This window comes from Actinoplanes sichuanensis, from assembly GCF_033097365.1.
Classification (GTDB): domain Bacteria; phylum Actinomycetota; class Actinomycetes; order Mycobacteriales; family Micromonosporaceae; genus Actinoplanes; species Actinoplanes sichuanensis.
In genome coordinates this window covers 8,429,365-8,542,947 of the sequence record NZ_AP028461.1, presented here as the reverse complement: position 1 = coordinate 8,542,947, position 113,583 = coordinate 8,429,365, and the positions used below count along the sequence as shown (strand labels likewise).

Below are 113,583 nucleotides of genomic sequence, written 5' to 3'. Positions count from 1 at the left end.
GGTGAGCAGGACGTTTCTGGCGATCAAGGGGGCGATGAGCAACGCGGCCGGAACGCCCACGGAGATCAGGTTGTAGAAGGCTCGGCGCGTACGCGAGGTGGCCAGTTCCATCAGCAGGGCCAGGATGATCCCGGCGAACACGAACAGGCCGGCGTACCGCACCCAGGTGGCGACCCCGACGGCTGTTCCGCTCAACGTCGCGATGGCGCACGCGGTCCGATTGTCGCCGACCGCCCGCGAAGCCAGGAAGGCCAGGATCACAACCGTCACGAGCAGGGTGAACAGGGACTCCGAGAGAATGCTGATCGAGTACGTGAGAGTGCTCGCGTTGGCGCCGAAGGCGAACAGGACGTAACGCGAGATGAGCGGGTCCATCCGCAGGCGCCGGCAGATCAGGCCGAGCGTCGCCACGGTCAGCGCGCCGGATGTGATCGACATGGCTACCGCAGCCGATTGGGGACCCAGGCCGAGCGTCTGCAGGACGGCGATGGTGATCGGGTAGCCAGGCGGGAACGTCGTCACGGACGAGGGCACCACCCCGTGCCGCAGTTCGCTCTCGAAGAACGGGATGTCGGTGGTCATCCCGTCCCCGGTCAGGATGTTCGAGGCCACGCTGAGGTACTGGTAGCTGTCGTTGTCCAGCAGTGGCGACCCCACCACGTACAGCATCGCCGCGTAGTAGACGACGGCAGCCAGCAGCCAGACGAAGATTTCCCGCTTCCTCAGTCGAGATCCACTCAAATGTGACGACCGGCTCGGCTGGACAGCGGGCGCGGCCTCCATTCGTGCATGCACGACGCGACGGACCTCATCTCGGCATCGAAGGCTTGGCGCCTTGCGGGGTGGTGGCTCTGGCCGGTGGGTGAGGTCGCGGATCAACCCACGCTCGCGCGTCCACGGACGCCGGCGCTCGTTCCTCGGCTCACTGCCGGGTTCCGGCCGCGAGGAAGGCGGCCGCCGAAGCCGACGTCGCCTCCAGGGTCCGTGTCTCGGCGAGCTCTCGCCCTCGCTCCACCAGCGCCGACAGGCGGGCGCTGTCCGCGACGAGACCGTCGATCGATTCGGCCAGCGCCGTCGCGTCGCCGGACGGCACCAGAATGCCGGCGCGGCCGTTGTCGAGGACCACGCCGACCCCTCCGACGTCGGTCGCCACGATCGGGACGGCGTTCGCCTGGGCCTCGACGAGAGCCTGGGGTAGCCCCTCGGTGACCGAGGTGAGGACGAAAAGGTCCGCGCGACGGTAGTACTCCATCAGCTCCTCGCCGATCGGGACGAATCCCGGCAGCGAGACGACATCCCCGATACCGAGTTCAGCCGCCCTGGCCCGCACCGCCGACCGCAGTTCGCCGTCACCGACCCAGGTGAGGCGGAAGCGGTCCGGGTGACGCGAGTGCAGCATCGCGAGGGCGTCGAGCAGCATCATCGGATTCTTCTCCGGTGCCAGCCGGCCGACCGCCAGCAGCTCGATCGGGCCGGTCAGCTCACGCCGCGGGCCGGCCGGTCGGAGATCGCGCTGCCGGATCAGCGAGACACTCATCGGGTACAACCCGGTCCGGGGTCCGCCGTAGGCCTTCTCGATGCCGGCGCCGACGACAGTCGTCGGCAGTCTGCGCGACAGCAGGCGCCAGGACGCGTCGAGCAGCCGCACGGCCAGCATGACTCCGGTACGCCGGGCTCCCGGCTGGATGCGGCTGGCGAAGTAGTGAACGGTGTCCTGCCGGACGCCGAGCGTCACCCGCCGCCGCCGGGCCGTCGCGAGAACCGTGAGCAGAAGACCGTAGGGATGCGGCCCGAAGACCCAGACATGGTCGACCTCGTCGAGATGCCGCCACATCGCCCGTACCGTCGTGAGGGCGTTGGCCGCCAGGGCACGGGGCGACAGCGACGGGTAGTAGGGCAGACCGGCGAGGCCCGGACGGCCGGGCAGTTCGAAGTCGGCGCCCGCGTCGCCCGACTGCCTGGCGAAGATCGTCAGGCCGGGGAATCGTGATCCGACCTCACAGACGAAGGTCAGGAAGGCCAGGCTCGCCGCGTTCGTCCGTACGGTGTGGATCTCGTCCCGATGGCTGATGTCGACCACCGTGTCGACGTAGACGCCGAGCCTTCCGCGGCCTGCGGTCTGATGTCTGGACGAGCGCAACAAAAGGATCCCTCCGGCCCGGCCGGGGTACGGCGGGCATCGCTTACGGACGGTCGACGTCACCGTCATTTAACGAGACATTCGCCCGGCGGGTAGCGGAGGAATCCGGAGTGAATGCGGCTGCGCCGGGTCCGGCCCGGAATTCACCGGTGCGAGTTAGTCCGATCATTCGATTTCCGGGCACGTAGTGTCGGACCTCCGCGGGCTCTCCGGGTGAATAATCACCGGGCGGGTTCCTCCCGCTCTATTGCAATGGAATATTGAGATAATCCCGCAGCCCCCGAATCTGTTCTGCGGAAGTGTCGTATCCGGCCTCGTCGGCCAGATCCTCGTCCTGCAATACCGTTCGCATTCGCCGTGGTTGTTGAGTAGGCAAGAAAGGATGACACGCCTCGATGAGGATCCTGGTGGTGGCCTGTCGGTTCCCGGAAGCGGGAGGCAAGGGTGACGCGCTGCGTGCCTTCGCCTTCGTCCGGGAGCTCGCGCTTCGCCACGACGTCACGGTCGTCACGACCTCCCCGCCGCCCTCCGGCAAGGCCGAGGCCGCGCTCCGGGAGTACGCCGCCGTGGAGGTCCGGCCCGTCCGGGTGGTGGAGCGCGTACTAGGGGCGGCCGAGGCGGCACTGCGCGGCCGGCCCGGACAGGTCGGGTGGATGATGCCCAGAACCTCGTGGGCGGGCGTCCTGGAGCTCGCGTCCGGGCACGACGTGGCGCTGATCGTCACGGTGCGGTCGATCGCCGGCCCGCTCGGGATCCCCACCGTGCTGGACCACATCGACGCCCTGAGCCTGAACATGCGGCGCCGCGCGGACGGGCCAGAGTCGCTGCCCCGCCGCCTCGCCGCCAGGTGCGAGGCGCTGACGCTGGCCCGCTACGAGCGCCGCGCTGCCGGGTGGGCCGACGCGCAGGTGGTGACCGCCCGGGAGGACGCCGGCCGACTTCCCGCCCGTCCGGCCGTCACGGTCATCCCGGCCGCCTGGGACGGCACGATCGCCGGTGTCGACGGGACAGACCGCGACATCGACGTCATCTTCACAGGTGACATGGCATATCCGCCCAACCGGGTGGCCGCCGAGTGGCTCGCCTACGAGATCGTTCCGGCCCTGCGGCGACGACGCCCGGAGGCGCGAGTGGTGGTGGTCGGCCGGGGCGCCGCTCGTCTGCGGCTGTCCGGGGTGGAGGTCGCCTCCGACGTGCCGAGCCTCGCCGACTACCTCGCGCGGGCCCGGGTGGCCGTGGTACCGCTGCGCGGACTCGGCACGGGCTCCCCGAACAAGCTGCTCGAAGCCGCGTCCAGCGGTGCGGCGGTCGTCGCGACCTCGTGGGCCGGTGCCCGGTTCGAGGTTCCCTGCCTGGTCGCGGACGACGCGGAGGAGTTCGCGGCCGGGATCGACCGCCTGCTCGGTGACGATGCCGGGCGCGACGATCTGGCCCGCCGGGCCCGCCGGGCACTGGAGGACTACAGCGCCGCACGTACCGTTATGCGGCTGGAAGCGGTTCTGGCCGGTGCGGCCGGAGTGAAGTCCGACGAGCGATCGGTGGGGCGGCCGACTGGCTGACCGGGTTAGCTCTCTCCGGTGAATTCCAGGACGGCCGGGCGGCCGTTCGAATCGTCCGCCACCGGCCTGTCCGGCCCTCGTTGTATAACGTTGACATCGATCATTCGTGTGTGATCCCTATCCGTCCTCGATTAATTGGGCGACTTACAAAGATGAGAATTCTGGTAACCGGCGGAGCCGGTTTCATCGGTGCGAACCTGTGCCGCGAACTCCTCGCGAGGCCCGGCGTTGAAAGCGTCACGGTTCTCGACGATTTCAGTACTGGGAGCATAAACAACATCGATTCGCTTCCGGTCCGGGTGATCAGAGACACCATCCTGCATCGCGAAACGGTCTGGGATCTGGTCGATCAGAACGACTCGATCGTTCACCTGGCGGCGCAGCCCTCCGTACCCCTCTCGATCATGGATCCTCTGTGGAGCCACGAGATCAATGTGAACGGCACCGTCGGGATCCTGGAGGCCTGCCGGAAGTTCCAGAAGGCACTCGTCTTCGCCTCGTCGTCGGCTGTCTACGGTCAGTCGCAGAAGCTGCCGATCAGCGAGGACGACGCCGCCGCGCCGGTGAGCCCCTATGCCGCCAACAAGCTCGCGGCCGAGGCCTATGCGCTGGCGTACGCCTCGACGTACCGCTTCCCCGCGGTCGCGTTCAGATTCTTCAACGTGTACGGCCCGCTCCAGTCCCCTGATCATCCGTACGCCGCGGTCATCCCGTCCTTCATCGACGCGGCGCTGCACGGCAGGCCTCTCGTCATTCACGGCGACGGGAGCCAGTCCAGGGACTTCACCTATGTCGGCGCCCTGGTGTCGGTCCTCGCCGACGCCGCTCTGAAGACGGTGGCGAGCCCGGCGCCGGTGAACCTGGCCTTCGGTACCCGCACGACGATCGCCGACCTGGCCCGGAAGATCGAACGCTTCATCGGCCGGTCGATCGACATTCAGTTCGCCCGGTCCCGGATCGGCGACGTGCGGGACTCGCAGGCCGATCACCGCCGGTTGCGGGCGCTGATGCCCGAGGCGGGCGATTCCCCGCTGGATCTCGGTCTCCGGGCGACGATCGACTGGTTCAAGGCCTCGGGACAGCGGACCGCGATCGCCCACCAACGGACGCAGCCGACAGCCAGCGCCGGGGCGGTCGTGTAACCGTCGGCGCCGCGGCCGGCCCGGCTGTGCAGAGTCGAGCACCCATGAACGACCGGAATCATCTCCGCTGAACCCCCAGGTGGTTCATCTATGCTGCGGGCGATGTGACGCATCGACATGGGTCGTGTTCTCTGTCAACGCCATGGGGGCTTGTCGTGATCAGATCTCTTCTCCTCCGGCTCGGTGGTGTGCTCGCCGCCGGGTTGCTGCTGGCCGGAGGGCTGACCTCGCCCGCGGCCGCCGCCGGCGCCGGTGTGGTCGACGGTGTCTTCACCGACCACGCCGGCGCTCCGCTGGTGGACGCCTGGGTGGTGGTCTGGGGTGCCGAGGACGGGTCGTACCTGGGTGGCACGGCCACCGACGCCGACGGGCGCTACCGGCTGACCGGGATCGGCGAGGGGCCGGTGAAGGTCTCCTTCCAGACCGAGACCCTGATCCAGTGGGCGCCGCAGGAGCTCAGCCAGGAGGCGGGGCAGGTCTTCCAGGTGTCCGACGGCGGGGTGCTGACCGTCGACGCGCGGCGGCTGCCGACGGGTGTCGTCGAGGGGACGGTCACCGGGGCCGACGGTTCGCCGGCGGCCTGGCTGCAGGTGGACGTCCACGAGCTCGCGGGTGACTCGCGGGCGCAGACCTACACCGACGACGCGGGACGGTACCGGGTCACCGTGTGGGCCGGTGACCAGCACGTCGGGTTCGGGCCGGACTCGGCCCGGCAGTGGGCGCCGCGGTCGGCCACCGAGGAGAACGCGGGCACGTTCGCCGTCGCGGCGGGCGCCACGGTCCGGGTCGACGAGACACTTCTTCCGACCGGTACGTTCCAAGGGCGGATCACCGGCGTCGACGGGAGCCCGCTGCCGTGGATCGAGGTGCTGCTGTTCGCCGGGGAGCGGCGGATCTACGGCGGCTTCACCGGCGACGACGGCGGCTTTTCGTTCCCGGCGCTACCCGGTGACTACGTCGTCGCGTTCCAGGCCGACCCCAACGGGGCCGTGCAGTACATCCCGGGTGCCGTCGACCGGGCCAAGGCCCGGGTCTACACGCTCGCCGCGGGGCAGACGATCCTCGCCGACGACTCGGTGCTGAAGCCCGCTGCCATGTCCGGTCGCCTGGTCGCGGCGGACGGCGGCGCGAAGGCGGAGTTCCAGGTCTACCTCACGTCGACCGACGACGAGCACACCTACGGCACGTCGACCGGGTCGGACGGCTCGTGGCGGATCGACGACGTCCGTCCCGGTGACTACCAGGTCTCGTTCACGAACCCGTCGGGCTCGCGGAACCAGTGGGCGTACGGGAAGACCACCCGCGAGGCCGCCGACGTGATCACCGTCGACGGCGGGGCCGACGTCACCGTGGACGACACCTGGCTGACCGGTGCGACGGTGGCCGTGAAGGCGGTCGACGAGGTCACCGGGGCGCCGGTCACCGACTTCTGCGTGCAGGTCGAATCGGGTGGGTTCGAGCAGGGCTGCGCGGTCGGCGGGGTCGCCACGGTGGGCGATCTGACCCCCGGCGAGGCAGCCGTCGACGTGCTGCCGGCCGAGGACACCTACTTCCTGCGGGACCGTGACAACCCGGTCACGCTGGTCAGCGGGCAGACCGCCACGATCACCATCCCGCTGGCCAAGGGCGGCAAGGTGTCGTTCAGTGCCACCGACCACACCACCGGCAGGCCGGTGCCGGAGACCTGTTTCGTGCTGACCATGATCGGTGGCGGCGGCCTGCCGGACGGGTACGGCGACTGCACCGAGAGCCAGGGCACCTCGACCAGCGCGGCTCTCGCCCCGGGTACCTACGAGGCCTTCGCCGTCACCCCCGGCACCTACGGCCACCAGTGGATCGGGTCGTCCGGCGGCACCGGCGACCAGAAGGCGGCGGCCCGGATCGTGGTCGAGACCGACCGGACGGTGGCGGCGCCGCCCGCGCGCCTGGACCGGGCCGGATCGATCACCGGTGTGGTGACCGGGAGCGGCGGCGCGCCGATCGAGGGCGCCAACGTCTCGTTCACCGCCTGGAGCTTCGGCGCCGGGCCGATCCACGACGTCGACACCGACAGCCGGGGCCGGTACACGATCGGCAAGCTCGGGCCGTACGCGTGGCCGCTGGCGTTCAGCGCGTCAGGTCACCCGCGGCAGTGGTCGGGCAACGTCGGCAACCGCTTCCAGGCGATGCACATCCCGGTCGCGTCGAGTGCGGCGGCGACCTACGACATCAAGCTGACCGGCGGATCCGTGCTGACCGGAAAGGTGGTGATCCCGCCCGGGCCACCGGCCGACGGCTGGCGGCTCACCGCGATCAACGCGGTGACCGGCGACCAGATGGCCGAGTTCGACAGCTACGGCCAGGGGCCGGGCGGGACGTACCGGATGCCGGTGATCGGCAGACAGCAGGTCAAGATCCGTTGGGTGGCGACGGGCGAGGGCGACATCGTCAAGACCGGGTGGTACGACCACGCGACCACCCAGGAGTCGGCGACGAGGGTGGGCGTGCCCGCCTCCGGAACGAGACGAGTCGACGTGACGCTCGGCTGACCACCGGTACGAAGACGCCCCGGGCTCCGACGAGCCCGGGGCGTTCGTGTGTCGGGAGCGGGTCAGTAGGAGCCGGCGCTCTGGAAGTGGTTCCAGGCCCCGCAGGGCGAGTCGTACCGGCCCTTGATGTAGCCGAGCCCCCAGGTGATCTGGGTGGCCGGGTTGATCCGCCAGTCGTCGGCCACCTGCCCCATCTTGGAACCGGGGTAGGCCTGCGGGATGCCGTACGCCCCGGAGCTGCGGTTGGTGGCCTTGTAGTTCCAGCCGCTCTCGTGATCCCACAGCTTGTTCAGGCAGGAGAACTCGTCGAACCCGAAACCGGCCTTGATCATCAGGGCGCAGCCGATCTCGCGGCTGCCGCTGAAGCTCTGGCAGGAGGCCGGGATCGTGCCGGTGTAGGGGACCGGGCCGGTCTGGGCGGCCCGCTCGGCGGCGGCCTTCTTCTCGGCGGTGTCCCGCTTCTGCGCGGCCTCGAGCTTGCGGGCGTCCGCCGAGGCGGTCTTCGCCATGGTCGACGCCTTCTGCGCGGCGGTGCGCTCGGACTCGGCCCGGGCCGCCCGGTCGGCGGCGTGTTTCGCCTCGCGCTGCACCGTGGCCTGCTCGGCGGCGAGCACCGCCTGGTGGGCCTGGGCGGCCGACTCCTCGCGGGCGTCGCTCTGCCGCACCAGCGCGACACCACCGGCCACGCCGGCCAGCAGGAGCGTCACCGACGCGACGCGTGCGCCGACGGCCTGGAAACGTTGCGGTCGAGTCACCGGGGGTCCCTTCGACAGCCGTGGAACGTCTTCGGGGGTTACGACGATTCAGCGGCAGATCGCTGTGCAGCGAGGTGGCACGGATCATACGCGTGGGGCCGGTGCGGCTGATGTCCCCTCGGTGGGACGGGCTGGCGTGACCCACGACACCAATACATACTTGTCGATGCTTCTGGATCGGGGGCGATGTGGGGAGCCGGGCCGCCTCCGTGCCGGAACGACCCGTCCCCACGATCCCCGCAAGGAATCCCCGATGAGATCGAAAGTGAAGGCCCTGCTGGCCGCCGTCGCCATGCTGGCGGCGACCGCGGTGGCCGCCGTCGCCCTCCCACAACCCGCCTCCGCGGCCGCGCTGACCGAGGTCACCGGCTTCGGTACCAACCCGAGCAACCTGCGGATGTACCTCTACGTCCCGGACAACCTGGCGCCCCGGCCGGGTCTGCTCGTGGCCGTCCACTACTGCACCGGCACCGGGCCCGCCTTCTACAGCGGATCCCAGTTCGCCGCGCTCGCCGACCGCTACGGCTACATCGTCGTCTACCCGTCGGTGACCCGGAGCAGCCAATGCTTCGACGTCGCCTCCCCGCAGGCGCTGACCCGGGACGGCGGCAGCGACCCGGTCGGCATCAAGTCGATGATCGACTACGTGCGGGCCCGGTACCCGGTCGACGCGGACCGGATCGTGGCCACCGGCGTCTCCAGCGGCGCGATGATGACAAACGTGCTGCTGGGGCTCTACCCCGACGTGTTCAGCGCCGGGTCGGCCTTCGCCGGCGTGCCGTTCGGCTGCTTCGCCACCACCAACGGCTCCGAGTGGAACAGTGACTGCGCCAACGGCCTGGTCACCAAGACCCCGCAGCAGTGGGGCGACCTGGTCCGCAACGCCTACCCGGGATACAGCGGCCGCCGCCCGCGCATGCAGACCTGGCACGGCACGAACGACGAGATCCTGCGCTACCCCAACTTCGGTGAGCAGATCGACCAGTGGACCAACGTGCACGGCCTCAGCCAGACACCGTCGAACACCGACACCCCACAGAGCGGATACACCCGGACCCGGTACGGCGGAACCGGTGACACCGCCCCGGTCGAGGCGATCAGCATGAACGGGGTCAGCCACAACCTCCCGGTCGACGCGGCGGCGGCCGTGCACTTCCTGGGACTGGACACCACCACGCCGTCGCCGTCCTCACCGGCCCCGTCGTCACCCGGCCCGTCCTCGCCCGCCCCGTCGTCGCCGGCCCCGACCGGTGGCTGCCGGGTCGGTTACACGGTCAACTCCTGGAACACCGGCTTCACCGCGTCGGTCACCGTGACCAACACCGGAACGGCCACGGTCAACGGCTGGACTCTGCGATTCACCCTGCCCGCCGGGCAGACCGTGACCAACGCCTGGAACGCCGCGGTCAGCCCGTCCAGCGGCGCGGTCGCGGCCACCAACGTCTCCTACAACGGCACGATCGGGGCCGGTGGCTCGCAGACCTTCGGCTTCCAGGCCACCCACACCGGCAGCGCGGCCGAGCCCACCGCGTTCACGCTCAACGGCGCGAACTGCGCCGTCGTCTGACGAGCCGCGGAGCTGAGACCGGGTTCCCCACCTCGGCCTCAGCTCCGCATCGGTGCGGGTAGCCGTACGACTAAGGGAGTTTGATGCCCGCCAGGGCGTCCTTGCAGGGGCAGGAACGCTCGGCCGGGAGCTTGACCACCGCATCGAGAAGGACGTCGCGGAGGCGGGCGGTGTTCTCGGCGAAGACCGAGAAGACCTCGTCCTGGGTGACGCCATGCTCGCCCTCGACACCCGCGTCCAGATCGGTGACCAGGGCGATCGCCGTGTAGCAGAGCGCCAGCTCACGCGCCAGGACCGCTTCCGGGTGACCTGTCATGTTCACGATCGTGCCGCCGATCGAGGCGAACCAGCGGGACTCGGCCCGGGTCGAGAAGCGCGGGCCCTCGACCACGACCATGGTGCCGCCGTCGACGGCACTCACCCGCTCGGCGGAATCCAGCACCGCGGCCCGGCCCACCGGACAGTACGGGTCGGCGAACGACACGTGCACCGCCCCCGAGTCGTAGAACGTCTGCTCACGGCCGCTCGTGCGGTCGATCAGCTGGTCCGGAACCACGAACGTGCCCGGACCCAGCTCAGGGCGCAGGCCGCCGACCGCGCACGGGGCGATGATCTGCTGGACGCCGAGGGAGCGCAGCGCCCACAGATTGGCCCGATAGGGAATCTTGTGCGGGGGAAACCGGTGGTCACGGCCGTGCCGGGGCAGGAACGCCACCCGGCGCCCACCGACCTCGGCCACCGTGATCCGGTCCGATGGCGAACCGTACGGGGTCTCGACCTCGTGTTCGGTGGCGTTGTCGAGGAGCGCATACAGCCCCGATCCGCCGATGACGCCGATCTCTGCTGCCGTAGGTGGCGGGTTCATGTCCAGACCTTATCCATGGCCGGAAACCCAAGCTAATGTGCTGAGCATGGCTACGTCGAGCGGACGGCGGTAAACAGGTGTTCGGTGAGCAGCAGCGGATCGGAGGCCGGTCGGTGGAGTCGATGACCGGTCAGCTGCTCGTCGCCACGCCCACCCTCAAGGACCCCAACTTCGACCGTACGGTCGTGTTGCTGGTGGCCCATGAGACGGGCGGCGCGCTCGGGGTCGTGCTGAACCGTGCGACCGAGGTCCCGGTCGCCGAGGTCCTCGGCACCTGGGGGGAGCTCGCCGGTGACCCCGCGGTCCTGTTCGAGGGCGGCCCGGTGCAGCCCGAGTCGGCGATCTGCCTGGCCCGGACCAAACCCGAGGTGAAGAAGCGGCTGTCCGGTTTCCACCCGGTCAGCGGCGCGCTCGGCACCCTCGACCTCTCCGCCGACCCGGAGCGGATGCGGGAGAGCGTCGCCGGCATCCGGGTCTTCGCCGGCTACTCGGGCTGGTCGGCCGGCCAGTTGGAGGACGAGATCGCGTCCGGCTCCTGGTTCGTCTTCGACGCGCTGCCCGGCGACCCGTTCGTCGAGCGCCCGGATGATCTCTGGGCGATGGTGCTGCGACGCCAGGGCGACATCCTGGCCGCGGTGGCCCACTTCCCCCCGGATGTCTCGCTGAACTGAGGGGGGTGCCGCAAAGGGGGGTGCGGGGGTGTGTAGTATTTCCAGCGTGCCCAGGGAACACCGGGGACAAAGCAGTACAAGCAGTTAGTAAGGGGCTGTGGCGCAGCTGGTAGCGCACCACACTGGCAGTGTGGGGGTCAGGGGTTCGAGTCCCCTCAGCTCCACCCTTACGAAAACGCCCGGACTTCGGTCCGGGCGTTTTTTTGCGTCCTTGATGGATGTCACAGCGCTCAAGGTGCCGGGCACCGAGCTCAGGGAGAGTTTGGGGCCCGCGCCGCTACGGGGGGAGCGACACGGGCCGGAGGTAACGATAACCGTCGTTTCGGGCAGATGCGAGGGTTTGGCGGCGATCCATAGGAATCACACAGCAAACTGGTCGTGTCAGGACGGTCTGTCCGGCGTCAGCCGCCCAAGTGCCGCTTGTTGATCAGGGTCTGCATCTGAGCGACCAGGTCACGCGGGGAGAGCGGCTTCGACAGGTAACCGTCGGCGCCCGCGCCCAGGCCGGCGTCGACGTCGTAGGTGTGACTGTTGCCGGAGACCATCAGGATCGCCATGTCGCGGATCGCCGGGTTGCTGCGGGCCAGCTGGCACAGCTCCATGCCGTTCATGGCCGGCATCCGCACGTCGGTGATCATGCCGACCGGCTTGGCGACGGTCAGGATGCGGGCCGCGGTGTTGCCGTCCTTGGCGCCGAGCGCACGGTAGCCCGCCGCCTCCAGGGTCACCGAGAGAAGGTCGCGCACGTCGCTGTCGTCGTCGGCGATCAGGATCAGGTTCTGGTTCATCGAGGGCTTCCTTCCTTGTGTACTCGACCGATCGGCGGGAGCCGGAGGGTCGACGAGTGCGGTTCGGGTGCGGGCCGGGAGCGACGGAAGGCCCCTGTCCACAAGGAACAGGGGCCTTCCGTACGAGATCGGATCAGGATTTGACGGTGGCCGTGTCGGTCGCGGTGATGAAGGCGTTGAGAGTGAGTGACAGCTGAGACTGCACCGGCGTCTCGCTGTCGATGACCAGCTTGGCGTTCTCGATCAGCAGGGCCCGGGGCTGCTCGGTCTGCAGGTGCTTGACCAGCTTCATGATGTTGTCGACCGTGCCCTCGATGTTGAGGGTGATCGGCAGCTCGGTCACCGCCGGCGTGGTGGTCGACGGCTCCTCGCCGGAAGCGGCGTAACCACTGACCTCGACGTCGTACTTGAGGCCGAGCGACTGCAGCTGCTTCAGGAACTCCGGGATCTTGTTGGTGGTGTCGTGCGGCGGCAGCGCCTGCTGAGCGGTGGTCAGATCGGCCTTGTACTGGTCGATCTTCTTCAGCTCGGTCTTGAGTACGGTGAGCCGCTTCTGCTCGGTGATCAGCTGGGTCTGCGTCTCGGCGGTGTCGGCCTGCACACTGTCCCGCTGGTTGTACAGCGGCTTGACCATCATGAACCAGCCGCCCACCACGAACAGGACGACGAGGGTCAGGCCACCGAAGAGCCAGATCTGGTCGACGCGTCGTGTGGTCATCACTTGCCTCCGTTCGGGCAGTCCTCGGTGAAGCGGCCGCAGCGTGCCTTGTCGGTGATGGTCACCGTGAGCCCGAACGTGTAGCTGCCGTCGTCCTGCTTGGAGACGGTCGTGACGAACGGGTTCGTCACGAGTTCGAGGGAGCCCAGCCGGTTCACGAAGTCGGCGACGACCTTCTTGTTCTCGGCCACACCGGTGATGGTCAGGGTGCCGATCTCCGACGAGTTGGTCGGCGTGCTGCTGTTCGAGTCCGCCGCGAGACCGGCGGTGAGCTCGATGAGCGTGACGTCCTCGTCCTCGGCCTCGTCCCGGATCAGGTTGAACAGGTTGGTCCAGGAGAGGTCATCGGCGAGGACCGCGGCCAGCTCGGCGTTCAGCAGCTTGCCGCCGTCCTGATACTCGACGAGAGTCTTCAGCTCGGAGGTCTTCTGGTCCGCCCGGGTCTTGGTGAGCGTCTGGAACATCTGCTCGTACTCCTGGTCGGCGGTCTGCTTGTCGAGCGTGGCCTGCCAGTACCAGACGCCGAGGCCGGCCACGACGAGCAGCACCACGAACGCGATCAGCGAGCGGACCCGCCGGGAGCGCCGGCTGTCCCGGATCTCCTGGGGCAGCAGGTCGGCGCGGATGGAGAGGACCCGGGCCGCCTGCTGCGGCGAGACCGTGGGGTCCACGGGCATCAGTGCGGTCGTGGTCATCAGGAGGCTCCGAGGGTGAGGCCGATCGACACCGCTGCCGACGGCACGAAACTGTCGAACCCACGCTCCCGGGCCTTGCGTGTGTCCCGCAGGCGGGAGGCGTTGTCGGCGTACATCACCGCGACGCCGAGCTGCTCCTGGAGGTGCTCGGCGAGGCCGGGCATCAGGGCACTGCCGCCGCAGAGCGAGATCCGGGTGACCTGCTTCTGGCGCTCGCCCGAGGCCAGGTAGGTGAACGAGCTGCGCAGCTCGCTGGAGAGCGGGCGGACCGCGTCGACCAGAGCGGCCACCGTGTCCGGGTTGCCGTCGCCGTGCAGGCCGTATCGGCACTTGAGGGCCTCGGCCTCGGCGGTCGGCAGGCCCAGGCGGGTCGCGATGTTCTCGGTGATCTCCGAACCACCCCGGGGGAGGGTACGGACGAACAGCGGCTCGCCGTCCGCGTGCACCACCACGCTGGTGATGTTCGCGCCGATGTCCACGATCGCCTCGACCTGCGCGTCCAGCCGGGACGCCGAGCGCAGCATGGCGAACGAGGCCAGGTCGACGCCGACCACCTTGAGGCCGGCCTTCTGGACCGCCTGGACCAGGGCGAGCACCGCGTCCTTGGGCATGGCGATCAGCAGGCCGCGAACGGTCGGGTTGTCGCCCGGCTGCTCCAGCGGGTAGAAGGCCAGCAGGGAGCGCTCGACCGCGAGCGGGAGCTGCTCCTTCACCTGGAACGGCAGGGCCTGGCGCATCTGGCTCTGCGGCAGGTTCGCCACCGAGGTCTCGCGGACCACCAGCTGCGGGTTGGTGACCGCGAGGGTGACCCTCTTGCTGCCGAACTTGGAGGCCGCCCAGAGTTGCTTGAGCGCGTTGGTGACGGTGCCCGGCTCCTGCACGACGCCGGCCGAGACGGTACCCGGCTCCAGCGGGAACTGGCCGAAGTTGATGAGCGTGTAGTCGTCCTTGTTGCGGCGGACTTCCACGGCCCGGATGGAGGACGAGCCGATGTCGAGCCCGATCGGCGTTGAGCCAGCCATCGGTTTTCCTTCCTTCTCGGTAGTTCCGTTATGCGGGCGGGAGCAGTAGGAGGTTCAGGTACCAGGTGGCCAGGGGAGTCGCGGCGAAGACCGCCAGGAGGGCGCCGGCCAACATGCTCGGGCCGAACGGGATCCGGTCCTTGCGTTTGGCCCTGCGGAGCAGCAGCAACACGGTGGCCGGCAGTCCGCCGATCAGGAAGCCGGCGAAGGCACCGACCGCGACCGCGTCCCAGCCGAGCCAGCCGAGGTAGAAACCGAGCAGCGGGGCCAGCTTCACATCGCCGCCGCCCAGGCCGAAGATGGCCAGGAACTCGTAGAGAGCGAAGAGGATCACTGCGGCGATGGCGGCCCGGAGCAGGGCTCCCGGGTCGCCGGTGAGGATCGAAGCCGGCGCCAGCAGGGCGATCGCCACGCCGTACGAGGGGACCACGATCTTGTTGGGGAGTCGCATCCGGTCGAAGTCGATCATGGTGAGAGCGACCGCGATGGCGGCGAGGTAGAGGTAGGCGGGCAGTTCCCAGGAGAGTCCGAACCGGGCCGTCACCGCCACGAACAGGGCGCCGGTGCCGGCCTCGACGAGGGGGTACCTGACGCTGATCGGCTCGTCGCAGTCGGCGCACTTACCGCGGAGCATCAGCCAACCGAGAACCGGGACGTTGTGCCAGGGCCGGATCGGGCTGTCGCACCTCGGGCACTGCGACGGCGGGTGGACCAGCGACTTTCCGTCCGGCACCCGGTGGATCACCACGTTCAGGAACGAGCCGACCGCGAGCCCGAGGAGGGCCGTGACACAGAGCAGGAAGTAGTCCGGCACGGTGGTCCTCCTCGGGGCTCGCGGTGGCTGTTACCAGCTTGCTGCAGGCGTCAGCCGCAGGTGGCGAAGTTGGCGGTGGTGATGGCGGTGGTCTCCTTGACCGAGCCACCGGCGTTGCTGTCGTACAGGTAGTACTTGCCGGTGGTGCCACCGGTGTTGTTCGCGCAGACCTTGTACACGCCGCTGTTGGCGGTCGAGACGTAGTGGATGACGGTCTTGTCCGACAGGGTGACCGAGCCGCTGGCACCGCCGGAGCCGGCCGGCAGGGTCATCTTGGTGGCGCCGGCACTGTCGTTGGTCAGCGGGCCGGTCGGGTAGGTGTTGCCGTTGCTGGTGTACCACTGCTCGATCGCGCTGATGGCGCCACGGACGTCGGACTGGGCCGACTTGTCGGCGGCACCCTGCCGGTAGTTCAGGTAGACCGGCACGGCGATGGCGACCAGGACGCCGATGATGACCACGACGACCAGAAGCTCGATGAGGGTGAAGCCTTCGTCGTCCTTCTTGCCGGCACGGAGACGGGCGATGACATCCTGCATTTCGGGGTCCTCCAGGACATGGGGGTGGGGCGGGGAAGGGTGTTCGGGCTCGGGTGCCCGGGGTATTACCGCCGGCCGTCGGGAGTCGGCCGGTGAATCGGCAGTCGCTTCGTTGCGGGGCCGTGTCAGTTCTGGATGTTCTGGTAAATCGTGAACATCGGCAGGTAAAGGCAGATCACCATGCCGCCGACCACGGTGCCCATGACGAGCACCATGATGGGTTCGATCGATGCGGTCAGTGATTCCGCGGCCTCATCGACCTCGCGGTCATAGAAGTCGGCAATCTTGTCGAGCATCTGACTGATCTGACCGCTCTCTTCTCCGACTTCGATCATCTGGGTGACCATCTCGGGGAAGATCGGGTGGTGCCGCAGCGCCGAGGACATGGGGTGACCGTCACGAACGGTCGACTGCACGTCCTTCATCGCGGCGTTGATCACCTCGTTTCCGGTGGTCTCGCCGACCACCGCGAGTGCCTGCATGACCGGAACGCCGACGTTCAGGAGCAGGCCGAGGTTGCGTGAGAAGCGGCTCATGGCGAGCTTGCGCAGCAGCGGACCGAAGACCGGGAGTCGAATCTTGAGAGAGTCGACCTTGAGTCGGAAGTCCTCGCTGTCGCGCATCTTGCGCCGGTAGAAGTAGCCGCCGCCGAACATCATGATGAGCACCAGCGGGCCGATCCAGCCCATGTTGTGGCTGGCGGTGACCAGGAACTGAGTGATCGCCGGCAGTTCGCCGCCGAGGCTTTTGAACATCGCCTCGAAGATCGGGACGATGAAGATCAGCACGCCGGCGATCATCACGAAGGTGAAGCCCAGCACGATCGCCGGATAGGTCAGCGCGCTCTTGATCTTGCCGCGGAGCGCGGTGTCCTTCTCCAGGCTCTCGGCGATCTGCTCGAGGGCCTTGTCGATCATACCGCCGGTCTCACCGGCCCTGATCATGGCGATCATCAGGCGCGGGAAGACCCGGTCGTGCTTCGCCATCGACGCCGACAGCCCGGCGCCACCCGCCACGTCGGCCCGCAGTTCGCCGAGCGCCTTCTTCAGCGGCAGCGACGAGGTCTGCTCCTCCAGGATCGCCAGCGACCGCAGCAGCGACATGCCGGAGGCGGTCATGGTGGCGAACTGCCGCGCGAAGACCGCGAGGTCCTTCAGCTTGACGCGGTTCCCCATGCCGGGGATCTTGATCTCCTTCTGGAGACCCTGACCCGCCTCGATCAGGTCGAGCGGGACCTCGCCGCGCTGGCGCAGCATGTGGGTGGCGGCCGCCTCGTTGGGGGCCTCGATCGTGCCCTTGGCCTTCTTACCCGAGGCGTCGATCGCGTGATAGGTGAATGTCTTGGTGGACGCCATCGGATCAGGTCCTTCCCACGAGTCGCTTGAGTTCCTCGGCGCCGTGGCAGATCTCCAGAGCCGCCGGCATGCTGACGATGCCCTCGCGGACCTTCTCGGCCAGATGCTGGTCGAAGGCGAGCATGCCCTCGGCGCCACCGGCCTGCATGAAGGACGGGATCTGGTGCGTCTTGCCCTCCCGGATCAGGCTGCGGATGGCCGGGGTGGCGGTGAGGATCTCGCAGATCACGGCACGCCCCTTTCCGTCGGCCGTCGGCGCCAGCGCCTGAGTGATCACACCCTGGAGACTGGCCGCCAGCTGGGCGCGGATCTGCAGCTGTTGATGCGGCGGGAAGATGTCGATGACACGGTCGATGGTCTGGGTGGCGCTCTGCGTGTGCAGGGTCGCCATCACCAGGTGACCGGTCTCCGCCGCGGTCAGCGCCGTGGCGGTGGTGGTCAGGTCACGCAGCTCGCCGACCAGGATGATGTCCGGGTCCTGCCGCAGCGCGTGCTTGAGCGCCGAGGCGAAGGTCTCGGTGTCGGCGCCGACCTCCCGCTGGTTCACCACACACCGCTTGTGCGGGTGCAGGAACTCGATCGGGTCCTCGATGGTGATGATGTGGTCGGCCCGGCTGCGGTTGGCCAGGTCGAGCAGTGAGGCCAGGGTGGTGGTCTTGCCGGAACCGGTCGGGCCGGTCACCAGGACGAGACCACGCGGCAGGTGCGCGAAGCGGCCCACCGACTCCGGCATGCCCAGCTCGTCCAGCGGCTTGATCTTGTGCGGGATGGCCCGGAAGACCGCCCCACACGAGGTCCGCTGCCGGTAGAGGTTGCCGCGGAATCGGGAGACCCCGACGATGCTGTGCGCGAAGTCCATCTCCTGCTCGGCGAGGAAGGTCTCCCACTGAGCGGTGGTGACGGCCGCGCGGGCCAGCAGTTCGGTGTCCGAGCCGTTCAGCTTGCCGTAGCCGGGGATCGCCCGGAGCGAGCCGTGCACCCGCATCATCGGCGGGGAGCCGACCGTCAGGTGCAGGTCGGAGCCACCCGACTCGACCAGGGTGATGAGCATCTGGTCGAGCACTTCCAGATCGTCGGAGCGGTACGCCTGACGCCCGTCGTGCTGAAGCGTGTCCATCTGTCCCTCCCGGTCCGTCCTCGGTGTTTCCGACGCCAGTTGAATCGGCAACGCACGGACCGGGTTTAGTAGCCAAACAGGTGCGCTAAACAGCCACCCGGGAGACTTCGCGGATCGAGGTCAGGCCGCCCGCCGCCTTGGCCAGGCCGTCGGCGCGCAGGTCGTACATGCCCTGGGTGAGGGCGACCTCGCGGATCTCGCCGGCCGAGGCGCGCTTGATGGTCAGCGACTCGATCTCCGGGCTCACCTGCATCACCTCGTGGATCGCGATGCGGCCCTTGTACCCGGTGTTGGCGCAGTTGCGGCAGCCCACCGGCTTGTACAGCACCTCGGGATAGGCCAGGTCCGCCAGAGGCCAACTGGCGCCGAGGATCTCCTCCTCGGTCGGGGTGTACGGCTCCTTGCACCAGTCGCAGATTCGTCGGGCCAGACGCTGGGCGAGTACGCAGTCCAGTGACGAGCCGACCAGGAACGGCTCGATGCCCATCTCGGTGAGTCGGGTGACCGCGCCCGGTGCGTCGTTGGTGTGCAATGTGGAGAGCAGGAGGTGGCCGGTGAGCGCGGCCTCGACCGCGATCTGCGCGGTGTTGCCGTCCCGGATCTCACCGATCAGCACGACGTCCGGGTCGGTACGCAGGATGGCCGGCAGCACCGCCGCGAACGTCAGCCCGGCCTTCGCGTTGACCTGCACCTGGTTGATGCCGCGCAGCCGGTACTCGACCGGGTCCTCGACGGTGATCACGTTGACCTCGGGTCGACTGATCTTGCCGAGGGTGGCGTACAGCGTGGTCGACTTGCCGGAACCGGTCGGGCCGGTCACCAGCACCATGCCGTGCGGCTTGGTGAACGACTCGGAGAAGCGTTTCAGGTTGTGCTGGGTGAAGCCGAGTTTCGCCAGGTCGAGGTCGATGCCACCGGTGTCCAGGACGCGGAGAACGATCTTCTCGCCCCACACCGTGGGCAGGGTGGCGGTACGCAGGTCGACCGAACGGTCGCGGATCATCGCGGTGATGCGGCCGTTCTGCGGGACCCGTTTCTCGGTGATGTCGACCCCGGACATGATCTTGATGCGGGAGATCAGCGCGTTCATCACGCCCCGGGGCACCAGGTCCACCTCGTGCAGCACGCCGTCGATCCGGTAGCGGACCCGCATGTCGTCCTCGGTCGGCTCCAGGTGCAGGTCGGAGGCGCGGTTCATGACGGCCTGCTCGATCAGGCTGTTCACGTACCGGACGATCGGGGCGTCATCGGTGCTGGTCTGCTGCGCGGCCATCCCGGCCTGGTCGTCGAGCGCCTCGTCGGCCAGGTCGGCCAGGTCGGCGCCCTCACGCTGGAGTCGTTCGATGATCCGGCGGACCTCGCTGCGGGCCACCACCACCGGCCGGATCGTCATGCCGGTCGCGGCCCGCACGTCGTCCAGAGCCACCACGTCGGCCGGATCGGTCACGCCGACGACCAGTTCGCCGTCGTTTATCGCCAGGCCGAGGACGCGGTGGCGGAGCACCACGGTCAGCGGGATCCGCTTCAGAGCCTGCGGATCCGGGGTGAAGCCGACCAGGTCCAGGGTGTTGATCCCGAACGCGGCGGCGGCCGCCTGGGTCAACTGCTCCTCGGTGACGACCTGGTCGTTGATCAGGACGGCGCGGACCGGCCGGCCGCTGCGTTGTGCCTCCGCCGCGGCTCGGTCCACCGCGTCGGGGTCGACGCCGATCTGTTTGAGGGCGTCGAGCAGCGGGCGGAAGGTCTGATCCATGGGTTCCTCGGCCGGGGCGGGAAAGAGGGCTCAGAGATCCAGTCGGACACTTCCGGGAGGAACTGAGCGCGAGGATCAGTGTCGGAAGGTGCGGCGATAAGCGGACGGGGCGACACCGATCGTGGCGTGCATGTGCTGGCGCAGGGCGGTGGCACTGCCCAGCCCGGACCGGCGGGCCACCGCGTCGACCGCCAGGTCGGTCGACTCCAGCAGGATGCGGGCGTGCTCGACCCGCTGGCGGAGCAGCCACTGTCGCGGGCTCAGGCCGGTCTCGTCGCGGAACCGGCGGGTGAACGTTCGTACGCTCATCCGGGCGTGCCCGGCCATCTCCTCCAGGGTGACCGGATCGGCCAGCCGGTCCAGCACCCACGCTCGGGTCCCCTCGGTGCCGGCGCCGGCCGCGGCGGGCACCGGCCGTTCGATGTACTGCGCCTGACCGCCGTCCCGCCACGGCGGCACCACGCAGCGCCGGGCCGTCCGATTCGCCACCGCGGCGCCGTGGTCGGTACGGATGATGTGCAGGCACAGATCCACCCCGGCGCCCACCCCGGCCGAGGTCAGGACGTCGCCGTCGTCCACGAAGAGGACGTCGAAGTCCCATTTCACCTGCGGATAGAGACCGCCGATCCGGTCCGCCCAGGCCCAGTGGGTGGCGGCCGGGCGGCCGTCCAGCAGACCGGCCGCGGCCAGCACCGACGCGCCGGTGCAGATCGAGACGATCCGGGCGCCCCGGGCCGCGGCGGCGACCAGCGCGTCCCGGACATCGGCCGGCAGGGTGCCGTCGGTGACCGGGCCGCCCCGGTGGATGCCGGGGACGACCACCGTGTCGGCGATCGCCAACTGCTCCAGGCCGTGGTCGGGGACGACGGTGAAGCCCGCCTCGGCGGTGACCGGGCCGGGGCCGCAGACCCGCACGTCGTACAGCCTGGTCATCGTGTCGTCGCGGGCGGAGAGGAACACCTGTGTCGGGGTGCCCAGGTCGAAGGGGACCAGGCCGTCGAGGATCAGCACGGAAATCAGGTGCGTCATGGCTCGATTCTTGCGCATGATGGCCCTCGGGCCACTCGTCCGAACGCTCGTGAGGAAGAAGGATCAGTGCCGTGAGACGTATCCATCCCGCCTGGACGGTCGCCGCGGTCACCTTCATCGCCCTGCTCGGGGCGGCCGGTTTCCGGGCCACGCCGTCCGTCATGCTCCAGCCGCTGCACGACGAGTTCGGCTGGTCGCTCGGCACGATCTCCGCCGCCGTGTCGGTGAACCTGCTGCTCTACGGCCTGACCGCGCCGTTCGCGGCGGCCCTGATGGCCCGGTTCGGCATCCGCCGGGTCGCGATGGCCGCGTTGCTGCTGGTCTCGGCCGGCTCCGGGCTGACCCTGTGGATGACCCAGAGCTGGCAGCTGGTGCTCTGCTGGGGTGTGCTGGTCGGGCTCGGCACCGGTTCACTGGCCCTGGGCTTCGTGGCCACCATCACCGGGCGCTGGTTCGTCAAGCACCGTGGGCTGGTCACCGGGGTGCTGACCGCGGCCGGAGCGACCGGGAACCTGATCTTCCTGCCGGTGCTGTCCCGGATCGTCGAGTCCGACGGGTGGCGGACGGCCGCTCTCACCGTGTCGATCTCGGCGCTTCTGGTCGTACCCCTGCTGTGGTGGCGGTTGCGGGACCATCCGGCCGACCTGAACGTGCCCGCCCTCGGCGCCACCGAGATCGAGGAGCCGGCGAAGCCGGCCGGAGGCGCCGCCGGAAACGCGCTGCGGGCCCTCCGGGACGCCGCCCGGACCAGGCCGTTCTGGTTGCTCGCCGGGGGTTTCGCGATCTGTGGCGCGACCACCAACGGCCTGGTCGGCACGCACTTCATCCCGGCCGCGCACGACCACGGAATGCCGCAGACCACCGCGGCCACCCTGCTTGCGCTGGTCGGAGTCTTCGACGTGGTCGGCACCATCGCGTCCGGCTGGCTCACCGACCGGGTCGACAGTCGGATCCTGCTCGGCGCTTACTACGCGCTGCGCGGACTGTCGCTACTCACACTGCCGTCGCTGTTCGCCGCGACGGCTCACCCGAGCATGCTGATCTTCATCCTGTTCTACGGGCTGGACTGGGTGGCCACCGTGCCGCCGACCGTGACGCTCTGCCGGGAGTACTTCGGGGCCGCCGGGCCGATCGTGTTCGGCTGGGTCTTCGCCTCGCACCAGTTCGGCGCGGCGGCCGCCGCCACGGCCGCCGGCCTCGCGCGTGACCAGTTCGGCAACTACACCGTCGCCTGGTACGCGGCCGGCGGCCTGGCGATCCTCGGCGCGATCCTGAGCCTGATGCTCTACGCCGGGAAACGTCTCCCGCTGTTGGAACAGTCCGTGCAGGGCGCTACATCTCGAGCTTGACCTCGGCCGACTGCTTGTCGAGCAGTTCGGTCACCCCGATCGCCGGCATCGGCCGGGCGAAGTGGTAACCCTGCGCCCGGCCGGCGCCCAGGTCCTTGAGCCGCTCGGCCTGACCGGCGTCCTCGACACCCTCGGCGACCGGTGACAGGTTGAAGGTCCGGGCGATGTGCAGCACCGCCTCGGCGACCGAGGCGCCGCCGGTCTCCGGCATCGCCTGCACGAACGAGCGGTCGATCTTGACCACGTCGACGGGCAGGGTGCTGAGGTGGCTGAGCGAGGAGAAGCCGGTGCCGAAGTCGTCCAGGGCGATCCGGACACCCAACTCCTTGAGCTGGCTCAGCACCCGGGCCGACTCGACCAGGTCGGTCAGCGCCACCGACTCGGTCAGCTCCAGCACCAGGTCCTGCGGGGGCAGGCCGGTACGCTCCAGCACCTCCCGGACCTCGTCGATCAGCCTGGGGTTGGTCAACTGGGACGCCGACAGGTTGACGTTCATCTCGAAACCGGGGTGCCGGTCCTGCCAGGCCAGTGCCTGCCGGCAGGCCTCCTCGAGCACCCAGCCGCCGAGCCGGGGAACCTGACCCAGCTGCTCGGCCAGGTCCAGGAAGAGCGCCGGCGGGACCAGGCCCTTCTCCGGGTGCCGCCAGCGGACCAGCGCCTCCACCCCGACGGTGATCCCGCCGTTGTCCAGGTCCACGATCGGCTGGTAGTGCACCTCGAACTCGCCCGCCTCCAGACCGCGCATCAGGTCCTGCTCGGCGATCCGACGCTGCTCCGCCTTCGCGAACAGCACCGGGTCGAACCGGCGGGCCACTCCACCGCCGTCCCGCTTGGCCCGGATCAGGGCCTGGTCGGCGCGGCGCAGCACTCCGTCCAGGCCGTCGTGGCCGTCGGTGATGGCGACACCGGCACTGGCCCGGATGCTCAGCGCCACTCCGGCCACCTGCAGCGGGCGGTGCAGCTCGGTCAGCACACGCTCGGCCACCGCGACCGCCGCCTGCTCGTCCTCCAGGCCGGGCAGCAGCACCACGAACTCGTCGCCGTCGAGACGGGCCACCGTGTCGTTGGCACGCACGTTCACGGCGAGACGGTCGGCCGCCGCACGCAGCAGCTCGTCGCCCGCGGCGTGCCCGAGCACGTCGTTGACCTCTTTCAGACCGTCCAGGTCGACCACGATCACCGCGGTCTGGGTGCGGGACGGCTCGGCGAGCACCTCCTCGGCGTACTCGACGAACATCCGCCGGTTGCCGAGGCCGGTCAGCGGGTCCCGGAAGGCCTGCTGCGCGAGTAGCGTCTGCTGGCGGTTCCGCTCCGGGTCGATCCGGTGGCCGAGGAACTGTCGCAGCAGCCCGGCACCCGCCACCAGCAGGACCAGCCAGGTCGCCACCGGCGGGAGATCCCCGGCGACGTGCCTGATGCCGGCGACGGTCAGGGCGGCCGCCACGGTGACATACCGCAGCACCCCACGCCTGTTGTCCAGCAGCAGAACGGCGAGGCCCAGGCAGAGCACCGCCAGGAGCGGCATGATCCGCCCCAGCAGCCCACCGGGCTGCGCGGGATCGGCCACCGGCCAGGCGAGCAGTACCAGCGACGCGAGCACCACGGCGTCGTCGACGACGACCCGAACCCGGTCCCACAGAGCGTTGCGACCCACGATCCACCTCCGGCGAGACACATCGGTCCTGGCCGGGCCCGGTTGAGTCATCAGACCGCGGTTACTTCAAGATCTATTGGGGTACGGCTTCACGGTCGGTGACGACAGCCTGCTCCGGTCGATGCGTTGCCAGGGCGTTACACCGGTCGTCGAGTCGGGTGACCAGGGTCGCGGGGTTTGCGCGGGCGTGATCTCATGGGACTTCATCACGGTAAGTCGGTAACGGAGGGCTATAACGTGCTGGATGGAGAGCGCGGCGTCGACGACGGCGTCCCACGCGCCGCCGAGGGCGTGACACCTGTCGACGTGGAGGAGCCGGTGATGCCGGCGCCCGAGTTCCCGACCTTCACCCGCACCGCGGGGTTGCCCCATCAGTCACCGGGCAACGGTTTCGAGAGCGGACGCGACAGTCGTGCACGGTGAACCCAGCCCCTCGCTGCCCCGCCGCGGCCCGGCCCCACCCGTCGACCGGATGGACAACGCCGAGCTGGCCCGGCTGATCGAGTCCGAGCACCCCTATCGGGGGAAGGCGCTCTTCGAGCTCTGCGACCGGATCGCGCTCGACGACGACGCGGCGACCAAGGTCGGGATGCTGTCCCGGCTCACCTCGCTGCGGCGGGCGCGACTCTTCGACCGGGTGTCGCTGGCCTGGTCGGCGATCATCGCGCTGCTGGCGGCGGAGACCACGCACTCGCGTGACGAGGCGTATGCCGCGTTCGGGGCGCTGGACCCGGAGGAACAGCGCGACATGCTGGACTACCTGGAGGTCACGAAGATCGAGGAGGCCCACCCGCGAATCACGTGAGCGGGCCTCACGGGCGGATCAGGCCTGGATCAGGACGTCTCGGCGGAACGCGACCCGGTCGCGTACGGCTGAGGCGTCCGGTTTCGGGTCCGGGTAGAACCACGCGGCGTCCGGTGCGGTGTGCCCGTCCGACCGCAGCGAGTAGTAGGACGCCTTGCCCTTCCAGGGGCAGACGGTGTGCGTGTCCGAGGGGACGAGCACGTCCTCGCGGACACTGTCGAGGGGGAAGTAGTGGTTGCCCTCGAGCACCACCGTGTCCTCGCTCTCGGCGATCACTTCGTCGTTCCAGATGGCCTTCGGCATGCCCCGAACCTAGCGCGAAGCCGGGTTTGTGTCTGATATGTGCGATTTATTCACCTCCCGTGGGTGAATTGCCGCGACCCGGTTGAAGATCTAGAGTCGAATTCCTTATGGAGTCTCGGTTGGACCAGCTGCGCGGCTCTGCACGGGCCAAACGCCACAACGCGCGCACCATCGCCGCGCTCACCGGTAACCCGGGCTGCAACCGTCGGGCCGTCCTCGACGCGGCCGGTATCGACAAGCAGAAACTCGCCGAGCACATCGGCTTCCCGGGCAGCTTCGGCCAGTCCCGGTTCGCGCTGTCCCGCGGCAACGCCTTCGAGGCCATGCTCAAGGCCGACGACTGCGCCGTGCTGCGCGACGTGCTCGCCGCCGACGCCGGGCTCGGCTATCAGGACCTCGCCGCCGACACGCTGAGTGACCGGCACGAGCAGACCGTCAAGGTGCTCGCCGACGCCCGGTCCGCGCTCATCGACCACCCGCTGCTCACCCTCGACATCGCCGGCCAGACCGTCTATCTCGAGCCCGACCTGATCGCGTACGCCCACCACGGCCGCCTCCAGGTGGTCGAGATCAAATCGTTCGCGATCATCGACGGGCAGGCCGACAGCGCCAAGGTCTCGGCCGCCGCCACACAGGCCGCCGTCTACGTCCTCGCCCTCCGCGACCTGCTGGAACGCCTCGGCCAGGACCCGTCGGCGGTCAGTCACGAGGTCGTCCTGGTCTGCCCGGCCGACTTCAGCTTCCACCCCACCGCGGTCGTCCTCGACGTCCGTAAACAGCTCGCCACCCTGCGACGTCAGCTGTCCCGCCTCGCCTCGGTCGGCGACCTGATCGACGCCCTCCCGGCCGGCCTCACCTTCGACCTCGCGCTCGAACCCGACGAGATCGTCGCCGCACTGGGTCACGTCGAGGCCCGCTACGCCCCGGAGTGCCTGTCCGCCTGCGAACTCTCCGTCTACTGCCGCGGCGAGGCCTCCGGCAGCACGGCGGCACTCGGCCGGACCGTCCGGGAGGCGCTCGGCGGCATCGACTCGGTCGGCGAGGTGCTCGCTCTGGCCGAGGGCCGGCAGGAGCCGAAACCCGAGCAGGCCGAGGCCGCCGCGATGCTCCAGGCTGCACTTCGGTTGCGGTCCGAGGCTCTTTCTTGAGTACGCTCACCGCGCTCGCCCGGGCGCAGGCGGTCGCCACCGGTCGCGCCCAGCCCATCGCCACCGTGCGCCACCTGCATGTGCACGACCACCCGCTGGTGCTGATCCCGCTGGTGATGGCCGGTGAGGCGAACGCGCCACTGGCCGCCATGGTCGGCACCGACCCGGCCCGGCCGAGACTCCTCGTGGTCGGTCAGCCCCGTAACCGCGACGAACGGTTCGCCTTCGCCGCCGAGCTCGCCGCGACCCTGGTGGACTACGTCGACTCGTTCACCGACGCCACCGAGGACGTCGCCGTCGATCGCGGTAAGGACGTGCGGCAGCGGTACGTCGACGCGCCCCAGATCTGGGTGCCCAACCCGGCCGGAGCCGACTTCCTACGCCTCTTCGGCCGGTCCACCCGGTTCCGGCGTACCGACGGCGACAACCCGGTTCCGGCCGCCGTGCCGCTGCTCGGGCGCTGGCTCACCTTCTTCGCCAACACCGCCGAGGTGCCCGGCTCGTCGCTGCTGGTCAACGCGGTGCAGGCGCTCGGGCTGCACTGGGTCACCGGGCAGAGCAGCGCCGAGGACGCCCAGTTCGGGGTGCAGCTCGCCTGGATCGAGTCCGGTGCGGGCGCCGCCCGCGAGGCCGAGAACGGGCCGGTCGCCGGGCCCGCCACCGACCCCGACTTCGACAACCGGGTGCTCGCGCCACTGATCGAGCGGTCCGCACCGGAGCTGCCCTCAGTACTGCACGATCTACTGCTGCCCACCTGGGAACGGATGTGGCGGACCCTCGGCCTGCTGCGCCGACTGCCCGTCGGCGAGCGGGTCCGCCTGCGCTGGGACGCCGACCGGGACGCCTTCACCGCCTTCGCGCAGAACCTCGCCGAGGGCGGCCCGCCGCAACCCCGCCGGGACGGTGCGGTAGCCGCCGCCGCGCGCCTGCAACGCCTGGAGAGCGCCGCCTCCCGGTACGCCGTCCAGCGCGCCTTCGACGACCCGCTGGTCCTGGCCGAATATCGGCTCAGCGGCGCCGCCTTCGCCGGCGTGGTCACCCTGGCGAACCCGGACCGGGTCGACGACAGCGGCAAACGGCCGGTGCTCCGGCCCCGGATCATGGTCCGCACCACCGAGCCGGTCCGGGTCGAACCAGGCGTGTCCCTGACCTCACCGGCCCGGCCCGCCCAGAAGGCGCGGGTCGTCTCGATCAGCCCGGACGGCGACGTGCTGCTCGAACTGTCCGGCGGGATGGGGCGACGGCTGGTCGCCGAGCCGGGCAGTGTCCCGGCGGTGGGAGAGCGGCTGGTCCTCACCACGCTCAGCGAGGCGTACCGGCCCGGCGGCACGCTGCCCGACCCGGCCGAGACACCCTGGACCCACGGCGGCCCGCCGGTCCCCTTCGACCCGTCAGCTCAGCCGGACCAGCCGTCAGGTCAATCGGACCAGCCGTCAGCTCAGCCGGACCAGGAGGAGGGCGATGTCGTCGCTCCTTCGCGGGGCGACCTCCAGGAGCCGGGCGCAGAGCTCGTCACCGGAGTGGGTCGCGTACTCCCGTAGCACCGCCGACAGCCGGGCGACCCCGTCGTCCAGCAGCTGCTCCCGGTCCTCGACCAGGCCGTCGGTGTAGAGAACCAGCGTCGAACCGGCCGGGACGAATCGGCGTGCCGTCGTGCGTGGCTCGCCCCTCGGCGGCAGGCCCAGCAGCGGCTCCGGCGGCACCCACCACACCTGCACCTGACCGTCCGGCAGCAACAACAACGGCGGCGGGTGCCCGGCATTGGCGAACCCCACCTCATAACCCGACCAGCAGGTACGCACGCGGGCCAGCACCGCCGTCGCCGAAGCCGACACCCGGAGGCCGTGCAGCGCCTGGTCCAGGGCGGTGAGCAGGGTGCCCGGCTCCTCGTCACGGCCGTAGGCGTCGCCGCGTACCAGATTGCGAAGCTGACCCATGGTCGCGGCGGCCTCGATGTCGTGACCGGACACGTCGCCGACCGCGACCACCACACTGCCGTCCGGCTGGGCGAACGCGTCATACCAGTCGCCGCCGACCGCCGCGCCGTCCTGCGCCGGAAGATACCTGGCGTGCAGCTCGATCCCCGGGAGCACCGGCAGCTCGGTGAGCAGGCTCCGCTGCAGCACCTCGGCGACGTGCCGCTGCTCCCGGTACAGCCGCCCGTTCTCCACGGCCAGACCCGCCCGGCGGCCCACCTCGGCCGCCGTCCACTCCTCGGCGGCCGTGAACTCCGGCCGATCCGGGCGGTTCACCAGCAGGATCGCGCCCAGCGCCCGCCGTCGCACCGGGGACACCACGGGCACGATCAGCGACGCGCCGAACCCGGCCCGCGCGGTGATCTCGGACAACTCGGCGTCGCTGATCCGGCTGCGCATCTCGGCGTCGCCGTCGGCCGAGCGCACCGGACGGCCCCGGGCCCGCACCGCGAGGATCATCGCCCGTAGGTCCTGATGCGAGCCGGCGGCCAGCTCGGCCAGCCGGGCCATGTCGGCCGCCCGATCCGGGTCACAGTGCGCGGCCGAGACCCGGGCCGTGCCGCCCGGATCGTCGGCGATCGCCACCACACACCAGTCGGCCAGAGCCGCCGTGACGATGTCACCGAGCCGGCGCATCGCCTCCTCCACGTCCATCGTGGCGGCCAGCGACTCGGTCAGCTCGGCGAGCAGCTCCAGCTGATGATGTGCGGACTCGGCGGCCCGGCGCGCTGCCTCGGCCTCTTCCCGGGCCGTCTCGGCCTCCTCCTTCGCCTCCTCGGCCGTGGCCCTCGCTATGCGCAGGCACACCTCGGACGAGCACACCTCGGCCAGCTCGCCGATCAGGGCGATCTCGCTCGGTGTCCAAACGCGGGGCTCCTGGTCGATGGCGGAGAGCGCGCCGACGATCAGACCGTCCGGATCGGTGATCGGGGCGCCCACATAGGCGATCGCGCCGATCTCGCCGATCATCGGGTTGTCGCTCATCCGCGGGTCGTCGCGCACGTCCGGAACCACCTGCATCTCGCCGGACATCACGACGTGCCTGCTGAACGAGTGCGACAGCGGCATCTCCCGGGCCGCCGCCAGCGGCTCCGGCACGCCCACCTGGCCGGCCAGCACCTGCCGATCCTCGTCGACCAGGCAGACCACACCCATCGGAGCATCGATCAGCTTGTGCACCAGCATCGCGACCCGGTTGAACGCGTCATCCGGAACCGGGCCCGCGGTGATCCGGCGAACCGACCGCAGACGCGGCGGATCAGCGAGCACAGCTGCACCGATCAGGCCCCACTGAAGCACCTTCGCCCCCCGCGGTCTCGACCGTCAGGTTACCGGCGACACGTGTATGCGCACCGTTTCCAAGCTGACCCGATCATCTGTTTCAACCCATCCGAACGGACGATTCACCCCCAGTCACCCCCTCGATCCGCCGTCACCGCAGGTCCCTCCGCCGCGGCCGGGTGCCGGTCGCGGCGCGCATCGGACCGCGGATCGCCACGCTTGCGGTCACGGATCCAGCTCCGGGATACCGCGCGTCGCGAGTGGGCAACAGGCCGGCGCGGGGGAGGCGTCGCGGGATCGCCACGGTGCTTCGAGCGGCCGTACAGAATGGGAGGCCGCGCGTCGGGAGTGGGCAACAGCCCGGCGGTCGCGCTGGGCCCGGCGCGGGGAGGCGCCGTGGGGATCGCCACGGTGCTTCGAGTGGCCGTACCGAATCGACTCAGGCCGCGCGATGGTCGAAGGGCTGGCGGCGGCCCGCGGTCAGGCCCGAACGGATCGTGCCGCGGATCTCCGCCAAGCCGAGCCCGGCCCGCCGGGCGGCGGCAGTCAGCGTCCACCGGACCCGCGCCTCGTCCAGAAGACCGGCTCCGACCAGGCGCCCGAGGGCGAAGGCGGCCCGGTTCAGGGTGTCGTTGCGGGTGCCGCTGGCGGCGTCGGCGACCCGGGTGGCCTCGGCTTCGAGCGCCGCCTCCGCATAACGGTCCGGGTGGGTCAACGGCTGACGGTCGACCGGCTCCGGTGGCGGGCCCGCGATCAGCTCGACCAGGGGCGGAGGGCTGGCCGGCAGGGTCACCGCGGGCCGCTGGATCCAGCGGTAGACGGCGCCGCTCGCGTGCCGGGACGGCGGGGCCAGCACGTAACCGCCGGAGCCGCGCCAATCCAGCCCGGGAAGCAGCCGCACCCGGTTGCCGAAGCCGGTCGGCCGGAACCACAGGTGGCGGCCGCCCGAACCGGTACGCACCTGCGGACCGGGCGGCACGTCGCCGCCGAGCAGATGGCGCAGCCCATGCCAGCCCTCGGCCGAGTCGACGTCGGCCACATCCATCACCACGCCGGTGCGCAGGCCCACATTGGCCCGTGGCCAGAACGTCCACCACAGCCGGATCTGCAGCGGATCGGTCGACGCCTCGGACAGACCGTGCCGCAGGCGGGGATGTTTGCCGGAACGCTCGCATCGGGCTCCTCTGTCGCAGGAACAGGCACCGGTCAGGTCAGGCGTGTGCACCGGCAGGACGGGAACGCCGTGCCGTGCATACGCCAGGGCAGCTGTCAGCGACATTAGAACAACCGTACGACAATTATCGGCCCTCGGGCAGAGTGCGCAGGACATGTGCGATGTGGTGCGAGGTGCTCCACGCGATCCAGCTGGCCGAGCTGCCGGCGCCCCGGGCGGTGCGGGCCCGCTTCGCGATCTCGGCGTCACCCCAGGAGAACCGGGCCCCGATCGACGGCCACTGCGGTGAGGTCACCAGAGTCCGGCACAGGTCGTGGCATCTGTCGTCGCTGCGGCCGCCCCGCCGCGCCCAGCGGTAGATCCACCACTCCTTCTCGGTGGTGTACCGCAGAGTCGGAAGTTGCCGGTGATGCTGAACCCCGCGGCGTCGGACCGGGGACGTGACGCCGTAGTCGGCATAACCCAGGCTCGGGTCGCCGAGTCGCTCCCAGAGCCCCGCGTCGAGCCGGCCCAGCGGCACCGGCCGGTCGGTCGGCAGGTCGTCCAGGTTCGGCGGCATCGCGCCGGAGGCCACGCTCACCGAACGCCACGGCGCGCCCCGGGCCCAGCGCAGCACCCGGCGGGCCCGGTCCTCCACCTCGGCGGCGTGTGCCAGGCAGGCCGTCTCGGCCAGGTCGATCAACAGATCGATCTCGCCGGGATCGAGGGCGGCGGCGCGCAGCAGACGCTCCGTGACGGCGTCCGCCTGGGTCGGACTGCCGGCATCCGCGTGCGGCCGCAGGCGTAGCACGGCGCCCTGCCGGTGCAATCGCGCGGCCCGGCCGTGCTCGGCCAGGCGCAGACTGCTCTCGTGCGGCCGCATCACCGGGACCATGACCAGGCCGACCCCGGTCAGCCGCTCGGCGAGTGGCTCCGGCCCGGCGGCCTGCTCCGGCACCTCGCCGAAGTCGACGGCTAAGGCGCGGACACGTGGTCGTAGCTCGCGGACCAGCGGAAAGACGACGCCGTCCGGCTCCAGCTCCACAATGGGTACGACCCGATCGGCCTCCTCCGCCGACAGGTGTGCCAGGGCGGTGAACTCACCCCGGCGGGGCCGCAGGATCGGGTGATACACCCGGTCGCGCTTCATTCGCCAACGGTACCGTCACGGACGGTATAGATGGGCGAGCATCGATTGATTAGCCTCCCATCCGTCCGGAAATTTCACGGGAACATTCAGGTGCACCGGCTCGGTCGACGGGTGCGCGTCGAGCAACTCGGCTATGCCGGCTCGGGCCACCACCACACACGAGTGCCGGTGCCGTGACGTCAGCACGCAGAGACGCCCCGACTCCAGGTGGAAGGCGGTCGCGTCACGCCGGCCGGAGAGCGGGTGCAGGACCACCGTCAAGTCGTACTCCCGGCCCTGCAACCTGTTTGCCGTGTCCACGGTGACCTCGGCCGCCTCCGCTGGCAACAACGAACGGATCACCGCGACCTGGTCGCGGTGGGCGGCTCCGACGGCGATCCGGTCCGGCGTCAGCCGGCCGGTCCCGGACTCCGAGGACGCGACGCCCTCCCTGGTCAAGGCCCGTGCGGCGAGCGTCGCGCAGGCGGCGGCGGCTTCCGCGTCGGTACGCACGGTGAAGCGCTCGGCCAACTCGTGCAACCCCCACCCGGTCGCGGCCGCGGAATCCAGCACCGCGTCGAACGCGTCCCGCGCGGGCTGCTCGAAGGCGAGTGTGCGATCACCCGGCCCGGTCCCCGAACGGAACCCGGTGAACGGGTAGAACGCCTGCGCGACGACCGGCGCCGCCGACGCGGGCAGGCGCCACGACACCGGCAGGCGATGCACCGGCAGCTCCGGATTGTGCCGCAGCAACACTGCCACCGCGCTCTGCATCGGATCCCAGGACAGGCCGATCCACCGCTCCACCTCCACGGTGGAGAACGGGTCGAGCTGACCCGGATCGCCGACGAACAGGGCGCGGGCGAACCGTGGCGCGACACGCAGAAGAGCATCGGACCGCATCTGATACGCCTCGTCGACGATCGCCCACGGCCAGGTGCCCTCGGTGACCGTGGCCCACTTGGCCGCCGTGCCGATGGTGACCGGTGGTGACCCCAGATCGGCGACCTTTGCCGCCACCCGGCACCCTGGATGCGCCCGGACCCGTGGCGTCGGCTCGTAGTCGACAGCCGACAACCGACCCACCCGTAGCTCCGGTGAGCGGGCCCCGAGACGCTCGATCAGGTCGTCCACCTGCTCGTTGGTCTGCGCGACGATCATCAGTGGCTCGCCGGTGGCGGCCAGCTCCCCGGCCGCCCGCACCACGAGCGTCGACTTGCCGGCGCCGGGTGGGGAGTCGACCACCACCCCGCGGTGATCACCCTCGGTGAGATCGCGCAGGACCGCGGCGATGACTGTCGCGGCCTCCTCGGCCGGGCTGACGAGCGTGTTCGAACCCATTCCGGCACGGTAGCGCCCGCCTCCGACAGAACCGGTAGCCTCCCCGGATCATGGGCGAGGGTGAATGGGAGTGGCCGGCCGCGGAGCTGACCGCGCTGCGTCTGGGGCGGCGGCTCGGCGTACGGGTGCCGGCCTCCCGCCCACATCGGTGGTCGTTCGTGCACATCGTTCCGGAGGCGTCCGGTTTCGTCGTCGCGCACTGGGAGTTCGAAGCCGACCACCTGGAAGGTCACGATCACGATCTGCAAGCGATACTGCTCCGGCAAGCGGCCGCTGCCGATCCGGCTGAACTGCTCGCTGTGCTGCGTGAATGGGACCTGCCGCCGGGCCTCTTCCGGTCGTCGTGGGACACCGTCGGGTCGCACGGAGAGTAGTTATCCACAGGCCTTCCCCAAGGTGCGGGCAATCTCGCTACCGTTCGCCGCGAAGTCATCACGGTGAATGAGGAGGCGGAATGCTGGACGGACGGAACCTCGGTTTCGGCGGCTTCATCGGGCGCGACCCGGGCGAGGGCGGTCGGTTGATCGACGAGTGGCGCGACCCGGGTGAGGTCGGTGATGTCGGTGACCGGGTCGGCCCGGATCGGCCTGATCCGGCGCACCGGCGACTCGACGAGGCCGTTTCCGACCTCTCGGATGCGCGGGAGGGTTGACGCGATGTCCACTCAGGAGCACGTCTACTTTCATTCGGGGCACAGTGCGGCCGAGTTCGCCGCGGAGATCGGGCCGGCGGTCGGTATGACGGTGATTCGCGGCGGGCGCGGTGAGACCTTCCTGTCCCGGCCGCTGCCGGACGGCGGCGCGGTCGGCGGCGAGCTGCGCGCCAACGAGATGGCGGATCCCGGCGAGCCGTCGTTTCTCGACGTGTTCCCGCTGGTCCTCGACCTGGGGATCACTATCGGTGACCGAGGGCGGCAGCTGGCCGAGGCCCGGGCGCTCTTCACTGAATTGGCCGGGGTGTCGTCGGTGCCGGTGGCGCTGGTGCGCGGTTACGACTTCCTGCTCGGCGCCGCGGCCGGGACCAAGCGGCTGGTCTGGTTTCCGGAGAACGTCACTCCGTATGTCGAGGATCGCGAGACGTGGCTGCCATTTCAACCGGCCGCCCATCACTAATTGGCGGCGCGCCAAATAGGGTGGCCGGAATCGATCCGCCGCACTTTTGATGGTTGTCGCAAATCTACCGCAGGCTGGGTTTGAAGTCGGTTGTCGAGGTTAGCCGGAGATGAAAGCCGTGAAGGTTGCCAATCGCCTACAGGCGAAGGTTCCGATAAGTCGGACTTCAGGAGTAGTCGTGCTCTTGGCTCGGAGAGCGTTTACCCGCCCACCTCGGCATCTCCGGCGGTGATCTGACGGGTATCTGACACTTGACGGATGTCCCTTGCGGGTCAGGGGCGCCGAGGAGCACCCTCGGCGGCGTTCACGTGAAAACGGACGCGTGTACTGCAATTCATTTCAGCTCTCTCATCGGGTAGTGGGCTATCTCGATCTTGCTGCAGTGGTCGGACGATTCGCTGGTGGCGAGGTATTTGATCACGCGGTGTGAGCGATTGTTTGCGTGCGCGTCACCACTTGGAAATATCTCCCGTGTTGAATATCGGTTACTGGCGAATAGCGAAACAGGCATGCAAGTTGCGCCTGTGGTCCGCCGCGCAAGTTGCATGTTTGGCGTCTCGCCGACCCGCCGCTCCATCGTTGTGGCCAAGCGCTGATCGACATGTTCGATTTCATTCATGCTCGTTGTTGTGATCTCGTTCTTCCCTCTTCCAGTCGATCAATGAAAGTGCAACTCTTCTAGCCAGCAGTGACGTCGGCATCACGGACGGTGGTGGTGGGGAATGCGTCCAGACGTTCTCGTCGGTCCGAGTGAATGGCTGATCGAGCAGTTCGGCGACAAGGTCGCGGACGAACTATGGACCCGGGTGCCAGAGGCCCTGAGCACGGCGATCGACCGTGAGGTTCACGCTCATCCAGCCATGACCCAGACCATGGAGCGTGTGCTGGCGAATCCTCGATGGCCTCTGCCTTATGAGGAACTGGTCCTCTTTCTGGGGACCTTGCCCGGCGCGGAGATCATCAGCGTGCCGCGTTCGGTCTACCAGTTGGTTCTGATCAATGGTCACGTCGTGGTGCCCTGGTGCTACGGCCAGTCCGCCCGGCTCTCGATGCGCGACGCCGAGGTGGGCCGTTCGTTCGGCCGTCTAGCCCGCGAGTTGCTGCGCCGGTTCGGGCCGCCTTGGCGCCGGTCGCCGGTCGAGGCGCCGTTGCCGCTGGACGCGGTCGACGAGCGGGAGGTGGCCAAGATCTGCGCGGCCATCGCCCGGATCGCGCCGCAGCCGGAGGTCGTCATCGCCGGCTATGCGGGCGCCCCCAACCTGGGTCTGCTCCGAGCCTGCCTCGGCGAAATCAAGTCCACCGACAACGGCACGCTGAGCTGGAGCCACCTCGATGACCTGCCGCTCCCGCCGCCGGTGATCCCACGCCCGCGGCGGATGCAGTTCCCCTGACCGGCCCGCGGCGCACGTGCCGCCCTGAGCATTCCGGCCGGGCAGCCGTCGCCCCGACCATTCCGGCCCGGCAGCCGCCGGACCGACCGACCCGCTCAGCGGAAGGCGGGCCAGCCGCCAGCCCGCCCAACGCGAACCGGACCGGCCATCAGGCCGGTCCGGTTCAACGTGTAGGGCGGGGCGGGCCGCTGGTCGCCGTCGCCCACGGGAGCGTGGGTGGGGCAGCGCGTCTGGTTGCCGTTCCCATGGGAGGGGGCCGGCGCCCGGTTGCCGGGGCGGAATCAGGGGAGTGCGTGCGGACAGCCGCCGTGACCTGGGGGAAGGCGGTGTGGGGCGGGCGAAGGATCACCACGACCCCTTGGGAAGCAGGATCGTTCTCAGAAGAGCCTTCCGCGAAGGTGCACCGTTGGGCCGATGTTGCGGTCTTCCCGCGCCTCGATGGAAACGCCGCAAGGTTCCCGCGGGGTTAGCGGTGACCCTCGACTGGGGTGGGGGCCAGGTAGGCGGTGGAGAACGGTTCGCGGCGGGCCCGCATGTCGGCGTAGGCGGTCACCAGCAGCGGCGTCAGAAGGATGCCGATGACCAGGCCCGCGACGGTGTTGAGGAGGGCCGCCCCGACCGTCGCGGCGGAGCCGCCGATCACGGCCTGGCCGACGGCGCCGATCACCGCCGACACGATGATGCCGGCGAGGTTCAGACCGAACATGGTGGCCACCCGTGAGACGGACGTGCCCAGATCGGCGTGGAAGAGGGTGAAGGCGCGGCCGATGCCGGACCCACGTTCCAGGGTGACGATCACGGGCAGGACCATCAGTGCGGCCGCGACATAGAGGATCGGCAGGAAGCAGGCCAGGAAGGCGCCGGCATAGACGAACCCGGCGAGCAGCCCCCAGCCGATGACCGCGGGCGCCCGGCGGATACCGACCCGGAAGGCGACCGGAATGCTCACCGGCCGTCCGGTGGCGGCCAGCACGACCAGCTGAAGGCTGACCGTCACGGCGACCGCCGAGATCAGGCTTGCGACCACACTCACCCCGACGAGTTGAAGTGCGGCCCGCAGGTATTCGGTCATGTCGGGCAGCGCCCGGCCCGGGACGAGACCGAGGGCGGCGGTCTCCTCGTTGAACCGGAGGGTGGCCGGCAGAACCAGTGCGGTCGTCGGCACGGCGGCGATCAGGTGGACGGTCAGCACCTGCCGCCAGGTCTGCCGGGCGAGGGCGACTCCGCGCCGCCACCAGCCCTCGTAGTCGGGGCTGACCAGCGGGTCGGCCGGTGTCGGGTAGTACGCCGGCGGGAGCGAAGGCGGCTGCCCGGGCCAGTAATGCCCGTTACCGTCCCGCTCCGCCCAACCTTGATTCACGTGCTTCCTCAGGACCGTAGTTGCAAGATCAGCGGCGACACCTTAGCGGTTCCGGAAGCCCCCGCGCCGCCCCGGAACATGGGGCGCTTTCAAGCCCTACACTCCGGAGATGGCCGACCAGCGGGAATCGCCGACCACGATCCGTGAGAGGGCCGTGGCGGTCGCTGATTACCTGCTCGCGGTGCGGGCACAGATGGAGCGGCCGGCCCGGACCGTGCCGTCCGACGCGCATTGGCTGCACTCTCTTCCCCAGCATCCGGACTGCCAGACCGGCCCGGCCGGCGACGACGCCTCGTGGCTACGGGTGGGCCGCCCGGAGATGCCCGGTCCGGCGCCGGTGCCGGCGGCACTGCGGCGTCGGTTGCGCGGTGAGGTGACGGCCGCCGAGGAGCCGCGGCTCGACGAGGCCGGTGACGACTTCGAGACCTGGCGCGACGAGGTGTGGCGACCGTGGTCGCTGGCCACCGCCGCCACCGAGCAGACCCGTGAGCTGCATCGTCGGCTCTTCGACCGGATGCATCAGCTGGACATGGCGGGCGCCACCACCGAGCTGGTCTGGGGGCACGGTGTCCTGGAGACCGTGATCGACGGCACGCGGGTCCGCTATCCGCTGGTGGCGACACCGGTCCTGATCGAGTATGACGCGGACCGCGCCCTGGTCACGGTCTCCCCGGCGGGCTCGTCCCGGCTGCAGACCGAGGCGCTCGCCGGTCTGGACCACAGGCATCTGGCGCAGCTCTCCGCGCTGACCGGCCCGGGTGGCGCGGTCGAGGTCGATCTGTGGGACGACACGGATCGCCGGGAGCTGTTCGAGCGAGCGCTGACCCGTCTGGGTTTCGACCGCGCGGTGGTCGGCGCGACGGACGAGAAGCCGTCGGCCGAGGCGTTCATCCGGGACGTGGCGGTCCTCTTCGCCCGTCCGCGGCAGCGGCAGCTCCGCGGCTTCCTGGAGAACATGCGGAACGGCCTGACCAGCGGGACCGGTGAGGGCCGGGTGGGTGCGCTGGCCGCCGTGGTGGCGCACGAGCCGAGCCGCCTGCTGATGCCCGAGGACACCCCGGAGACCTGGGAGCGGGTGGGGGAGCGGCTGCTCATGCCGCTGCCGACGAACGAGGCACAGGAGTCGATCGCCCGCCGCCTGGCGCATCACCGCAACGTCGCGGTGCAGGGCCCGCCGGGCACCGGCAAGACGCACACGATCCGCAACCTGATCTGTCACCTGATGGCGAACGGCAAGCGGGTCCTGGTGGTGGCGCAGAAGGAGGAGCCACTCCGGGTGCTGCGGGACGGTCTGCCGGAGGAGGTGCAGCCGCTCTGTCTCGCCGTGCTCGGCCGGACCACCGATCAGCTGGTGCAGTTGCAGCTGGCGGCGCGCGAGCTGTCCGACCGGGCGGCGACACTCGACAAACCCGCCGAGGAGCGCCGGGTGAACCGGCTGACCGGCAACCTCGAGGAGGCGGAACGGGAGCTGGCCGCCGCGATGGCGGGGCTGCGACTGATCGCCGAGAGCGAGGCTCAGACGTACCAGATCGGTGGGGTTGCTCTTCTTCCCGCCGAGGTCGGCGGCTGGCTGCGGGAGCGGGCCGTCGCGCACGGTGGCATCCCGGACCCGATCTCGGGTCCGGCGCCGCTGACCATCGAAGAGTTCGCCACGCTGCTGAAACTCGCCGCCCGGCTGTCGCCGGAGGACAGGGCGGCCGCGATGCGGCCACTTCCCGAGATCTCCGACCTTCCGGACACCGAGGCGGCGTCGGCGGCGCGGGAGAAGATGGCTCGGACCGAGGCGAGCCTGTCCCGGTTGGCGGACGAGGGCGTCGACATGGCGGCGGTACGGGCTGAGGGCCGCGCCGGGATGACCGATCTGCTGACCGAGGTGCGGGAGGCCGTGGCGTGGCTGCGGCGGCGCGAGGGCACCTGGACCGACCGGCTGGGCCGGCTGCTCGACGACGCGCACTGGCGCACTCTCTGGAACGACCAGGTGGTCGCCACCGAGAACCTGTTCGCTGAGCTGGCCACCCTCACCAGGGAGGTGTCCGGGCACCGGATCACCATGCCGGAACCGATCCTGGCCGAACCGAAACTGCTGTTCACCAGGCTGACCGAGATCCGTCAGCGGTTCGAGGCCGGCCGCGGCCTGAACCGGCTGCTGCAGCCTGGTCTGTACCGGCTGGCCGACGAGGTGCGAGTGGACGGTGAGCCGCTGCGCACGGTCGCCGACATAGAGGTCGCACAGAAGGCGGTACGCCGTTCGCAGGCCCGTCAACGGCTGGGCGAGGCGTGGTTCGAGTGGGTGCAGCGGCTGGCGATCCCGGAGCCCGAGGGCGGTTGGGGCGATCCGGAGATCTGGGCCGGTGGCCTGCTCTCCGACGCGAAGCAGTCCCTCGACTTCGACCTGAACCGGTGGCCGCCGCTGGCCCGGCGGATCACGGTGCTGATGCCGCAGCGCGAGCTGTCGGTGGACGCGACCCGACTGTCCGGGGTGGCCGAGGTGCTGGAGACCCTGGCCGAGGTGTTCACCATGGAACGGACGGTGGCCCGGGACCGGGCGGTCGCCGATCGGGTGGCCGCCTGGCCGCACCTGGCCGAGGCGTGGAAGACACTGGACGGCTGGGACTCCGCGATCGCCGAGGTGCGACGGCTGGTGCTGTTGCAGCCGGACGTGATGCGGTTCGACGCCGCGTACCGCAGGCTGGCGGTGGCCGCGCCGGAGTGGGCCGCGCAGATCGGTGGCGGGGAGCATCCGGTGGTGTCCGGCCAGGCGTGCCTGGAGGCCTGGGAGTGGCGGCGCGCGCAGACCTGGTTCGACGGTGTGGTCGGTGACGTCGATCCGGCCGTGCTGGCCCGGCGGGTGGAGCGGGCCCGTGACCGGATTCGACGGCTGACCAGCGAACTCGTGGTGGCGTCGGCGTGGCTGGAGGTGTCCCGGGCGCTCGACGACAGGCGTCGGGCGGCGCTCGCCGACTGGACCACGGCACTGCGCAAGATCGGTAAGGGGACCGGGCGGAGCGCGGCGACCTGGCAGGCGCACGCCCAGCGGGCGATGGAGTCGGCGGTCACCGCGGTGCCGGTCTGGGTCATGTCGGTGGACCGGGCGATCGAGCAGTTCGCCGGTGGTGCCCGATTCGACGTGGTGATCGTCGACGAGGCGTCGCAGGCCGACCTGTTCGCGTTGCCGGTGCTGTCGTTGGCCGAGCGGGCCGTGGTGGTCGGCGACGACCAGCAGATCGGCCCGCAGCTCGGGTTCGTCGGCTCGGTCGAGGGCCTGATCAAACGGCACCTGACCGGGGTGCCGTCGGCCGAGCACTTCGACCCGGAGTCGTCGCTCTACGACCACGCGGTCCGCCGGTCGCCGGAGCGGATCCTGCTGACCGAGCACTTCCGCTCGGTTCCGCAGATCATCGAGTTCTCGTCACGTAACTACTACGACGGCAAGATCCGGCCGTTGCGGGCGGACCGACCGGCGCTGCCACCGATCCAGACCGTGCACTGCGCGGAGGGGGTGCGGCAGCCGATCGCGGGGTACGGCGACGTGAACGTGGAGGAGGCCACCGCCCTGGTCGAGCGGGTCACCAAGATCGTCGCGGATCCTCGGTACGACGGGCGCACGCTCGGCGTGATCAGCTTGTTGAGCAGCAGCGGCCAGGCCGGCTACCTGCTGGAGCAGCTGCACGAGGCGATCGGTGAGGACGAGATCCAGGCGCGGCGGCTGCGGGTCGGCGACGCGTACACGTTCCAGGGCGACGAGCGCGACGTGGTGTTGGTGTCGATGGTGGTGTCCGAGAAGGATCCACGGATCGCGGCGTTCACCAAGCGCGACTATCACCGGCGGATCAACGTGGCGGCGTCCCGGGCCCGCGACCAGCTCTGGATCTTCCACTCGGTCCGGCCGGGTGCTCTTCTCGCCGACGATGCCAGGGCGCGACTTCTGTCGTACGCCATCGATCTGCCCTCGGAGGCCGCGGCGGCCGATCCCTCCGCGCACTGCGAGAGCGACTTCGAGCGTGAGGTTTTGAAGTTGCTGGTGGGTCGGGGTTTCCGGCCGATTCCGCAGTTCCGGATCGGCGCCTATCGGATTGATTTCGTGCTGAATGCGCCGGATGGCCGGCGGCTCGCGATCGAGTGCGACGGCGACGCCTATCAGGGGCCGGAGCAGTGGGAGAGCGACATGCGCCGGCAGTCCGTGCTGGAGCGCGTGGGTAACTGTGTGTTCGTGCGGATCCGGGGCAGCGTCTTCGCCCGGGAGCCGGAGGTGGCGATGCGGCCGGTCTGGCAGCGCGTCGGTGAGCTGGAGATCACTCCGGTCTGATGCTCACGCAGAGCGCATCGATGACAGCGCTGGGTGCATGTGGACGGTGGGATCCGGGTAGGGAAATGCGGAAGGTTTCAGAACAGATACTGATTGTGACTGTCTGTCATGGAGTTACCGAGGGTATTTCGACGTAAATGTAAGGGAACGAGGTCATCCATTCGGTTGTTTCGTTACTCTGGATGGGCGATAATTCCCTGCTCCTGGCCTTGCTTGCGGATTCGGTAAAAGTTTGACGCTCGTGTCCACTGTTACTACGGCCCGGTGACAGGTCGTAATAGGTAAGGGGTCCTGGGTGACAGGGGGAGCGGCCGTGTGCAAGGGGGGAGGTGGCGTTATATGACGGTGCCCGAAGAACGGGAGCGTTGGACTCCCGCGCCGCCGCATGCCCTCCCGGAGCCCCGGCAGCCGGCTGACGAACGGCCGGCCTGGTTCACGTACACCGCCGCCGGAGATCAGATCGTCTGGTCGCCGGCCTTCGCCGCGATGGTCGGCCGGGTCCCCGCCGAGAAGGGCAAGACCAGGCAGATACTGGCCCGGCATGTGCACCGCGACGACCATGCCAAGGCGCTCGGCGCGATCACCGAGGCCTGGACCAGCCAGACCGTCGTGCACACCACGGTCCGGCTGATGCGTTCCGACGGCGGCTGGTTCGACGTCGACTGCACCATCGAGCCGATGGCCGGTCCGGAGGGTGCGGTCCGCGGCATCCGGGGCACGGTCCGCGACGTCTCGGCCCGCGAGCGGGCCCGCCGCGAGTCGGCCCGTCTGACCCGGCGCGGTGAGACCGTGCAGGCCTCCCTGGTCGAGCCGGACCCGGCGACCGGACTGTTGATCCGTGCCCGGTTCGCCGACGAGATCGACCGCGCGTTGCGCGGCGCGGGCGGCGCCCTGCTGGTGGTCCGGGTCCAGTCCGGGGACAACGCCGAGGGGGTACGCCCGGACCACAACGCCGAACTGCTGCATCAGGCCGCCCGGCTGGTGGAGGAGAAGGCCCGCCCGGAACACCTGATCGGTCGGGTCGGCCCGAACGAGATAGGTGTCCTGTTCGCGCGGACCACCTGGCGCGCCGCCCGCGAGCAGGCGCGCGACCTGGTCGCCGCGCTCGGCGAGCAGTCGCACTGCTGGGGTGGCCTGGTCCGGTTCGAGCGGGACGCCGAGGCCGGCAGCCACGGCCTGCTGATCGACGCCGAGCAGGCGTGGCGGCAGTCGCGGGAGGCGGAACGGTCGATCACCCTGGTCGCGCACCCGGTGCCGGTCCGCGATCGACAGGGCTCGTACCGCAGCCGGGTCGCCGACGCGCTCGGCACCGACCGGTTCACCCTCTACTCCCAGCCGATCCTGGAACTCCAGACCAACCGGGTGACCCGCCACGAGCTGCTGCTGCGGGTGCTCGACGAGGCCGACGGCCCGCAGTCACCGATCCAGGTGCTGGACACCGCCGAGCGGCTCGACGCGATCTTCGACATCGACCTGTGGGTGGTCGAGCGGGCCATGCGCCTGGCCGCCGAGCAGCCCGGTCTCTGCCTCCAGGTGAACCTCTCCGGCCGCTCGGTCGGCGATCCGCGGCTCACCAACGAGGTGGAGAAGCTGCTGGAGCGCTACCGGGTCGACCCGCCGCAGCTGACCTTCGAGATCACCGAGACGGCGCTGATCGGCAACCTGAGCGAGGCCCGCCGGTTCGCCGACCGGGTGCGTGACCTCGGCTGCGGGCTGGCGCTCGACGACTTCGGCTCCGGGTACGCGTCGTTCCGGTACCTGCGGCTCTTCCCGATCGACCTGGTCAAGATCGACGGGGAGTATGTGGTGGACCTCGTCGACAATCCACAGGACCAGGTTCTGGTACGGGCACTCGTGCAGGTCTGCCAGGCGTACGGCATCCACACCGTCGCCGAGTTCGTGCAGGACGAGGCCACCCTGCGGATGCTGCGTGAGCTCGGTGTCGACTACGTCCAGGGCTATCTGATCGGCCGGCCGTCCCCGGTCGTCCCGGGCGGGTTGCGCGAACTCTGACCTGGGTAACGAGCAGTGCCATGGAGCACTTCACGATCGCCACCGTCGCTGAGCAGAGCCCCGACTTCCGCCGCGTGCTCTGGACCGGAAAGCACACCCAGCTCGTCATCATGACCGTCCCGCCGGGCGGCGAGATCGGCGAGGAGGTCCACGAGGTGGACCAGATCCTGACCTTCGTGAGCGGTGTCGGCAAGGCCGTGATCAGCGGCGAGACCCGCAAGGTCGCCCAGGGCGACCTGGTGGTGGTGCCGGCCGGCCGCAAGCACAACTTCCTCAACGAGGGGCCGAATCCGCTGGTCCTCTACACCGTCTACGGCCCGCCGGAGCACGCCGACGGTGCGGTGCACAAGACGAAGGAGGAGGCCGACGCTCTCGAAGAGGCCGGCAAGGACGAACCGCCCACCGAGTGAGTGATTAGGTCACGACGCCGGAACCGGCCGAGGCCCCCCAGCCAGCCGGTTCCGGCGCCGTGTTCAGGGGTTAAAGTCCCCGGACAGCCTACCTGCCCAGGTTCACGGAAGTCGATCGAATCGAAGGCCCATCCGTGACGCCTTGGCTGGATCTCACCTGTCCGGTCACTACCGTAACCGTCGATCGCCACTAACCTGCCAGGATGGATGACCCGCGCTGGTTGACCGACGAGCAGCAGCACGCCTGGCGGCAGGTGGTCGAAGTGCTCGTCCGGGTCCCCGCCGCGCTGGAGGCTCAACTGCAGCGTGACGCCGGGCTGACCCACATGGGCTACCTGGTGCTGATGACCCTCTCCGAGCGCCCGGATCGCCGGCTGGCCATGAGCAGGCTGGCCAAACGGGCCAGCGCCTCACTCTCCCGGCTCTCCCACGTGGTGGCCCGTCTGGAGGAGAAGGGCTGGGTGCGCCGCGAACGGGACGCCGAGGACGGCAGGGTCCAGATCGCCGTGCTCACCGACGCCGGTTGGGTGAAAGTCACCGAGTCGGCGCCCGGCCACGCCGAGGCGGTCCAGCAGCTGATCTTCGACCGGCTGACCACCGCGCAGGTCAGGCAGCTGACCAAGCTCGCCGAGTCACTGCTGGAGACCCCGCTGGAGGTGCGATCCCGTCCCGTTTCCCGGTGAGATCTGCAAGGCTGTCCTGATCGGACCACCGACCGGTGAAGGATGTGCGGGAATGAGTCAGCGGGTGCGGGGCGTGATCGCCCGGGAGAAGGGCAAACCGGTCGAGGTGACCACCATCGTGGTCCCTGACCCAGGACCGGGCGAGGCGGTCGTCAAAGTGCAGGCCTGCGGGGTCTGTCACACCGACCTGCACTATCGCGAGGGCGGGATCAACGACGAGTTCCCGTTCCTGCTCGGCCACGAGGCGGCCGGGGTGGTCGAGTCGGTCGGCGCCGGGGTCACCGATGTGGCTCCCGGCGACTTCGTGGTACTCAACTGGCGTGCCGTCTGCGGCAACTGTCGTGCCTGCAACAAGGGCAAGCCGTGGTACTGCTTCGCCACCCACAACGCCAAGCAGCGAATGACCCTGGAGGACGGCACCGAGCTGTCCCCGGCCCTCGGCGTCGGCGCGTTCGTGGAGAAGACGCTGGTGCACGCCGGCCAGTGCACGAAGGTCGACCCGTCGGCCCGGGCGGCCGCGGTCGGCCTGCTCGGCTGCGGCGTGATGGCCGGCATCGGCGCGTCGATCAACACCGGCGGGGTGACCCGCGGTGACTCGGTCGCGGTGATCGGCTGCGGTGGTGTCGGCGACGGCGCGGTGGCTGGCGCCGCCCTGGCCGGCGCGACCACGATCATCGCGATCGACACCGACGACCGGAAACTGGAGTGGGCCCGCGGGTTCGGGGCGACCCACACGATCAACGCGCGCGAGGCCGACGTGGTCGAGGCGGTCAAGGCGCTCACCGGCGGCAACGGCGCCGACGTGGTGGTCGAGGCGGTCGGCCGCCCGGAGACGTACCGGCAGGCCTTCTACGCCCGTGACCTGGCCGGCACGGTGGTGCTGGTCGGCGTGCCGACCCCGGAGATGACCATCGAGCTGCCGCTGCTCGACGTCTTCGGCCGCGGTGGGGCGCTCAAGTCCAGCTGGTACGGCGACTGCCTGCCGAGCCGGGACTTCCCGCTCCTCGTCGAGCTCTACAAGCAGGGCCGGCTCGACCTGGACGCGTTCGTCACCGAGGAGATCGCGCTGGACGAGGTGGAGCAGGCGTTCGGCAAGATGCACACCGGTGACGTGCTGCGCTCGGTGGTGATCTTCTAGGACCTGGCGTAGGCCGGTGCCGACCGGTCGGCCAGCAGATCCAGACAGAGGGCGGCGGTCCAGCCGAAAGCGGGTGAGCCGAGGCCACCGCCGTCCTCCGGGTGGAAGTACTCGTAGTGCCCGTTGCGGTGCACCAGCCGGACCAGGGCCTGCCGGAGCTCCTCCGCCTCGCGGTGCCGGCCGTGCACCAGCAGACCCCGGCGCAGCAACCAGTTCACGTTGACCCAGATCGGGCCGCGCCAGTAGCGGCGATCGTCGAAAGCCGGACCGGTCCGGTCGTAGCTCGGCGCCGGCAGCCCGAACCGGGGTGACCCGGCCTCGTCGGCCAGCGCGGCGGCCCGGTCCCGGTCGAGGTCCGGGAGCATCAGTGGGAACAGACCGCTCACGCTCCGGGCCGGTGTCCGACGCCCCGACCGTACATCCAGGGCGTGAAAGAATCCGGTCTCCGGATCCCACAGCCGATCGGTGATGGCGGCGGTGATGCCCCGCGCGTGCTCCCGGTGCCGGCGGGCCTCGACCGGCCGGCCCAGCACCCCGGCGATCTGCGCCAGAGCCAGCTCGGCCGTCGCCAGCAGGGAGTTGAAACCGGGGCACTCCACGACGAACGGGTGCCGACCGATCAGGTCGGTGTCCGAGTAACCGCCGTCCCGGTAGTTCTCCACCAGGCCCAGGTAGCGGGCGTAGTCGGTGTCGGTGGGCCGGTGGGTGACGTCCGAGACGTCCAGGTCACGCCGGTGGTAGGTGTCCAGCAGGGTCAGGTCGGCCGGTACCGAGGCGAGCGCGTCGTCCCAGGCCGGACTGTTGTCCAGGCCCGACTCCCACGGGTGCACGATCGAGGCCAGGCCACCACCGCCCGCATCCCGCCGGTCGCCGAGGAACTCCTGCTGCGCCACCAGACGCGGATAGAGTCGGCCCAGCTCGATGCGGGCCTGCTGGACGGCGTCGGCGCCGTGCGCGGCGGCGTGCCGGTAGACCTCCCAGGCGGCGAGTGCGTGCATCGGCGGCTGGACCAGGCCGGTGCTGCCCCGCGCGGGCCGGCCGTTGTAGGCGGGCACGTTCCAGAACCGCGGACCGGGGAAGTAGGCGTCCTCGCCGACCTCCGGGTCGAAGACGATGTGCGGCACCCGGCCGTCCGGCCACTGCGCCTCGAACAGGCTCCGCAGCTCACGCCACGCCCGCGCCGGGTTCACGTAGGCCAGGCCGATCGCCGCGAACGCGCTGTCCCAGCTCCACTGGTGCGGATAGAGCGTCCGTGACGGAACCGTGTAGTGGCCGGTCCAGTTCGCGTCGAGGACCCCGGCGGCCGAGCGCCACAGCTCGGCGCACATGTCCGGGACGACTGGCGCGGTCGGGGACGAGACGGGATGCATGCCGGCTACACGCCTTTCCACTGGGCCGCCCGGTTCATCGGCCGGCGGGTGGCCGGCTCCAGGAAAACGGGCGCCCGCATTCTGGCGTCGCCGGTTCAGGGCACGCCGACCGGGGTGGCTGTTTTCGTCACACCTCGATGGTGCGCCACAGGCGGCTGGCCCGGCCCGGCAGATAGGGGGAATCAAGCCGTTTCGCGACTATTCCCGACAGCCCCTGCGCGCGGGCGGTCTCGCACGCGAACTCGCCGCCACCGGAGAAGAACGGAGGCGTCTGCCAGTGCGGGCCGGCCAGTGCCAGACCCTCCAGCAGCTCGCGACGCTCGGCGTACCGGACCAGCTCCATCGTGGTGTGACCCTCCAGCCAGAGCAGGTCGTACACCAGGAACTGCACAGGCGTCCGCTCGGCCGCGCGTTTCGCCGCGGCGGCGTCCTTCGGCGCCTCGCGGCGGGCCAGCAGATCCGGATCCGGACGGGGGCCGGCGAAGGCGACGATCTCACCGTCCAGCACCGCCTCGACCGGCGCCAGCGCCGGCCCGATCGGCCGGATCTCCGGAAACCACCTGGTCAAATCGGTTCCGGCGGCGTCGGTGAGACGCAGTCTTCCACCCGAGATGTACGCGAGGACGCGGCGCCCGCCCCAGGCCATCTCGTACCCCCAGTCGGCGTCATCGGGCGGCAGCCCTGCATACCGGGTCGTCAGCATCGGCGCCACCACGTCCGGCATCGGCTCCCAGCCCGGCTCGGACGGATCCATCCGCCGGACCATCCAGTCCGGTCCGTCGGTCTGGAAGAACACGTACCGCCCGTTGGTGCGCTCGCCGCGGAAAGTCACGCCGATCTCGTCGTCGCGCCACTTGTCGGCCTCGTAGACACCCCGGTCGAAGATGGTCATCCGGCCGCCGCCGTACTCGCCGGCCGGGATCTCGCCGGCGAACCCGAGGTATTCCAGCGGGTGGTCCTCGGTGTGTTTGGCGAGGTGGTTGCGGGCCTGGTCGCGGGGGAGGCCGCGCGGCACGGCGAACGAGACGAGCACGCCGTCGCGTTCCAGTCGGACGTCCCAGTGCAGGCTGCGAGCGTGATGTTGCTGGATGACGAATCGCCGTCCCCCACCCGGTCTCGGTGCGGCCTCCGGCACCGGCTCCGGGGTGCGCCGGGCATCGCGCTTGCGCCGGTATTCATCGAGGCGGTCGGTCATGTCCTCGATTGTCGGCGCGGTGCGGTCCGCCGTCGCGTCGAGAGTCAGCCGAAAGTGTCGTACCCCGATGGTTTGCTGTCGGCATGAACCGCTCGCCGCGTTCCCGGAACCTCTTCTACGCCCGCCGCCGGGCCGTTGCTCTCGCCCGTGCGGGCCGTGCGTTCGCCGTCGTCACGGCCGACTCATCCGTTCCGCCACAGGAGACTGTCCTCACGGGTTGCACAACCTAAGATCGCGCCCAAATCGGACCGGTGCCTGATCGCGGGTGTTCCCCCGCGATGGTTGCGGGGGGTAGTGTTCTGGCTCCCACGCGTATCCATCGACAAGAAAGCGTTGGTGTGATGAGCTTGCGCATCCTCGTGGTGGGCGCCGGCATCGCCGGCCTGGCTGCGGCCCGGGGGCTGCGTGTCGCCGGCTTCCGGCCCGAGGTGGTGGAGGCGCTGCCCGCCTCCGTGGTGCCCGGGGCCGGCATCCATCTTCCCGGCAACGCGTCCCGCGCCTTGCGGCTGCTCGGCCTCGACGTTCCGCTGCGCCCGCTCGGTGATCTGATCTTCCGGCAGGTCTTCCTCGACACCCGCGGCCGCGATCTGTTCGAAATGGACGTCGCCGGGCTGTGGGCCGGGGTCGGCGAGTCCCGTGCCCTGTCCCGGGCCGACCTCCAGCAGGTCCTGCTCACCGGGGTGGGTGGCGAGGTGCGCTTCGAGACCGAGGTGCGCGACGTCCAGATCGTCGACGGCGCCGCCAAGGTGGAGTTCGGCACCGGCGCGGTGACCGAGTATGACCTGGTCGTCGGGGCCGACGGCCGCCGTTCCCTGATCCGCGACAAGGTCGGTCTGGGCGGCCCGGCCACCCCGACCGGGCAGATCGTCTATCGCTCGGTCGTCACCGGCGGCCCGCCGCTCACCGACTGGACCGCGCTGCTCGGCCGTCGCTCGGCCTTCGTCGCCATGCCGATGGGCGGCCGCCGGCTGTATTGCTACGCCGACGAGACCGCGCCCGACACGCCCAACCCGGAGGATCCGGCCGAGCGCCTGCGTGAGCTCTTCGGCTCCTGGGGAGGCCCGGTCTCCGCGATCCTCGACAAGATCGAGAAGGTGCAGGTCGCGCGGACCGACGAGGTGGTTCTGCCGTCCTGGTCGAAAGGCCCGGTCGTGCTGGTCGGCGACGCGGCGCATGCCACCGCGCCGACCCTCGCCCAGGGGGCCGCGATGTCCTTCGAGGACGGTTGGGTGCTGGGTCAGGAGTTGCGGTCGGCCGACGGCGACATCCCGGCTGCGCTCCGGGCGTATGAGGATCGTCGGCGTCCGCGATGTTCCGAGGTTCGTGAGCGGACCCGCGAGCGAGACCGTGCCCGCGACGTCCCACCGTCCCTGCGCGACCCGATGCTGCGCCGTCGTGGCGCCCGCATCTTCACCGATCACTATCGGGCGCTGGTGTCGCCGGTCTGACGTTTGGTCACCCCGCGAAGGCCGAACGACCACGGGGGACTATTCTGCCACCGAGGTACGCCCGATCATCGGGGAAACCCGAGAGGGACGAACGAGACAACGGAGGCAATTCGTGACGACCGTTGCGCCGTCGCCGATCGCGACCCGACCATACCCGGTGCGGCGGCAGGTCAAGGGTTCGGCGTTTGCTCGGATCCTGCGCACGACGGACGCGAAGCAGATCGGGATCATGTACATGATCACGGCCTTCGTGTTCTTCCTGCTGGGTGGCCTGATGGCCCTCCTGATGCGCGCCGAGCTGGCCCGGCCGGGCATGCAGCTGCTCTCGCCCGAGCAGTTCAACCAGCTGTTCACCATGCACGGCACGATCATGCTGCTGTTCTTCGCGACGCCCATCGTGTTCGCGTTCGGCAACTACGTGGTGCCGATCCAGATCGGCGCGCCCGACGTGTCGTTCCCGCGGCTCAACGCGTTCGCCTACTGGCTCTACCTGTTCGGTGGTCTGATCACCATCGGCGGGTTCCTGACCCCTGGTGGCGCGGCCGACTTCGGCTGGTTCGCCTACACCCCGCTGAGCAACAGCCTGCACTCGCCGGGCGTCGGCGGGAACATGTGGGTGGTCGGCCTGGCGATCTCCGGTCTCGGCACGATCCTCGGCTCGGTCAACCTGATCACCACGATCCTGACCCTGCGGGCCCCGGGCATGACCATGTTCCGGATGCCGATCATGACGTGGAACATGCTGGTCACCGCTCTGCTCGCGGTGATGGTGTTCCCGTTCCTGGCGGCCGCGCTCTTCGCGCTCGCCGCCGACCGTGTCCTCGGCGCCCACGTCTTCGACGTGGAGACCGGCGGCCCGATGCTGTGGCAGCACCTCTTCTGGTTCTTCGGTCACCCCGAGGTGTACATCATCGCGCTGCCGTTCTTCGGCATCATCACCGAGGTCATCCCGGTCTTCAGCCGCAAGCCGGTCTTCGGCTACAAGGGCCTGGTCGCCGCGACCCTGCTGATCGGCGCGCTGTCCATGTCGGTGTGGGCGCACCACATGTTCGCCACCGGCCAGGTGCTGCTGCCGTTCTTCAGCTTCCTGAGCTTCCTGATCGCGGTTCCGACCGGCATGAAGTTCTTCGTCTGGATCGGCACCATGTGGCGCGGCCAGATCAGTTTCGAGTCGCCGATGCTCTTCGCGGTCGGCTTCCTGGTGACGTTCCTCTTCGGTGGTCTCTCCGGCGTCCTGCTCGCCTCGCCGCCGATCGACTTCCACGTCTCCGACTCGTACTTCGTGATCGCCCACTTCCACTACGTGCTCTTCGGCACGATCGTGTTCGCGGTGTTCGCCGGCATCTACTTCTGGTTCCCGAAGATGTTCGGCCGGATGCTCGACGAGCGCCTGGCGAAGATCCACTTCTGGCTCACCATGATCGGCTTCCACGGCACGTTCCTGGTGCAGCACTGGCTCGGCACCAAGGGCATGCCCCGGCGGTACGCCGACTATCTGCCGGCCGACGGGTTCACCTTCCTGAACACGTTCTCCACGATCGGCGCGTTCATCCTCGGCCTGTCGACCCTGCCGTTCATCTACAACGTGTGGAAGTCGTACAAGGTCGGCGTGCTCGTGACCGCCGACGACCCGTGGGGTCACGGCAACTCGCTCGAGTGGGCGACCACCAGCCCGCCCCCGCTCCGTAACTTCGACCGGATGCCGCGGATCCGTTCCGAGCGGCCCGCCTTCGACCTGAAGTTCCCGGAGTTGGCGGCCGGTCACTCGCTCGCCGGCCCGCCGGAGGGTGGCGCACGGCCGCTCACCGCGGAGTCCGACGGCGGCGCGACCTACCAGGAAGACGTGGCCACTGACCGCGATCGCTGATCGCATGTAGTCGCCGTGGATCGGCCCGCACTCACATCGAGTGCGGGCCGATTCCGTTTCCCGCCGCTTCCCCGCTTGTCGCCGCCGCCCGTTCTCCGCACCGCCCGGTCCCTCCGCTGTCGCATCTCGCCGCGGCCCGTTTCGCGTTGTCGCCGTATCTCGCCTTCTCCTCGTCCTCGCCTTCTCGCCGGGCCTGCGTTGCTCGTCACATCGGGCGCTTGAGCTGCAGGTCGCGGCTCGAACTGGTTGGCGTTGTGTCATACCCCCACGGCAGGATGGGCGGCGGAGGTCAGGATCCACCATGTCGCTTACGCCTTACCGCGAAACACTCGCGCTGCCGAAGATCACGTCGGTTCTCATCGTCGCCACCCTCGCCCGCATCCCGATCGCGGCGGCCGCGGTGGTGCTCACCCTGCACGTCGTCGAAGGGCTTCACCTGACGTATGGGGCGGCCGGCCTGGTCGGAGCGGCCGCCACGATCGGCGGCTCGATCGGCGCGCCGGTGATGGGCCGACTCATCGACCGTTGGGGGCTGCGGCCGGTGCTCGTCCTGACCACCGTGGCCGAGGTCGTCTACTGGTTGGTGGCGCAGGCTTTGCCGTATTGGGCTCTGCTGCCGGTCGCCGCGGTCGGCGGGTTCCTGGCGCTGCCCGCGTTCTCGGTGGCCCGGCAGGCGATCGCCGCGCTCACTCCCGAGTCGCATCGGCTGCCCGCGTTCGCACTCGACTCGATGACCACCGAGTTGTCCTTCATGGCCGGTCCGGCCCTCGGCGTCCTGATCGTCACCACCGCCGGTTCCCGCTTCGCGATGGTCACCCTGGCCGTCGGCATCCTGTTCGCCGGCGTCGGCCTGTGGCTGCTCGACCCACCGGTCCGGGCCGCCCACGAGGCACCCGTCTCCGGCGAGCGGGTGCCTCGGAGCAGCTGGCTGAAGCCTCGTTTCATCGCCATTCTCGCCGTCACGATGGCGGCCACGCTGGTCCTGTCCGGCACCGACGTGGCGGTCGTCGCCGTCCTGCGCGAGACCGGCCAGACCGAGTGGGCGGGCCTGGTCCTGTCCCTGTGGGCGCTGTTCTCCCTGATCGGCGGTTTCGTCTACGGCATGATCCGTCGCGGCCTGCCGATGCTGCTGCTCTTCGCCCCGATGGCGCTTCTCACCATCCCGGTCGGCCTGGGCGGCGACCACTGGGCCCTGCTGGCCCTGCTGCTGATCCCGGCCGGTTCGCTGTGCGCCCCCACCATCACCGCCAGCACCGACGCCATCAGCCGTCTCATCCCGGCCGGAGCCCGAGGCGAGGCCATGGGCTTGCACAATTCCGCCCTCACCGTCGGCGTGGCCTGCGGGGCCCCGTTGGCGGGCCTCGCCATCGACCAGTGGGGCCCGGCGTGGGGGTTCGTGGCGGTGGGCGCGGTCGGTGTGGTGGTCGCCCTCCTCGTTCTGCCGACAGAGATCCGCCATCGTCGCGACACCCCACCCGTTGTCGCCCCAGACCCGGCCTTCCACCCGGCTGCCGTCCCAGACCCGGCCCTCCATCTGGACGCCGTCCCAGACCCGGCCCTCCAGCCCACCGTCACCTCAGAGCCCACCGCAGACCCGGCTCCCGCGCAGACTGCCGCCGCGCCTTCTGCTGTCGCTGTCCCGGCCGCCGTGGCTCCGGCCGGCGCTGCCCCGGCCTCCACCGGCAACGCTCAAGCTGCTGGTTCGGCTGCGGCTGGTTCTTTGTCTTCGGCTGCTGGTTCGGCTGCGGCAGGCTCTTTGTCTTCCGGCGCCGATCCAGCTCCTGGCTCCGGCCCGACCACTGCCCCGGCTCGCAGCCTCCAGCCTGGCGGTTGAGGAAGTTCGATTCCCGGGTCGGCGGGTGGTGCGGGTCCTGGTCTGCGGGGGCCTGGCGGTTGGTGCGGGTTCGGTCGTCGGTCGGTGGGTGGTGCGGTTTCCTGCCTCAAGCCGGTTCCCGCGTGGGCCGGGCTCTTCGCTCGACTGGGCCGCATCGCTGAAAGTTGCCGACGATTCACTAAGGGTGTTCGGGTGTGGCTCCCGGTTGGGTCTGCTTCCGGATCGGTTTCCGGCCCGCATCGGTGCTCCACTCCGGTCGGATCGAGTAGGGAGCTTCCGAATCAGGGTCTGGCCGGTTCGCCGGTGCGAGCCGCGATAGGTCCTTCCGAAACCCGGCACCGACGAGTCGTGGGGCGAGCGGCACGGCATGGCTGCTTCCGGTCGTCAGGCGACCGTCCGGCAGTGCGGCGGCCGCGGGGCGGCATGGCCGCTTTCGGGCCCGTTTTGGGGTGCTTCCCGCGCTGCTGGGGTGGACTATGCGGTGCTTGGCGGACGATGCGGTGCTTGGGCGGACGATGCGGTGCTTGGGCGGACTATGCGGCGCTTGGGCTGCGGCTGTGTTGATGCTGAGCTCTCGGATGCTCATGGGCGGGTCGTCGGCCTTGTCGACGGCGCCTGAAAAACCTGAACCCTTTCTGGACCCGAGCGCCGAAAGGGGGTCAGTTTTCGGGCATCCCTCACAGGCCTGCCGTCGCTCGGCGACGGGGCACTCGATCGGTGATCATTGTGCGCTGGTGCCGGGTCACCTCCAGTGCCAGCAGCGCCGACCCGGCCGCCACCGTGGTCGATGTGCGCCCAGCGTCGGGAGCGTTGCGGCCAGTGAGTTCTGTGAGATGTGGAAGCCACCTGATTCGGTGCCGTCCAGGGATGCGTCGGCGAGGGTTCAGGGGGCGGTCAGCCGCAGCAGGACCGGACCCTCACCCGACCCGTATTTGGCCGTGTAAAGCGTCGTGATCCGCTCCAGGGTCTCCGGGGTGGCGGTGGCCAGGACCCACCGTGTGTTGCCGTCACCGGGGGTGCTCACCCGATGGTCCGGGTGGAAGGCGTGTGGCAGGGCCGCCGGGTTGACGTTCACCCAGTGTTCGCCGTCGTGGATGACGTAGCGGAGTTCGTATTCGGCGGTCTCATCGGGGACGGTGATCCGCAGCCGCATCCGGTAGTGGTCGGCGATGTTCTGCAGGCCGACTCCGTTCCAGCGGTTCTGGAAGGCTTCCAGGGCCAGTTCGCCAAGGTCGCCGCGGACCCGGACCTCACGCTGAGAGCTTTCGCTGACTCTCCGATCCCGGAAGATGCCGTACGACAGCCAGTCGTCGACGCGGTAGAAGGCGTGTGCCGGCCCGGTGGCGCTGATCCGCACCTGAAAGCCGGAGTGGTGTCGCGCCGGTAGGGAGGCGATGAAGCGGTCGAGTCGTTGGATGTTCTGCCGGATCGCGGCTATGGCGTCGGTCGGGGCCACCTGGCGGGCGCGTTCGGCGGCGTCGGCGGAGGACGGATCGGTCAGCATGATCCGGAAGCGGACCCCGCGGTCGAGGGCACCCCGGACTGTTTCGGCGAACCGTGCCTCGTGCGGGCCCTCCAGCAGTCCGGTCCAATGTTTCCACAGGTCGACGCGGTCGTTGGCGGTCTCGATGCGCCCGATGACATCCCGGTAGTCGAGCCGGTTGCGCCGTCGGACGGCATTGCGGCTGAGGTAGAGCACCAACGGCTGGAGGACGAGCACGGCGAGTGTGAGGTCGATCAGGTTGGCGCCGATGCTGATCCGCAGTTCGTCGGCGAAGCCCGTAGTGTGCCGGACCGGGTAGAGCAGCGCGAACGCGGTCACGAGCAGGAGTGCGCCGATCGCCGCGTACAGATAGGACAGCCGGTATCTGCTGTCCGACAAGCGACCCCGTCGCGCCATCGGCCCATGATATCGACGTCGGCTGATTAAAACAGGTCAGCCGCGACTGAAGGTTCCGCCAGAAAGTCGGTCTCGGTCCGGGCCGAGGCGACCGCGGCGGCGTTGAGCGGCGGCACGCACGAGACACTGCCGGGCGGCGGCGCGAAGATCTGATCCACATCGGACGCCGAGGTGTCGTCCCGGAAGCGGCGGGGGTGCGGTCGGAAGAAGGGTCAGGCGGGCCGGTGGGTGAGTGGCGCATCCGGTGCGCCGCTGAGGCACCAGTCCCGGATCGAGGGCCACGACCCGTACCCGGCCTCCATGTCGAGGTGCGCGGCGCCGCCCAGAACCGTGGCCGGAATGCCGAGCGGCACCCCGTAGTCGGCCGCGGCCCCGGCCGGACAGTACGGATCGTTGTCCGAGCAGACCAGCCGCGTGTGCCTGGCCGCGGCGCCGAGTTGCTCACCCGTGACGTGCGGCGCCCGGAAGGCGGCGATCTCCGGGATCCCGGCGGTGATCTCCGGCCCGGGTGGGGCGACCAGCAGCACCCGGTCGACAGGCGTCGTCACCAGCCCGGATGCGGCCGCGTGCAGCCAGAGCAGGCAGCCGAGGCTGTGGCCGACCACCGTGCGTTCCCCGTCGGGCATCGCGGCCAGGTGGGTACGCAGAACGGCCAGCCAGTCGGCGAGGACGGGCTGATCGGGCTCCGGAAGCTGCGGATAGATCACCTGATGACCGGCGGAGGCGAGCTCACCGGCGAGCCAGTGGTGCCAGTGGCCGGGCGGCCGGCGATTCTGCCAGCCATGCAGCAGCAGAAAGCTCATGGGGTGTCGAACTCCAGGTACATGACGTGGAGCCCGACCCGCCCGTGGACCGGGTGCCGGAAGGACCGCGGGACGGTGCCGATCACCTCGAAGCCCTCACGACGGTACAGCTCGACGGCGCTGGTGTTGCTCTCCACGACCGCGTTGAACTGCATGCCCGCATAACCCGCCCGCCGAGCCCAGTCGACCGCGAACCGGCACAGCGCCGTGCCCACGCCGCGCCCGCGTGACCCGGCCGCCACCATGAAGCTGGCGGTGGAGACGTGCGAACCCGGGCCGGGCCGGTTGGTGCCCATCTTGGCGGTGCCGGCGATCAGCCCGTCCACCAGGGCGACGACGGTCAGCCCGGGTGGCTGCTCGACCCACACCGCGCGGCCCACCGATTCGGGCATCGCCGGGTCGAAGGGGAACGTCTCCTCGGCCTTGATCACGTCCTGGACGATGGTCCACACGGTCGGCCAGTCCGGCTCGGTGAACGGCCGGATCTCAGGCGTCAACGACGGGGCTCCCGGTCGTCTCGATCGCGGCGGCGTGGAACTGCTCGATCGCGGCGTCGGTGGTGGCACGGGCCACGCCGGCGGTCAGTTCCAGCAGCACGGTGGTGGCGAAGCCCTCCTTGGCCGCGTCGAGCGCGGTCGCCCGTACACAATGATCGGTGGCGATGCCGACCACCTCGACCTCGGTGACTCCCTTGCCGCGCAGCCACCCGGCGAGGGTTTCGCCCTTGTCCGTCGCACCCTCGAAGCCGGAGTAGGCGGCCTGGTGCGCACCCTTGTGGAAGATCGCCTCGATGCGCCCGGTGGTCAGCTCGGGGTGGAAGTCGGAGCCGGTGGAACCGGCGACGCAGTGGGCCGGCCAGGTGTCGACGAAGTCGGGATGCTCGCTGAAGTGGGCGCCCGGGTGGACGTGGTAGTCCTTGGTGGCGACCACGTGGTCCCAGCGGGCGCCGGCCTTGTCGAGGACCAGCGAGATCCCCTTGGCGACGGCCGCGCCGCCGGCGACCGGCAGTGAGCCGCCCTCGCAGAAGTCGTTCTGCACGTCCACGATGATCAGTGCGCGTGACATGAGGCCCCCTAGGCGGTGGGAACGATGACGACCGGAATCGCCGGGTCACCCGCGGAGAGCTTGAGGCCCTCCCACGGGATGGAGATCAGGTTCTGCCGGAGGTGGTCGCGTGACTCGGCCAGGCTCGGCATGTCGAGCACCTCGCCCCCGGCGATGTAGGTGCGCTGCAGCAGCCGGTCGTTGGACTGGTGGTCGGGCACGCCCTGCGAGTAGATGATCTCCTCGGTGGCGGTGCCGGTGGGCTTGTGCCGGCGGATCGCGGTCTTGCGGCCGCCGACCGTCGCCTTGTTCTCCGAACGCTTGACCACCGGGCGCCCGTCGACCTCGACCAGCTTGTAGACCAGGCTGGCGGTCGGCGCGCCGGAGCCGGTGACCACCGCGGTGCCGGCGCCGTAGATGTCGACCGGCTCGGCGGCGAGGGTGGCGATCGAGTACTCGTCCATGTCCCCGGAGACGATGATCTTCGTTTCGCTGGCGCCGAGCGAGTCGAGCAGCTCACGCGACTGCTGGGCGAGAACGGACAGGTCACCCGAGTCGATCCGGACGGCCCGCAGGTCCGGCCCGGCGACCGCGATCGCGTTACGGATGCCCTGGCTGATGTCGTACGTGTCGACGAGCAGCGTGGTGCTCTTACCGAGCGCCGCCACCTGGGACGCGAACGCGGCCGGCTCGTCGTCGTGCAGCAGCGTGAACGCGTGCGCCGAGGTGCCGGTGGTGGGGATGCCGTAGGCGCGGCCGGCCGCGAGGTTCGAGGTGGAGGCGAACCCGGCCAGGTAGGCGGCCCGGGCGGCGGCGACCGCGGCGTGCTCGTGGGTGCGCCGGGAGCCCATCTCGATGATCGGGCGCCCGCGTGCGGCGGTCACCATCCGGGCTGCGGCGGCCGCGATCGCGCAGTCGTGGTTGAGCACCGACAGGATCAGCGTCTCCAGCACCACGCACTCGGCGAATTTGCCGGAAACGGTCAGGATCGGCGAGCCGGGGAAGAACAGCTCGCCCTCGCCGTACCCCTCGATCTCGCCGCTGAAGCGGTAGTCGGCGAGCCACTTCGCGGCGGTCTCGTCGACGATCCCGGCGGAGCGCAGGAACTCGATCTCGCCCGGCTCGAACCGGAAGTCGCGGATCAGCTCGATCAGCCGCCCGGTGCCGGCCACCACGCCGTAGCGCCGCCCGGTCGGCAGCCGCCGGGCGAAGACCTCGAAGACGCAGTTGCGATCGGCGGTGCCGTCTCGCAGCGCGGCGCTGACCATGGTCAGCTCGTACTGATCGGTCATCAGGGCCGGCGCGATCGTCTCCACGGTCATACCCTATTGCGCCCGCGGCTCCGTTGTCCGCCGCGGGGCGCGACCAGGACGACGGCGGGGCGCGACGCGGCCGCTGACCAGCGGTTGGATGGCTGGTTCACCAGTTCGCCGGATCCGGTGGCACCATGGTGGGCATGGCGTTGCCTCAGGTTGCTCCCGTGGAGACGCCGGAGATCGAGGAAGTACCGGCCGAGGACCGGCCGTGGGTGACCATCGTCTGGGACGACCCGGTCAACCTCATGTCGTATGTGACCTGGGTCTTCCAGAAGCTCTTCGGCTACAGCAAGGAAAAGGCCGAGAGGCTGATGATGGACGTGCACACGAAAGGGAAGGCGGTGGTCTCCATCGGCGCGCGCGAGCGCATGGAGATGGACGCCAACCAACTGCACGGATACGGTCTCTGGGCCACGGTCGACAGGGGTTGACCGCAGGCCGGCCGGATAGACGAATCGGCGATCGGGTGGGGTAAAGCACATGTTCCGACGCAACGGTAGCCACTGTGTTGCCACGTTCGCGCACGACGAGGTGCGAGTCCTGCGCAAGGTGGCCGCTGAGGTGGTCGGCCTGCTGACCGACGGGATGGACCACACCGATCCGGTCGTCTCCCGGCTCTTTCCGGACATCTACCCCGATCGTCCGGAGGATTCGCAGGAGTTCCGGCTCTACACCGAGGGCGATCTGAAGACCAGCAAGATCGACCAGGCGGGCGCGATCCTCGCCGCGCTTCCGGACGAGGGCGAGGGTGAGGTACGGCTGGACGGCGAGGCCGCCGAGGCCTGGCTCCGAGCGATCAACGACGCCCGCCTGGCCATGGGCACCCGTCTGGAGATCCACGCGGACACCGATCTCGGTGACGAGTTGGACCAGGCGGTGCTCGACGATCCGGGGTCGAGCCGGGTCTTCCAGCTGTCGGTGTACGCGTATCTGGGCTACCTACAGGAGTCACTGCTGAACGCGCTACCCGACATTCAATGATTGCGGGTGTGTGCACCGCCACCGGTCAGGTGGCCGATTGCTTCGGTAATGTGAACGCCGTGCTGACCATCGACCGTGCGATCGTCGACGCGATCGTCGCCCACGCCCGCCGGGACCACCCGGACGAGGCCTGTGGCGTCGTCGCGGGCCCGATCGGCAGTGACGTGCCCGCCCGGCACATCCCGATGGACAACGCTGCGCGCTCGATGACGTTCTACGAGTTCGACTCGATGGAGCATCTGCGGGTCTGGCGCGAGATGGACGATCTCGACGAGGAGCCGGTGGTCATCTACCACTCGCACACCGCGACCGAGGCGTATCCGTCACGGACGGACATCTCGTTCGCCGGTGAGCCCGGCGCGCACTACCTCCTGGTCTCGACCCGCGAGCCGGACTCCGAGGAGATTCGGTCGTTCCGTATCGTGGACGGTGTGGTGACCGAAGAAGAGGTCAACATCGTGGATGCGACGGTGAAGGCGTGATTTCCGCAGCAGTGCAGTCGTTCATGTTCGGGCAGAGCCCGGCGTCGGTCTTCTACGAGTGTCGCCGCCGCTGAGGCGTGCGACCCGACCAGACCGACCCTTTTCGCCCTTTCAAGTCGACTCCTCTAGGAGAAATTCAGCCATGGCCATCGAAGTTCGCGTTCCCACCATCCTCCGCAGCTACACCGGCGGCGCCAAGATCGTCGAGGGCGCCGGTGACACCCTCACCGAGCTGATCGACGACCTGGACGCCAAGCACAGCGGCCTCAAGGGCCGTCTGATCACCCCCGAGGGCGGCCTGCACCGGTTCGTCAACATCTACGTCAACGACGAGGACGTCCGCTTCCTCGGCGCGCTCGACGCCAAGGTCAAGGACGGCGACTCGATCACCATCCTCCCGGCGGTCGCCGGCGGCGCGCTCGGGTTCGCTGCGGCCGCGGCGCTGCTCGGCGGTCTTTAAGTCTGATGGCTCGTTACGAGAGCCTGCTGGACGCGTGCGGGGGCACGCCGCTCGTCGGCCTGCCCCGGCTCTCCCCGGCGGTGCCCGAGGGGGCGCCGCCGGTGCGGCTCTGGGCCAAGCTGGAGGACCGCAACCCGACCGGCAGCATCAAGGACCGTGCCGCGCTCTTCATGGTGCGCGAGGCCGAGGAGTCCGGGCATCTGCGGCCCGGTGACACGATCCTCGAGCCGACCAGCGGCAACACCGGCATCGCGCTGGCCATGGTGGCCAAGCTGCGGGGCTACCGGCTGGTCTGCGTGATGCCGGAGAACGTGTCGGCCGAGCGGACCCAGCTCCTCCGGATGTACGGGGCGGAGATCATCTTCTCGCCGGCAGCCGGTGGGTCGAACCAGGCCGTAGCCACCGCCAAGCAGATCGCCGCCGAGCACCCGGACTGGAAGATGCTGTTCCAGTACGGCAACCCGGCGAACGCCCGCGCGCACTATGAGACCACCGGTCCCGAGCTGCTGCACGACCTGCCCACGATCACGCATTTCGTGGCCGGGCTGGGCACCACCGGCACGCTGATGGGCACCGGGCGGTTCCTGCGGGAGAAGGTCGACGGCATCCAGATCATCGCCGCCGAGCCACGGTATGGCGAGCTGGTCTACGGGCTGCGCAACATCGACGAGGGTTACGTGCCGGAGCTGTACGACGCCTCGGTGCTGACCCGGCGGTTCTCGGTCGGCACACGGGACGCGGTTCTGCGTACCCGCCAATTGATCGAAGTCGAAGGCATCTTCGCGGGCTTCTCGACCGGAGCGGTGCTGCACGCCGCCCTGGCGGTGGCGCACGAGGCGGTCAAGGCCGGCAACCGGGCCGACGTGGCCTTCGTGGTGCCCGACGCCGGCTGGAAATATCTGTCGACGGGCGCCTACGGCGGCACTCTGAATGAGGCGGAAGAGGCCCTCGAAGGCCAGCTCTGGGCCTAGTACGTCACCGCGATGTACAGGTTGGCGGCCATCGGCAGGGCCGCGGCCAGCAGCAGCATCCAGGGCAGGGCGCGCTGGTGGATGGCGAGGAACGCGGCCACCACCAGCGCCACGCTCAGCAGGGTGAGCAGAGCGAGCGCGGGCAGGTACCAGATCGGCGCCCCGCTGAAGACGGCCACCACCGCGTAGAGGCCCACCGCGACACCGCACAGACCGAGTCCCGCGCTGTAGATCGCGACCGCCAGCATCCGTGCGGCGCCGGGCGGCGGATCGTCGGGTGCCGGAAAGCGGAAGATCACCGGCTCCTCGGGTACGAGCCGGTGCGGGATGTCCGCGGGCGTCACGGCCCGCGTCGTGGGGACCTGCTCGAGCGCGGTCACGCCGCCTCCATCCGATGATCTTCAGGGCACTCACCCTGAGCAACGCGAATGGATCACCGGACGTGACGGTGCAAACGTGATGAGCCTGGTCATCACGGCTGTGATGTGCGTTGTCGATTTAGCGACAAATCGATCAGTTGTTAACGTCGAGCGCTGGTCGCGGCGTACGCTTCGCTCCGTGATTGACTGGTCAGACAAGTCCGGCTCGGCCAGCTTCCGGCCGGGCATCGGCCGGTCCGGTGGGGCAACCCGGTGTGAACCTGAGGGATCCGGATGCGACTAACCGTTCTCGGTTGTGCCGGCAGTTTCCCCGGCCCCGAGTCGGCGTGTTCGGCCTACCTGGTGGAAGCCGAAGGGTTCCGGCTCCTGATCGACTTCGGTTCCGGGTCGCTCTCCGCCCTCCAGCGATACTCGGACATGCGTGGCGTCGACGCCATCCTCCTCACCCATCTGCACTGCGACCACATGCTCGACGCGTGCACCTACGTCGTGGTGCGGCGCTACGACCCGGCCGGTCCGCTGCCGGCCCTGCCGGTCTACGCCCCGCTGGGCGCGGCCGAGCGGATCGCCGCCGCCTACAGCACCGAGGGCGAGCCGGTCGACGACGTCTACACCTTCTATGGCCTGCAGCCCGGCACGTTCCCGATCGGGCCGCTCCAGGTCACCGTGGACCGGGTCAACCACCCCGTCGAGACGTACGGTGTGCGCATCGAGCACCAGGGCCGGGTGCTGGCCTACTCGTCGGACACCGCACCCTGTGAGGCGCTGCTCCGACTGGCCGCCGGCGCCGATCTGTTCCTCTGTGAGGCGAGTTACCAGGACGGCGTGGTCAACCCGCCGGACCTGCACCTGACCGGGGGAGAGGCGGGCGAGGCGGCGACGAAGGCCGATGTCGGCAAGCTGCTGCTGACCCATCTCGTTCCGGCTTGGGCCAGTGAGGCATCTATTGTGGAGGCGGCTACCGCCGCCTATGCGGGACCGGTCGAAGTCGTCCGTCCCGGCGCCAGATACGATCTCTGAGCCGGAGCGGGGGGTAAGGGACCGGCTGTCGTGACCTTGGAGTTGTTGCATGCGCATTGTTCGCCTGGCCAACTTCGTCACGGTTCATACCGGTGGCCTGCGGACCGCGCTGCGTCAACTCGGCCGTGGTTATCAGGATGCCGGCCACGAGGCCGTCCTCGTCGTTCCCGGTCGCCGCTATTCGGACAAGATGACCCGCCAGGGCCGTGTCATCACGCTGCCCAGTGCCCCCCTGCCACGGACCGGTGGCTACCGCGTGCTCGCCGGCCGGCGCGAGCTGGTCAAGCTGCTGGACAGTCTGGAGCCGGACCGGATCGAGGTCTCCGACCGCACCACGCTGCGCTGGACCGGTGGCTGGGCCCGGCAGCGCGGGGTGCGGTCGATGATGGTGTCCCACGAGAGCCTGGCCGGCCTGCTCGGCGTCTGGGGCATGCCGAAACGTGACGCTCTCGCCGACCGGTTCAACAGGCGTACCGCCGAGGCGTTCGACACGATCGTATGCACCACGGCGTTCGCCGCCGAGGAGTTCCGCCGGATCGGTGTGCCCAACCTGATCGAGGTGCCGCTCGGCGTCGACCTCGACCTGTTCCATCCGGGCCGGATGGATGTCTCGGTCCGCGCCCGCTACGCCCGGCCCGACGAGCTGTTGATGGTCTATTGCAGCCGGCTGTCCGCGGCCAAACGCCCCGAGCTCGCGGTGGACACGGTGGCGTCGCTGCGCAACGGCAAGGTGCCGGCGGTGCTGGTGATGGCCGGTGACGGCACCCGACGGACCGCGCTGGCCTATCGTGCCGCCCGGCTCCCGGTCCGGTTCGCCGGGCACATCTCCGAGCGTGCCGACGTCGCGGCGCTGCTGGCCAGCGCCGACGTGGTGCTGTCGCCGGGCCCGATCGAGACGTTCGGCCTGGCCGCGCTGGAGTCGCTGGCCTGCGGGACACCCGTGGTGGTCAACGAGCAGAGCGCCCTGCCCGAGGTGGTCGGTGACGCCGGTGTGGCCGTGCCGGGCACCGCCGAGGCCTTCGCCGACGCGGTCAGCCGGATCATGGAGCGGCCCCGGGTCGAGCGCCGGGCCGCCGCGCGCGCCCGGGCCGAGCAGTATGGATGGCCGAAATCGGTCGAGGGCTTCCTGCAGGCCCACGAGGCCAACCCGGCTCCGGTGGCCGGTCTGATCCGGCCGGCCGCGCCGTTCAACGGCCTGCCGTCGCCCCGCCGGTTCGGTGTCGCCGGGCGGGAATCCGGGGCGGACGAAGCGGGCGCCGCACGCTACGCATAAGGTACGTAGCATGGCGCGACCCGACGGCCGGACGGCCGATCAGCTGCGACCGGTGACGCTGACCCGGCGCTGGAGTATGCACCCCGAAGGTTCGGTGCTGGTGGAGTTCGGCAACACTCGGGTGCTGTGCACCGCGAGTGTCACCGAGGGGGTGCCCCGCTGGCGTAAGGGTTCCGGGCTCGGCTGGCTCACCGCGGAGTATGCGATGTTGCCCCGGGCCACGGACACCCGCGGCGACCGGGAGAGTGTGAAGGGCAAGGTCGGTGGGCGTACTCAGGAGATCTCCCGCCTGATCGGCCGGAGCCTGCGAGCCTGCATCGACCTGAAGGCGCTCGGGGAGAACTCGATCGTGCTCGACTGTGACGTGCTCCAGGCCGACGGCGGTACCCGTACGGCCGCGATCACCGGCGCCTATGTGGCGCTGCATGACGCGGTCACCTGGCTGGCCGACCGCAAGTCGTTGGCCGGCAAGATCGAGAAGGTGCTGCACACCTCGATCCAGGCGGTCAGTGTCGGCATGCACGACGGCCAGGCCCGCCTCGACCTGGATTACCAGGAGGACGTCTCGGCCGAGGTCGACCTCAACGTTGTGTGCACCGGCGCGGGCGACTTCGTCGAGGTGCAGGGCACGGGGGAGAACGGCGTGTTCCGCCGGGCCCAGCTGGACGCGATGCTCGACCTCGGCGTGCAGGGCTGCGCCGAGCTGGCGATCCTGCAGCAGAAAGCGCTGGCCGCGTGAGCGCACGGCTTTTGCTTGCCACAGGTAACAAGAAGAAGCTGGTCGAACTGCAGCGCATCCTGGACGCCGCTCTCGGCGTCGCCCAGATCGAGCTGGTCGGGCTCGGTGACTTCCCGGGCTACCCGGACGTGCCCGAGACCGGCCTCACCTTCGGGGAGAACGCGCTGATCAAAGCCCGTGAGGGCGCGAAGCGTACCGGTCTGGCCACGGTCGCCGACGACTCCGGCATCGCCGTCAACGCGCTGAACGGGATGCCCGGCGTGTTCAGCGCCCGCTGGTCCGGCACCACCGGCGACGACAAGGACGCCGCCAACCTCGACCTGGTGCTGGCGCAGATCTCCGATGTGGCCGACGAGCATCGGGGCGGGGCGTTCGTCTGCGCCGCGGCGCTGGTCCTGCCGAACGGGCGCGAGCACCTGGTGGAGGGCCGCCAGACCGGCCGGCTGTTGCGCAGCCGGCGCGGCGAGGGTGGTTTCGGTTACGACCCGATCTTCGTCGGAGACGGCCAAGAGCGTACGAATGCCGAGCTCAGCCCCGCGGAGAAAGACGCCATCAGCCACCGTGGCAAGGCGTTCCGCGAGCTGGCGAAGGTGATCGCCAAGGAACTGCCCCGCTAGTCCCGCACCATCTCGAGGAGGCGGTCGAGGACGTGCTCGTCACGTCCGAGGCCGTCGTGGGCGTACTCGTTGGTCACCCACGGCCGCACGTTGCCGATGTGGGCCGCGGTGGCCAGCGACATGTCCCGGTCCACATACATGTCGTCGAAGTAGACCGCGGCCGCCACCGGCACCTCGTTGGCGGCCAGTCGGTCGAGGTCGTAGAGCGGCGTCCAGTCCGACTTCGCGGCCAGCCGGTCAGCCGCCGCAGCCAGCGGGATCAGGGCCGGGTCCTCCTCGAACAGCCACGGGTAGATCATCTCCCCGGTGAACCGGACCGGGCCGCCGGCATCCAGGTCGAAGGCCGGGAACTCGGCACGGACCCGCTGCGCCGCCCACCCGGTCGCCGCGCCCTGCCCGTAGATCGCCTCGTGCACCACCGCGAACAGCGGGTTCTCGGCGAAGGAGATCGCCGCGTCCACCCGGCGTAGGAAGAGCTCCGACACCTGGTCACCGGCGAACGCCTCTTCCAGCAGGTGGTGCAGCAGGTCGAAACGGGCGTTCGAGCCCAGGTGGATGCCGATCGTCTGGAATCGGCGCGGCGTCAGCCGGTCGCCACCGGGCAGCCGGGCGTCCTGCTCGCGCAGCGCGTCGACGACCCGCCCGGCGATCGCCTCGTCCTCCGGGTACCGCTTGAAGAACCGCTCGTTGTGCGCCAGCACCCGCGGGTAGGCGGCCCGATAGACGTCCTCCGCCGTCGCCGTCAGCCCCGGCAGGCCACCCGTGATGATCACCTCACGGAGCCCGTGTGGCGCGAAACTGAGATACGTCACCGCGCAGAACCCGCCGAAACTCTGCCCCAGCACACTCCACGGACGGTCACCGGCCAGATGGGCGCGCAACAGTTCGGCGTCGGCCACGATGCTGTCCGCCCGGAAATGCGCCAGATATCCGGCCTGGTCCTCGATCCCGGCCAGCGTCTGCCTGGTCAGCGGTGTGCTGCGCCCGGTGCCCCGCTGGTCGAGCAACACCACCCGATAGTCCCGCGCCGCCCGACGCAACCAGACCGGCAGATCCCGCGGCGCCCGGCTCCCCGGCCCACCCTGCAGATACACCAGAAACGGCCGGCCTTCGGCCGTCACCCCGGGCTCCCTCACCTCCCGCGCGAAGATCTCGATCCGCGGTCCGTCCGGATCCGCATGATTCAGTGGTACGGCCAGAGTGTGCCCGACGAAGACGAGCCCGGAGTGACGATGAATCATCCTCCGAGCCTCCCGTATCGACGGTGACCATCGGAACCCCGGTGGGCACCGGCTCGCACCGGGAAGCCGAGCGGGCGCCGGCTTGACCTTGCCCTTGGGGTAGGGCACAGCATCGTCGGTATCGGCCGGGTGGCCGGTACGAGGACACGGGGGTGGGAGACACGGTGCGTGAGCTGCTGACGATCGGCGTGTTCGCCCGGGCGGCCCGGCTGTCGCCGAAGGCACTGCGGCTCTATGACGAGCTGGGCCTGCTGCGGCCGGCCGAGGTCGACGACGGCTCGGGCTATCGGCTCTACGCGCCGGAGCAGCTCGACCAGGCTCGCCTGATCGCCTGGCTGCGCCGGCTCGGCATGCCGCTGGAGCGGATCCGACAGATCTGCGAGTCACCCGCTCCCGAGCAGGCGGTGCAGATCGGCGCCTACTGGGATCAGGTGCTCGCCGAGACCGCCGAGCGGGGCCGGCTCGCCACCTTCCTCGTCGACTATCTCTCCGGGAGGGGCAGCGCGATGGGCACACTGGGGATCCGTTACGCGGCGAGGTCCGAGACCGGCCTGGTGCGTGACAGCAACGAGGACACCGCCTACGCGGGCCCTCGCCTGATGGCCGTGGCCGACGGCATGCGCGGTCCCGGCGGCGACCGGGCGAGCGCCGCCGCGGTCGATGCGCTGAGGGCGCTGGAGACGGTGACGGTCCCGGCCGGCGACCTGCTCGGCTCGCTGGCCGAGGCGGTGCGGGTGGCGTCCCGGTCGGTCGGCGAGATCGACGGCGAGGCCGCCACGACGCTGACCGCCCTCTACTGGTCCGGCTCACAACTGGCACTCGCGCACATCGGTGACACCCGGGCCTACCGCCTGCGTGACGGTGAGCTGAGCCTGATCACCGTCGACCACACATATGTCCGGTCGCTGGTGGCCGAGGGCCGCCTGACCGAGGCCGAGGCCGCAGTCCATCCACAGCGGTCGTTGCTGGTCAAAGCCCTCACCGGGGCGGGCGACGAAACCCCCGACCTGTCCCTGCACGAGGCCGCCGCCGGCGACCGCTACCTGCTCTGCTCCGACGGCCTGGCCACGACGGTCCCGGAGCCGGAGTTGCGTTCCGTCCTGGCCGCCGCGGGCGATCCGCACCAGGTTCTCGACGAGTTGTTCACCCGTGCCTACCGGGCCGGCGCCCACGACAACGTCGCCGCGGTGGTCGCCGACGTGGTCGCCGCGTGAGGGCGGCCCTCGCCGACCGCCGCCCACTCGCCGTTCCCGCGTTCCGCCGCTGGTGGGTGGCGTCCCTGGTGACCGCGGTCGGCGGCTCGTTCAGCGTGGTCGCCGTCCCGGCCCAGCTGTATGCGACGACAGGTTCGTCCGCGGCGCTCGGCGGCTCCGCGGTGCTGTCGTTCGCCGGCCTGGTGATCGGGGCGCTGACCGCCGGCACCCTGGCCGACCGTTGGGACCGGCGGCTGGTCCTGCTGGCGGCGCAGGCGGGCCTCGCCGCCACCTATGCGGGTCTGTGGGCGCTGGCGTTCCTCGACGGTCCACTGGCGGTCCTGCTAGCGCTGGTGACCTGCCAGGGCTTGACCTTCGCGGCGATCGCCACCACCGCCGGCGCGGTCCTGCCCCGGCTGCTGCCCGCGGAGCTGCTGGCCGCCGCCAACAGCCTGAACTCCCTGGTCCGTTATGGCGGCTGGATCCTCGGCCCGATGCTGGGCGGCCTGCTCATCCCGGTGGCCGGCCTGAGCACCCTCTACCTCTGCGACGCCGTCACTCTGCTGGCCGTCCTCTGGGCCGTCGCCCGATTGCCCTCGATGCCCCCACCAGCGCTATCGCCTCGGGCGGGCTCGGCAGCACAGCCACCCGAGGACGGCCCGGCGGCGCGGACGTCTGAAGCGTGTGTGACCGCAGGACCGTCCGGGAGTGGCCCGGCGGCGCGGACGTCTGAAGCGTGTGTGACCGCAGGACCGTCCGGGACTGGTTCGGGGCGGGCTGGTCGCGGTCTCCGTGACGGGCTGCGTCACCTTCGGACCAGCCGGTTGCTGATGGCCGTTCTGGCGGTGGACCTGGCCGCGATGGTTCTCGGCATGCCCGTGGTGCTCTTTCCGGAGTTGGCCGCGCACACCTACGGTGACCCGCCCGGTGGCGGTCCGGTGCTCGGCCTGTTCTACGCCGCCTACCCGGCGGGCGTGATCTTGTCCGGGCTCTTCTCCGGCACGTTCACCCGGGTCCGCCGTCCCGGCCGGACGATGGCCGCCGCCGCGGTCGCCTGGGGTGCCACCGTCGTCGCCCTGGGCCTGACGACTCACCTCTGGGTGGCACTGGCCGCTCTGGTGCTCGGTGGTGCGGTCAATTTCGTGCTCAGCACCCATCGCAACGCGATCACCCAGGCGCACACCGACGATGCGCTGCGCGGCCGGGTTCAGGGTCTGCTCACCGTGGTCCTGACCGGCGGCCCGCAGCTGGCGAACCTGCTGCACGGGGCCGCCGGTGCCGTCGCCGGCCCGCGTCCGGCGATCATCGCGGGCGGTCTGCTCACGATGATCGCCGTGGTCGCCACCGTCCGCGCGGCGCCGGAGCTGAGCGCGGTGCGGCAGTCAGCGGAGGGGGCCGATCGCCGCCTCGATCGACGTCCGCAGCGCCGGGCCGGCGACGACCGCGCGGGCCTGCTCCAGGACCGGGGCCAGGAACAGGTCCGGGCCGGGCTCGCCGGCGAAGGGGCCGACCGCGGCCAGGGCGGCCCGCCCGGCCGCCGACGGGGTCAGCGGGGCTCGTAGTTGCAGGCCACGGACAGCGGAGAGCAGTTCGACAGCGAGGAGGCTGGTGAGGTTGTCCAGGACGATGCGCAGCTTCTTCGCGGCGGCCCAGCCCATCGACACGTGGTCCTCCTGCATGCCGCTGGTCGGCAACGAGTCGACCGACGCCGGGGAGGCGTGCCGGCGGTTCTCGGCGACGATCCCGGCCGCGGTGTACTGGGCGATCATCAGCCCCGAGTTCACGCCGGCGTCCGGGGACAGGAAGGGCGGCAGCTCCCGGGACCGGGTGACGTCGAGGAGCCGGTCGACCCGGCGTTCGGCGATGGCCCCCACCTCGGCGGCCGCGATGGCCAGGAAATCGGCGGCGAAACCGAGCGGCGCCCCGTGGAAGTTACCGGTCGACTCGACCCGTCCGTCGGGCAGCACGACCGGGTTGTCCACCACCGACACGAGCTCCCGGCCGCTGGTCGTGATGACGAAGTCGAGGGTGTCCCGGGCGGCTCCGGCGACCTGCGGCGCGCATCGCATGGAGTATGCGTCCTGCACGGCGTGCGCCAGGTCGTCCCGGTGCGAGTCCATGATCGCCGAGCCCTGCAGCAGCCGGTGGATGTTCGCGGCCGATGCGGCCTGCCCCGGATGCGGCCGGATGTCGTGCAGTTCGGGGAGGAACGGCCGGTCCGATCCGAGCATCGCCTCGATGGCCAGGGCTGCTGTCACATCGGCCATGGTGAACAGGTGGCGGGCGTCGGCGATCGCCAGCAGCAGCATGCCGAGCATGCCGTCGGTGCCGTTGATCAGCGCCAGGCCCTCCTTGGCGGCCAGGTCGAGCGGGTGCAGACCGGCGCCACGCAGCGCCTCGGCGCCGGCGACACGGGAGCCGTCCTTGCCGAGCACCCAGCCTTCGCCGAGCAGTACCAGAGCGCAGTGGGCGAGTGGTGCCAGGTCGCCTGACGCACCGAGCGACCCGTGTTCCGGCACCCACGGTGTGATGTCGTGGTTGAGCAGGTCGACGAGACCCTGGGCGAGGACCGGCCGGACCCCGGATCGGCCGAGCGCCAGCGACCGTACCCGCAGCAGGATCATGGCCCGGACCACCTCGCGGGGCATCGGCGCGCCGATGCCGGCGGCGTGCGAGCGGATCAGCGCGTGCTGCAGCTCGGCCCGGCGGGCCGGTTCGATGGGGGTGCTGGCGAGAGCACCGAACCCGGTGGAGACGCCGTACACGGGACGGCCGGAGGCCTCGATGCCGTCGACGATGGCCCGGCTTGCGGCCATGGCCTCGACGGCTTCGGGAGAGATCTCGACGCGGACACCGCCGGCGGCACCGGCGAGGTGGGCAGCGGAGGCATCGGCGGCGCCGGAGCGGGCGACGGCGACGACGTCGGCCGCGGAGACACCAGTGGATTGGACGGTGACGATCATTGCGGCACTCCGTTGTGCAGGACGGTACGGATCAGGGGGACACCGGGCCGGTAGGCCAGGTGCAGATGCGACGGCGCGTCGAGAACGATCAGGTCGGCGCGGGCGCCGACCGTGATCCGGCCGATGTCGTCGCGGCGGAGCGCGTGCGCCCCGCCGGCGGTCGCCGCCCACACCGCTTCGGCCGGGGTCATCCGCATTTCGCGGACGGCGAGGGCGATGCAGAACGGCATCGAGGAGGTGTACGACGAACCCGGGTTGCAGTCGGTGGCCAGCGCAACGGTGATTCCGGCGTCGAGGAGCCGCCGCGCGTCCGGGTACGGCGAGCGGGTGGAGAACTCGGCCCCCGGCAGCAGCGTGGCCACCGTGGTCGAGTGCCCACCGTCGGCGCACATGCAGTCGATCGCGGTGGAGGCGAGCGCGTCCACATCGGCGTCGTCGAGGTGGGTGCAGTGGTCGACGCTCGCCGCGCCCATCTCGACGGCCAGCCGCACGCCGGGGCCGGGGCCGAGCTGGTTGCCGTGCACCCGCAGCCCCAGTCCGGCGGCCTGCCCGGCGGCGAGGATGGTGCGGGACTGATCCTCGTCGAAGGCGCCGCGTTCGCAGAAGACGTCGATCCACTTGGCGTGGGGGCGGGCGGCGGCCAGCATCGGGCCGGTGACCATCCCGACGTACTTCCACGGGTCGTCGACGTATTCAGCCGGCACCACGTGTGCGCCGAGGAAAGTGGTCTCGCTGGTCAGTTCGGAGGCGATCCGCAGCGAGCGGGCCTCGTCGTCGACGTTCAGGCCGTACCCGCTCTTGATCTCGACGGTGGTGGTGCCCTGCCGCCGCATCTCGGTGACCAGGCGGGTGACGTTCCGACGCAGCACGGAGTCGGATGCCTCACGGGTCGCGCCGACGGTGGTGCGGATGCCGCCGCCGGTGTAGGGCTCCCCGGCCATCCGGGCCGCGAACTCGGCCGCCCGATCACCGGCGAAGGCGAGATGGGCGTGGCTGTCGACGAAACCGGGCAGTACCGCGGCGCCGGCCACGTCGAGGATGTCGTCGGCGGCCGGCGCGCGACCGGCCGGGCCGACCCAGGCGATCCGATCGTTCTCGGTCACCACCGCCATGTCCCGGGCCAGCCCGAGACGGCGGTCACTGTTGGTGACCAGCTCACCGATGTTGGTGACGAGCAGGCTCATGAGAGGACCTTCGCGAACTCGCGGGGGACGTCGACCAGGGTGTGTGTGCCGTCCGCGACGATCCGCCGGCCACCGGAGATCACGTGCGTGACGTCGGCGGCGGTCGCGGCCAGGATCGCCTGGTCCGGTCGGGCGCCCGCGGTCCGTACCGTGGAAAGGGAGATCGCCACCAGATCGGCCCGCATGCCGGTCGCGATGACGCCCGCGTCGTCCCAGCCGAGGGCCGCATGAGCGGCCGCCGCCGTCACCAGCGACGCGGCCGGGAAATGGCCGCGGGTCTCACTGGCCAGCCGCTCGTTCATCTCCAGCGCGCGGAGCTCCTCGAACGGGTCGATCACCGCGTGACTGTCGCTGCCCAGGCTGAGCGGCACCCCCGCGTCGGCGAGCCGCCGGGCCGGGCCGATGCCGTCGGCCAGATCACGTTCGGTGGTGGGGCAGAAACAGACGCCGGTGCCACTGTCGCCCAGCAGCTTGACGTCACCGTCGGTGAGGTGGGTGGCGTGCACGGCGGTGGTGCCGGGCCCCAGGACACCGTGCCGATCGAGCAGCTCGGCGGGGGTGCAGCCGTGCACGGCCCGGCACTGCTCGTTCTCGGCCCGCTGCTCGGAGAGGTGCACATGCAACGGAGCATGCCCGGCCATCTCGGCCAGTTGATCGGCCGGCACCGCCCGTACCGAATGGATCGCCGCACCGATGACCGCGTGCGGGGACGGACTCAGCGCGCCCACCCGTTCGGCCCAGCGGGAGGCGTCGCCGTCGCCGAACCGTTCCTGAACGCCCTGCAGGGGCGTCCCGTCCACACCACCGGTGAGATAGAGCGTGTCGAGCAGGGTGATCCGGATGCCCGCTTCGTCGGCGGCCTGGATCAACGCCGCGCCCATCGCGTTCGGGTCGGCGTACCGGACTCCGCCCGGCGCGTGGTGCAGGTAGTGGAACTCGCCGACACAGGTGATCCCGGCCAACGCCATCTCGGCGTAGACGGCCCGCGCCAGCGCCAGATAGCCGTCCGGGTCGAGCGCCGCGGCGACCGCGTACATCTGCTCCCGCCACGTCCAGAAACTGCCCCGGCCGCTGTGCGTGCGACCGCGCAGCGCCCGGTGGAAGGCGTGCGAATGGGCGTTCGCGAGGCCGGGCAGCACCAGGCCGGGCAGCGGCTCGCCGACGGCCGGCGACCCGGGCGTGACCGCGGTGAACCGGCCGTTCTCGATCTCGATCCGCACGTCCTCGGCCACACCGTCGCCGACCCACGCGTACCGCGCGTGGAAGACCGACCTCATGACAGGTCCTCCAGCACCCGGGCCAGGGCTTCGACACCGGCTTCGCAGTCGGCGTCGGAGGCGTGCTCGGCCGGGGAGTGCGAGACGCCGGTCGGGTTGCGGACGAACAGCATCGCGGTCGGCACGTGCGCGGACAGCACCCCGGCGTCGTGCCCGGCGCCGGTCGGCAGGATCGGCGCGTCGTCGAGCAGGGCGCTCAGCCGGGCGGCCAGCGTCGTGTCGAAGGACACCTCCGCGGTCACCGACTCGGGAGTCACCGACAGCGTGGTGCCGTCCCGGCCGGCCCGTTCGGTCGCGGTCTTCAGCACGGTGTCGACGAGGTGGTCGAGGGTCGCGGTGTCGGCGGCGCGGGCGTCGAGCCAGCCACGGACCAGCGACGGGATGGCGTTGGTGGCGTTCGGTTCGACCTGCACCCGGCCGACGGTGGCGTGCGCCCCGGACAGCCGGGCCTCCTCGTTGGCCGCCAGCACGGTGTGCGCAAAGGTCAGCATCGGGTCGTGCCGATCGGTCATCCGGGTGGTCCCGGCATGATCACCGACGCCCACGAAGTCCATCCGCCAGCGGCCGTGCGGCCAGATCGCGCTGGCCACCCCGACCGGCCGCCGCAACGCGACACCCTGTTCGATGTGCAGCTCGACGACCGCGGCCATCTGCCCGATCCGCTGATCCGCGCCGGTCGGGACCGCGCCCAGCGCCTCACCGAAGGAGACACCGTCCCGGTCCGTCAACGCGGCCGCCTTCACCGGGTCCATCACCCCGGTCAACAGCCGGGACCCCAGGCACGGTACGCCGAAACGCCCGCCCTCCTCCTCGACGAAGGCCGCGATCCCGATCTTCCGGTCCGCCGGCAACCGGTCCACGGCGAGGAACGCGCTGACGATCCCCAACGGCCCGTCATAACCGCCCCCGTGCGGCACCGAGTCGAAATGCGACCCGGTCAGCACGGTTCCCGGCGCCCACGGCTCACCACGCCACGCGAACAGGTTGCCGTTGCCGTCCTCGGTGACCGTCATGTCCCGCTGAGCGGCCTGCCCACGGAACCAGTCGCGCAGCGTCAGCTCCGGCTCGGTCAGGGCGAACCGCAGATAACCACCGCTGTCGGCCCGCCCGATCGGCGCGATCTCCGCCCAGAGTTTGACGAACTCGCTCATGCGGCCACCGCCGATGCGCTAGGGCCCGGCCATGAGTGACGACCGAACTCGCTCATCGCGCCATCGGGATCTGCACGCCACCGGCCGAGTGCGACTCGTATCCGGCGTCCACATGCCGCAGTACGCCCATCGCCGGGTCGTTGGTCAGGACCCGCTCGATCTTCTGCCCGGCCAGCGCGGTGCCGTCGGCGACACACACCTGCCCGGCGTGGATGCTGCGCCCGATACCCACCCCACCGCCGTGGTGAATCGACACCCAGCTCGCCCCGGACGCGGTGTTGACCAGCGCGTTCAGCAGCGGCCAGTCGGCGATCGCGTCGGAGCCGTCGAGCATCGCCTCGGTCTCCCGGTAGGGCGACGCCACCGAACCGGCGTCCAGGTGATCCCGGCCGATCACGATCGGCGCGCTCACCTCACCACGCGCCACCATGTCGTTGAACCGGACACCGGCCTTGTCCCGCTCGCCGTAACCGAGCCAGCAGATCCGCGACGGCAGCCCCTGGAAGGCGACCCGTTCACCGGCCATCCGGATCCACCGGGCCAGCGGGTCGTTGTCCGGGAACAGGTCGAGCACGGCCCGGTCGGTGGCGGCGATGTCGGCCGGGTCACCGGAGAGCGCCGCCCACCGGAACGGGCCCTTGCCCTCGGCGAACAACGGCCTGACGTACGCCGGCACGAACCCGGGGAAGTCGAAGGCCCGCTCGTACCCGGCGAGTTTCGCCTCGCCACGGATCGAGTTGCCGTAGTCGAACACCTCGGCCCCGGCGTCCTGGAACCCGACCATCGCCTCGACCTGCTTGGCCATGCTGACCCGGGACCGATCGGTGAACTCCTCCGGCTTGGTCCGCGCGTACTCGGCCATGTCGGCCGGCTCGACACCGATCGGCAGGTAGCTGAGCGGGTCGTGCGCGCTGGTCTGGTCGGTGACGATGTCGATCGCGACACCGTTCGCCAGCAGGGTCGGGAAGACCTCGGCGGCGTTGCCGACCACACCCACCGACAGGGCCTTGCGCTCCGCCTTGGCCTTCAGCGCGATCGACACCGCCTCGTCCAGCGAATCGGCGATCACGTCCAGGTAGCGGGTGTCGACACGACGCTGAAGCCGGGTCCGGTCCACGTCCACGATCAGGCAGACGCCGCCGTTCATGGTCACCGCGAGCGGCTGCGCGCCACCCATGCCGCCACAGCCGCCGGTCAGGGTCAGCGTCCCGGCCAGGTCACCGCCGTACTTCTTGGCGGCCACCGCGGCGAACGTCTCGTAGGTGCCCTGGAGGATGCCTTGCGTGCCGATGTAGATCCACGAGCCGGCGGTCATCTGGCCGTACATGGTCAGGCCCAGCTGCTCCAGCCGGCGGAACTCCGGCCAGGTCGCCCAGTCGCCGACCAGGTTCGAGTTCGCGATCAGCACCCGCGGCGCCCACTCGTGGGTGCGCAGCACACCGACCGGCTTACCGGACTGCACGAGCAGCGTCTCGTCGCCCTTCAGCGCGTCCAGCTCACGCACGATCGCGTGGAACGACGGCCAGTCCCGCGCCGCCTTACCGGTACCGCCGTAGACGACCAGATCCTGCGGCCTTTCGGCCACGTCCGGGTCGAGGTTGTTCATCAGCATCCGCTTGGCGGCCTCTTGCGGCCAACCCTGTGCGGTGTACGCCGTACCGCGCGGCGCCCGGATCTCGGACATCCTCGTCTCCTCCTACACGCTCTACGCGAGAAAAATGTGCCGCCGGGCGGCGGCGGCCTCGAACTCCTCGAGCCGCTGCTGCACCGGCTCCGGGGCCGCGTCGCACATCGCCTGCAGCAGCACCATGGCCATCGCCATCGGGCCGGTGTGCAGGTCGAACACGAGCTGGGTGCCGACCGCGGCGGGCAGCACCACGTCGGCGTGCTCGGCCACCGGGCTGACCGCCGAGTCGGTGATCGCGACCACCGACAACCCGGCCGCCCGTGCCTCGCGGACGGCCTCCACCGACTCACGCGGATAGCGGGGGAGCACGATGGCCAGCATCGCACCGGCGCCGTCCGCGCGGGCCTGATCGAGCCGGTCCAGCAGACTGGTCCCGCCGCCGTCGAGCACCCGCACGCCGGGGAACACCTTGGCCGCGAAGTACCCGAAATACGCGGCCAGTGGCGCCGCGGCCCGCACGCCGAGGACCGGCAGCGGGCGGCTCCCGATCAGGAGGGCGGCCGCCCGGCGTGCGTCCTCGGGGTCGTGAAGTTGCTCCTCGAGCCGCCGCAGGTGCTCGGTCTCGGCGTGCACCGCGCGCTGCATCGCGTTGCGCGCCGCCGGCTCGGCCGGCGCGTCGTCGGTGCGGACCCGCAGCTCCCGCCGCAACGCCGGATACCCGGAGTAACCGAGCGCCATCGCGAACCGGGTCACCGACGGCTGACTCACCCCGGCGAGCTCGGCCACCTCGGCGGCGGACAGGTAGGCCGCCTTCGCCGCGTGCTCGACCAGGCTGTGCGCGATGCGCCGCTGGGTGGGGGTGAGGCGTGCGCCCTGGAAGAGATCCAGCACCCGCCCGGCCGCTTTGACCGCTCCGTCATTCACCCCAGCAGCTTATGCATAATATCTTTCAGAAAACCAGACTTCGTGTCCGTTCAACGCCTCACCGGGCATGCGGAAACCCGACGCCGGGGTGGTCCGACATGCGGAACCCAGCGCGGAGGCGGTCCGGGCGGGCGGAAATCCGGCTCCGGGGACTTCCGGGCGGGCGATCACTTCGGCGCCCGCGCCGGCTGCATCGGCTGATCTCCATTCAGCTGCGGGTCAGCGCCGCTGTGGCAGGCTTGCGGCATGCGGATCAGCTCCCTCCATACGTACCCGGTCAAGGGCTGTCACCGCCTTGACCACGACGAAGCCGTCGTCGAACCATGGGGCCTGGCCGCTGACCGCCGCTGGATGATCGTCGATGCCGACGGAGTCGGCATCACCCAGCGGGAGACCGCCACCCTCACCCAGCTCACCGCCCGGCCCCACCCAGGCGGCCTGCACCTCAGCGCACCGGGCATGCCCGACATCGACGTCCCCGAGCCGACCGACGGTCCGAAGATCCAGGTGCGGATCTTCCGCTCCAAGCCGCACCTGCCGGCCCGCGTCGCCGACACCGGCTGGGTCGCCACCTTCCTCGGTCGCGACGCCCGCCTGGTCTGGCAGTCCGACCCCACCACCCGCACCGTGGCCGGATCCGCCCAGCCCGGCGACCGCGTCAGCCTCGCCGACGGCTACCCGGTCCTGCTCGCCAACACCGCCTCCCTCGACGCTGTGAACGACTGGCTCCTCGAAACCGGTGACGACCCCATCCCCATCCACCGCTTCCGACCCAACCTGGTCATCGACGGCGCCCCACCCTGGGCCGAGGACGACTGGATCGGCCATCGCCTCCACATCGGCGACCTCACCTTCCGCGTCGCCAAACCCTGCGGCCGCTGCCGGGTCACCACCATCGACCAGGAAACCGGCGAAACCGGGCGGCAGCCACTGCACGTCCTCGGTCGCCACCGCCGCTTCGGCGACGGCCTCCTCTTCGCCGTCAACCTCATCCCCGACCTGACCGCCGGCCAGACCGGCCACCTCCACGTCGGTGACCAGGTCACCGTGCAGAGTGACGGCGCCTTAGGAGAGTCTTAGAAGATTTGCCCCCACCCCCGCCGGGCGACCAGGATGCGAGGTCGTGAGCGCTCATCGATCCCCGTTCAGTGCCCGATGGCTCGCCGCCGGCGGAGCCGCCGTTCTCGCCGGCATCCTCGGCGTCGCCATGCTCCTGACGAACGGCGGATCGGCCTGTGCCGCTCCACCGAGCACCACCCAGAAATCCGGCAAGGCCACCTTCTACGACCTCGCCGGCACCTCGGGCAACTGCTCGTTCGAGGTCCCCGCCGACGACCTCTACGTCGCGCTCGGCCCCTCCGAGTACTCCGAGGGCGCGTCCTGCGGCGCCTACCTCGACGTCACCGGCCCCAAGGGCAAGGTCCGCGTCAAGGTCTTCGACTCCTGCCCCGAGTGCCCCGCCGGCCACATCGACCTGAGCCGCACCGCGTTCAAGAAGATCGGTAACGAGATCGACGGCATCATCCCGATCAAGTACAAGCTGGTGACGAACCCGTCCACCCCCGCCGGCATCAGCGTGCGGATCAAGGAGGGCGCCTCCCAGTACTGGTTCGCGGCGCGCATCGACAACCACGCGAACCTGCTCTCGAAGGTCCAGGTGGCCAGCGGCAGCGGCAGCTTCAAGACCGCCCACCGCACCGACTACAACTACTGGCTCATCGACGCAGGGGCCGGCCCCGGACCCTTCAAGATCAAAATCACCGATGTGTACGGCAACACGGCCACCGTCTCCGGCATCAAGATGTCCCCGGGAACCGTCCAGAAGACGAGCACCCGCATCACTGGCGGCTCGACGACGGTGACCAGCGCCGAAAAGGCCACCACCCCCACGGCGAAGGCCACCACGTCCCCGGCCGCCAAGACCGCGAAATCAGCGGCCCCCGCAGCGTCGGCGACCACAACGACCCCGCTGACGGAGTCCGCCACGGCCCCGAGTGCCGACCCGACGCCCGCCGACCAGCCCTTGGTCGACCTGGCCGCCGCCGAAGGCGCCCCGTCCTCCTGCTGACCAGCGGTTATACCGACGGGTCGTCCACCTGGCCGCTTTGGCCGGGGGACGACCCGTCGCTTTTCGTAGGGCCGGCGGGACTCGAACCCGCACTGTCACGGACCTAAACCGTGTGCCTGCTGCCAATTGGGCTACGGCCCCTCGAAGGCATAAATGTACACATCCGGTCGACGTCGCTGTCGAGGTGGGAGGCGTCGACCCAGGGGAATCCCGGTTGGGGTGACGGCGTCGTCGTCGTAGATGACCTCGTCATCGGTCTGGCCCGGTACGCGTTTCGTGCCCGCGTAGGTCGCCGTCTGACTGTGGCAGTTGGGGCAGAGGAAGCGCAGGTTGCGCGGCCGGTTGTCCAGGAAATCCCCATTGATGTGATCGACGTGCAGCGTCAGAGGGCGTCCGTTCCAGTTCGTGCCGCACCCACACTTCTCGCAGTGCTCGGAGAGGCCGATGCGAAGCAGCGCGATCCGTAGGCGCTTGCCTGGGATGCGGCGCGACCCCTCCGGAAGTTGGATCAGGCGTTGATGCGGAGGCATGTTCCATACGCCTCGATCGCCACGGTTGTGCGCCTGGCCGGTGAAGTGCGACGTGTCGATCCCTAGGCGCTTCATCTTCCGGCTGATGTGCGCATGTGAGCCACCGGACTGACGGATGCCGAGCAGCCGTAGGACTCCGGCGACGCTGACAGATTGGGCGGCTGCTGCGGCTAACACCTCAGAGGTGTACTTGACCCTAGCTGGCATGGGTCTAGTTTACTAGACGTAAGTAGTCGCTAGGCAAGTTAAAACGTGCACGGCGGCCGCCTTGCGGGTTGGTACCGCATGACGGCCGCCGTGAGTCCGGGTTCCGCTTGCCGGGGGAGGTTCGTCCTCACCATCGGCCGGGGTTGCCCGGAGTTAGGGCTTTTCCGCTGACGTTTCGACCAGTGGGACGGGTGGTCAGTCGAGGCCCAGGTCGCGGCGCAGTTTGGCGACGTGGCCGGTGGCCTTGACGTTGTAGAGGGCGCGTTCGATCGCGCCGTTCTCGTCGATGACGAAGGTGGAGCGGATCACTCCGGTGACGGTCTTGCCGTACAGCTGCTTCTCGCCGAAGGCGCCGTACGCGGTGAGAACGCTTTTGTCCTCGTCGCTGACGAGCGGGAACGTGATGGCGTCGTGCTCCCGGAATTTGGCGAGCTTGGCCGGCTTGTCGGGGGAGATGCCGACGACCTCGTATCCGGCGGCCTGCAGCGAGGCCAGGTTGTCGCGGAAGTCGCAGGCCTGCTTGGTGCAGCCGGGCGTCATGGCGGCCGGGTAGGCGTACAGCACGACCTTGCGTCCGCGCAGGTCCTTCAGCGAGAGGCTGTCGCCGGTGTCGGTGGGGAGGGTGAAGTCGGGCGCGGCGTCGCCGGCGCTGAGACGCACGTTGTCTGTCATGGAACCGACGATAGTGCGGGTCATCCGGGGATTCGTTGTGCGCTCCACAGTTCGCGGGCGGCGGTGAGGTCGCGGGGCCATTCCTCGCCGCGCCGAGTGAACGTGTGCTCGGTGATCTCGTAGTCGCCGATGAGCTTGTGGAATTCGTCGAGCACGTCGGCTTCGCGGAACGGTTTGCAGGAGAAGATGTTCACGAAGATCTCGCGTAGGTGCGGGTACGTGTGGATGGCCGCGTGTGATTCGGCGAGGATGACGACCGCGGATTTCCCGGCCTTCTCCGGCGGGCCGTTCTCGGTCGCCACCAGCGGACCGGCGATGACCGTCATGCCGATGCGGTCGACCAGTTCGCGCATGAACCGGGTGAGGGCCGCGTCGTCGTCGAGGAGCCGGGTCTCGGTTATGCCGGAGAGCCGGAGGGTGAGTTCGTCCCCGTAATGGTCGAGAGCATTGGACATGACTGAACGTTAGCAATTGTTCACGGCCCGTGTCCGTAATCGTTCATGCCAATAATCGAGCCCTGTGGATTCCGTTTCGCCGGCCATTCGGAAACCGGTTTTCGAACGATCCGAATGCCGATCGGGAACGGAAACGGCACCGTTCGGCAGGGTGTTCTGCGCGCCGAGTGACAGCCTTCGCGAGAATTTCACGGGCACCGGGATGGCCCCGGCGCGCCGACCGGAAGTACGCTGCGCGGCACAGGCGTCGAGAGTGGAGATCAGCGCTATGAGCGAGGCTACGGACGGCACGACCCAGGCGGGCACCACCACGGTTTCCAGCGAGGTCGTCGAGAAGATCACGGTCGCGGCGGCGAAGGCGGTGCCGGGTGTGGCGGAGCTGGGCGGTGACGTGGCCCGCTTCTTCAACAGCGTCCTCGACAAGGTCGGGCTGGACCAGGTCGGCGACGGCAGCCGGGGCGTCACCGCGAAGGTGACCGGCAGCGACGTGACGGTGAACGTGGTGTTGGTCCTGGAGGCCGGCCGGGTGGTGGCCGAGGTGACCGCGGCGGTCCAGCAGGCGGTGACCACGGCCCTGCAGGGCTACGGCCTCAACGTCCTGGCCGTCAACGTCAACGTGGACGACATCGCGGGAGTCTGAAGAAGCCCAGGCCGGACCGGCGCAGCCGCAGGCGCCGGAGCGGCAGCGCGCCGGCGTAGGACGCCCGGGTCAGACCGGCGCCGGCGTCGGCGCAGGCGCCGGAGCGGCTGCGCGCAGGCGTAGGACGCCGGTCAGGGCCAGACCGGCGCCCACGCCGATCGCGCACGCCACCGCGACCCGCGGGAACCAGGTCGGCCCGGCGGACGGGACGACGGCCGCGAAGAACACGTCGGCGCTGCCGAAGCCGGCGAACGCGGCCAGGATGAACCCGGACAGCGTCAGGTAGAACGGCGGGTGCCGCCAGACGGCCGCGACGGCGAGCAGCCCGGCCAGGATCGGTACGGGCGCCCAGCCGGCCCCGTCCAGGGCGGTCGTCACCACGTACCCCCAGGTGATCGATCCACCGAGGAACGCGAGCGGACCCGCGGACCTGGGGCACCGCCGGGCGAGAAGGACGACGGTGAGGCCCAGCAGGGCCGAACCGAGCCACCAGGCCCAGGCCGTCGGGGGTGGCTCGTAGTCGAGCGTGCCCTGGATCTCGAAGGTGCGCACCTGGTCGCGCAGGGGGACCGACCATTCCCGCAGGCGATGTGGCTCGTCGGGGGCGGCGGTGACCTCGGGCGGGGGAGCCGGTTCGGCCCAGCGGGTGCGCTGGTCGTGCCAGCGGACCGTGGTGTCGCCGGAGAGGCGCCGCCAGGTGGGCGCGGTGGTCGGGTCGGCGGCGGGTGGGATCGGGGTCTCGCCGCCGAGGGTCTGGTTGAGGTACGTGGCAGGCGAGTTGACGTTCTCGTAGGTGCCGTCCGGCCGCACTTCGAGGTACGGCTCGCCGGAGTATCCGAGGACCTCGATGGTGCGCCCGCTGTCGTTGCTGAGTTCGAGTCGTGCCCCGCCTTCGACTACGCGGACGGTGAGCCCGTCGAGGGGGTTGCTGAGCCCGCTGACGGTGACCCGGTAGTCGCTGACCGAGGTGGTGTCGCCGGCGTGGGCGAACGCGGGGGTGGCCGGCACGAGGATCGCGCCGGCCACCGCCAGGATCGTGCTGAGGAGTCGTCTCACCCGGCTGCCTTGTCGATGGCCTGGGTGAGCGCTTCGGTGGTGGGGTTCTCGATCTGCTGCCCGGCGACGAGGATCGTCGGGGTGCCGGTGAAGTTGCGCTTGGTGAACGTCTCGGTCGCCTGGGTGGCCCACGCCTTGTAGGTTCCCTCGTTCACCGCGTTGGTGAAGGTGTCGCCGGTGATGCCGACCGAGGCGGCCAGCTCGATGATCTTGGCGTTGCTGAGGCCGTCGGAATTCTCCTCCGGCCGGTTGGCGTAGAGCACGTCGTGCAGCTCGGTGAACCTACCCGCCTCGGCGGCGGCCGCGGACGCGGCGGCGGCGCGCGTGGAGTACTCGGTGCCGTTGGAGAACCTGTCGAGGATCGCCACCGGGTGGAACCGCAGGGTGATCTTGCCGGAGTCGGCGAGTTGCTTGAGCGTGGGTGCGCTGGCGGTTTCGAAGTTTCCGCAGGCCGGGCACATGAAATCCTCGTAGACGTCGACGACGACCGGGCCGGTGCCGACGGCGAACGCGGTGCCCTCGTCGACGGCGGCGGCCGGGGTGACGACCTTACCCGCGTCCTGCCCACTGAGCGCGGTGTAGCCGATCAGGCCGGCGATGAAGAGGGCCAGAACCACGGCGACGGAGGTCCAGAGGGTCACCGTGCGGCGGCGCTCGGCAGCCCTCTGGTCGGCGACGATCTGCCGCGCCTTGGCGGCGCGGTCCTTACCTTTGCTCATTTTTCCCCCAGCAGTACGCCGTCGAGTGAGAACCGGGTACGGGGCCGCCACACCAGGAACCCGGAGAGTGCCAGAAACGCCAGGTCACGCAGGATGTCGATGCCGTACGCCGTGCTCTCGCCCTGACCGAGTGCGCCGCCGTCGCTGAAACATCCGCAGTCGATCCGCAGGCCGCGTGCCCACGCCGACGCGATGCCGGCGATGAAGACCACCATGAGCACCGCCGAGATGGCGGCGGTGAGCCGGGTGGACAGGCCGATGAGCAGAAGCAGACCGAGCGCGATCTCCAGGAACGGCTGGATCGCGCCGACCACCTTGGCGGTGTCGTAGGACATCACCTGATAGGCGTGCACGGCCCGGGCGGAGGCGGCCAGATCACCGACCTTGAGAGCACCGGCGATCAGCCAGACGACGCCGAGGACGACGCGTGCCGCTGTGCCGATCCACGGCCAGGCGACCGTCATCCGGGTCTGCCGTGAGGTTTCCATGGTCACCTTGGTTGGTCGGAGTCCGTTCCACTGGAGTTCCCGACCATTGTGATCCGCAGCGTTTTCACAGGACCAGGGGAAGAAGTCCTAACTCGCCCTGGCTTGTGTCACCGCGTCCATGAGCTCGTCGCGGGCGCGGGCCACACGGGAGCGGATGGTGCCGACCGGAACGGACTCGACCTCGGCTGCCTCCGCATATGACAAACCGAGCACCTGGGTGAGAAGAAACGCGGTCCGCCTGTCCTCACTGAGCCGGCTGAGCAGGTCGTTGCTGCTGAGCCGGTGCGCCGGGTCGGGCGACGGCGACTCGACGACGGCCTGCGCGGCGAGCCGGGCGTCGAGCCGGCGGCGGCGCACCACCGACCGCAGGTGGTCGGCGCAGACGCGGCGGGCGATGCCGAGCAGCCAGGTCCGCACACTGGACCGGCCCTCGAACGTGTCCAGCGCCCGGAACGCCCGCAGGAACGTCTCCTGGGTGAGGTCGTCGGCGACGCCCGGATCGACCAGCGCCGCGGTGAACCGCCAGACCTCGGCCTGGGTGGCGCGCACGAACGCGGCCTGCGCCGCCCGGTCACCGTCACGGGCGGCCAGGGCCAGAGCGGTGGTCTCGTCCGTTTCTCCGTCGCCTGCCGTCACGAGGCGTCATGGTACGCGCTCAGGCAATGTGAGTGGCGATCTGGAACCATGCAGGGATGCCAGTCATGACCATGGACCGACGCCGGGTGACAACTGCGCTGGTCGGGCTGCTGATCGGACTTTTCGGATCGCTGCTGGCGGCCGCTCCGGCGAGCGCGCACGCCGCCCTGGTGGGCAGCGACCCGGCCGCCAACTCGGTCGTGCCTGACGCGCCCAACCGGGTGACGCTGAAGTTCAGCGAGTCGGTCCAGTTGATCGCCGGCAAGATCCAGGTGCTCGCGCCGGACGGGTCTCGCGCCGACCAGGGCGACCCGACGGTCAACGGCACCGAGGTGACGATCCCGCTGCGGTCCGGCGGCGAACGCGGCACGTACCTGGTCACCTATCGCGTTACCTCGGCCGACAGCCACCCGGTGGCGGGCACGATCACCTATTCGGTGGGTGCGGCGTCGACGCCTCCGGCGGCCGACGCGGATGCGGACGTCACGGTCGACCCGGTGGTCAAGGCTCTGATCCCGGTCGGCAAATATCTGGGGTACGCCGGACTGGTGCTCCTGGTCGGCCCGGTGCTGGTGCTGGCGCTGCTGTGGCCGCACCGCCTGGACCGTCGCCGCCCCGGCCGGGTGGTCTGGACCGGTATCGGACTGGTTGCCGGCAGCACCCTGCTGGGACTGTGGCTGCAGGCGCCGTACACACTCGGCACCGGCCTGTTCGAAGTCACCGTGAGTGACATTCGGGAGGTGCTCGGCAGTACCTTCGGCGCGGTCATGCTGGTCCGTCTGGGTGTGGTGGTGGCCGCCGCCTTCCTGTTGCGCCCGCTGCTCGACGGCCCCGGTGGCGGCGAGTCGAAACTCGACCTGGCGCTCCTCGGCGTACTGGGCGTGGCGGCTCTGGCGACCTGGCCGTTGACCGGTCACCCGACGGCCTCGCCGGTGGCCGGGGTGTCGGTCGTGATCGATGCCCTGCATCTGGCCGCGATGGCCGTGTGGGTGGGCGGCCTGGTGATGCTCTTCGGGTTCCTGCTCCCCAAGGCGACGGGCCGCGAGCTCGGTGCGATCCTGCCGATCTGGTCACGCTGGGCGATGACCGCAGTGGGTGTACTGGTCTTCGCCGGGGTGGTGCAGGCGCTGATCGAGGTGTCCGACGTCGACGGGCTGCTCAACAGCACGTACGGCCGGATGATCCTCGCCAAGATCGGCCTGGCGGCGCTGGTGATCGGGGTCGCGGCGTTCTCCCGCAAGCTGGTGGGCAAGCGGACTGACGACGACTCGCCGGGCCCGCTGCGCCGGATCGTCGCGGCCGAGTTGGCGATCATCGCGGTCATCCTCGGGGTGACGTCGTTCCTGGTGCAGGAGCCGCCGCCGCGCACCGCGCAGGCCGCCGAGACCGGGCCGGTCAGCACCACGGTCGCCCAGACGATCTCCTCCAAGAACATGTCGCTGCAGGTCAGCATCTATCCGGCGGCGGTCGGCAACAATTCGATCCACCTGTACGCGTACACGCTGGACAGCAAGCCGTTGCCGGTCGTGGAGTGGAAGGCGACCGCCTCGCTGCCCGCCAAGGGAATCGAGGCGATCGAGATCCCGCTGTTGCGGATCACCGACTTCCACGCGATCGGTGACATCGGGCTGCCGCAGGCGGGGGAGTGGACGTTCAAGTTCACCGCCCGGACCAGCGAGATCGACCAGGACACCCTGACCATGACCGCCAAGATCTCCTGACCCGACGCACTCGGCGAGGCCCGTCCCCTGCGGGGGTTCGGGCCTCGTTTCGCATCTATCGGGGAACGCGTGCCGATTTGACCACTTTGGGGTTATTTGCGTCTGTATGGTGCGCGAGGTAGGGCCCGGGAAGGGGGAGAGAAGATGCGGGTGTTCCGCACGATCCTCGGCATGGTGTTACTGACCGTCGGACTGCCCACGCTGCTGGGCGGCGGCGGGTTGTGGGCGGTCATGCAGCATCGTGATCCCGGCGGCGCGTTCAGCGGCGAGCTCCAGCGGCTCACCGTCCCCGGCTACGCCGTCGTCGTCCCCGACATCGACCGGCTCCTGCGCGACGACGCCCCGTTCGCCCGAATCGGTGACACCCAACTGAGGCTTTCCGCGGCCACCGTCGACGGCCGGGCCTTCCTCGGTCTCGCCCCGTCCGACCAGGTCGCGCGCTACCTCGCCGGCGTACCGCACACCGAGATCGACGCCATCGACATCGGCACCGGGCTGCTACCGGTCACCACGTCCCGCGTCGGCGGCCGGCAGGCCCCCGCCGGAAGCCCGTCCGAACAACGGTTCTGGACCGCCAGCGGCCCCGGCCGGCTCAGCCTCCACCCCGGCGAGCTCACCGACCGGCCGTACAGCCTGGTCCTGATGAACCCCAGCGGCGCCCCCGTCCTCCGGATCGCCGTCGTCGCCGAGGTCCGCCCCGGCTGGCTCAACACCACCACCTGGGGTCTACTCACCCTCGGCACGCTCCTGCTGATGATCGGCGTGATCGTGTTGGTCTGGCCGGGCCGCCGCCGCGAGATCGTCTACGTCGTCGAACCCAGCCAGGTTCCCGAACTCATGCACGCCATCGGCGCGCCCCTGCCCCTGCCCGGCGGCGTCGCCTACTTCTCCGGCATCCGCAACGGCGGAGCCCACCGCCCCCGCACCCTCGCCGACGTCCGCCCCCGCCCGCCGGCTCTCCCGCAGTTCGCCTGGCCCCCGAACGCCCAGACGGCCACTCCCGAACTCCCCGCAGGCGAGCCGGTCACCCTTTCCACCGCAACCCTCAGCGGCGGTACGCCCACCGCACCCACCGTCGACGACGACGATGATCTGCCCGGCCCCGGCTATCCCCAGCGGCGCGCCGTCGGCACTCTCACCGCCCCGGCCGTTCCACTACCCGCCACGACCGACCCCACCGCGGGTTCACGTCCCGCCCCGACCCCGTCCGCTCCGGCACCGTCTGTTTCGGTCCCGTCCGCTCCAGGACCGTCCGTCTCGACGCCGTCTGGTTCGGCACCGTCTGGTTCGGTCTCGTCTGCTGCGGTCCCGTCGGCCGCGGCTCCGACCGCCCCGTCCGGTGGGGTCGGCGCTGCCGTCGGTGCTCGCACGCCGGCGCCCGGTCAGCCGCTGAGCATGCTGGGTGAGACGTCCGCGCTGGCCGGACTCCAGGCCGGTCAGGTCCCGGTCCGCCGCGGTGAACGCCGCCCGCAGTCCGCCGCCGACCTGCCGCAGTTCCAGGCCACCGCGGTCGGCGCGTGGGTGGCCGCGACCGCCCCGGAACGCGCCCGACAGACCGAGGCCCGAGCCGCCGCCCGCCTGGCCGAGGCGGCCCGCCGCAACGCCGGCAAGTTCGCACCCACCCAGCCCGGCAGCCGTAACAAGCCCGCCAACGTCCATATCCCGATCGCCGCCCCCCGACGCGACGACGGCGAACTCCCCGCCGGGACACCCACCCCGGGGACCAGGAACACACCGAGCGCGCAGCCCGAGCACCTCGACCCGACGAAAGGTCGAATGACTCCGGCGGAGGAGACCGCTCCGGCGGCGACGCCCGCTCAGCCTCCCGCCGGGAACACCGCTGCGGAGGCTTCGGAGGAGATGGCCGTTGCAGCGGCTCCGGAAGGAAAGGTCGCTGCGACGGCTTCGGAGCGAAAGCTCGATGCGACGGCTTCGGAGGAGAAGGCCGCTGCGGCGACTTCCGTTCACGGGGCCGCTGCGGCGACTCCTGCGAAGGCGAACCCGGGCACCACGGCGAACGCCGCCGGTGAAGTGACAACCGGCCGGAAGATCCGCACCAACGAACCGCCCGCGACAAGGTTTGCCCTGCACACCGGCCCGGCGGCAACCGACTGGACCGCGACCGCCATCAGCCGGATCGGCCCCGCCTTCGAGCCCACTCCGGCAGCTGGTACGCGCCCGGCGCAGCGTCCGTCGCCGAAGCCGACCAAGGAGAACCGTCCGCCAGTCGCCGCCGGATCGCCCACCAAGAGCCGGAACACCCCCCAACCTGCGCCTCAGAGGACGCCCGAAAACGAAAAAGGCCGGAAATTCCCGGCCTCAGGCAAAGTGCCCGTCGGCGCGCCCCCGGAGTGGCCGCTCCGAAGCGATCGGACTGAGAACGCCCCCGACACGGCGGCAGTCGATGAGTCCCTGACCGGGCAGGCCGCGGACGAAACGAATTCGGGCGATCGAGGTTCGGCTCAGAACGCTTCGGTCGAGCCGGTGCAGGCAGGAAAGCCTGCCGCGGCGGGGAAGCCTGCCGCGGACCCGGTGGTGACCGCTAAGGCTGCGATCGCGACCGTGGCGGCCGGGTCGGGGGTGGCCGGCAAGGCCCAGGCGGAGACGGTGGCGCCGGACGCCGGCCCGCTGTTGAAGGACGGCCCGGCGGAGAGTGATTCGGTTCTGCAGGGTGGCGGGTCGGTGCGGACGACCGAGGACCGCACGCTCACCCCGGCCGGCCCGGCGGACTCCGGACACTCGTCGATCCACGCTGTGGAAGCCGCGACGACGGTCCTGTCCGAGGCCACCGTGGGTGCCCCGGTGCCGAGTGGAGTAGCCGAACCGGCTCGTGACCCCGATGGCCCTCGACGTTCGATGCACACAGTCGAAGCGGACGGGCCGGCCGCACTGCCGAAGAAGCCGTCACCGGTACCCACTCGCGTCAGTACGGGCCCGGCACAGCGTCTCCCGGTCGGCGACCCGGCGAGTCCCAGTAAGGCCGCCGACCCGATCACGACGGGGAAGCAGGCGCCAGGTCCGGTTCTGGCCGAGGAGGGCACCGTGACCCCGGCCGCCGAGAAGGTGGCGAAGCCGACTTCTGGAGTCGGGACGACTGCGCGGTCGGAAGCCGCGAAGGTGGTGGGATCGGCCGCGGCGAAGAAGGGCGACGAAACCCACACCGGTGGATCGGCCGCGGCGAAGAAGGGCGACGAAACCCACACCGGTGGATCGGCCGCGGCGAAGAAGGGCGACGAAACCCACACCGGTGGATCGGCCGCGGCGAAGAAGGCCGACGAAACCCACACCGGTGGAACGGGTGAGGCCCCGCTGGGCGCCGCTGATCCGGCCGGAGCCGCGGAAACGGCTGGTACCGGGGTTGCGGCGATCGGACCGAAGCAGGGCCGGGCCGATCGCGACGAGATCGGCCGGGCCCGGAGAAGTGTCGGAGTCAGAAACGGTGGCGACGACCTGATGGCCCGGGCGCAGGGTCGGGCCGGCACTAAGGCGCTTCCGGCTCGCCCGGCTCCGACCGCGCGGCGAGCTCCGGCGGCGTGGATCAAAGCCGCGGAGAGGGCTGCCGAGAAGGCCGCGCAGAGGGCTCCCGAGCAGACTGCGGAGAAGATCGCGGAGAAGGCCGCGGAGCAGACTGCGGAGAAGGCCGCGGAGCAGGTTGCGGAGAAGATCGCGGAAAGGGTCGCCGAGCAGACTGCGACGAAGGTTCCGGAGCAGACTGCGGCGAAAGCCACGGAGAAGGCCGCCGACACCGGCCCGGCCGGTGACGATCGGGCCGGGAACAACGGTCGAGCCGGCGGCGGGACGGCTGTGGACGTACCGCCGAAGGGCAGCCGGCCGCTCAGCTATCGGGAGGAAGCCGCAGAACTGCTCGCCGGAGCGTCCGCCGGCGAACGCCGTCGGCGGCGGACGGTGGCCGGGCAGAGTCGTTCGAAGATCGACCCCGCGAGCGGGGTGAAGGACGAACCCGCCGGCGGCCGGAAGGACGGGAAGACCGGCGGCCGACCCGACGACGCGAAGTCCTGAAAGGTCCCGGAGGAAACGGGCCGTCCCGGAAGGGGCGGCCCGTTTTGCGGTCAGGAAGTGGCCGCAAAAGGTTCTAGCGTCGAAGGCATGACAGTCCTCTCCACGCGTGTGCTGAATCGGACCTACCTACGGCGTCAGCTGCTCGCCGAGCGCACGCTACGGTCGGCCGCGGAGATCGTCGGGCATCTGGTGGCGGTTCAGGGGCAGGAGTCGGACTCCCCCTATCTGGGGCTGTGGGCACGATCGTCGGCGTTCGCGATGGAGGACCTGACCGGGCTGCTGCACGACCGCGGCGTGGTGCGCAGTGCCCTGCTCCGCGGCACCCAGCACCTGTGCGCCGGGGAGGACTACCGATGGCTGCGGCCGACGCTGCAACCGGCCCTGGAACGGATGGCGGGCCGGGCCGGGCGTCTGGGCGGTTGTGATCCGGAGGCGTTCGACGCGGCCGGGCGGGAGATCATGGCGGAGGGGCCGATGACCCGTCCGGAGATCGCCCGGCGCTTGGCGGCACGGTTTCCGGAGGCGGATCTCGGGGAGCTCGCTCTGGTCGTACACCTGCGATTTGCTCTCCTGCATCCGCCGCCGGCCGGGACGTGGGGGCATCGCGGAAGGATCGCCTGCGTCCCCGCCGAGGACTGGCTGCGGCGGCCGTTGGCCGGGCCGAGCGCGGAGACGCTGGTGTGGCGATATCTGGCGGCGTTCGGGCCGGCGTCGGTGAAGGACGTTCAGGTCTGGTCGGGACTGACCCGCCTGGCGGAGCTGTTCAAGACGTTGCGGCCGCGGCTGCGGGTCTTCCGGGACGAGAACGGCCTCGAGTTGTACGACCTCCCGCACGCGCCGATCGAGGACGCCGACGGGCCGGCCCCGGTGGTGTTGCTGCCCGAGTTCGACAACGCGGTCCTGGGGCACGCGGACCGGTCGAGAATCCTGCATCCGGGTGACCGGCCGCTGGTCATGCCCGGCTGGTCGATCGTGCGGCCGACCGTGCTGGTGGACGGTTTCGTGTCGGCGACCTGGTCGCGGAAAGGCCCGGAAGTGGAGATCGCCCCGTTCCGTCCGCTGACCGCCACGGACCGGTCGGCGGTGGAGGCCGAGGCGGAGCGGCTGGTGGGTTTCGTGGCGCCCGGGGAGTCGGCGCGGATCCGGTGGACATGAAAGGGCCCTCCGCGCTGCCGACACGGAGGGCCCTTTACCGGGGGGAACGGAGTAACCGAAGGGGGGCTTCGTCCGTTAAGTACACTTTACCCAACATTCGGCGAAGTGGGAAGTCAGGGCTACAAACCGGACAAACAGCACGTTGAGCGGGTCGGGCCAGGAACGTGCCGAACAGTGGCGCGTCGCCCGGCGTAGGCTGTCGGCGTGGCGGATCTTCTGGTGTGGATCGACTGTGAGATGACCGGTCTCGACCTGGGCAAGGACAAGCTCATCGAGGTTGCGGCCCTGGTCACCGATCCGGAGCTGAACGTGTTGGGGGAAGGCGTCGATCTGGTCATCCACGCCGACGACGCGGCGCTGGACGCCATGCCGCCGGTGGTGCGTGACATGCACGCCAAATCGGGCCTCACCGACGAGGTGCGGCGCTCGGCCATCACCATGGCCGAGGCGGAGGAGGCGGTTCTGGCGTACATCAAGGAGTACGTGCCGAACCCGCGGACCGCGCCGCTCTGTGGCAACTCGATCGCCACCGACCGCGGCTTCCTGGCCCGTGACATGCCGGCTCTCGACGCCCACCTGCACTACCGCATGATCGATGTCTCCTCGATCAAGGAGCTGTGCCGCAGGTGGTACCCCCGGGTGTACTTCGGCCAGCCCGCCAAGGGCCTCTCGCACCGGGCGCTGGCCGACATCCGGGAGAGCATCCGCGAGCTGGAGTACTACCGTCGCACCATCTTCGTCCCCCAGCCCGGGCCCGACGTGGAGGCGGCGAAAGCGGTCGCCGCGGAGCTGTAGGTAACCCGCTCGACGGGACCCCGGGGGCGGTCGTTATGATTGGCCGGCACCGCGAGGTTGAAAGACCGCAGCGGTCATGGTGGTCGTAGCTCAGTTGGTAGAGCACCGGGTTGTGGTCCCGGGTGTCGCGGGTTCAAATCCCGTCGATCACCCCATGTGAAAGGCCTCGTCGCGAGACGGGGCCTTTCGTTTTGCACCGGGAAGTCGGATTTCCTGTGGGCCCGCTCCCATAGTCTGGAAAGCTGAAAAATTTCTCGTGGGAGCGCGCAACCTTTTGCGGGCGCCGAGCCACAGGGGTGTGGATCACTCGTCGTCCCCCAGGAGCCTCCCTCATGCTCGCCAAGCGCATCGTCGTGCCGCTTTCGGTACTGACCGTCGGTAGCGCGGCCGCCGTCTTCGGTGTCCTCAACGCCGATGCCGCCGAGATCACCGGTTGTTCGGTCACGTACTCCGTCGTCAGTCAGTGGGGTTCGGGGTTCACCGGCGATGTGAAGATCAAGAACACCGGCGGGACGGCCGTCGACGGCTGGAAGCTCGGCTTCGTGTTCCCGTCGGGGCAGACCGTGGCCGGTGGCTGGAACGGCGCCTGGACCCAGAGCGGCAGCCAGGTCAGAGTGACCGACGCCGGTTGGAACAAGAGCATCAACCCGGGTGGCAACGTCACGATCGGCTTCAACGGCACCTGGACGGGCGCGAACGCCGTACCCACCGCGTTCACCGTCAACGGGGTGACCTGTGGCGGAGCACCGACCTCGCCGACCGTTTCGAAGACGCCGACCGCCTCGCCGTCGGCTTCGAAGGCGGCCTCCGCCTCGCCGTCGGCTTCAAAGACCGCGTCGGCTTCGAAGACCGCGTCGGCCTCACCCTCGGCTTCGACGACGCCCGCGGCCACCACCGGCCCGGAGGACTGCACCGACTTCGCCGCACTGGTCCGAGGCAGGCTCTGGGTCAACAACAACGTCTGGGGCAAGGCCGACGGCACCGGCTCGCAGTGCGTCTGGGAGAACGGCCTGAACGGCGACAACCTGAGTTGGGGCACCAGGTGGACCTGGGCCGGCGACAACACCAAGGTCAAGTCGTACGCCAGCGCCGTCCTCGGCTGGCACTGGGGTTGGAAGGTGCCCACCGGCACCGGACTGCCGGTCCGGCTCAGCGCGGGCAAGGCCGTCACCACCGACTGGAACTTCCAGGTCACCCAGACCACCGGCAACGTGATGAACGTCGCCTACGACCTGTGGCTGCACGACATCGCGAACCCGGACTGGCAGAACAACCCGACCGACGAGGTCATGGTGTGGCTGTACCGGTCCGGCGGCGCGGGCCCGGTCGGCACCAAGCAGGCGACCGTGACGATCGCGGGCACCACCTGGGATCTCTACAAGGGCAACATCGGCTGGGAGGTGTACTCGTTCGTGCGTACCTCGAACACCTCGGCGGCCGCTCTCGACCTGACCGACTTCACCGACGATCTGGTGGCACGCGGATGGCTCGCCAAGACCAAGTACCTGTCCAGCGTGCAGGCCGGCACCGAGATCTTCACCGGCTCGGGGCGGCTGGACACCACCTCGTACTCCGTGAAGATCGGCTGATCTCGGCCGCCCCGGGTTTCGTCCCCACGGCCCGGGGCGGCCGGCACTCCCCGTATCCCCTGACGGTCAGGAACGATGAGTTGTCCGACCTTGGCACCGAATACGCTTTCCGGCGGTTCTTCGACGACCATCACGTCGACCTGTCCAGGCTCGCCTACCTGGTGACCGGTGACTCGCAGGCCGCCGACGACCTGGCCGCGGACGCGTTCGTGGAGGTGTGGCGGCACTGGGAACGAGTCCAGGCCGCGGACAGCCCGATCGCCTACGCTCGCGGCATCGTGACCAACCTGGCCCGCCAATGGATCAGGAGACAGACCAGGGAGCGGTCCGGGTTGCTGCGCCTTGGCCTGCTGCGCCGCGAGCGCGGCGAAAGCGACACCCCGGCGGTGCTGGATGTACGGGCCGCGCTCCAGCGACTTCCGCAGCGGCGCCGCGAATGCGTGGTCCTGCGGTACGCGTTCGACGTGCCGGAGCGGGAGGTCGCCACGATCCTCGGCATCTCGATCGGTGCGGTGAAGAGTCACACCTCGCGGGGCGCGGCCCAGTTGAGTGAGTTCCTGCGCGGGATGCCGCTGATGATGGGAGGCCACCATGGCTGAGCGCCCCCAGGCTGATCTGGGTTCGGTGCTGCGCCACGAGGCCGACCGGCACCTGCCGGACCGGGACGTGATGCTGACCCGGATCGTGGAGCGCCGCTCCGAGCCGGCCGCCCGCCGGTGGGCCCTGTCCCTGCGCCCGGTCGCCGCCGCGGCCTCCGTGGTGGCGACCCTGGTGGTCGGTTTCGCCGGGATCAGACTGGCCGGCGACCGCCCGGATCAGGACCGGACGCCGGCGGCCACCGAGGGTTCGGCGTCACCGGCGCCGAGTATCGCCTCGCCGTCCCCGTCGGCCCCGGACAGGGCGCCGCAGCGGGAGGAACCCGCCCATCAGGGGCCGGTCGAGAAGCCGCCACCGCCGCCGTCCACAATCACCCCGACCTGGCAGCCGGCCGACAGGTTCCTCGACTCGGCCGCGGCCCTCGACGCGCACTCGGTGGGCACCTGGGCGCAGGGCAATGTCACGCTCACCACCACCGAGACGATGACCGCGCTGGACGTGGTGATCAACGTGACGAAGACCGCCGGGGTCAAGGACGCCGGAAAGTGGTCCACCATCCCGGCCGACATGATCACCATCACGGTCGCCGAGGAGAAGGATCGGCTGGTCTACCGGTTCACCCTGAAGCAGGGCACCCTCGCGCCGGGCGGTTACGTCTTCGCCGCGCAGTACACACACGCCGAGGGCGAACGCAGCCCGGCCGCCGACACCTATGGTGCACTGGCCACCGCGGCCTCCGGCCAGGCCGTCGTGACCGGAGCGTTCCCGCCGAAATGATTCAGGGTGGGCTCCCGAATGATCGGGAGCCCACCCTGAAGGCGTGCCGGGGGAGAGCCGTCAGTTCAGGTAGCTGCCCTTCTTGAACTCTTCCCAGCTCATGTTCCATACGGTCCAGCCGTTGCCGTTCTTCAGCTTCTCCTCGGTCCCGGAGACGGTGATCACGTCACCCATCATGGTCCGCTGGAAGAGCCACTCACCGAGCGCCTCGGAGACGTTGACGCAGCCGTGCGAGACGTTCCGCTTGCCCTGCACACCCTCCGACCACGGGGCGGCGTGGATGAACTGGCCGCTGTAGGTGATCCGCTGCGCCCAGTCGATCGGCGTCTTGTAGCCGTTGACCGGGTCCTCGTCGGTGGTGTCGAAGACGGTGTGCGCCGCCTTCTCCATGACGACCATGGTGCCGCTGGACGACGGGGTGCTCGACTTGCCCAGGCTCACCGGGATCGTCTTGATGACCTTGCCGTCCTGCTTGACGGTCATCTTCTTGGTCTTGTTGGAGACCGTCATGATCATCTCGCGGCCGACGCTCATGTCGACGGTCAGGTTGGACCGGCCATACCACCCGTCACCGAGCTTCACGCCCTTCAGGTTGACCGCGTAGAAGATCTTCGAGTTGGCCTTCCAGTACACCTTCGGCCGGTACTGCACCTCGGTGGCGCTGATCCAGCGCCACGCGCCCTCCTGGGCCGGCGTCGCGGTGACCACCATCCGGCGCTCCACCTCGGCCCGGTACTTCTCCGGGATGGACCGGCCGAACTTCATGATCAGCGGCATGCCGACGCCGACCTTCTGACCGTCGGCCAGGAAGCTGGTCACCCGCACCAGGTTCGACGGCTCCTTCATGGTGGTGAAGGACTGGTGACGCTGTTGGTCTTGCCCTCGGCGCCGGGGGTGCTGACGTTCACCGTGTACTTCGTGTTCCACGCCAGGCCCTCGGCCGGGCGCCACACGTTCTCGTCCTTGTCGACGGTGCCCTTGACCTCGGCGCCCTTGGCGTTGGTCACCTTGACCTCGGTGTTGGACGCGTCCTCACTGCTGTATTTCACCTCGGACCAGAGCTCGACGTTCTTCGCGTCGGCCGCGGGAGAGGTCACCGCGACAGTGCTCAGCGTCGGCTCGGCCGCGGGGGCCTGCGACGCGGTGGTCCCCTCGGGGGTGTTGCCACCGCCCTGCCAGGAGGGTTCGTCGTCGCCGCTGCACGCGGTGGTCAGCAGCAGTGTGCCCGCGAGCACCGCGGCCACCGCGAGACGCAGACGCCCCCGGCCACGGGATCGCTCTGCCGACCGATTTCCATCCATCTCCATGGTCCCCTCACGGCGTCGTTCTCCCCGGCGCCCAATAGTGCTCCAAAAACAGCGTCGCACCAATCCCGGTTTCGTGCCGTGACCGGCCTTACGCCATCGATGTACCCCGCCGGGGAGACGAAACCACGAGGAGATCTCTACAGGGCGCTGCCCGCCTTGAACTTCTCCCAGCTCACGTCCCACGGCGTCCAGCCGTTGCCGTAGTCCAGCTTGTCCCCGGTGCCCTTGACCACGACCGGGTCGCCGATCAATGACTTCTCGAAGAGCCAGCGGGCGTTCGACGGGGACACGTTGACACAGCCGTGTGACACATTCGTGCGTCCCTGTGAACCGGTCGACCATGGAGCCGAGTGAATGTACTGACCGCTCCAGGTCAGTCGCTGCGCGTACTCGATATTGGTGCGGTAACCGTCCGCGCCGTCGGTGTCGGTGGTGTCGAAGACGGTGGCCGCCTTCTTCTCCATGACCACCATGTGACCGCTCGACGACGGGGTGCTCTTCTTGCCCAGGCTGACCGGGATCGTCTTGACCGTCTGGCCGTTCTGCACGACGGTCATCTTCTTCGAGGCGTTGTCGACGTTCATCTCGAACTTGCGGCCGATCTTCACGGTCGCCGAGCGGTCCTGGTCGCCGTAGCGCCCGCCGCCGGTGGGGTGGCCGCCGACCGCGATCCGGACCTTCATCGAGGTGCCGGTCTGCCAGTACTCGGGCGCCCGGTAGTAGGCCTGGGTGCCGGCCTCGGTCCACGACCAGACACCCGGCTGGGCCGGTGACGTCTCGACGAACATCCGCTTCTGCACGGCGGCCCGGTCGGCCTTCTTGATGCCCGGGTTGAACTCGACGACCACCGGCATGGCCACGCCGTAGGTGTTGCCGTCGAACAGGTACAGCCCGGTCCCGGTCTCCCGGCCGGGCGCGCCCATCGTGGTGAACGACGTGGTCGCGGTGGTGCTCGTGCCGTCCGCACCGGTGGCGACGACCTTGGCGGCGTACCGCTGCTTCGTCTTGAGGGGTTTGTCCGGCACCCACGCCGACTTGTCCTCGCGCAGCTTGCCGGCGACCGCCTTGCCCTTGGCGTCGGTGAGCGTGACCGAGGACACCTCGCCGTTGCCGACCTTGACCCCGATCTCGGCGCTGACCGGTACGTCCTTCTTGTTGGCGGCGGGTGTGATGGCCAGGGTGACCGGCCCGGCGGCGGTCGTGCTCTCGGTGACCGGAGCGGACGCCCCGGCACTGGCCGTGGGAGCCGGCTCGGCGAAGGCCGGGTCGGAGTCGTCGCTGCACGCGGCGGTTGAGGCGATCAGGCCGATCGCCATGATCGTCGCCAGTGAGCGGCGGAGGACAACCATCGTCAAGCCCCGTTCTTTAGTTCTCAGCGCAGACATACTGACGCACCGACGCAACCGACGGGTCCTCCTTCCGGGTGTTGGCGGCCGATTTCAAGGATCTTCACAGCGCGTGCTAACGTTTTTCTCGTTGCACGACAGCGCGCTGCTAGCTCAACTGGCAGAGCAGCGGACTCTTAATCCGCGGGTTGTAGGTTCGAGTCCTACGCGGCGCACTCTCTCGACGACATGGAAGCCCCGGCCCTGTGCCGGGGCTTTCTGCATGTCACGAGCCGATCGTGTCGACCCGGCCGGTGCCGCCGCAGTCCGGGCAGACGGTGGCCGGCGAGTGCCGGTCCTCGAAGCCGTCGCCGGTGAAGTTGAAGGTGCGCTCCGGTTCCCGGTTGAGCCACCCGGTGCCCCGGCAGCGCAGGCATCGCGGGTGCGGACGTGGCACACTCCATCCACGTCGACCGATCCCGAAGGTCCGCCCGAACATGTGGATCAGCCACCGGCCGACTCTGGTGACACCGACCAGTACGGCCACCACCCCGATCAGCACCAGCACGACGACAGCCAGAAGGACCCACTCCATGGGGCCATCTTGCAGCCCGCGCAGGTGGATGTCGTCGGCTGGTGTCACTACTGGGGGGAGGACCGTTCGGTCAATCAATGCCGACTTTCAACCAGCAGACCTTTTCAAGTACGGCAGCCTGCGGCGAGACTGCCGACCTGAGAACAATCCGCCTGCGCGCTTTCGGAGGGCGTTCGCCACTATGACCACCCCTGTCCCGGTCTCCGACCATCTGCCCAAGTTGGCTACACCCGGGGAACGACTCGGATGGATCTTCAACGACCGTAATCTCTACCTGCGCAAGTTCATGGAGCCGGTGCCCCAGCCGGCCGCCGCGCCGCAGCACCTGTTCGACAAGCTGTCCCGTGCCCAGCACAACCTGACCAAGAAGATCTTTCAGGTCGCCGGCGGCGGTGTCGGCCTCGCGCTGCTGATCAGCTGCTGCGGTGGCAGCGTCGGGGCGAGCAGCAACGGCGGGGCCTACGGGTTCCTCGCCTTCCTGGCCTTCGCGGCGGGCATCGGCGGCGCGGTCTGGCTCGGCACTGCGCCGGGCCGGATCAAGGCCGAGATCGCCGCCGCCCAGCAGCAGCTCCAGTACCAGTACCAGCAGGCCTACGCCGCCTGGGACCAGCGCCGCCAGCACCACGAGTACCAGCAGCGGCAGACCGTCGACGCGATGAACGAGTGGGGTGCGGCCACCCCGTCGAACAGCACCCGCCGCGTCGACATCATCGGCGGCACCACGTACGGCTGGGAGGCCGTGCTCACCGTCTTCGGCGGATCGCTGCTCGCCACCCGCGGCCCGATGGTGCTCGTCGACTTCACCGGCGAGGCGCTCTGTGGCGAACTGCTGACCCTCGCGTCGATGACCGAGCGGACCGTCCAGCAGTTCCGGCTGCCCTCCGAGATGTCCCGCTTCGACCTGGTCGGCGGTCTCGGTGCCAACGAGTTCGTGGACTGCCTCGTCGAGTCGATGTTCGGTGACGCGACCGGCGCCACCCGGGCCGAGCGCAGCCAGGACACCATGCTGCTGCGTGAGGTCTGCGCCGTCCTCGAACCGCAGATCAGCGTCGGCCGCCTGCTCGCCGCCCTACGCGTGCTCACCGACCGGCCGGTCCAGGCCGCGCTCACCCCGGACGAGGTGGACCGGCTGCTGGACCTCCAGCCCGACGAGGTCCGCCGGCAGATGCACCAACAGCTGCGCCGGATCGAGGCGTTCCTGCACCCGCTGGAGGAGATGGGCAGCGAGTCGGCCGCGCCCGGCGACGCCGACCTGACCTGCGTGATCGCCGAGGGCGACCGGCGCAACGCCCAGGCCGAGCTGCTCAAGGACCTGCTCGTGCAGTGGCTGGCCCGCCGGGTCCGGCAGGAGAGCGGCCCGATGGGCTCACTCGTCCTGATCGGCGCCGACGAGGTGAACCACCGGGCCATCGAGAACCTCAGCACCCTCTGCGAGCGGCGCGGCATCCGCCTCGTGCTGTTCTACGCCCACCTGCGCGAGCACACCCTGCAGACGATCGGCGGCGGCGAGGTCGCGCTGATGCGGCTCGGCAACCACACCGAAGCCGGTCAGGCCGCCGACTTCATCGGCAAGGGACACAAGTTCGTGCTCTCCCAGCTGACCCGCACGCTCGGCGGTAACGAGACGCACACGCTCGCCGACACGTACGGGGAGTCGGAGACCCACGGCGGCTCGTCCGGCTGGAGCCGCAGCCACACCAGCGGTCACGGCGGTGGCAGCAGCACCTACTCCAGCAGCGGCGGCACCAACTGGAGCCAGACCCGGAACTGGAGCCAGACCGAGTCCAACGCCCGTGGACAGAACTGGAGCGACGCCCAGGCCGCCCAGCGCGTCTACGAGTACACGCTGGAGCCGCGCGTCCTGCAGGACCTCCCCGAGTACGCGATGGTCCTGGTCAAGAGCGAGGGCCGGGGCGCCGTGGTGCAGGCCGTCGAGGTCAACCCGGACATCGTCACCCTCCCGCGGGTCTCGATGCAGCCGATCGACCTGCTGCCCCTGCCGGATCGGGCCGAAGCCGTCCACCCGGCGACCCGTCAGCCCAGCCAGGTCACCGCGTCCCAGCCGGAACCGCTGGCCGCGCACGACACCGCCGCGCAGGACGCCGCCACCGCACTCAACGGCTGGGGCAACGCCGTGCCGCAGCAGCCCCAGTATCAGCAACAGCAGCAGCCGTACCAGGGCCCCTGGGGCGGCCGGCAGTGACGACCGGCATCGCCGGGCTGTTCGAGCGGTTCCCGGTCAGCCGGGTGCTCGAACTGCCCCGGCGCCCGCCGTCCGGCCGTGACGACCAGGGCGATGCGGTGCGCCGGCAACGGCTGGCCGCGATCGTCTCGGCGTACCACTCCGGCGGTGGGTTGCTGCTCGGCTGGCACCGGGCCGCCGCCGGCGGGCCGATCGAGGTCTTCGCAGCCGGCGGCGTCACCGGTGAACCGGACCGTGACCAGCGGATCCCGCTCTCCGTGCCACCCGGCGCGGTCGGACGCCGGTACGCCGGTGGCGATCTGACCGGGCGGCTGCGCGCCGTGCCGGTCTGGACCCGGGTGGCCGGCCTGACCGACGGGCTGCTCATCGAGGACGAGGCGCTGCGCGACGGCGACCTGCGGCCCACCCTGGACGAAGGGCTGCTGCACGTGTGGCATGGCCCGTTCAGCTGGTTCGTGCTGGCGACCCCGGAACCGGCCGCCGACCTGGTCACCGCCGCCCGGCAGATCGCGCTGGAGGAACGGCAGGCCCAGTCCAAGTCCCAGTCGGCTGACCACGCGGTGGCCGCGGCCCGGCTCCAGCGCCGTCACCGCGAACTCCAGCAGGGCCGATCGACCGGTATGTGGCGGGTGCACCTGCTGGCCGGCGCCGACTCCCCGGCGTCCGCGGCCGCGGTGGCCGGACTGCTCTGCGCCTCGACCGACCTGAGCCACCAGCCGTACGCCCTGATGCCCTCCGGTGTCTTCGGTGACCTGGACAAGATGCTCTCCGTCGAGGACGTGCCGGACTCCCCGGTGCTCGGCGGTTCCCACCTGCTGGCCTCGCTCGCCGTCGCCCCGATCGACGAGGTGCCGGGCTTGCGCCTGGCCACCCGGCCGGACTTCGACGTCACCCCGGAGAACACCGGCCGTGGCGGCCCGGCCGTCACCGTCGGCGCGGTGCTGGACCGGTCGGAGGCCCCGGCCGGTGTCCTCGAAGTGCCCCGGACCAGCCTCAACCGGCACACGTTCGTCACCGGCGCGACCGGCGCCGGCAAATCCCAGACCGTGCGCAACCTGCTCGAATCGGCCGCCGCTCAGGACCTGCCGTGGCTCGTCGTCGAACCGGCCAAGGCCGAGTATCGGCAGATGGCCGACCGGATCGGCGGCGACCGGGTGATCACCATCCGGCCCGGCGACCCGGACGCGCCACCGGCCGGGTTCAACCCGCTCGAGCCGGCCGCCGGATTCCCGCTGCAGACCCATCTGGACCTGACCCGGTCGCTGTTCCTGGCCGCGTTCGAGGCCGACGAGCCGTTCCCGCAGGTGCTCAGCGCCGCGCTGACCCGCTGCTACGAGGACCTCGGCTGGGATCTGGCCCTCGGCGAGCCGCGAACCGCCGGCCACCGGCCCCGCTACCCGACCCTCGGTGACCTTCAGCGCACCGCGGAACTCGTCGTCGACCAGATCGGGTACGGCAAGGAGATCACTGACAACGTCCGCGGCTTCATCCGCGTGCGACTGTCCAGCCTGCGTCTCGGCACCACCGGCCGGTTCTTCGAAGGCGGGCACCCACTCGACCTCGCCGGGCTGATGCGCCGCAACGTGGTCTTCGAGATCGAGGACGTCGGCGACGACCGGGACAAGGCGTTCCTCATGGGCGGGCTGCTCATCCAGCTCACCGAGCACCTGCGGGTGGAGACCCGGCGAGACCCGGCCCTGCTCCGGCTCGGGCTGCGTCATCTCAGTGTCTTCGAGGAGGCACACCGGCTGCTGCGGCGTACCGAGGGCGGCCCCGCCTCGCACGCGGTCGAGCTGTTCGCCGCCCTGCTCGCCGAGATCCGCGCCTACGGCGAAGGCCTCGTGGTGGCCGAACAGATCCCGAGCAAGCTCCTGCCCGACGTGATCAAGAACACCGCCGTCAAGATCATGCACCGGCTGCCGGCCGCCGACGACCGGCAGGCCGTCGGCGCCACCGCCAACCTGACCGAACGGCAGTCCCAGTTCCTGGTCACCCTGCCGCCCGGCACCGCCGCCGTCTTCGCCGACGGCATGGACCAGCCGGTACTCGTCCGGATGCCGGACGGCTCGGACCGCGAACGCGGCGGGCTCACCCCGACCGCCGGTCCCGGCGCCGTCATCGGCCGGCGCAGCACGACCTGCGGCGGCGAATGCCTGTCCAGCGCGTGCACTCTGCGCGACATGCGATCGGCGCAGCGCCTACTGGAGGACGAGCCCTGGCTCGTCGCCTGGGCCGAACTCGCCGTCCTCGGTCACCTCACCGGCTGGCCGACGCCGGTCCCGCGGGCCCATCGGCTGCGGCCGCTGCTGACCATGCCGCTGCGGCTGCGGGACTGCGCCCTCTCCCACGCGGTCGACGAAGCCGTCGAGGCCCGGTCGGCGGCGCTCAGCGACCGGTCCGATCCGGCGACGCTGGCCGGGCACGTGACCGGGGTGCTCAACGGCTTCCTGCGCGGCGAGTTCACCTGCGCGGCCGAGGAGCCGCAGTTCCTGGCGCGGCGCTACCGCTGGTCGCGGATCGCCGACGTCCTCGGTGCCGCGGCCCGTGCCGACCCCACCGCCGCGCGCCATCCCCGCTCCGCGGAGTGGCGGCAGGCCAACGGCCGGGACATTCCCGGCGAGACGGTGGGCGCGCAGGCTGCGGCGGTCCGGGTCTGGTTCGACGAGGACATCTCCGATCCGGAGGTACGGCGTACCGTCGCACTCGGTCGACGGGCACCCAGCGCGCTGGAGAGAGCGGTAGGGTGCTCGTTCGGTGAGCTCGAATGGGCCGCCCGGGCCGGTGCGTTGATCGACGGCGACTTCGCCGGATGCGCCTGGCCGGCCCGCTTCCTCCTACCGTCCGTGCGGAGTGGCGGCTGATGGCCGAGAACGTCCAGGAGACACGCCCGCCCGAGCCACCGCCCCCGCCGCCGGAGCTGCCGAAACCGACCGAGGAGCAGGTCAAGGCCGAGAACAGCGCCGATCCGGTCGGGGTCGACGAGAATCAGCAGGAAGCACAGCAGGACACCAGGAACACGGCCCAGGAGGAGTACGCCAAGGCGCTGGCCGAGGGCGACTCCGGCAGCGGCTCGCAGAACTCCGAGTCGAACGGTGGCGAGCCGAAAGGCCTGGAACCGACCCCGGAATTCCAGGCGCAGCTGGATTCCCGCCAGGGGCTGGGTCTGGAACCGGCCCAGCCGACGCCCGAGGTCCAGTCCCAGTTGGACGACTTCAAGGCGAACAAGGACCTGAATGCCGCCCCGGACCCCGAGGCAGCCACCATTCCGCAGGAGACCCGGCAGCCGGACCAGGAGATCCCGCAGCCGGAAACCGAGCAGCAGGAAACCGGGCAGCAGGAGGTGCCGCAGCCGGAGCCGGAGACCCTGGAGCAGGAGGTCCCGCAGCCCGAGCCGGAGGTCCAGCCGGGGAAGGTAGAGCAGGAGACGCCGGAGCCGGAGGCGCTTCAGCAGCAGGAGACTCAGGAGGAACCGAAGGCTGCGGCCGACGGGTCGGCGAACGGTGAGCAGGCCGACGCCCATGACGAGACGCAGAACACTCTTCAGTCCGAGCTCGACAAGGCGAACGACGGCGGCGACCAGAACACCGAGACCGAGCCGGACCAGACTGCCGAGCCGGACCAGACTGCCGAGCCGGACCAGACTGCCGAGCCGGACCAGACTGCCGAGCCGGACCAGACTGCCGAGCAGGATTTGAAGGCGACGCCGATCGAGGACCGGATGGAGGTCGACCCCGCCACCGCCGAGCGGGTGAAGGAGCTTCGTTCGGAGGGTGACGGACACGCGGTCAAACGCCACCTCGACGCGACCGATCAGCAGACGAAGAACCGGCTGGGTACGCCGGTGGTCGACGCGGACACCGGCAAGCCGGTTCTGAAGGACGGCGCCGTCGAAGCCACCGGAAAGATCGACCCGGCCAGCGGTACGACCAAGGACGCGTTCAAGCCGAACCAGGATCATAAATGCGGCGAGATCGCGTCCAAGTTCGACGACCCGCGGGATTTCGTGAAGGCGGATGATCACCTCCGGCAGAAGGCGTCGCAAAGCAACCAGCCCGGTATCAAGATGGTCAGCGCCGACATCGATGAGGTGCTCGGTCCGGACGGGCATGAGCGGCTGACCGGCTTCAAGCACGACCCGGACAAGGCCGGCGACTACCTCGACGTCGACTTCGACGGCGGGAAGATCCTGGCGTTCTACAAGACCGATCCGGCGAGTGGCGACCTTAAGCTGCACACGATGTTCGTGAACCCACGAGAGAAGGAGTGACATGAGCTCCCACGCGATTCTCCTGCTCGGCAGCTACTTCAACGAAGAGGTTGTCGACCTGCGTCCGGAGGTGCGCGACGGCTTGCGGGACGACGGTCCCGAGGCGTTCGACCGGATCCGCGGTGAGGTGCGGGAGCTGATCCGTGAGCGGAGACTCACCCCGCTGGAGTTCCGGAACGAAACCGGGGTGCGCTTCGCGAACGAGGAGCAGATGTACTCGGAGTTCGAGGGTGCGTACCGGTACTTCTTCGAGGGCGGCGAGGACGGGGCTAGCTGAAGGGCTTTCAGCCTGGTGTGTTAGTGTTCTGCCCGTCGGAAGGCGCTGCTAGCTCAACTGGCAGAGCAGCGGACTCTTAATCCGCGGGTTGTAGGTTCGAGTCCTACGCGGCGCACGGCATGACGAGGCCCCACCTTTTCAGGTGGGGCCTCGTTGCTTTCTGTGACTTGCTGTGAAGACGGCCCAGCCACTTTTCGTCGACGACTTTGTTGACAATCATTTGGCGGGTGAGACGGATTGCAGTGCTCCTGGCCGTACCCCTGATGGTCTTTCTCGGTGTGCGCCCGGCCGAGGCCCACCCGATGCCGCACTCGGTGGTCGTGCTCGACGTGCACCAGACCTCGGTCACCGCGTCGCTGGAGCTGCCGGCCGGTGATCTGGCCACCGCCGGCGGGGGCGCGCCCGACCAGCCGGAGGCACTGCGGGCGTACCTGGCCGAGCACTTCCGGCCCACGACCACGAATGGTGTCGCCTGGACGGTGACCGTCGGTGACCTCGGGTCCACCGCCGCCGAGCAGACCGCCACCGGCCCCTATCAGGAGGTCACCGCCGAGATCGAGCTCACCCCGCCGGCCGGTGGTGACGTCCGACACTTCACCCTCGGCTACGACGTCATCGTGCACAAGGTCGTGACGCACACCACGCTCGTCTCGGTTCGGCAGGACTGGGCCGCCGGTCAAATCACCGAAGGTGACGAGGCCGAGCAGATCGGGACCATCGCGATCGACAACCGGACGATGACCGTGCCGCAGTTCACCGTCGACCTCGGGGCCGGGAGTTCGTGGCGAGGCTTCCTGGCCATGCTGCGGCTCGGCGGTCTGCACATCCTGGAGGGCACCGACCACCTGCTCTTCCTGCTGATCCTGTTGCTCCCGGCCCCACTGCTGGCCGACCGGAGGCGGTGGAACGGGTTGGCCACACCACGGCAGGCGGTCCGCCGGATCGGCTGGATCACCCTGGCCTTCACCGCCGGGCACTCGGCGGCGCTGGTGCTCGGCGCACTGACCCGGGTGACGATCCCGGCCCGGCCGGTCGAGGTGTTCATCGCGGTGAGCATCCTGATCGGCGCGGCGCACGCGGTCCGGCCGCTCTTCCCCGGGCGGGAGGCGCTGGTCGCCGGCCTGTTCGGGCTCGGCCACGGGATGGCGTTCTCGTTCACCCTGGCCGATCTGCACCTGTCCACCGGCCGGCTGGCACTGAGCCTGCTCGGCTTCAACCTCGGCATCGAGCTGGTCCAGTTGCTGCTGGTGGCGTTGGCTCTGCCGGCCCTGCTGGCGCTGGCCCGGCTACCGATCCAGCCGTGGCTGCGGACCGCCGGGGCGGCGCTGACCGCGGTCGCCGCGGTGGGCTGGGCGCTGGACCGTCTGGGCGTCCCGAACCCGGTCGCCGCGGCCGCCGACGCGGTCGGCGGGAACTACTCGTGGATGCTGGTGGCGCTGGTGCTTCTGGCGGTGGCCGGCGCCGTACATCTGATGGGTCGGAAACCGGCCACAACGTAAGCCTTCCGGGCGTCGGGGCGCGGCCCGGCGGGGTCGTATCGTCGGCGGCATGACCCGCGTCCTGCTGATCTCGGGGAGCACCCTGGCCGGCTCCCTGCACACCGCCGCCCTGCGCACCGCGGCCCGGTTCGCCCCGCAGGAGATCAACGCCACGCTGTACGAGGACCTGCGCGAGCTGCCGGCGTTCGTCCCCGGCGAGATGCCCCGGGGCGTGGTCGCCGAGTTGCGGGCCCTGGTCGACGCGGCCGACGCCGTGCTGTTCAGTACCCCGGAGTACGCGGGCTCCCTTCCGGGCAGCCTGAAGAACCTGCTCGACTGGCTGGTCGACGGCGGCGAGCTGGGCGGCAAACCGGCGGCCTGGCTGTCGGTGGTCCGGCCCGGTGTCGACGAGGGCGCACGGGCCGGCCTGGAGGCGGTGCTCGAGCACGGCGGTGCCCGGCTGCTGCGTCCGGCCTGCATCCGGCTGCCGTTGGAGATGGCCTCGATCGACGCCGGCGGCATCATCACCGACGGTCGCCTGCACGTGGCCCTCCAGGACATGCTGGAGACGCTGGTCCGGGCGTTGTCCGAGACCCGCCCGCGGCCGCAGCCGTCCTGGCAGGCGCACTCCAGCGTCTACCCGGTGGTGCGGCGCCCGGACGGGTCGGGTGGGTCCCCGTTCGGCCACGCGAGCGGGCAGAGCGCCCCGAAGTGGCTCAGCTGACCGCTCGTGAGGCGGCCCAGCAGGCGTCGGCGCCGACACAGGTGGCGAGACCGCGTACCGCCGTGCGCAGTTCGAGGAGCCGTTCCCGGCTCAGTGTTCCGGCCACGTTCTTGAGCATGTCCGGGTCGGTGGTCCGGTCGAAGTACTCGACGGCGCCGTTCACGTACTCGATGTAGGTGAACGTGCCGGTGCGCAGCGCGTCGTAGGACGGCGGGATGTTCGCGCTGTCCTTCGTGAAGTCCGGGTCCTTCGGGTCGGTGGCCGGGTCGTGGTGCTCGATCAGGGTGGCGTGCCGCCATTCGGCCGGTTCGGTCCGGGACAGCAGCGGGGTGAGGCTGTGCCCGTCGACCTCGGTCGGAGCGGGCAGACCGGCCCAGTCGGCGAAGGTCGGCCGCAGGTCGATGTTGGCCACCATCTGCGGGCGGCTGCTGCCGGCCGGGACCCCCGGCCCGGCCACCACGAGCGGCACGTTGACGTCGGTGTCGAAGGCGGTCTGCTTGCCGGAGGGCAGCGTGTACTCACCCATGTGGTAGCCGTTGTCCGAGCTGAACACCACCATGGTCCGGTCGGCGACACCGGCTTTGACCAGAGTGGACCGCAGGTTGCCGATCATCCGGTCGACCGACTGCACGGACTGGGCGCGCAGCCGGAACTCCTCGTCCAGTCGCTGCTTCTGCGCCTTGGTCAGCTTCTGCTTGGCGCCGGCCAGCCACACCGAGTTCTCCGGCACCCGGTCGTACGCCGCGGTCCGGGGCGCCTTCAGGCCGGGGAACAGGTCCGCGTCCCGTGGCGCCGGGGTGTACGGGTGGTGCGGCGCGTAGGTGGACACCTCGATCATGAACGGCTTCCCGCTCGCCGCCGTGGTGGTGATGAAGTCCGCCGCCTTCGCCGAGAGGACGTCGGTGAGGTAGTCCTTCGGCTTCGACCCGTACTCGACGACCCGGCCGTTCTCGTTCAGTTTGTAGTCGAAGTTGGGGTAGGCGTTGCCACCCACGAACCACTGGTCCCAGCCCGGCGGCACGTACGGTCCGGGGCCGCCCATCCGGATCCCCGGCTGGTACTCGTTGAGGTACTTGCCGAGGAACGCGGTCCGGTAGCCGGCACCCTGCAGATCGGTGCCGAAGGTGGACCGCTCCTGGTCGCGACTGTGGAAGAGCAGGAAGCCGCCGTCCGACCCGTGGTTCTTCACGATCCCGGTGTTGTGCGGGAACTGACCCTTGAGCAGTGACGCGCGAGACGGGCAGCAGAGCGAGTCGGTGACCGTGTAGTTGGTGAACGTGGTGCCGTCCTGCTGGAGCTTGCGCACGTTGGGCATGTACTGCACGAGGTTCATCGACAGGTCGTCGACCAGCACGAACACGATGTTCGGCCGGGTCGAGGGGATCGGTGCGACGGTGGGCGACGGGGCAGCCGGGGACGACGGCGCGGGCGTGGCGGGCTGTGCCGCGGCGGCCGAGCCGGGTGGCGTGGAGCTCGCGCTGCATCCGGCGGTGACCAGCAGAGTCGCGACGGCAGCGGTGTACCCGAGAGTGCGAAAGCTCATGGCGGCGCGGCTACTCCATCGGTGAGGGGGTTCCCAGGAGGGTAGTCGGCCGAGACGTCCTGCGGTTTCGGAGGTTGCTTACCTCTCGCACAGATGATCATTAAGAAAGTCTGAACGGACACCGATCAACTCCCGATCCGGCGGATAGTGGACACCTTCCCTGGAGGTGATCCATGCCAGTGGCCGATTCCGCGCAGCCCCGGGCGTACGTCGTGATCGTCGTGGCCGCCCTCGAACCGCGACCGCGCCGCCCACGCCGACCCGTCGCCGGTCGCCCGCACCTGCCGATCCGCCCGCCCCGGTCACCGCGGGCGCCGCGCCGCCGCCCGGTCTGAACGCCGAACGGGCCACCGGGAGCGGTATCGACGGGTATCGTCGGAATCCGGTTCCCGAGGGCCCCGGAGGGCGTTATGACCCAGGATCTCCAGATCGACTTCACCGACCCGGCGTTCCAGAACAACCCCCATCCGGCGTACGCCCAGATGCGCCGCACCGGCCCGGTCCGCCGGGTGAAACTGCCCAGCGGCCTGGACGCCTGGCTGATCACCAGATATGAGGACGGCCGCCGGGCGCTGACCGACCCGCGACTGTCCAAGTCGATGTCGCCCCTCGGTTCGACCGGCGCCGGGCAGCCGAGCCTGACCACGGCGATCTCCCGGCACATGCTCGCGGTGGATCCGCCGGACCACACCCGTCTGCGCCGTCTGGTCTCGGCCGCGTTCACCGCCCGCCGGATCGAGAGCCTGCGGCCGCGGATCGAGGAGATCTCCGCCGGCCTGCTCGACGCGCTGGCGGAGGAGCGGTCCGCCGACCTGATCGACGCCTTCGCCTTCCCCCTGCCGATCCAGGTGATCTGCGAACTGCTCGGCGTCCCGGCCGAGGATCAGAACGCGTTCCGAGAGTGGTCCAATGTGATCGTGTCCGGCGCGTTCGCCGCCGACCGGCTGGGCCCGGCGATCAACGCGCTCGTCGAGTACATCTCCGCGCTGCTCGCCGAGCGCCGCGAGCACCCCGGCGACGATCTGCTCTCCGGGCTGATCCAGGTGGGCGATCAAGGTGACCGGCTCTCCCCCGACGAACTGTCCTCGATGGTCTTCCTGCTGCTCATCGCCGGTCACGAGACCACGGTTAACCTGATCGGCAACGGTACCTGGCTGCTGCTGAGCGAGCGCGAGCGGTGGGAGCGGCTGCGCGCCGACCGGGCTCTGCTGCCGGCCGCGATCGAGGAGTTCCTGCGGTTCGAGGGGCCGGTCGAGACCTCCACGTTCCGGGTCGCCACCGAGCCCGTGGAGATCGGCGAGGTCACCATCGCGGCCGGTGACCCGGTGATGGTGGTGCTGCTCTCGGCGAACCGGGACGACGACCGTTTCCCGGACGCCGGCGAGCTGCGGCTGGACCGGCCCAACAACGCGCACCTGGCGTTCGGGCACGGCATCCACTACTGCCTGGGCGCGCCGCTGGCCCGGCTGGAGGCGCAGATCGCGTTCACCGCGCTGATGGACCGGTTCCCGGGCCTGCGGCTCGCCACCGATCCGGACGAGCTGACCTGGCGTCCCGGCACCCTGCTGCGCGGTCTGCACCGACTGCCGGTCCTGCTGTAACCCGGCTGTGACGAGACCCGGCCGGCAGCCGGTGCCGTCGCCCGGCCCGGGCGACAGCACTGTGCCCCAGCCGGCGGGTTGACCTGGCATGATGTCGGCCGTGCCGGAGCCTCACGATCTTCACCAGCCGACCGCGCAGCTGCCCGTGGTCGAGTCGCGCGGGGTGTACCGGGCGGCCGACCACCGCCGTACCGCCCTGATCGTGGCCGGTTCCGCCGCCGTGCTGCTCCTACTGGTGGTGTGGCTGTTCACCGGCGACGACGAGCCGGCCCCGGTTCCGGTCGCGGCACCCCCGTCGGCCACGGCGGCGGAGATCAGCGCGACGCCGGAGCCCGAGGCGACCGAGGAGTCCGCGGCACCCGAGCCGTCCGCGACCGCCGCCACGCCGTCCGCGCGCCCGCTCCAGCCCGGTGATCTGATCAGCGGCCTGGCCGGTCTGATCGACGCGCTGGAGGACGAGGGCGAGCTGGACGACGACGCGGCCGAGGCCCTGACCCGACGGCTGGAGCAGGTCGCGACCAGGCTGTCCCGCGGTGACGTCAAGGCGGCTGCCCGCAAGATCGACGAGTTCCTCAAGAAGCTGCGTGACGTGCGCAAGGACGACGACGTCAGCGGCGACGCGTTCAACCTGCTGGCCTCGGGCGCCGAGCAGGTCCGGGCGGTGCTGCGCCGGGTCTGAGCTCAGCTCACCCCGAGGTCGGCCATCCGGCGGATCTCGATGTCCTGCTCGATGGCGGTCTCCTTGGCCATCTTCGCCAGCCGCTCCTCCGAGCCGCTCTTGAACAGCACGTTGACCATCTCCAGGGCGCCGCGGTGGTGTGCGGTCATCATCTCGATGAAGCGCCTGTCGAAGTCGGCGCCGCGGGCCGCGGTCAGCTCGGTGAGGGCCGCGGCGGGCTGCATGCCCGGCATCGTGGCGTGGTCGTGGGCGGGGTCCGACTCGGGCTGCCCACGGTCGCTGAGCCAGGTGCGGAGGATAGCGATCTCCGGCCCCTGAGCGGCGGTGATCCGGCTCGCGATGTTCTTCACGCCCTGATCGGCTGCCCGGTCGGGTACAAGATCTGCCATCTGCAGCGCCTGCGCATGGTGGGCGATCATCATTTGGGCGTACGTGACGTCGGCCTTGTTGTACGGCGAGGCATCGGGCGGCTGCACGTGATCGGAGTCGGTGACCGACGCTGACTCCCCGGGTCTGCCGGGCACCAGGACCCGGGCCGGGGAGGAGGACGCTGACGGCGCGGCCGCGGGCTCGGGTTCGTCGTTGGAGAACCGGGCGAAAAGGGCGAGTCCGATCGCGCCGAGAAGGACCAGGGTTGCGGCGGTCAGGGCCCATGCGCGTCGGTGTTGCATGTATTTCCTTTCCGGCAAGCGTCCCCATGAGAGGGTCACGACGACTATCGTAACGATCGACATCGCTATCACCGGGGGTACATGGCGACACGACTCGCCGTGCGTTTCCGGTGTTGGTAAGCCGGAAGCAGCGCGGAAGGATCTTCATGAGGCATCCTGCCCCACGAGGGCGGTTCAAGCGCCTGGCGAGTTTCGGGGCGGTCGCGGTCCTGACCAGTTTCCTGGTCACGGCCCCCGCACAGGCAGACCCGGCCACGATCCCGGGTGTGGACGAGATCGTCAGTAGCCCCAACATCAAGCTGATCGCCAACGAGCCCAAGACCGGCCCGTTCGCGGCGGAGAACGCGCTCAACAGTGACCTGGCCTTCCAGGGTAAATATGCGTTCGCGGGTAACTACAACGGCTTCACCGTCTGGGACATCAGCAACCCGAAGGACCCGGTCCAGGCCGTTCAGGTGCTCTGCCCGGGCGCTCAGAACGACGTCTCGGTCTACGGCAACCTGTTGTTCCTCGGTACCGACTCGATCCGCAGTGACGACTCCTGCAGCAGCGTCGGTGTGCCGAACAGTGCTCCGCCGGAGACGCCGCGCTGGGAGGGTGTCAAGGTCTTCGACATCAGCGACCCGCGCAACCCGCAGTACGTGACCGCGGTCAAGACCGACTGTGGCTCGCACACGCTGTCGCTGGTGCCGGGTAAGGGCCGCGACCGTTCGGTGTACGCCTACGTGTCGTCGTACAACCTGGACGTCGTCGACCTGCCGAACTGCGCGCAGCCGCACGACAAGATCTCGGTGATCCGGGTTCCGTTGAAGAAGCCGGCCGAGGCGGCCCTGGTGTCCACGCCGGTGCTCTTCCCGGACGGTGGCTTCCCCGGTGACGCGGATTCCCGCAACACCTCGGGCTGCCACGACATCACGGCGTACCCGGAGAAGGACATCGCGGCCGGCGCCTGCATGGGTGACGGTGTGCTGCTGGACATCTCGAAGCCGGCGGCGCCGAAGGTGATCACCACCGTGCGGGACGCGGAGAACTTCGCGTTCTGGCACTCGGCGACGTTCAACAACGACGCCACCAAGGTGGTCTTCACCGACGAGCTCGGTGGTGGCGGTGGCGCGGAGTGTCTGCCGTCGATCGGTGCGACCAAGGGCGCGGACGCGATCTACGACATCACCGGCCGCGGCAGCAAGCGCAAGCTGGAGTTCCGCAGCTACTTCAAGATCCCGCGGGAGAACGCGGTGACCGAGAACTGCGTGGCCCACAACGGCTCGCTGATCCCGGTCAAGGGCCGCGACATCATGGTCCAGGCGTGGTATCAGGGCGGCATCTCGGTGTGGGACTTCACCAACTCGCGCAAGCCGGTGGAGATCGCGTACTGGGAGCGGGGCCCGCTGAGCACCGACCGCCTGATCGTCGGCGGTTCCTGGTCGGCGTACTGGTACAACGGCTACATCTACTCCAACGACATCCAGAAGGGTTTCGACGTTCTGGAGGTCAGCGACCGCCGTATCGACAAGGCGGAGCGGGAGAAGACGTGGCAGTTCAACCCGCAGACTCAGACCGACTACCGCAAGTACTGGTGATCTGAGGCCTGATCCGGACGGAGCCGGTGCGACCCACTCGGGTGGCACCGGCTCCGTTGTTTCCGGGAATCGGTGATAACGACATCTATCAATGTGAACGACTCTCTTGTTTCATGGTCGTTACTTGCTGGTAACACCGTGGAACGCATTGATGGGAGTCATGTGATGGCCTCACCCGCACCCTTGCGCCGCCTGATCGCCGCCACCGTCGGTGGCCTTCTCGCTCTCGGTTCTCTGACCGCACCGGTCCAGGCCGCGGCCGCGCTGCGCCAGGTGATGTTCGTCGGCAACAACTGGGACGGCACGGTCGACGTCATCGAGCCGAATGGCGGCTACGCG

At 69.9% G+C, this 113,583-nt stretch carries 100 protein-coding genes, 5 tRNA genes and 4 pseudogenes (2 of these 109 cut by a window edge); 58 read left to right on the top strand and 51 right to left on the bottom strand.

Annotated elements, in window-relative coordinates; translation table 11 throughout:
- Both Q0Z83_RS39190 and Q0Z83_RS39185 read right to left on the bottom strand, forming a co-directional pair.
- On the bottom strand, positions 1–741 hold the start of the coding sequence (locus Q0Z83_RS39190) for a hypothetical protein (RefSeq protein ID WP_317788403.1). 840 nt of this gene lie to the left of the window's left edge; the window shows 741 of its 1,581 coding nt (coding positions 1–741); the start codon lies at positions 739–741; its stop codon lies beyond the left edge, outside the window.
- 181 nt (positions 742–922) lie between these two features.
- On the bottom strand, positions 923–2,140 hold the full coding sequence (locus tag Q0Z83_RS39185; RefSeq protein ID WP_317788402.1) for a glycosyltransferase: 1,218 nt from the start codon (positions 2,138–2,140) through the stop codon (positions 923–925).
- 395 nt (positions 2,141–2,535) lie between these two features.
- Here Q0Z83_RS39185 and Q0Z83_RS39180 point away from each other — a divergent pair, with 395 nt between their 5' ends.
- From Q0Z83_RS39180 to Q0Z83_RS39170, 3 genes are all read left to right on the top strand, one after another.
- Entirely contained in the window at positions 2,536–3,699 is a 1,164-nt protein-coding gene (locus tag Q0Z83_RS39180) for a glycosyltransferase (RefSeq protein WP_317788401.1), read from the top strand.
- Between the two features lie 110 nt (positions 3,700–3,809).
- A complete protein-coding gene (locus tag Q0Z83_RS39175) occupies positions 3,810–4,841 on the top strand; it encodes an NAD-dependent epimerase/dehydratase family protein (RefSeq protein ID WP_317788399.1) in 1,032 nt (343 codons plus the stop codon).
- 155 nt (positions 4,842–4,996) lie between these two features.
- On the top strand, positions 4,997–7,369 hold the full coding sequence (locus Q0Z83_RS39170) for a carboxypeptidase regulatory-like domain-containing protein (RefSeq protein WP_317788397.1): 2,373 nt from the start codon (positions 4,997–4,999) through the stop codon (positions 7,367–7,369).
- Between the two features lie 62 nt (positions 7,370–7,431).
- Here the strand turns inward: Q0Z83_RS39170 and Q0Z83_RS39165 are convergent, their stop codons facing one another.
- The gene (locus tag Q0Z83_RS39165; RefSeq protein ID WP_317788396.1) at positions 7,432–8,124 is read right to left on the bottom strand and encodes an aggregation-promoting factor C-terminal-like domain-containing protein; all 693 of its coding nucleotides are present in this window, start codon (positions 8,122–8,124) and stop codon (positions 7,432–7,434) included.
- Between the two features lie 253 nt (positions 8,125–8,377).
- Here Q0Z83_RS39165 and Q0Z83_RS39160 point away from each other — a divergent pair, with 253 nt between their 5' ends.
- Positions 8,378–9,691, top strand: coding sequence for an extracellular catalytic domain type 1 short-chain-length polyhydroxyalkanoate depolymerase (locus tag Q0Z83_RS39160; protein ID WP_317788395.1), 1,314 nt, complete (start codon positions 8,378–8,380; stop codon positions 9,689–9,691).
- A gap of 70 nt (positions 9,692–9,761) precedes the next feature.
- On the opposite strand, the gene Q0Z83_RS39155 is transcribed toward Q0Z83_RS39160, so the two are convergent.
- Positions 9,762–10,556, bottom strand: coding sequence for an S-methyl-5'-thioadenosine phosphorylase (locus tag Q0Z83_RS39155; protein WP_317788394.1), 795 nt, complete (start codon positions 10,554–10,556; stop codon positions 9,762–9,764).
- A 122-nt stretch (positions 10,557–10,678) separates the two neighbouring features.
- Here Q0Z83_RS39155 and Q0Z83_RS39150 point away from each other — a divergent pair, with 122 nt between their 5' ends.
- The gene (locus tag Q0Z83_RS39150; RefSeq protein WP_317797239.1) at positions 10,679–11,227 is read left to right on the top strand and encodes a YqgE/AlgH family protein; all 549 of its coding nucleotides are present in this window, start codon (positions 10,679–10,681) and stop codon (positions 11,225–11,227) included.
- A gap of 91 nt (positions 11,228–11,318) precedes the next feature.
- Positions 11,319–11,391: transfer RNA gene (locus Q0Z83_RS39145), tRNA-Ala, on the top strand.
- 237 nt (positions 11,392–11,628) lie between these two features.
- Here the strand turns inward: Q0Z83_RS39145 and Q0Z83_RS39140 are convergent.
- The 10 genes from Q0Z83_RS39140 to Q0Z83_RS39095 all read right to left on the bottom strand — a co-directional run bounded on the left by Q0Z83_RS39140 (position 11,629) and on the right by Q0Z83_RS39095 (position 21,075).
- On the bottom strand, positions 11,629–12,015 hold the full coding sequence (locus tag Q0Z83_RS39140; RefSeq protein ID WP_317788393.1) for a response regulator: 387 nt from the start codon (positions 12,013–12,015) through the stop codon (positions 11,629–11,631).
- Between the two features lie 133 nt (positions 12,016–12,148).
- On the bottom strand, positions 12,149–12,733 hold the full coding sequence (gene pilO, locus Q0Z83_RS39135; protein WP_317788392.1) for a type 4a pilus biogenesis protein PilO: 585 nt from the start codon (positions 12,731–12,733) through the stop codon (positions 12,149–12,151).
- Positions 12,733–13,428 (bottom strand): PilN domain-containing protein, encoded by a 696-nt coding sequence (locus Q0Z83_RS39130; RefSeq protein ID WP_317788390.1) that lies wholly within the window; start codon positions 13,426–13,428, stop codon positions 12,733–12,735. Before Q0Z83_RS39130 ends, pilO begins: the two co-directional genes overlap by 1 nt.
- Positions 13,428–14,450: a type IV pilus assembly protein PilM gene (pilM, locus tag Q0Z83_RS39125; RefSeq protein ID WP_317788389.1), complete on the bottom strand. Its 1,023-nt coding sequence runs from the start codon at positions 14,448–14,450 to the stop codon at positions 13,428–13,430. The genes Q0Z83_RS39130 and pilM overlap by 1 nt, the downstream gene beginning before the upstream one ends.
- 28 nt (positions 14,451–14,478) lie before the next feature.
- Entirely contained in the window at positions 14,479–15,264 is a 786-nt protein-coding gene (locus Q0Z83_RS39120) for a prepilin peptidase (RefSeq protein ID WP_317788388.1), read from the bottom strand.
- Positions 15,265–15,314: 50 nt separating this feature from the next.
- Complete coding sequence (locus Q0Z83_RS39115) at positions 15,315–15,803, bottom strand: type II secretion system protein (protein ID WP_317788387.1); 489 nt, start codon at positions 15,801–15,803, stop codon at positions 15,315–15,317.
- 125 nt (positions 15,804–15,928) lie between these two features.
- Entirely contained in the window at positions 15,929–17,158 is a 1,230-nt protein-coding gene (locus tag Q0Z83_RS39110; RefSeq protein WP_317788386.1) for a type II secretion system F family protein, read from the bottom strand.
- A gap of 4 nt (positions 17,159–17,162) precedes the next feature.
- Entirely contained in the window at positions 17,163–18,275 is a 1,113-nt protein-coding gene (locus Q0Z83_RS39105; RefSeq protein ID WP_317788385.1) for a type IV pilus twitching motility protein PilT, read from the bottom strand.
- Positions 18,276–18,360: 85 nt separating this feature from the next.
- A complete protein-coding gene (locus Q0Z83_RS39100; protein WP_317788384.1) occupies positions 18,361–20,028 on the bottom strand; it encodes a GspE/PulE family protein in 1,668 nt (555 codons plus the stop codon).
- Between the two features lie 75 nt (positions 20,029–20,103).
- Positions 20,104–21,075 carry a GlxA family transcriptional regulator gene (locus Q0Z83_RS39095; RefSeq protein WP_378078892.1) on the bottom strand — a complete coding sequence of 324 codons (972 nt, stop codon included), beginning with the start codon at positions 21,073–21,075 and terminating at the stop codon, positions 20,104–20,106.
- A 53-nt stretch (positions 21,076–21,128) separates the two neighbouring features.
- Between Q0Z83_RS39095 and Q0Z83_RS39090 the strand changes: the two genes are divergently transcribed.
- The gene (locus tag Q0Z83_RS39090) at positions 21,129–22,406 is read left to right on the top strand and encodes an MFS transporter (RefSeq protein WP_317788381.1); all 1,278 of its coding nucleotides are present in this window, start codon (positions 21,129–21,131) and stop codon (positions 22,404–22,406) included.
- Here Q0Z83_RS39090 and Q0Z83_RS39085 read toward each other — a convergent pair.
- Positions 22,390–24,060, bottom strand: coding sequence for a putative bifunctional diguanylate cyclase/phosphodiesterase (locus tag Q0Z83_RS39085; RefSeq protein ID WP_317788380.1), 1,671 nt, complete (start codon positions 24,058–24,060; stop codon positions 22,390–22,392). The genes Q0Z83_RS39090 and Q0Z83_RS39085 overlap by 17 nt on opposite strands.
- A 237-nt stretch (positions 24,061–24,297) precedes the next feature.
- Between Q0Z83_RS39085 and Q0Z83_RS39080 the strand changes: the two genes are divergently transcribed.
- Positions 24,298–24,483 carry a hypothetical protein gene (locus Q0Z83_RS39080; RefSeq protein WP_317788379.1) on the top strand — a complete coding sequence of 62 codons (186 nt, stop codon included), beginning with the start codon at positions 24,298–24,300 and terminating at the stop codon, positions 24,481–24,483.
- Entirely contained in the window at positions 24,473–24,865 is a 393-nt protein-coding gene (locus Q0Z83_RS39075) for a hypothetical protein (protein ID WP_317788378.1), read from the top strand. Before Q0Z83_RS39080 ends, Q0Z83_RS39075 begins: the two co-directional genes overlap by 11 nt.
- Positions 24,866–24,883: 18 nt before the next feature.
- Here the strand turns inward: Q0Z83_RS39075 and Q0Z83_RS39070 are convergent, their stop codons facing one another.
- Positions 24,884–25,168, bottom strand: a complete 285-nt coding sequence (locus Q0Z83_RS39070) for a DUF427 domain-containing protein (protein WP_317788377.1) — start codon at positions 25,166–25,168, stop codon at positions 24,884–24,886.
- A gap of 107 nt (positions 25,169–25,275) precedes the next feature.
- On the opposite strand from Q0Z83_RS39070, the gene Q0Z83_RS39065 reads away from it, so the two are divergent.
- Positions 25,276–26,316: a hypothetical protein gene (locus tag Q0Z83_RS39065; protein ID WP_317788376.1), complete on the top strand. Its 1,041-nt coding sequence runs from the start codon at positions 25,276–25,278 to the stop codon at positions 26,314–26,316.
- The gene (locus tag Q0Z83_RS39060) at positions 26,313–27,857 is read left to right on the top strand and encodes a hypothetical protein (protein WP_317788375.1); all 1,545 of its coding nucleotides are present in this window, start codon (positions 26,313–26,315) and stop codon (positions 27,855–27,857) included. Before Q0Z83_RS39065 ends, Q0Z83_RS39060 begins: the two co-directional genes overlap by 4 nt.
- On the opposite strand, the gene Q0Z83_RS39055 is transcribed toward Q0Z83_RS39060, so the two are convergent.
- The 4 genes from Q0Z83_RS39055 to Q0Z83_RS39040 form a co-directional block, all read right to left on the bottom strand.
- A complete protein-coding gene (locus Q0Z83_RS39055) occupies positions 27,750–29,561 on the bottom strand; it encodes a SpoIIE family protein phosphatase (protein WP_317788374.1) in 1,812 nt (603 codons plus the stop codon). The two genes, Q0Z83_RS39060 and Q0Z83_RS39055, sit on opposite strands and share 108 nt — an antisense overlap.
- 451 nt (positions 29,562–30,012) lie before the next feature.
- A complete protein-coding gene (locus Q0Z83_RS39050; protein ID WP_317788373.1) occupies positions 30,013–30,852 on the bottom strand; it encodes a bifunctional DNA primase/polymerase in 840 nt (279 codons plus the stop codon).
- 19 nt (positions 30,853–30,871) lie between these two features.
- Positions 30,872–31,876, bottom strand: a complete 1,005-nt coding sequence (locus Q0Z83_RS39045; RefSeq protein ID WP_317788372.1) for a beta family protein — start codon at positions 31,874–31,876, stop codon at positions 30,872–30,874.
- Positions 31,877–31,891: 15 nt separating this feature from the next.
- Positions 31,892–33,196, bottom strand: coding sequence for an AAA family ATPase (locus Q0Z83_RS39040; protein WP_317788371.1), 1,305 nt, complete (start codon positions 33,194–33,196; stop codon positions 31,892–31,894).
- 50 nt (positions 33,197–33,246) lie between these two features.
- On the opposite strand from Q0Z83_RS39040, the gene Q0Z83_RS39035 reads away from it, so the two are divergent.
- The 3 genes from Q0Z83_RS39035 to Q0Z83_RS39025 all read left to right on the top strand — a co-directional run bounded on the left by Q0Z83_RS39035 (position 33,247) and on the right by Q0Z83_RS39025 (position 34,308).
- Entirely contained in the window at positions 33,247–33,570 is a 324-nt protein-coding gene (locus Q0Z83_RS39035) for a hypothetical protein (protein WP_317788370.1), read from the top strand.
- Positions 33,571–33,650: 80 nt separating this feature from the next.
- The gene (locus Q0Z83_RS39030) at positions 33,651–33,848 is read left to right on the top strand and encodes a hypothetical protein (RefSeq protein ID WP_317788369.1); all 198 of its coding nucleotides are present in this window, start codon (positions 33,651–33,653) and stop codon (positions 33,846–33,848) included.
- A gap of 4 nt (positions 33,849–33,852) precedes the next feature.
- Positions 33,853–34,308, top strand: coding sequence for a hypothetical protein (locus tag Q0Z83_RS39025; RefSeq protein WP_317788368.1), 456 nt, complete (start codon positions 33,853–33,855; stop codon positions 34,306–34,308).
- A gap of 334 nt (positions 34,309–34,642) precedes the next feature.
- Here the strand turns inward: Q0Z83_RS39025 and Q0Z83_RS39020 are convergent, their stop codons facing one another.
- On the bottom strand, positions 34,643–34,927 hold the full coding sequence (locus tag Q0Z83_RS39020) for a hypothetical protein (RefSeq protein WP_317788366.1): 285 nt from the start codon (positions 34,925–34,927) through the stop codon (positions 34,643–34,645).
- 103 nt (positions 34,928–35,030) lie between these two features.
- Here Q0Z83_RS39020 and Q0Z83_RS39015 point away from each other — a divergent pair, with 103 nt between their 5' ends.
- A complete protein-coding gene (locus Q0Z83_RS39015; protein ID WP_317788365.1) occupies positions 35,031–35,699 on the top strand; it encodes a hypothetical protein in 669 nt (222 codons plus the stop codon).
- Between the two features lie 466 nt (positions 35,700–36,165).
- Here the strand turns inward: Q0Z83_RS39015 and Q0Z83_RS39010 are convergent, their stop codons facing one another.
- A complete protein-coding gene (locus Q0Z83_RS39010; RefSeq protein ID WP_317788364.1) occupies positions 36,166–37,059 on the bottom strand; it encodes a hypothetical protein in 894 nt (297 codons plus the stop codon).
- A gap of 109 nt (positions 37,060–37,168) precedes the next feature.
- On the opposite strand from Q0Z83_RS39010, the gene Q0Z83_RS39005 reads away from it, so the two are divergent.
- The 5 genes from Q0Z83_RS39005 (at position 37,169) to Q0Z83_RS38985 (ending at position 45,609) form a co-directional block, all read left to right on the top strand.
- Positions 37,169–41,365, top strand: coding sequence for an AAA domain-containing protein (locus Q0Z83_RS39005; protein WP_317788362.1), 4,197 nt, complete (start codon positions 37,169–37,171; stop codon positions 41,363–41,365).
- Between the two features lie 339 nt (positions 41,366–41,704).
- Positions 41,705–43,378, top strand: a complete 1,674-nt coding sequence (locus Q0Z83_RS39000; RefSeq protein WP_317788361.1) for an EAL domain-containing protein — start codon at positions 41,705–41,707, stop codon at positions 43,376–43,378.
- A gap of 20 nt (positions 43,379–43,398) precedes the next feature.
- Positions 43,399–43,788 carry a cupin domain-containing protein gene (locus tag Q0Z83_RS38995; RefSeq protein WP_106315246.1) on the top strand — a complete coding sequence of 130 codons (390 nt, stop codon included), beginning with the start codon at positions 43,399–43,401 and terminating at the stop codon, positions 43,786–43,788.
- Positions 43,789–43,991: 203 nt separating this feature from the next.
- Positions 43,992–44,471, top strand: a complete 480-nt coding sequence (locus Q0Z83_RS38990; protein WP_317788360.1) for a MarR family winged helix-turn-helix transcriptional regulator — start codon at positions 43,992–43,994, stop codon at positions 44,469–44,471.
- 52 nt (positions 44,472–44,523) lie between these two features.
- Positions 44,524–45,609 carry an S-(hydroxymethyl)mycothiol dehydrogenase gene (locus Q0Z83_RS38985; RefSeq protein ID WP_317788359.1) on the top strand — a complete coding sequence of 362 codons (1,086 nt, stop codon included), beginning with the start codon at positions 44,524–44,526 and terminating at the stop codon, positions 45,607–45,609.
- Here the strand turns inward: Q0Z83_RS38985 and Q0Z83_RS38980 are convergent.
- The gene (locus tag Q0Z83_RS38980) at positions 45,606–46,979 is read right to left on the bottom strand and encodes an MGH1-like glycoside hydrolase domain-containing protein (RefSeq protein ID WP_317788358.1); all 1,374 of its coding nucleotides are present in this window, start codon (positions 46,977–46,979) and stop codon (positions 45,606–45,608) included. The genes Q0Z83_RS38985 and Q0Z83_RS38980 overlap by 4 nt on opposite strands.
- Before the next feature lie 127 nt (positions 46,980–47,106).
- The gene (locus Q0Z83_RS38975) at positions 47,107–48,174 is read right to left on the bottom strand and encodes a DNA polymerase ligase N-terminal domain-containing protein (protein WP_317788357.1); all 1,068 of its coding nucleotides are present in this window, start codon (positions 48,172–48,174) and stop codon (positions 47,107–47,109) included.
- 341 nt (positions 48,175–48,515) lie between these two features.
- Here Q0Z83_RS38975 and Q0Z83_RS38970 point away from each other — a divergent pair, with 341 nt between their 5' ends.
- The 3 genes and pseudogenes from Q0Z83_RS38970 to Q0Z83_RS38960 all read left to right on the top strand — a co-directional run.
- Positions 48,516–49,622, top strand: coding sequence for an FAD-dependent monooxygenase (locus Q0Z83_RS38970; RefSeq protein ID WP_317788356.1), 1,107 nt, complete (start codon positions 48,516–48,518; stop codon positions 49,620–49,622).
- A 112-nt stretch (positions 49,623–49,734) separates the two neighbouring features.
- Positions 49,735–51,489: an aa3-type cytochrome oxidase subunit I gene (gene ctaD, locus Q0Z83_RS38965; protein WP_317788355.1), complete on the top strand. Its 1,755-nt coding sequence runs from the start codon at positions 49,735–49,737 to the stop codon at positions 51,487–51,489.
- A 301-nt stretch (positions 51,490–51,790) separates the two neighbouring features.
- Positions 51,791–53,002: pseudogene (locus tag Q0Z83_RS38960) on the top strand (MFS transporter); the annotation flags it as partial.
- Positions 53,003–54,206: 1,204 nt separating this feature from the next.
- Here Q0Z83_RS38960 and Q0Z83_RS38955 read toward each other — a convergent pair.
- The 5 genes from Q0Z83_RS38955 to Q0Z83_RS38935 form a co-directional block, all read right to left on the bottom strand.
- A complete protein-coding gene (locus Q0Z83_RS38955; RefSeq protein ID WP_317788354.1) occupies positions 54,207–55,223 on the bottom strand; it encodes a hypothetical protein in 1,017 nt (338 codons plus the stop codon).
- Positions 55,224–55,435: 212 nt separating this feature from the next.
- On the bottom strand, positions 55,436–56,026 hold the full coding sequence (locus Q0Z83_RS38950; RefSeq protein ID WP_317788353.1) for an RBBP9/YdeN family alpha/beta hydrolase: 591 nt from the start codon (positions 56,024–56,026) through the stop codon (positions 55,436–55,438).
- A complete protein-coding gene (locus Q0Z83_RS38945) occupies positions 56,023–56,523 on the bottom strand; it encodes a GNAT family N-acetyltransferase (RefSeq protein ID WP_317788352.1) in 501 nt (166 codons plus the stop codon). The genes Q0Z83_RS38950 and Q0Z83_RS38945 overlap by 4 nt, the downstream gene beginning before the upstream one ends.
- A complete protein-coding gene (locus tag Q0Z83_RS38940) occupies positions 56,513–57,091 on the bottom strand; it encodes a nicotinamidase (protein WP_317788350.1) in 579 nt (192 codons plus the stop codon). The genes Q0Z83_RS38945 and Q0Z83_RS38940 overlap by 11 nt, the downstream gene beginning before the upstream one ends.
- Positions 57,092–57,099: 8 nt before the next feature.
- Positions 57,100–58,386: a nicotinate phosphoribosyltransferase gene (locus tag Q0Z83_RS38935; protein WP_317788349.1), complete on the bottom strand. Its 1,287-nt coding sequence runs from the start codon at positions 58,384–58,386 to the stop codon at positions 57,100–57,102.
- Positions 58,387–58,526: 140 nt separating this feature from the next.
- Here Q0Z83_RS38935 and clpS point away from each other — a divergent pair, with 140 nt between their 5' ends.
- The 5 genes and pseudogenes from clpS to Q0Z83_RS38910 all read left to right on the top strand — a co-directional run bounded on the left by clpS (position 58,527) and on the right by Q0Z83_RS38910 (position 61,280).
- A complete protein-coding gene (clpS, locus tag Q0Z83_RS38930) occupies positions 58,527–58,817 on the top strand; it encodes an ATP-dependent Clp protease adapter ClpS (RefSeq protein ID WP_093620264.1) in 291 nt (96 codons plus the stop codon).
- A gap of 49 nt (positions 58,818–58,866) precedes the next feature.
- Positions 58,867–59,367: a DUF2017 domain-containing protein gene (locus Q0Z83_RS38925; RefSeq protein WP_317788347.1), complete on the top strand. Its 501-nt coding sequence runs from the start codon at positions 58,867–58,869 to the stop codon at positions 59,365–59,367.
- 59 nt (positions 59,368–59,426) lie between these two features.
- A pseudogene (locus tag Q0Z83_RS38920) lies at positions 59,427–59,923 on the top strand (Mov34/MPN/PAD-1 family protein).
- Between the two features lie 68 nt (positions 59,924–59,991).
- Positions 59,992–60,309, top strand: a complete 318-nt coding sequence (locus Q0Z83_RS38915; RefSeq protein ID WP_317788346.1) for a MoaD family protein — start codon at positions 59,992–59,994, stop codon at positions 60,307–60,309.
- Positions 60,310–60,314: 5 nt separating this feature from the next.
- Complete coding sequence (locus Q0Z83_RS38910; RefSeq protein WP_317788345.1) at positions 60,315–61,280, top strand: PLP-dependent cysteine synthase family protein; 966 nt, start codon at positions 60,315–60,317, stop codon at positions 61,278–61,280.
- Here the strand turns inward: Q0Z83_RS38910 and Q0Z83_RS38905 are convergent.
- Positions 61,277–61,660 (bottom strand): hypothetical protein, encoded by a 384-nt coding sequence (locus Q0Z83_RS38905; RefSeq protein WP_317788344.1) that lies wholly within the window; start codon positions 61,658–61,660, stop codon positions 61,277–61,279. The genes Q0Z83_RS38910 and Q0Z83_RS38905 overlap by 4 nt on opposite strands.
- A 273-nt stretch (positions 61,661–61,933) precedes the next feature.
- On the opposite strand from Q0Z83_RS38905, the gene Q0Z83_RS38900 reads away from it, so the two are divergent.
- Genes Q0Z83_RS38900 through rdgB form a run of 4 tightly spaced genes read left to right on the top strand, consistent with a single transcriptional unit; the run spans position 61,934 to position 65,309 of the window.
- A complete protein-coding gene (locus Q0Z83_RS38900; protein WP_317788343.1) occupies positions 61,934–62,680 on the top strand; it encodes an MBL fold metallo-hydrolase in 747 nt (248 codons plus the stop codon).
- Between the two features lie 49 nt (positions 62,681–62,729).
- Positions 62,730–63,953, top strand: a complete 1,224-nt coding sequence (locus Q0Z83_RS38895; protein WP_317788342.1) for a glycosyltransferase — start codon at positions 62,730–62,732, stop codon at positions 63,951–63,953.
- 10 nt (positions 63,954–63,963) lie between these two features.
- A complete protein-coding gene (rph, locus tag Q0Z83_RS38890; RefSeq protein WP_317788341.1) occupies positions 63,964–64,692 on the top strand; it encodes a ribonuclease PH in 729 nt (242 codons plus the stop codon).
- Positions 64,689–65,309: an RdgB/HAM1 family non-canonical purine NTP pyrophosphatase gene (rdgB, locus tag Q0Z83_RS38885; RefSeq protein WP_317788340.1), complete on the top strand. Its 621-nt coding sequence runs from the start codon at positions 64,689–64,691 to the stop codon at positions 65,307–65,309. Before rph ends, rdgB begins: the two co-directional genes overlap by 4 nt.
- Here rdgB and Q0Z83_RS38880 read toward each other — a convergent pair.
- Positions 65,306–66,550 carry an alpha/beta fold hydrolase gene (locus Q0Z83_RS38880; RefSeq protein ID WP_317788338.1) on the bottom strand — a complete coding sequence of 415 codons (1,245 nt, stop codon included), beginning with the start codon at positions 66,548–66,550 and terminating at the stop codon, positions 65,306–65,308. The genes rdgB and Q0Z83_RS38880 overlap by 4 nt on opposite strands.
- Before the next feature lie 164 nt (positions 66,551–66,714).
- Here Q0Z83_RS38880 and Q0Z83_RS38875 point away from each other — a divergent pair, with 164 nt between their 5' ends.
- On the top strand, positions 66,715–67,764 hold the full coding sequence (locus Q0Z83_RS38875; RefSeq protein ID WP_317788337.1) for a MerR family transcriptional regulator: 1,050 nt from the start codon (positions 66,715–66,717) through the stop codon (positions 67,762–67,764).
- Positions 67,761–69,095: pseudogene (locus Q0Z83_RS38870) on the top strand (MFS transporter); the annotation flags it as partial. The gene Q0Z83_RS38875 and the pseudogene Q0Z83_RS38870, both read left to right, overlap by 4 nt.
- Before the next feature lie 30 nt (positions 69,096–69,125).
- Here the strand turns inward: Q0Z83_RS38870 and hutH are convergent.
- Genes hutH through Q0Z83_RS38840 form a run of 6 tightly spaced genes read right to left on the bottom strand, consistent with a single transcriptional unit; the run spans position 69,126 to position 76,869 of the window.
- A complete protein-coding gene (gene hutH, locus Q0Z83_RS38865; protein ID WP_317788335.1) occupies positions 69,126–70,706 on the bottom strand; it encodes a histidine ammonia-lyase in 1,581 nt (526 codons plus the stop codon).
- Complete coding sequence (hutI, locus tag Q0Z83_RS38860; protein ID WP_317788334.1) at positions 70,703–71,890, bottom strand: imidazolonepropionase; 1,188 nt, start codon at positions 71,888–71,890, stop codon at positions 70,703–70,705. The genes hutH and hutI overlap by 4 nt, the downstream gene beginning before the upstream one ends.
- Positions 71,887–73,167 carry a formimidoylglutamate deiminase gene (locus Q0Z83_RS38855; protein ID WP_317788333.1) on the bottom strand — a complete coding sequence of 427 codons (1,281 nt, stop codon included), beginning with the start codon at positions 73,165–73,167 and terminating at the stop codon, positions 71,887–71,889. Before Q0Z83_RS38855 ends, hutI begins: the two co-directional genes overlap by 4 nt.
- Positions 73,164–74,318 (bottom strand): allantoate amidohydrolase, encoded by a 1,155-nt coding sequence (locus tag Q0Z83_RS38850; protein WP_317788332.1) that lies wholly within the window; start codon positions 74,316–74,318, stop codon positions 73,164–73,166. The genes Q0Z83_RS38855 and Q0Z83_RS38850 overlap by 4 nt, the downstream gene beginning before the upstream one ends.
- 52 nt (positions 74,319–74,370) lie before the next feature.
- Positions 74,371–76,002, bottom strand: a complete 1,632-nt coding sequence (hutU, locus tag Q0Z83_RS38845; RefSeq protein WP_317788331.1) for a urocanate hydratase — start codon at positions 76,000–76,002, stop codon at positions 74,371–74,373.
- A 21-nt stretch (positions 76,003–76,023) separates the two neighbouring features.
- The gene (locus Q0Z83_RS38840; protein ID WP_317788330.1) at positions 76,024–76,869 is read right to left on the bottom strand and encodes a MurR/RpiR family transcriptional regulator; all 846 of its coding nucleotides are present in this window, start codon (positions 76,867–76,869) and stop codon (positions 76,024–76,026) included.
- 246 nt (positions 76,870–77,115) lie between these two features.
- Here Q0Z83_RS38840 and Q0Z83_RS38835 point away from each other — a divergent pair, with 246 nt between their 5' ends.
- Together Q0Z83_RS38835 and Q0Z83_RS38830 are read left to right on the top strand one after the other, a co-directional pair.
- Entirely contained in the window at positions 77,116–77,949 is an 834-nt protein-coding gene (locus tag Q0Z83_RS38835; RefSeq protein ID WP_317788329.1) for an MOSC domain-containing protein, read from the top strand.
- A 43-nt stretch (positions 77,950–77,992) separates the two neighbouring features.
- Positions 77,993–78,937 carry an expansin EXLX1 family cellulose-binding protein gene (locus Q0Z83_RS38830; protein ID WP_317788328.1) on the top strand — a complete coding sequence of 315 codons (945 nt, stop codon included), beginning with the start codon at positions 77,993–77,995 and terminating at the stop codon, positions 78,935–78,937.
- Positions 78,938–79,003: 66 nt separating this feature from the next.
- On the opposite strand, the gene Q0Z83_RS38825 is transcribed toward Q0Z83_RS38830, so the two are convergent.
- From Q0Z83_RS38825 to Q0Z83_RS38810, 4 genes are all read right to left on the bottom strand, one after another.
- Positions 79,004–79,078 (bottom strand) — tRNA-Leu (locus Q0Z83_RS38825).
- Complete coding sequence (locus Q0Z83_RS38820) at positions 79,069–79,674, bottom strand: HNH endonuclease signature motif containing protein (protein ID WP_317788326.1); 606 nt, start codon at positions 79,672–79,674, stop codon at positions 79,069–79,071. Before Q0Z83_RS38820 ends, Q0Z83_RS38825 begins: the two co-directional genes overlap by 10 nt.
- A gap of 195 nt (positions 79,675–79,869) precedes the next feature.
- Positions 79,870–80,346, bottom strand: coding sequence for a thioredoxin-dependent thiol peroxidase (bcp, locus tag Q0Z83_RS38815; protein WP_317788324.1), 477 nt, complete (start codon positions 80,344–80,346; stop codon positions 79,870–79,872).
- A 20-nt stretch (positions 80,347–80,366) separates the two neighbouring features.
- Positions 80,367–80,801: an S-adenosylmethionine decarboxylase family protein gene (locus Q0Z83_RS38810; protein ID WP_317788323.1), complete on the bottom strand. Its 435-nt coding sequence runs from the start codon at positions 80,799–80,801 to the stop codon at positions 80,367–80,369.
- 268 nt (positions 80,802–81,069) lie between these two features.
- On the opposite strand from Q0Z83_RS38810, the gene Q0Z83_RS38805 reads away from it, so the two are divergent.
- Complete coding sequence (locus Q0Z83_RS38805; RefSeq protein ID WP_317788322.1) at positions 81,070–81,441, top strand: Asp23/Gls24 family envelope stress response protein; 372 nt, start codon at positions 81,070–81,072, stop codon at positions 81,439–81,441.
- 69 nt (positions 81,442–81,510) lie between these two features.
- On the opposite strand, the gene Q0Z83_RS38800 is transcribed toward Q0Z83_RS38805, so the two are convergent.
- The 4 genes from Q0Z83_RS38800 to Q0Z83_RS38785 all read right to left on the bottom strand — a co-directional run bounded on the left by Q0Z83_RS38800 (position 81,511) and on the right by Q0Z83_RS38785 (position 84,340).
- Positions 81,511–82,497 carry a hypothetical protein gene (locus Q0Z83_RS38800; protein ID WP_317788320.1) on the bottom strand — a complete coding sequence of 329 codons (987 nt, stop codon included), beginning with the start codon at positions 82,495–82,497 and terminating at the stop codon, positions 81,511–81,513.
- On the bottom strand, positions 82,494–83,216 hold the full coding sequence (locus Q0Z83_RS38795) for a DsbA family protein (protein WP_317788319.1): 723 nt from the start codon (positions 83,214–83,216) through the stop codon (positions 82,494–82,496). The genes Q0Z83_RS38800 and Q0Z83_RS38795 overlap by 4 nt, the downstream gene beginning before the upstream one ends.
- The gene (locus Q0Z83_RS38790) at positions 83,213–83,704 is read right to left on the bottom strand and encodes a MauE/DoxX family redox-associated membrane protein (protein ID WP_317788318.1); all 492 of its coding nucleotides are present in this window, start codon (positions 83,702–83,704) and stop codon (positions 83,213–83,215) included. Before Q0Z83_RS38790 ends, Q0Z83_RS38795 begins: the two co-directional genes overlap by 4 nt.
- An 87-nt stretch (positions 83,705–83,791) precedes the next feature.
- A complete protein-coding gene (locus Q0Z83_RS38785; RefSeq protein ID WP_317788317.1) occupies positions 83,792–84,340 on the bottom strand; it encodes a sigma-70 family RNA polymerase sigma factor in 549 nt (182 codons plus the stop codon).
- A gap of 65 nt (positions 84,341–84,405) precedes the next feature.
- Here Q0Z83_RS38785 and Q0Z83_RS38780 point away from each other — a divergent pair, with 65 nt between their 5' ends.
- The 8 genes from Q0Z83_RS38780 (at position 84,406) to Q0Z83_RS38745 (ending at position 94,994) form a co-directional block, all read left to right on the top strand.
- Complete coding sequence (locus Q0Z83_RS38780; protein WP_378078894.1) at positions 84,406–86,061, top strand: copper resistance CopC/CopD family protein; 1,656 nt, start codon at positions 84,406–84,408, stop codon at positions 86,059–86,061.
- Between the two features lie 144 nt (positions 86,062–86,205).
- Entirely contained in the window at positions 86,206–90,081 is a 3,876-nt protein-coding gene (locus Q0Z83_RS38775) for a hypothetical protein (RefSeq protein ID WP_317788315.1), read from the top strand.
- Between the two features lie 87 nt (positions 90,082–90,168).
- Positions 90,169–91,236, top strand: a complete 1,068-nt coding sequence (locus Q0Z83_RS38770; protein WP_317788314.1) for a winged helix DNA-binding domain-containing protein — start codon at positions 90,169–90,171, stop codon at positions 91,234–91,236.
- Positions 91,237–91,440: 204 nt separating this feature from the next.
- Positions 91,441–92,031: an oligoribonuclease gene (gene orn, locus Q0Z83_RS38765; protein ID WP_317788313.1), complete on the top strand. Its 591-nt coding sequence runs from the start codon at positions 91,441–91,443 to the stop codon at positions 92,029–92,031.
- A gap of 79 nt (positions 92,032–92,110) precedes the next feature.
- A tRNA-His gene (locus Q0Z83_RS38760) sits at positions 92,111–92,186 on the top strand.
- Positions 92,187–92,363: 177 nt separating this feature from the next.
- Positions 92,364–93,620, top strand: coding sequence for a GH12 family glycosyl hydrolase domain-containing protein (locus Q0Z83_RS38755; protein WP_317788312.1), 1,257 nt, complete (start codon positions 92,364–92,366; stop codon positions 93,618–93,620).
- Positions 93,621–93,700: 80 nt separating this feature from the next.
- Complete coding sequence (locus Q0Z83_RS38750) at positions 93,701–94,219, top strand: SigE family RNA polymerase sigma factor (RefSeq protein WP_317788311.1); 519 nt, start codon at positions 93,701–93,703, stop codon at positions 94,217–94,219.
- Complete coding sequence (locus Q0Z83_RS38745; RefSeq protein ID WP_317788310.1) at positions 94,212–94,994, top strand: hypothetical protein; 783 nt, start codon at positions 94,212–94,214, stop codon at positions 94,992–94,994. Before Q0Z83_RS38750 ends, Q0Z83_RS38745 begins: the two co-directional genes overlap by 8 nt.
- A 60-nt stretch (positions 94,995–95,054) precedes the next feature.
- Here the strand turns inward: Q0Z83_RS38745 and Q0Z83_RS38740 are convergent, their stop codons facing one another.
- The 3 genes and pseudogenes from Q0Z83_RS38740 to Q0Z83_RS38730 form a co-directional block, all read right to left on the bottom strand.
- Positions 95,055–95,477 carry a L,D-transpeptidase gene (locus Q0Z83_RS38740; RefSeq protein WP_317797238.1) on the bottom strand — a complete coding sequence of 141 codons (423 nt, stop codon included), beginning with the start codon at positions 95,475–95,477 and terminating at the stop codon, positions 95,055–95,057.
- Positions 95,478–95,630: 153 nt separating this feature from the next.
- Positions 95,631–96,295, bottom strand: a pseudogene (locus Q0Z83_RS38735) (Ig-like domain-containing protein); the annotation flags it as partial.
- A 143-nt stretch (positions 96,296–96,438) separates the two neighbouring features.
- A complete protein-coding gene (locus Q0Z83_RS38730) occupies positions 96,439–97,650 on the bottom strand; it encodes a L,D-transpeptidase (RefSeq protein WP_317797237.1) in 1,212 nt (403 codons plus the stop codon).
- 139 nt (positions 97,651–97,789) lie between these two features.
- Here Q0Z83_RS38730 and Q0Z83_RS38725 point away from each other — a divergent pair.
- Positions 97,790–97,862: transfer RNA gene (locus tag Q0Z83_RS38725), tRNA-Lys, on the top strand.
- Between the two features lie 50 nt (positions 97,863–97,912).
- On the opposite strand, the gene Q0Z83_RS38720 is transcribed toward Q0Z83_RS38725, so the two are convergent.
- Complete coding sequence (locus tag Q0Z83_RS38720) at positions 97,913–98,221, bottom strand: hypothetical protein (RefSeq protein WP_317788309.1); 309 nt, start codon at positions 98,219–98,221, stop codon at positions 97,913–97,915.
- Between the two features lie 181 nt (positions 98,222–98,402).
- Here Q0Z83_RS38720 and Q0Z83_RS38715 point away from each other — a divergent pair, with 181 nt between their 5' ends.
- From Q0Z83_RS38715 to Q0Z83_RS38685, 7 genes are all read left to right on the top strand, one after another.
- A complete protein-coding gene (locus Q0Z83_RS38715) occupies positions 98,403–100,424 on the top strand; it encodes a hypothetical protein (protein ID WP_317788308.1) in 2,022 nt (673 codons plus the stop codon).
- Positions 100,421–103,285: an ATP-binding protein gene (locus Q0Z83_RS38710; protein ID WP_317788306.1), complete on the top strand. Its 2,865-nt coding sequence runs from the start codon at positions 100,421–100,423 to the stop codon at positions 103,283–103,285. Before Q0Z83_RS38715 ends, Q0Z83_RS38710 begins: the two co-directional genes overlap by 4 nt.
- On the top strand, positions 103,285–104,691 hold the full coding sequence (locus Q0Z83_RS38705; RefSeq protein ID WP_317788305.1) for a hypothetical protein: 1,407 nt from the start codon (positions 103,285–103,287) through the stop codon (positions 104,689–104,691). The genes Q0Z83_RS38710 and Q0Z83_RS38705 overlap by 1 nt, the downstream gene beginning before the upstream one ends.
- 1 nt (position 104,692) lies before the next feature.
- Complete coding sequence (locus tag Q0Z83_RS38700; RefSeq protein WP_317788304.1) at positions 104,693–104,968, top strand: hypothetical protein; 276 nt, start codon at positions 104,693–104,695, stop codon at positions 104,966–104,968.
- A gap of 42 nt (positions 104,969–105,010) precedes the next feature.
- Positions 105,011–105,083 (top strand) — tRNA-Lys (locus tag Q0Z83_RS38695).
- A 112-nt stretch (positions 105,084–105,195) separates the two neighbouring features.
- Positions 105,196–106,467: a HupE/UreJ family protein gene (locus Q0Z83_RS38690; protein ID WP_317788303.1), complete on the top strand. Its 1,272-nt coding sequence runs from the start codon at positions 105,196–105,198 to the stop codon at positions 106,465–106,467.
- A gap of 49 nt (positions 106,468–106,516) precedes the next feature.
- Positions 106,517–107,170: an NADPH-dependent FMN reductase gene (locus Q0Z83_RS38685; RefSeq protein ID WP_317788302.1), complete on the top strand. Its 654-nt coding sequence runs from the start codon at positions 106,517–106,519 to the stop codon at positions 107,168–107,170.
- On the opposite strand, the gene Q0Z83_RS38680 is transcribed toward Q0Z83_RS38685, so the two are convergent.
- A complete protein-coding gene (locus tag Q0Z83_RS38680) occupies positions 107,163–108,713 on the bottom strand; it encodes a sulfatase family protein (RefSeq protein ID WP_317788301.1) in 1,551 nt (516 codons plus the stop codon). The two genes, Q0Z83_RS38685 and Q0Z83_RS38680, sit on opposite strands and share 8 nt — an antisense overlap.
- A 173-nt stretch (positions 108,714–108,886) precedes the next feature.
- Here Q0Z83_RS38680 and Q0Z83_RS38675 point away from each other — a divergent pair, with 173 nt between their 5' ends.
- The 3 genes from Q0Z83_RS38675 to Q0Z83_RS38665 all read left to right on the top strand — a co-directional run bounded on the left by Q0Z83_RS38675 (position 108,887) and on the right by Q0Z83_RS38665 (position 110,993).
- Positions 108,887–109,048 (top strand): hypothetical protein, encoded by a 162-nt coding sequence (locus tag Q0Z83_RS38675; protein ID WP_317788300.1) that lies wholly within the window; start codon positions 108,887–108,889, stop codon positions 109,046–109,048.
- 75 nt (positions 109,049–109,123) lie between these two features.
- Positions 109,124–110,314 (top strand): cytochrome P450 family protein, encoded by a 1,191-nt coding sequence (locus tag Q0Z83_RS38670; RefSeq protein ID WP_317788299.1) that lies wholly within the window; start codon positions 109,124–109,126, stop codon positions 110,312–110,314.
- A gap of 100 nt (positions 110,315–110,414) precedes the next feature.
- A complete protein-coding gene (locus tag Q0Z83_RS38665) occupies positions 110,415–110,993 on the top strand; it encodes an FIMAH domain-containing protein (protein ID WP_317788298.1) in 579 nt (192 codons plus the stop codon).
- 2 nt (positions 110,994–110,995) lie between these two features.
- Here the strand turns inward: Q0Z83_RS38665 and Q0Z83_RS38660 are convergent, their stop codons facing one another.
- Positions 110,996–111,664: a DUF305 domain-containing protein gene (locus Q0Z83_RS38660; protein ID WP_317788296.1), complete on the bottom strand. Its 669-nt coding sequence runs from the start codon at positions 111,662–111,664 to the stop codon at positions 110,996–110,998.
- 146 nt (positions 111,665–111,810) lie between these two features.
- Between Q0Z83_RS38660 and Q0Z83_RS38655 the strand changes: the two genes are divergently transcribed.
- Together Q0Z83_RS38655 and Q0Z83_RS38650 are read left to right on the top strand one after the other, a co-directional pair.
- Complete coding sequence (locus Q0Z83_RS38655) at positions 111,811–113,244, top strand: hypothetical protein (protein ID WP_317788295.1); 1,434 nt, start codon at positions 111,811–111,813, stop codon at positions 113,242–113,244.
- Between the two features lie 165 nt (positions 113,245–113,409).
- Positions 113,410–113,583, top strand: partial view of a YncE family protein gene (locus tag Q0Z83_RS38650; RefSeq protein WP_378078898.1) — the beginning only. Its footprint extends 1,062 nt past the window's final position; only the first 174 of its 1,236 coding nucleotides appear in the window; its start codon is at positions 113,410–113,412; the stop codon falls past the right edge of the window.

Bases quoted from the DNA above. Each gene is read 5' to 3' on its own strand.
- Q0Z83_RS38980 (WP_317788358.1), bottom strand. From the start codon at position 46,979: ATGCATCCCGTCTCGTCCCCGACCGCGCCAGTCGTCCCGGACATGTGC.
- Q0Z83_RS38880 (WP_317788338.1), bottom strand. From the start codon at position 66,550: ATGATTCATCGTCACTCCGGGCTCGTCTTCGTCGGGCACACTCTGGCC.
- Q0Z83_RS38745 (WP_317788310.1), top strand. From the start codon at position 94,212: ATGGCTGAGCGCCCCCAGGCTGATCTGGGTTCGGTGCTGCGCCACGAG.
- Q0Z83_RS38940 (WP_317788350.1), bottom strand. From the start codon at position 57,091: ATGTCACGCGCACTGATCATCGTGGACGTGCAGAACGACTTCTGCGAG.
- Q0Z83_RS38780 (WP_378078894.1), top strand. From the start codon at position 84,406: ATGACCATGGACCGACGCCGGGTGACAACTGCGCTGGTCGGGCTGCTG.
- Q0Z83_RS38775 (WP_317788315.1), top strand. From the start codon at position 86,206: ATGCGGGTGTTCCGCACGATCCTCGGCATGGTGTTACTGACCGTCGGA.
- clpS (WP_093620264.1), top strand. From the start codon at position 58,527: ATGGCGTTGCCTCAGGTTGCTCCCGTGGAGACGCCGGAGATCGAGGAA.
- Q0Z83_RS38895 (WP_317788342.1), top strand. From the start codon at position 62,730: ATGCGCATTGTTCGCCTGGCCAACTTCGTCACGGTTCATACCGGTGGC.
- hutU (WP_317788331.1), bottom strand. From the start codon at position 76,002: ATGTCCGAGATCCGGGCGCCGCGCGGTACGGCGTACACCGCACAGGGT.
- Q0Z83_RS38675 (WP_317788300.1), top strand. From the start codon at position 108,887: ATGCCAGTGGCCGATTCCGCGCAGCCCCGGGCGTACGTCGTGATCGTC.
- Q0Z83_RS39000 (WP_317788361.1), top strand. From the start codon at position 41,705: ATGACGGTGCCCGAAGAACGGGAGCGTTGGACTCCCGCGCCGCCGCAT.
- Q0Z83_RS39020 (WP_317788366.1), bottom strand. From the start codon at position 34,927: ATGAATGAAATCGAACATGTCGATCAGCGCTTGGCCACAACGATGGAG.
- Q0Z83_RS39015 (WP_317788365.1), top strand. From the start codon at position 35,031: ATGCGTCCAGACGTTCTCGTCGGTCCGAGTGAATGGCTGATCGAGCAG.
- Q0Z83_RS39095 (WP_378078892.1), bottom strand. From the start codon at position 21,075: ATGCGCAAGAATCGAGCCATGACGCACCTGATTTCCGTGCTGATCCTC.
- Q0Z83_RS38835 (WP_317788329.1), top strand. From the start codon at position 77,116: ATGCGGATCAGCTCCCTCCATACGTACCCGGTCAAGGGCTGTCACCGC.
- Q0Z83_RS39115 (WP_317788387.1), bottom strand. From the start codon at position 15,803: ATGCAGGATGTCATCGCCCGTCTCCGTGCCGGCAAGAAGGACGACGAA.
- Q0Z83_RS38705 (WP_317788305.1), top strand. From the start codon at position 103,285: ATGGCCGAGAACGTCCAGGAGACACGCCCGCCCGAGCCACCGCCCCCG.
- Q0Z83_RS38685 (WP_317788302.1), top strand. From the start codon at position 106,517: ATGACCCGCGTCCTGCTGATCTCGGGGAGCACCCTGGCCGGCTCCCTG.
- Q0Z83_RS38730 (WP_317797237.1), bottom strand. From the start codon at position 97,650: ATGGTTGTCCTCCGCCGCTCACTGGCGACGATCATGGCGATCGGCCTG.
- Q0Z83_RS38655 (WP_317788295.1), top strand. From the start codon at position 111,811: ATGAGGCATCCTGCCCCACGAGGGCGGTTCAAGCGCCTGGCGAGTTTC.
- pilO (WP_317788392.1), bottom strand. From the start codon at position 12,733: ATGACCACACGACGCGTCGACCAGATCTGGCTCTTCGGTGGCCTGACC.
- Q0Z83_RS38925 (WP_317788347.1), top strand. From the start codon at position 58,867: ATGTTCCGACGCAACGGTAGCCACTGTGTTGCCACGTTCGCGCACGAC.
- Q0Z83_RS39150 (WP_317797239.1), top strand. From the start codon at position 10,679: ATGACCGGTCAGCTGCTCGTCGCCACGCCCACCCTCAAGGACCCCAAC.
- Q0Z83_RS38770 (WP_317788314.1), top strand. From the start codon at position 90,169: ATGACAGTCCTCTCCACGCGTGTGCTGAATCGGACCTACCTACGGCGT.
- Q0Z83_RS39160 (WP_317788395.1), top strand. From the start codon at position 8,378: ATGAGATCGAAAGTGAAGGCCCTGCTGGCCGCCGTCGCCATGCTGGCG.
- Q0Z83_RS38700 (WP_317788304.1), top strand. From the start codon at position 104,693: ATGAGCTCCCACGCGATTCTCCTGCTCGGCAGCTACTTCAACGAAGAG.
- Q0Z83_RS39040 (WP_317788371.1), bottom strand. From the start codon at position 33,196: ATGGGTTCGAACACGCTCGTCAGCCCGGCCGAGGAGGCCGCGACAGTC.
- Q0Z83_RS39065 (WP_317788376.1), top strand. From the start codon at position 25,276: ATGGAGTCTCGGTTGGACCAGCTGCGCGGCTCTGCACGGGCCAAACGC.
- Q0Z83_RS38805 (WP_317788322.1), top strand. From the start codon at position 81,070: ATGAGCGAGGCTACGGACGGCACGACCCAGGCGGGCACCACCACGGTT.
- Q0Z83_RS38990 (WP_317788360.1), top strand. From the start codon at position 43,992: ATGGATGACCCGCGCTGGTTGACCGACGAGCAGCAGCACGCCTGGCGG.
- Q0Z83_RS38820 (WP_317788326.1), bottom strand. From the start codon at position 79,674: ATGCCAGCTAGGGTCAAGTACACCTCTGAGGTGTTAGCCGCAGCAGCC.
- bcp (WP_317788324.1), bottom strand. From the start codon at position 80,346: ATGACAGACAACGTGCGTCTCAGCGCCGGCGACGCCGCGCCCGACTTC.
- Q0Z83_RS39030 (WP_317788369.1), top strand. From the start codon at position 33,651: ATGCTGGACGGACGGAACCTCGGTTTCGGCGGCTTCATCGGGCGCGAC.
- Q0Z83_RS39035 (WP_317788370.1), top strand. From the start codon at position 33,247: ATGGGCGAGGGTGAATGGGAGTGGCCGGCCGCGGAGCTGACCGCGCTG.
- Q0Z83_RS38910 (WP_317788345.1), top strand. From the start codon at position 60,315: ATGGCTCGTTACGAGAGCCTGCTGGACGCGTGCGGGGGCACGCCGCTC.
- Q0Z83_RS38855 (WP_317788333.1), bottom strand. From the start codon at position 73,167: ATGAGGTCGGTCTTCCACGCGCGGTACGCGTGGGTCGGCGACGGTGTG.
- Q0Z83_RS39110 (WP_317788386.1), bottom strand. From the start codon at position 17,158: ATGGCGTCCACCAAGACATTCACCTATCACGCGATCGACGCCTCGGGT.
- pilM (WP_317788389.1), bottom strand. From the start codon at position 14,450: ATGGCTGGCTCAACGCCGATCGGGCTCGACATCGGCTCGTCCTCCATC.
- Q0Z83_RS38670 (WP_317788299.1), top strand. From the start codon at position 109,124: ATGACCCAGGATCTCCAGATCGACTTCACCGACCCGGCGTTCCAGAAC.
- Q0Z83_RS39045 (WP_317788372.1), bottom strand. From the start codon at position 31,876: ATGAAGCGCGACCGGGTGTATCACCCGATCCTGCGGCCCCGCCGGGGT.
- Q0Z83_RS39140 (WP_317788393.1), bottom strand. From the start codon at position 12,015: ATGAACCAGAACCTGATCCTGATCGCCGACGACGACAGCGACGTGCGC.
- Q0Z83_RS39100 (WP_317788384.1), bottom strand. From the start codon at position 20,028: ATGGATCAGACCTTCCGCCCGCTGCTCGACGCCCTCAAACAGATCGGC.
- Q0Z83_RS38720 (WP_317788309.1), bottom strand. From the start codon at position 98,221: ATGGAGTGGGTCCTTCTGGCTGTCGTCGTGCTGGTGCTGATCGGGGTG.
- Q0Z83_RS38850 (WP_317788332.1), bottom strand. From the start codon at position 74,318: ATGAGCGAGTTCGTCAAACTCTGGGCGGAGATCGCGCCGATCGGGCGG.
- Q0Z83_RS39070 (WP_317788377.1), bottom strand. From the start codon at position 25,168: ATGCCGAAGGCCATCTGGAACGACGAAGTGATCGCCGAGAGCGAGGAC.
- Q0Z83_RS38985 (WP_317788359.1), top strand. From the start codon at position 44,524: ATGAGTCAGCGGGTGCGGGGCGTGATCGCCCGGGAGAAGGGCAAACCG.
- Q0Z83_RS38900 (WP_317788343.1), top strand. From the start codon at position 61,934: ATGCGACTAACCGTTCTCGGTTGTGCCGGCAGTTTCCCCGGCCCCGAG.
- Q0Z83_RS38680 (WP_317788301.1), bottom strand. From the start codon at position 108,713: ATGAGCTTTCGCACTCTCGGGTACACCGCTGCCGTCGCGACTCTGCTG.
- Q0Z83_RS39025 (WP_317788368.1), top strand. From the start codon at position 33,853: ATGTCCACTCAGGAGCACGTCTACTTTCATTCGGGGCACAGTGCGGCC.
- Q0Z83_RS39155 (WP_317788394.1), bottom strand. From the start codon at position 10,556: ATGAACCCGCCACCTACGGCAGCAGAGATCGGCGTCATCGGCGGATCG.
- Q0Z83_RS38790 (WP_317788318.1), bottom strand. From the start codon at position 83,704: ATGGAAACCTCACGGCAGACCCGGATGACGGTCGCCTGGCCGTGGATC.
- Q0Z83_RS39105 (WP_317788385.1), bottom strand. From the start codon at position 18,275: ATGGACACGCTTCAGCACGACGGGCGTCAGGCGTACCGCTCCGACGAT.
- Q0Z83_RS39005 (WP_317788362.1), top strand. From the start codon at position 37,169: ATGGCCGACCAGCGGGAATCGCCGACCACGATCCGTGAGAGGGCCGTG.
- Q0Z83_RS38660 (WP_317788296.1), bottom strand. From the start codon at position 111,664: ATGCAACACCGACGCGCATGGGCCCTGACCGCCGCAACCCTGGTCCTT.
- Q0Z83_RS38915 (WP_317788346.1), top strand. From the start codon at position 59,992: ATGGCCATCGAAGTTCGCGTTCCCACCATCCTCCGCAGCTACACCGGC.
- Q0Z83_RS38995 (WP_106315246.1), top strand. From the start codon at position 43,399: ATGGAGCACTTCACGATCGCCACCGTCGCTGAGCAGAGCCCCGACTTC.
- Q0Z83_RS38975 (WP_317788357.1), bottom strand. From the start codon at position 48,174: ATGACCGACCGCCTCGATGAATACCGGCGCAAGCGCGATGCCCGGCGC.
- rph (WP_317788341.1), top strand. From the start codon at position 63,964: ATGGCGCGACCCGACGGCCGGACGGCCGATCAGCTGCGACCGGTGACG.
- Q0Z83_RS38970 (WP_317788356.1), top strand. From the start codon at position 48,516: ATGAGCTTGCGCATCCTCGTGGTGGGCGCCGGCATCGCCGGCCTGGCT.
- Q0Z83_RS39050 (WP_317788373.1), bottom strand. From the start codon at position 30,852: ATGTCGCTGACAGCTGCCCTGGCGTATGCACGGCACGGCGTTCCCGTC.
- Q0Z83_RS38810 (WP_317788323.1), bottom strand. From the start codon at position 80,801: ATGTCCAATGCTCTCGACCATTACGGGGACGAACTCACCCTCCGGCTC.
- Q0Z83_RS38795 (WP_317788319.1), bottom strand. From the start codon at position 83,216: ATGAGCAAAGGTAAGGACCGCGCCGCCAAGGCGCGGCAGATCGTCGCC.
- hutI (WP_317788334.1), bottom strand. From the start codon at position 71,890: ATGAGCCTGCTCGTCACCAACATCGGTGAGCTGGTCACCAACAGTGAC.
- Q0Z83_RS38715 (WP_317788308.1), top strand. From the start codon at position 98,403: ATGACCACCCCTGTCCCGGTCTCCGACCATCTGCCCAAGTTGGCTACA.
- Q0Z83_RS38950 (WP_317788353.1), bottom strand. From the start codon at position 56,026: ATGAGCTTTCTGCTGCTGCATGGCTGGCAGAATCGCCGGCCGCCCGGC.
- hutH (WP_317788335.1), bottom strand. From the start codon at position 70,706: ATGATCGTCACCGTCCAATCCACTGGTGTCTCCGCGGCCGACGTCGTC.
- Q0Z83_RS38740 (WP_317797238.1), bottom strand. From the start codon at position 95,477: ATGACCGTCAAGCAGGACGGCAAGGTCATCAAGACGATCCCGGTGAGC.
- Q0Z83_RS39130 (WP_317788390.1), bottom strand. From the start codon at position 13,428: ATGACCACGACCGCACTGATGCCCGTGGACCCCACGGTCTCGCCGCAG.
- Q0Z83_RS38755 (WP_317788312.1), top strand. From the start codon at position 92,364: ATGCTCGCCAAGCGCATCGTCGTGCCGCTTTCGGTACTGACCGTCGGT.
- Q0Z83_RS38955 (WP_317788354.1), bottom strand. From the start codon at position 55,223: ATGGCGCGACGGGGTCGCTTGTCGGACAGCAGATACCGGCTGTCCTAT.
- Q0Z83_RS39180 (WP_317788401.1), top strand. From the start codon at position 2,536: ATGAGGATCCTGGTGGTGGCCTGTCGGTTCCCGGAAGCGGGAGGCAAG.